The organism is Paenibacillus sp. LPE1-1-1.1 (assembly GCF_040676435.1).
Taxonomy (GTDB): Bacteria; Bacillota; Bacilli; order Paenibacillales; family Paenibacillaceae; genus Pristimantibacillus.
On the sequence record NZ_JBEGHY010000023.1, the window covers coordinates 519,045 to 634,387 of the forward strand.

At 47.0% G+C, this 115,343-nt stretch carries 111 protein-coding genes and 1 pseudogene (2 of these 112 cut by a window edge); 17 read left to right on the forward strand and 95 right to left on the reverse strand.

The genetic code is table 11. From position 1 onward, the window contains the following. A protein-coding gene (locus MRBLPE1_RS19015; protein WP_364148376.1) for an aldo/keto reductase crosses the window boundary here: on the reverse strand, window positions 1-425 show its start. 580 nt of this gene lie to the left of the window's left edge; 425 of the gene's 1,005 nt are visible here — the first part of the coding sequence; it begins with the start codon at window positions 423-425; its stop codon lies beyond the left edge, outside the window. Window positions 426-608: 183 nt separating this feature from the next. Between MRBLPE1_RS19015 and MRBLPE1_RS19020 the strand changes: the two genes are divergently transcribed. After that, window positions 609-1,409 (forward strand): AraC family transcriptional regulator, encoded by an 801-nt coding sequence (locus MRBLPE1_RS19020; RefSeq protein ID WP_364148378.1) that lies wholly within the window; start codon window positions 609-611, stop codon window positions 1,407-1,409. Window positions 1,410-1,571: 162 nt separating this feature from the next. Here the strand turns inward: MRBLPE1_RS19020 and MRBLPE1_RS19025 are convergent, their stop codons facing one another. Beyond that, a complete protein-coding gene (locus tag MRBLPE1_RS19025; RefSeq protein WP_364148380.1) occupies window positions 1,572-2,000 on the reverse strand; it encodes a GNAT family N-acetyltransferase in 429 nt (142 codons plus the stop codon). Between the two features lie 125 nt (window positions 2,001-2,125). Then, on the reverse strand, window positions 2,126-2,710 hold the full coding sequence (locus tag MRBLPE1_RS19030; RefSeq protein WP_364148383.1) for a class I SAM-dependent methyltransferase: 585 nt from the start codon (window positions 2,708-2,710) through the stop codon (window positions 2,126-2,128). Window positions 2,711-2,928: 218 nt separating this feature from the next. Between MRBLPE1_RS19030 and MRBLPE1_RS19035 the strand changes: the two genes are divergently transcribed. Then, window positions 2,929-3,768, forward strand: a complete 840-nt coding sequence (locus tag MRBLPE1_RS19035; RefSeq protein ID WP_364148384.1) for a sugar phosphate isomerase/epimerase family protein — start codon at window positions 2,929-2,931, stop codon at window positions 3,766-3,768. Between the two features lie 98 nt (window positions 3,769-3,866). Beyond that, a complete protein-coding gene (locus tag MRBLPE1_RS19040) occupies window positions 3,867-4,667 on the forward strand; it encodes a hypothetical protein (protein WP_364148387.1) in 801 nt (266 codons plus the stop codon). A gap of 175 nt (window positions 4,668-4,842) precedes the next feature. Here the strand turns inward: MRBLPE1_RS19040 and MRBLPE1_RS19045 are convergent, their stop codons facing one another. From MRBLPE1_RS19045 to MRBLPE1_RS19070, 6 genes and pseudogenes are all read right to left on the reverse strand, one after another. Continuing rightward, the gene (locus MRBLPE1_RS19045) at window positions 4,843-5,772 is read right to left on the reverse strand and encodes a tyrosine-type recombinase/integrase (protein ID WP_364148390.1); all 930 of its coding nucleotides are present in this window, start codon (window positions 5,770-5,772) and stop codon (window positions 4,843-4,845) included. A 165-nt stretch (window positions 5,773-5,937) separates the two neighbouring features. Continuing rightward, window positions 5,938-7,152 carry a Ger(x)C family spore germination protein gene (locus tag MRBLPE1_RS19050; protein ID WP_364148393.1) on the reverse strand — a complete coding sequence of 405 codons (1,215 nt, stop codon included), beginning with the start codon at window positions 7,150-7,152 and terminating at the stop codon, window positions 5,938-5,940. Beyond that, window positions 7,133-8,251, reverse strand: coding sequence for a spore germination protein (locus tag MRBLPE1_RS19055; RefSeq protein WP_364148396.1), 1,119 nt, complete (start codon window positions 8,249-8,251; stop codon window positions 7,133-7,135). The genes MRBLPE1_RS19050 and MRBLPE1_RS19055 overlap by 20 nt, the downstream gene beginning before the upstream one ends. Before the next feature lie 24 nt (window positions 8,252-8,275). After that, window positions 8,276-9,694, reverse strand: a pseudogene (locus tag MRBLPE1_RS19060) (spore germination protein); the annotation flags it as partial. Between the two features lie 38 nt (window positions 9,695-9,732). Further along, on the reverse strand, window positions 9,733-9,858 hold the full coding sequence (locus MRBLPE1_RS19065) for a hypothetical protein (RefSeq protein ID WP_364148399.1): 126 nt from the start codon (window positions 9,856-9,858) through the stop codon (window positions 9,733-9,735). Between the two features lie 211 nt (window positions 9,859-10,069). Then, window positions 10,070-12,010 carry an ATP-dependent DNA helicase gene (locus tag MRBLPE1_RS19070; protein ID WP_364148400.1) on the reverse strand — a complete coding sequence of 647 codons (1,941 nt, stop codon included), beginning with the start codon at window positions 12,008-12,010 and terminating at the stop codon, window positions 10,070-10,072. A gap of 232 nt (window positions 12,011-12,242) precedes the next feature. Between MRBLPE1_RS19070 and MRBLPE1_RS19075 the strand changes: the two genes are divergently transcribed. Both MRBLPE1_RS19075 and MRBLPE1_RS19080 read left to right on the forward strand, forming a co-directional pair. After that, window positions 12,243-12,599 (forward strand): DUF5658 family protein, encoded by a 357-nt coding sequence (locus MRBLPE1_RS19075; RefSeq protein ID WP_364148402.1) that lies wholly within the window; start codon window positions 12,243-12,245, stop codon window positions 12,597-12,599. Between the two features lie 67 nt (window positions 12,600-12,666). Then, a complete protein-coding gene (locus MRBLPE1_RS19080; RefSeq protein WP_364148404.1) occupies window positions 12,667-13,896 on the forward strand; it encodes a voltage-gated chloride channel family protein in 1,230 nt (409 codons plus the stop codon). Window positions 13,897-13,938: 42 nt separating this feature from the next. Here MRBLPE1_RS19080 and MRBLPE1_RS19085 read toward each other — a convergent pair whose 3' ends face one another. The 17 genes from MRBLPE1_RS19085 to MRBLPE1_RS19165 form a co-directional block, all read right to left on the reverse strand. Next, complete coding sequence (locus MRBLPE1_RS19085) at window positions 13,939-14,781, reverse strand: undecaprenyl-diphosphate phosphatase (RefSeq protein ID WP_364148405.1); 843 nt, start codon at window positions 14,779-14,781, stop codon at window positions 13,939-13,941. Window positions 14,782-14,883: 102 nt separating this feature from the next. Beyond that, the gene (locus MRBLPE1_RS19090; protein WP_364148406.1) at window positions 14,884-15,564 is read right to left on the reverse strand and encodes an ABC transporter permease; all 681 of its coding nucleotides are present in this window, start codon (window positions 15,562-15,564) and stop codon (window positions 14,884-14,886) included. Next, window positions 15,557-16,480 (reverse strand): ABC transporter ATP-binding protein, encoded by a 924-nt coding sequence (locus tag MRBLPE1_RS19095; protein WP_364148408.1) that lies wholly within the window; start codon window positions 16,478-16,480, stop codon window positions 15,557-15,559. The genes MRBLPE1_RS19090 and MRBLPE1_RS19095 overlap by 8 nt, the downstream gene beginning before the upstream one ends. A gap of 183 nt (window positions 16,481-16,663) precedes the next feature. After that, the gene (locus MRBLPE1_RS19100) at window positions 16,664-17,593 is read right to left on the reverse strand and encodes a sensor histidine kinase (RefSeq protein ID WP_364149745.1); all 930 of its coding nucleotides are present in this window, start codon (window positions 17,591-17,593) and stop codon (window positions 16,664-16,666) included. Window positions 17,594-17,600: 7 nt separating this feature from the next. Then, the gene (locus tag MRBLPE1_RS19105; RefSeq protein ID WP_364148411.1) at window positions 17,601-18,305 is read right to left on the reverse strand and encodes a response regulator transcription factor; all 705 of its coding nucleotides are present in this window, start codon (window positions 18,303-18,305) and stop codon (window positions 17,601-17,603) included. Window positions 18,306-18,350: 45 nt separating this feature from the next. Then, window positions 18,351-19,226 carry a radical SAM/SPASM domain-containing protein gene (locus MRBLPE1_RS19110; protein ID WP_364148412.1) on the reverse strand — a complete coding sequence of 292 codons (876 nt, stop codon included), beginning with the start codon at window positions 19,224-19,226 and terminating at the stop codon, window positions 18,351-18,353. 131 nt (window positions 19,227-19,357) lie between these two features. Next, window positions 19,358-20,035: a DUF4166 domain-containing protein gene (locus tag MRBLPE1_RS19115; RefSeq protein ID WP_364148415.1), complete on the reverse strand. Its 678-nt coding sequence runs from the start codon at window positions 20,033-20,035 to the stop codon at window positions 19,358-19,360. A gap of 2 nt (window positions 20,036-20,037) precedes the next feature. Further along, complete coding sequence (locus MRBLPE1_RS19120) at window positions 20,038-20,967, reverse strand: DoxX-like family protein (RefSeq protein ID WP_364148418.1); 930 nt, start codon at window positions 20,965-20,967, stop codon at window positions 20,038-20,040. Continuing rightward, on the reverse strand, window positions 20,957-21,424 hold the full coding sequence (locus MRBLPE1_RS19125) for a thiol-disulfide oxidoreductase DCC family protein (RefSeq protein ID WP_364148420.1): 468 nt from the start codon (window positions 21,422-21,424) through the stop codon (window positions 20,957-20,959). The genes MRBLPE1_RS19120 and MRBLPE1_RS19125 overlap by 11 nt, the downstream gene beginning before the upstream one ends. Before the next feature lie 132 nt (window positions 21,425-21,556). Beyond that, complete coding sequence (locus MRBLPE1_RS19130; RefSeq protein WP_364148423.1) at window positions 21,557-22,198, reverse strand: response regulator transcription factor; 642 nt, start codon at window positions 22,196-22,198, stop codon at window positions 21,557-21,559. A gap of 13 nt (window positions 22,199-22,211) precedes the next feature. Next, window positions 22,212-23,534, reverse strand: a complete 1,323-nt coding sequence (locus tag MRBLPE1_RS19135) for a sensor histidine kinase (RefSeq protein WP_364148425.1) — start codon at window positions 23,532-23,534, stop codon at window positions 22,212-22,214. 139 nt (window positions 23,535-23,673) lie between these two features. Continuing rightward, window positions 23,674-23,889: a cold-inducible protein YdjO-related protein gene (locus MRBLPE1_RS19140; protein ID WP_308994871.1), complete on the reverse strand. Its 216-nt coding sequence runs from the start codon at window positions 23,887-23,889 to the stop codon at window positions 23,674-23,676. 46 nt (window positions 23,890-23,935) lie between these two features. Further along, complete coding sequence (locus MRBLPE1_RS19145; protein ID WP_364149747.1) at window positions 23,936-25,018, reverse strand: lactonase family protein; 1,083 nt, start codon at window positions 25,016-25,018, stop codon at window positions 23,936-23,938. Between the two features lie 112 nt (window positions 25,019-25,130). Continuing rightward, on the reverse strand, window positions 25,131-25,544 hold the full coding sequence (locus tag MRBLPE1_RS19150) for a VOC family protein (protein ID WP_364148427.1): 414 nt from the start codon (window positions 25,542-25,544) through the stop codon (window positions 25,131-25,133). Between the two features lie 38 nt (window positions 25,545-25,582). Beyond that, on the reverse strand, window positions 25,583-25,786 hold the full coding sequence (locus tag MRBLPE1_RS19155) for a hypothetical protein (RefSeq protein ID WP_364148429.1): 204 nt from the start codon (window positions 25,784-25,786) through the stop codon (window positions 25,583-25,585). Between the two features lie 23 nt (window positions 25,787-25,809). Then, window positions 25,810-26,529, reverse strand: a complete 720-nt coding sequence (locus MRBLPE1_RS19160) for a DsbA family oxidoreductase (RefSeq protein ID WP_364148431.1) — start codon at window positions 26,527-26,529, stop codon at window positions 25,810-25,812. A gap of 155 nt (window positions 26,530-26,684) precedes the next feature. Beyond that, entirely contained in the window at window positions 26,685-27,341 is a 657-nt protein-coding gene (locus tag MRBLPE1_RS19165; protein ID WP_364148434.1) for a cell wall hydrolase, read from the reverse strand. A 281-nt stretch (window positions 27,342-27,622) separates the two neighbouring features. On the opposite strand from MRBLPE1_RS19165, the gene MRBLPE1_RS19170 reads away from it, so the two are divergent. Continuing rightward, window positions 27,623-28,441 (forward strand): SDR family oxidoreductase, encoded by an 819-nt coding sequence (locus tag MRBLPE1_RS19170; protein WP_364148437.1) that lies wholly within the window; start codon window positions 27,623-27,625, stop codon window positions 28,439-28,441. 248 nt (window positions 28,442-28,689) lie between these two features. After that, window positions 28,690-29,784, forward strand: coding sequence for a tyrosine recombinase XerS (gene xerS, locus MRBLPE1_RS19175; protein WP_364149748.1), 1,095 nt, complete (start codon window positions 28,690-28,692; stop codon window positions 29,782-29,784). 47 nt (window positions 29,785-29,831) lie between these two features. Here xerS and MRBLPE1_RS19180 read toward each other — a convergent pair whose 3' ends face one another. From MRBLPE1_RS19180 to MRBLPE1_RS19190, 3 genes are all read right to left on the reverse strand, one after another. After that, window positions 29,832-31,640 carry an ABC transporter ATP-binding protein gene (locus MRBLPE1_RS19180; protein WP_364148440.1) on the reverse strand — a complete coding sequence of 603 codons (1,809 nt, stop codon included), beginning with the start codon at window positions 31,638-31,640 and terminating at the stop codon, window positions 29,832-29,834. 20 nt (window positions 31,641-31,660) lie between these two features. Beyond that, on the reverse strand, window positions 31,661-33,406 hold the full coding sequence (locus MRBLPE1_RS19185; protein ID WP_364148442.1) for an ABC transporter ATP-binding protein: 1,746 nt from the start codon (window positions 33,404-33,406) through the stop codon (window positions 31,661-31,663). Window positions 33,407-33,721: 315 nt separating this feature from the next. Continuing rightward, window positions 33,722-34,264, reverse strand: coding sequence for an ADP-heptose synthase (locus MRBLPE1_RS19190; RefSeq protein WP_364148445.1), 543 nt, complete (start codon window positions 34,262-34,264; stop codon window positions 33,722-33,724). Window positions 34,265-34,482: 218 nt separating this feature from the next. On the opposite strand from MRBLPE1_RS19190, the gene MRBLPE1_RS19195 reads away from it, so the two are divergent. Continuing rightward, window positions 34,483-35,457, forward strand: coding sequence for a YpdA family putative bacillithiol disulfide reductase (locus tag MRBLPE1_RS19195; protein ID WP_364148448.1), 975 nt, complete (start codon window positions 34,483-34,485; stop codon window positions 35,455-35,457). 43 nt (window positions 35,458-35,500) lie between these two features. Here MRBLPE1_RS19195 and MRBLPE1_RS19200 read toward each other — a convergent pair whose 3' ends face one another. The 10 genes from MRBLPE1_RS19200 to MRBLPE1_RS19245 form a co-directional block, all read right to left on the reverse strand. Beyond that, a complete protein-coding gene (locus MRBLPE1_RS19200; protein ID WP_364148450.1) occupies window positions 35,501-36,853 on the reverse strand; it encodes a DUF4129 domain-containing protein in 1,353 nt (450 codons plus the stop codon). Further along, the gene (locus MRBLPE1_RS19205) at window positions 36,850-37,992 is read right to left on the reverse strand and encodes a DUF58 domain-containing protein (RefSeq protein ID WP_364148453.1); all 1,143 of its coding nucleotides are present in this window, start codon (window positions 37,990-37,992) and stop codon (window positions 36,850-36,852) included. Before MRBLPE1_RS19205 ends, MRBLPE1_RS19200 begins: the two co-directional genes overlap by 4 nt. Window positions 37,993-38,003: 11 nt before the next feature. After that, entirely contained in the window at window positions 38,004-38,963 is a 960-nt protein-coding gene (locus MRBLPE1_RS19210; RefSeq protein WP_364148454.1) for an AAA family ATPase, read from the reverse strand. A 15-nt stretch (window positions 38,964-38,978) separates the two neighbouring features. Continuing rightward, the gene (locus MRBLPE1_RS19215) at window positions 38,979-39,902 is read right to left on the reverse strand and encodes a polysaccharide deacetylase family protein (protein WP_364148457.1); all 924 of its coding nucleotides are present in this window, start codon (window positions 39,900-39,902) and stop codon (window positions 38,979-38,981) included. Continuing rightward, complete coding sequence (locus MRBLPE1_RS19220; protein ID WP_364148460.1) at window positions 39,899-40,882, reverse strand: phosphotransferase; 984 nt, start codon at window positions 40,880-40,882, stop codon at window positions 39,899-39,901. The genes MRBLPE1_RS19215 and MRBLPE1_RS19220 overlap by 4 nt, the downstream gene beginning before the upstream one ends. After that, the gene (locus tag MRBLPE1_RS19225) at window positions 40,879-41,568 is read right to left on the reverse strand and encodes an MOSC domain-containing protein (protein WP_364148462.1); all 690 of its coding nucleotides are present in this window, start codon (window positions 41,566-41,568) and stop codon (window positions 40,879-40,881) included. The genes MRBLPE1_RS19220 and MRBLPE1_RS19225 overlap by 4 nt, the downstream gene beginning before the upstream one ends. A gap of 377 nt (window positions 41,569-41,945) precedes the next feature. Then, window positions 41,946-42,617, reverse strand: coding sequence for a response regulator (locus tag MRBLPE1_RS19230; protein WP_364148465.1), 672 nt, complete (start codon window positions 42,615-42,617; stop codon window positions 41,946-41,948). Continuing rightward, window positions 42,614-43,225, reverse strand: coding sequence for a DUF3298 and DUF4163 domain-containing protein (locus MRBLPE1_RS19235; RefSeq protein WP_364148468.1), 612 nt, complete (start codon window positions 43,223-43,225; stop codon window positions 42,614-42,616). Before MRBLPE1_RS19235 ends, MRBLPE1_RS19230 begins: the two co-directional genes overlap by 4 nt. A gap of 15 nt (window positions 43,226-43,240) precedes the next feature. Further along, window positions 43,241-43,753 carry a GNAT family N-acetyltransferase gene (locus MRBLPE1_RS19240; RefSeq protein WP_364148471.1) on the reverse strand — a complete coding sequence of 171 codons (513 nt, stop codon included), beginning with the start codon at window positions 43,751-43,753 and terminating at the stop codon, window positions 43,241-43,243. Then, on the reverse strand, window positions 43,750-44,475 hold the full coding sequence (locus MRBLPE1_RS19245; RefSeq protein WP_364148473.1) for a phosphonate ABC transporter ATP-binding protein: 726 nt from the start codon (window positions 44,473-44,475) through the stop codon (window positions 43,750-43,752). Before MRBLPE1_RS19245 ends, MRBLPE1_RS19240 begins: the two co-directional genes overlap by 4 nt. A 158-nt stretch (window positions 44,476-44,633) precedes the next feature. On the opposite strand from MRBLPE1_RS19245, the gene MRBLPE1_RS19250 reads away from it, so the two are divergent. Next, a complete protein-coding gene (locus MRBLPE1_RS19250) occupies window positions 44,634-44,858 on the forward strand; it encodes a hypothetical protein (RefSeq protein WP_364148475.1) in 225 nt (74 codons plus the stop codon). A gap of 344 nt (window positions 44,859-45,202) precedes the next feature. Continuing rightward, complete coding sequence (locus MRBLPE1_RS19255; RefSeq protein ID WP_364148476.1) at window positions 45,203-45,937, forward strand: HAD family hydrolase; 735 nt, start codon at window positions 45,203-45,205, stop codon at window positions 45,935-45,937. A 147-nt stretch (window positions 45,938-46,084) separates the two neighbouring features. Here the strand turns inward: MRBLPE1_RS19255 and MRBLPE1_RS19260 are convergent, their stop codons facing one another. The 11 genes from MRBLPE1_RS19260 to pdhA form a co-directional block, all read right to left on the reverse strand. Next, the gene (locus tag MRBLPE1_RS19260) at window positions 46,085-48,340 is read right to left on the reverse strand and encodes a type IA DNA topoisomerase (protein WP_364148479.1); all 2,256 of its coding nucleotides are present in this window, start codon (window positions 48,338-48,340) and stop codon (window positions 46,085-46,087) included. A gap of 240 nt (window positions 48,341-48,580) precedes the next feature. Continuing rightward, complete coding sequence (locus tag MRBLPE1_RS19265; RefSeq protein ID WP_364148481.1) at window positions 48,581-49,729, reverse strand: hypothetical protein; 1,149 nt, start codon at window positions 49,727-49,729, stop codon at window positions 48,581-48,583. Between the two features lie 50 nt (window positions 49,730-49,779). Beyond that, window positions 49,780-50,100: a hypothetical protein gene (locus MRBLPE1_RS19270; RefSeq protein ID WP_364148484.1), complete on the reverse strand. Its 321-nt coding sequence runs from the start codon at window positions 50,098-50,100 to the stop codon at window positions 49,780-49,782. Between the two features lie 136 nt (window positions 50,101-50,236). Continuing rightward, window positions 50,237-51,724 (reverse strand): glutamate synthase subunit beta, encoded by a 1,488-nt coding sequence (locus MRBLPE1_RS19275; protein ID WP_364148485.1) that lies wholly within the window; start codon window positions 51,722-51,724, stop codon window positions 50,237-50,239. 248 nt (window positions 51,725-51,972) lie between these two features. Next, window positions 51,973-52,461, reverse strand: a complete 489-nt coding sequence (locus MRBLPE1_RS19280; RefSeq protein ID WP_364148488.1) for a dihydrofolate reductase — start codon at window positions 52,459-52,461, stop codon at window positions 51,973-51,975. Window positions 52,462-52,500: 39 nt separating this feature from the next. Further along, the gene (locus MRBLPE1_RS19285) at window positions 52,501-53,460 is read right to left on the reverse strand and encodes a thymidylate synthase (protein ID WP_364148490.1); all 960 of its coding nucleotides are present in this window, start codon (window positions 53,458-53,460) and stop codon (window positions 52,501-52,503) included. A 59-nt stretch (window positions 53,461-53,519) separates the two neighbouring features. After that, complete coding sequence (locus MRBLPE1_RS19290; RefSeq protein ID WP_364148493.1) at window positions 53,520-54,005, reverse strand: acyl-CoA thioesterase; 486 nt, start codon at window positions 54,003-54,005, stop codon at window positions 53,520-53,522. A gap of 112 nt (window positions 54,006-54,117) precedes the next feature. Further along, on the reverse strand, window positions 54,118-55,533 hold the full coding sequence (gene lpdA, locus MRBLPE1_RS19295; protein ID WP_364148496.1) for a dihydrolipoyl dehydrogenase: 1,416 nt from the start codon (window positions 55,531-55,533) through the stop codon (window positions 54,118-54,120). A gap of 3 nt (window positions 55,534-55,536) precedes the next feature. Next, the gene (locus tag MRBLPE1_RS19300) at window positions 55,537-56,865 is read right to left on the reverse strand and encodes a dihydrolipoamide acetyltransferase family protein (protein WP_364148499.1); all 1,329 of its coding nucleotides are present in this window, start codon (window positions 56,863-56,865) and stop codon (window positions 55,537-55,539) included. 15 nt (window positions 56,866-56,880) lie between these two features. Next, window positions 56,881-57,858, reverse strand: coding sequence for an alpha-ketoacid dehydrogenase subunit beta (locus tag MRBLPE1_RS19305; protein WP_364148502.1), 978 nt, complete (start codon window positions 57,856-57,858; stop codon window positions 56,881-56,883). Between the two features lie 20 nt (window positions 57,859-57,878). Beyond that, window positions 57,879-58,946, reverse strand: a complete 1,068-nt coding sequence (gene pdhA, locus MRBLPE1_RS19310; protein ID WP_364148504.1) for a pyruvate dehydrogenase (acetyl-transferring) E1 component subunit alpha — start codon at window positions 58,944-58,946, stop codon at window positions 57,879-57,881. A gap of 290 nt (window positions 58,947-59,236) precedes the next feature. Between pdhA and MRBLPE1_RS19315 the strand changes: the two genes are divergently transcribed. Next, a complete protein-coding gene (locus MRBLPE1_RS19315) occupies window positions 59,237-59,974 on the forward strand; it encodes an alpha/beta hydrolase (protein WP_364148507.1) in 738 nt (245 codons plus the stop codon). A 74-nt stretch (window positions 59,975-60,048) separates the two neighbouring features. Here the strand turns inward: MRBLPE1_RS19315 and MRBLPE1_RS19320 are convergent, their stop codons facing one another. Both MRBLPE1_RS19320 and MRBLPE1_RS19325 read right to left on the reverse strand, forming a co-directional pair. Further along, window positions 60,049-60,537 carry a low molecular weight protein-tyrosine-phosphatase gene (locus tag MRBLPE1_RS19320; protein ID WP_364148510.1) on the reverse strand — a complete coding sequence of 163 codons (489 nt, stop codon included), beginning with the start codon at window positions 60,535-60,537 and terminating at the stop codon, window positions 60,049-60,051. Further along, a complete protein-coding gene (locus MRBLPE1_RS19325) occupies window positions 60,534-61,175 on the reverse strand; it encodes a trimeric intracellular cation channel family protein (RefSeq protein ID WP_364149749.1) in 642 nt (213 codons plus the stop codon). The genes MRBLPE1_RS19320 and MRBLPE1_RS19325 overlap by 4 nt, the downstream gene beginning before the upstream one ends. Before the next feature lie 223 nt (window positions 61,176-61,398). Here MRBLPE1_RS19325 and MRBLPE1_RS19330 point away from each other — a divergent pair, with 223 nt between their 5' ends. Continuing rightward, window positions 61,399-62,043, forward strand: coding sequence for a thiamine diphosphokinase (locus MRBLPE1_RS19330; protein WP_364148513.1), 645 nt, complete (start codon window positions 61,399-61,401; stop codon window positions 62,041-62,043). 73 nt (window positions 62,044-62,116) lie between these two features. On the opposite strand, the gene MRBLPE1_RS19335 is transcribed toward MRBLPE1_RS19330, so the two are convergent. The 21 genes from MRBLPE1_RS19335 to MRBLPE1_RS19435 form a co-directional block, all read right to left on the reverse strand. Then, window positions 62,117-64,090 carry an endonuclease MutS2 gene (locus MRBLPE1_RS19335; protein ID WP_364148516.1) on the reverse strand — a complete coding sequence of 658 codons (1,974 nt, stop codon included), beginning with the start codon at window positions 64,088-64,090 and terminating at the stop codon, window positions 62,117-62,119. Between the two features lie 423 nt (window positions 64,091-64,513). After that, entirely contained in the window at window positions 64,514-65,299 is a 786-nt protein-coding gene (locus MRBLPE1_RS19340; protein WP_364148519.1) for an MBL fold metallo-hydrolase, read from the reverse strand. After that, window positions 65,296-65,967: a GNAT family N-acetyltransferase gene (locus MRBLPE1_RS19345; RefSeq protein WP_364149751.1), complete on the reverse strand. Its 672-nt coding sequence runs from the start codon at window positions 65,965-65,967 to the stop codon at window positions 65,296-65,298. Before MRBLPE1_RS19345 ends, MRBLPE1_RS19340 begins: the two co-directional genes overlap by 4 nt. Before the next feature lie 18 nt (window positions 65,968-65,985). Further along, entirely contained in the window at window positions 65,986-66,645 is a 660-nt protein-coding gene (locus tag MRBLPE1_RS19350) for a GNAT family N-acetyltransferase (RefSeq protein ID WP_364148522.1), read from the reverse strand. Between the two features lie 40 nt (window positions 66,646-66,685). After that, entirely contained in the window at window positions 66,686-67,546 is an 861-nt protein-coding gene (locus MRBLPE1_RS19355; RefSeq protein WP_364148525.1) for a carbon-nitrogen hydrolase family protein, read from the reverse strand. Between the two features lie 25 nt (window positions 67,547-67,571). Then, window positions 67,572-68,930 carry a HAMP domain-containing sensor histidine kinase gene (locus tag MRBLPE1_RS19360; RefSeq protein WP_364148527.1) on the reverse strand — a complete coding sequence of 453 codons (1,359 nt, stop codon included), beginning with the start codon at window positions 68,928-68,930 and terminating at the stop codon, window positions 67,572-67,574. Continuing rightward, complete coding sequence (locus tag MRBLPE1_RS19365) at window positions 68,927-69,625, reverse strand: response regulator transcription factor (protein ID WP_364148530.1); 699 nt, start codon at window positions 69,623-69,625, stop codon at window positions 68,927-68,929. Before MRBLPE1_RS19365 ends, MRBLPE1_RS19360 begins: the two co-directional genes overlap by 4 nt. Window positions 69,626-69,822: 197 nt before the next feature. Beyond that, on the reverse strand, window positions 69,823-71,379 hold the full coding sequence (abc-f, locus tag MRBLPE1_RS19370) for a ribosomal protection-like ABC-F family protein (RefSeq protein ID WP_364148533.1): 1,557 nt from the start codon (window positions 71,377-71,379) through the stop codon (window positions 69,823-69,825). Between the two features lie 88 nt (window positions 71,380-71,467). Continuing rightward, window positions 71,468-73,084, reverse strand: a complete 1,617-nt coding sequence (locus MRBLPE1_RS19375) for a serine/threonine-protein kinase (RefSeq protein ID WP_364148536.1) — start codon at window positions 73,082-73,084, stop codon at window positions 71,468-71,470. Window positions 73,085-73,224: 140 nt separating this feature from the next. After that, on the reverse strand, window positions 73,225-74,256 hold the full coding sequence (locus tag MRBLPE1_RS19380; RefSeq protein ID WP_364149752.1) for a glycoside hydrolase family 88 protein: 1,032 nt from the start codon (window positions 74,254-74,256) through the stop codon (window positions 73,225-73,227). Between the two features lie 34 nt (window positions 74,257-74,290). Next, entirely contained in the window at window positions 74,291-75,127 is an 837-nt protein-coding gene (locus MRBLPE1_RS19385; RefSeq protein ID WP_364148539.1) for a carbohydrate ABC transporter permease, read from the reverse strand. Window positions 75,128-75,129: 2 nt separating this feature from the next. Next, the gene (locus MRBLPE1_RS19390) at window positions 75,130-76,029 is read right to left on the reverse strand and encodes a carbohydrate ABC transporter permease (protein WP_364148541.1); all 900 of its coding nucleotides are present in this window, start codon (window positions 76,027-76,029) and stop codon (window positions 75,130-75,132) included. Between the two features lie 102 nt (window positions 76,030-76,131). Further along, window positions 76,132-77,469, reverse strand: coding sequence for an ABC transporter substrate-binding protein (locus MRBLPE1_RS19395; RefSeq protein ID WP_364148543.1), 1,338 nt, complete (start codon window positions 77,467-77,469; stop codon window positions 76,132-76,134). Window positions 77,470-77,585: 116 nt separating this feature from the next. Further along, a complete protein-coding gene (locus MRBLPE1_RS19400; RefSeq protein WP_364148545.1) occupies window positions 77,586-79,142 on the reverse strand; it encodes a response regulator transcription factor in 1,557 nt (518 codons plus the stop codon). Further along, window positions 79,135-80,889 carry a cache domain-containing sensor histidine kinase gene (locus MRBLPE1_RS19405; protein ID WP_364148548.1) on the reverse strand — a complete coding sequence of 585 codons (1,755 nt, stop codon included), beginning with the start codon at window positions 80,887-80,889 and terminating at the stop codon, window positions 79,135-79,137. The genes MRBLPE1_RS19400 and MRBLPE1_RS19405 overlap by 8 nt, the downstream gene beginning before the upstream one ends. A gap of 81 nt (window positions 80,890-80,970) precedes the next feature. Then, on the reverse strand, window positions 80,971-81,987 hold the full coding sequence (locus MRBLPE1_RS19410) for an SAM-dependent methyltransferase (protein WP_364148550.1): 1,017 nt from the start codon (window positions 81,985-81,987) through the stop codon (window positions 80,971-80,973). A gap of 769 nt (window positions 81,988-82,756) precedes the next feature. Further along, complete coding sequence (locus MRBLPE1_RS19415; RefSeq protein ID WP_364148552.1) at window positions 82,757-83,089, reverse strand: cyclic-phosphate processing receiver domain-containing protein; 333 nt, start codon at window positions 83,087-83,089, stop codon at window positions 82,757-82,759. Window positions 83,090-83,132: 43 nt separating this feature from the next. Further along, window positions 83,133-83,948 carry an Fpg/Nei family DNA glycosylase gene (locus MRBLPE1_RS19420; RefSeq protein ID WP_364148555.1) on the reverse strand — a complete coding sequence of 272 codons (816 nt, stop codon included), beginning with the start codon at window positions 83,946-83,948 and terminating at the stop codon, window positions 83,133-83,135. Between the two features lie 40 nt (window positions 83,949-83,988). Then, window positions 83,989-84,801: a TIGR01457 family HAD-type hydrolase gene (locus MRBLPE1_RS19425; protein WP_364148557.1), complete on the reverse strand. Its 813-nt coding sequence runs from the start codon at window positions 84,799-84,801 to the stop codon at window positions 83,989-83,991. 115 nt (window positions 84,802-84,916) lie between these two features. Next, window positions 84,917-86,221, reverse strand: coding sequence for a ribonuclease H-like domain-containing protein (locus MRBLPE1_RS19430; RefSeq protein WP_364148559.1), 1,305 nt, complete (start codon window positions 86,219-86,221; stop codon window positions 84,917-84,919). Next, a complete protein-coding gene (locus MRBLPE1_RS19435; RefSeq protein WP_364148562.1) occupies window positions 86,218-88,503 on the reverse strand; it encodes a DEAD/DEAH box helicase in 2,286 nt (761 codons plus the stop codon). The genes MRBLPE1_RS19430 and MRBLPE1_RS19435 overlap by 4 nt, the downstream gene beginning before the upstream one ends. A gap of 191 nt (window positions 88,504-88,694) precedes the next feature. On the opposite strand from MRBLPE1_RS19435, the gene MRBLPE1_RS19440 reads away from it, so the two are divergent. After that, window positions 88,695-88,982, forward strand: coding sequence for an autorepressor SdpR family transcription factor (locus MRBLPE1_RS19440; RefSeq protein WP_364148565.1), 288 nt, complete (start codon window positions 88,695-88,697; stop codon window positions 88,980-88,982). Next, the gene (locus MRBLPE1_RS19445) at window positions 88,979-89,590 is read left to right on the forward strand and encodes an SdpI family protein (RefSeq protein WP_364148567.1); all 612 of its coding nucleotides are present in this window, start codon (window positions 88,979-88,981) and stop codon (window positions 89,588-89,590) included. Before MRBLPE1_RS19440 ends, MRBLPE1_RS19445 begins: the two co-directional genes overlap by 4 nt. Window positions 89,591-89,625: 35 nt before the next feature. Here the strand turns inward: MRBLPE1_RS19445 and rnz are convergent, their stop codons facing one another. Then, entirely contained in the window at window positions 89,626-90,564 is a 939-nt protein-coding gene (rnz, locus tag MRBLPE1_RS19450; RefSeq protein ID WP_364148570.1) for a ribonuclease Z, read from the reverse strand. A gap of 111 nt (window positions 90,565-90,675) precedes the next feature. Then, on the reverse strand, window positions 90,676-94,092 hold the full coding sequence (gene metH, locus MRBLPE1_RS19455) for a methionine synthase (protein WP_414698913.1): 3,417 nt from the start codon (window positions 94,090-94,092) through the stop codon (window positions 90,676-90,678). A gap of 165 nt (window positions 94,093-94,257) precedes the next feature. Between metH and MRBLPE1_RS19460 the strand changes: the two genes are divergently transcribed. Beyond that, entirely contained in the window at window positions 94,258-94,806 is a 549-nt protein-coding gene (locus MRBLPE1_RS19460) for a 1,2-dihydroxy-3-keto-5-methylthiopentene dioxygenase (protein WP_364148576.1), read from the forward strand. A gap of 73 nt (window positions 94,807-94,879) precedes the next feature. On the opposite strand, the gene MRBLPE1_RS19465 is transcribed toward MRBLPE1_RS19460, so the two are convergent. The 5 genes from MRBLPE1_RS19465 to yneA form a co-directional block, all read right to left on the reverse strand. Further along, the gene (locus MRBLPE1_RS19465; RefSeq protein ID WP_364148578.1) at window positions 94,880-95,668 is read right to left on the reverse strand and encodes an HAD family hydrolase; all 789 of its coding nucleotides are present in this window, start codon (window positions 95,666-95,668) and stop codon (window positions 94,880-94,882) included. Window positions 95,669-95,691: 23 nt separating this feature from the next. Further along, entirely contained in the window at window positions 95,692-96,204 is a 513-nt protein-coding gene (locus tag MRBLPE1_RS19470; protein WP_364148580.1) for a hypothetical protein, read from the reverse strand. A gap of 20 nt (window positions 96,205-96,224) precedes the next feature. Beyond that, window positions 96,225-97,214 (reverse strand): aldo/keto reductase, encoded by a 990-nt coding sequence (locus tag MRBLPE1_RS19475; RefSeq protein ID WP_364148583.1) that lies wholly within the window; start codon window positions 97,212-97,214, stop codon window positions 96,225-96,227. Between the two features lie 45 nt (window positions 97,215-97,259). Next, complete coding sequence (locus tag MRBLPE1_RS19480; protein ID WP_364148586.1) at window positions 97,260-97,451, reverse strand: DUF896 domain-containing protein; 192 nt, start codon at window positions 97,449-97,451, stop codon at window positions 97,260-97,262. Between the two features lie 271 nt (window positions 97,452-97,722). Next, entirely contained in the window at window positions 97,723-98,040 is a 318-nt protein-coding gene (gene yneA / locus MRBLPE1_RS19485; RefSeq protein WP_364148589.1) for a cell division suppressor protein YneA, read from the reverse strand. 214 nt (window positions 98,041-98,254) lie between these two features. Between yneA and lexA the strand changes: the two genes are divergently transcribed. Next, complete coding sequence (gene lexA, locus MRBLPE1_RS19490) at window positions 98,255-98,875, forward strand: transcriptional repressor LexA (protein ID WP_114378485.1); 621 nt, start codon at window positions 98,255-98,257, stop codon at window positions 98,873-98,875. 202 nt (window positions 98,876-99,077) lie between these two features. Continuing rightward, on the forward strand, window positions 99,078-99,185 hold the full coding sequence (yjcZ, locus tag MRBLPE1_RS19495) for a sporulation protein YjcZ (protein ID WP_364148593.1): 108 nt from the start codon (window positions 99,078-99,080) through the stop codon (window positions 99,183-99,185). 613 nt (window positions 99,186-99,798) lie between these two features. Here yjcZ and MRBLPE1_RS19500 read toward each other — a convergent pair. The 15 genes from MRBLPE1_RS19500 to mutL form a co-directional block, all read right to left on the reverse strand. Next, window positions 99,799-100,494, reverse strand: a complete 696-nt coding sequence (locus tag MRBLPE1_RS19500) for an NAD-dependent epimerase/dehydratase family protein (RefSeq protein ID WP_364148596.1) — start codon at window positions 100,492-100,494, stop codon at window positions 99,799-99,801. A 164-nt stretch (window positions 100,495-100,658) separates the two neighbouring features. Next, window positions 100,659-101,288, reverse strand: coding sequence for a hypothetical protein (locus MRBLPE1_RS19505; RefSeq protein ID WP_364148598.1), 630 nt, complete (start codon window positions 101,286-101,288; stop codon window positions 100,659-100,661). A 166-nt stretch (window positions 101,289-101,454) separates the two neighbouring features. After that, window positions 101,455-102,783 (reverse strand): type I glutamate--ammonia ligase, encoded by a 1,329-nt coding sequence (gene glnA, locus MRBLPE1_RS19510; RefSeq protein ID WP_364148601.1) that lies wholly within the window; start codon window positions 102,781-102,783, stop codon window positions 101,455-101,457. 46 nt (window positions 102,784-102,829) lie between these two features. Then, the gene (locus tag MRBLPE1_RS19515; protein WP_053376247.1) at window positions 102,830-103,240 is read right to left on the reverse strand and encodes a MerR family transcriptional regulator; all 411 of its coding nucleotides are present in this window, start codon (window positions 103,238-103,240) and stop codon (window positions 102,830-102,832) included. A 62-nt stretch (window positions 103,241-103,302) separates the two neighbouring features. After that, window positions 103,303-104,595 (reverse strand): aminotransferase class I/II-fold pyridoxal phosphate-dependent enzyme, encoded by a 1,293-nt coding sequence (locus MRBLPE1_RS19520; RefSeq protein ID WP_364148605.1) that lies wholly within the window; start codon window positions 104,593-104,595, stop codon window positions 103,303-103,305. Window positions 104,596-104,812: 217 nt separating this feature from the next. Continuing rightward, window positions 104,813-106,102 (reverse strand): GTPase HflX, encoded by a 1,290-nt coding sequence (hflX, locus tag MRBLPE1_RS19525; RefSeq protein ID WP_364148608.1) that lies wholly within the window; start codon window positions 106,100-106,102, stop codon window positions 104,813-104,815. Between the two features lie 25 nt (window positions 106,103-106,127). Next, window positions 106,128-107,117 (reverse strand): AAA family ATPase, encoded by a 990-nt coding sequence (locus tag MRBLPE1_RS19530; RefSeq protein WP_364148610.1) that lies wholly within the window; start codon window positions 107,115-107,117, stop codon window positions 106,128-106,130. Window positions 107,118-107,206: 89 nt separating this feature from the next. After that, window positions 107,207-107,884: a YdcF family protein gene (locus tag MRBLPE1_RS19535; RefSeq protein ID WP_364148612.1), complete on the reverse strand. Its 678-nt coding sequence runs from the start codon at window positions 107,882-107,884 to the stop codon at window positions 107,207-107,209. Further along, window positions 107,881-108,438, reverse strand: a complete 558-nt coding sequence (locus tag MRBLPE1_RS19540) for a DUF402 domain-containing protein (RefSeq protein WP_364148613.1) — start codon at window positions 108,436-108,438, stop codon at window positions 107,881-107,883. The genes MRBLPE1_RS19535 and MRBLPE1_RS19540 overlap by 4 nt, the downstream gene beginning before the upstream one ends. Window positions 108,439-108,662: 224 nt before the next feature. Beyond that, window positions 108,663-109,310: a peptidylprolyl isomerase gene (locus tag MRBLPE1_RS19545; protein WP_364148614.1), complete on the reverse strand. Its 648-nt coding sequence runs from the start codon at window positions 109,308-109,310 to the stop codon at window positions 108,663-108,665. A gap of 2 nt (window positions 109,311-109,312) precedes the next feature. Continuing rightward, complete coding sequence (locus tag MRBLPE1_RS19550; RefSeq protein WP_364148615.1) at window positions 109,313-111,811, reverse strand: transglycosylase domain-containing protein; 2,499 nt, start codon at window positions 111,809-111,811, stop codon at window positions 109,313-109,315. Window positions 111,812-111,961: 150 nt separating this feature from the next. Further along, entirely contained in the window at window positions 111,962-112,207 is a 246-nt protein-coding gene (gene hfq, locus MRBLPE1_RS19555; protein WP_169081614.1) for an RNA chaperone Hfq, read from the reverse strand. 17 nt (window positions 112,208-112,224) lie between these two features. Further along, window positions 112,225-113,238, reverse strand: a complete 1,014-nt coding sequence (gene miaA, locus MRBLPE1_RS19560; RefSeq protein WP_414698900.1) for a tRNA (adenosine(37)-N6)-dimethylallyltransferase MiaA — start codon at window positions 113,236-113,238, stop codon at window positions 112,225-112,227. After that, the gene (locus MRBLPE1_RS19565) at window positions 113,235-114,011 is read right to left on the reverse strand and encodes a class I SAM-dependent methyltransferase (protein ID WP_364148616.1); all 777 of its coding nucleotides are present in this window, start codon (window positions 114,009-114,011) and stop codon (window positions 113,235-113,237) included. Before MRBLPE1_RS19565 ends, miaA begins: the two co-directional genes overlap by 4 nt. After that, window positions 114,008-115,343, reverse strand: partial view of a DNA mismatch repair endonuclease MutL gene (gene mutL / locus MRBLPE1_RS19570; RefSeq protein ID WP_364148617.1) — the 3' portion only. Its footprint extends 698 nt past the window's final position; the window shows 1,336 of its 2,034 coding nt (coding positions 699-2,034); its start codon lies off the right edge, out of view; its stop codon occupies window positions 114,008-114,010. The genes MRBLPE1_RS19565 and mutL overlap by 4 nt, the downstream gene beginning before the upstream one ends.

The following is a 115,343-nucleotide window of genomic DNA, read 5'->3' on the forward strand; positions in this document are numbered from 1 at the left end:
GGGTCAGGGCGGTGAGAATAAAATATATCGACATAATCCAGGCCCATTCTCGTTAGGCTGCGGTCAAGGCTGGACAGCAGGTTTTTACGCGAGCCCCATTCGCCGTAGGGTCCTTCCCACATGTAATAACCTGCTTTGGTGGAGATAAGCAGCTCGTCCCGATAAGGAACAAGGTCCTTCTTGTATACCGCACCGAACGTTTCTTCGGCAGATCCTGCAGGCGGTCCATAATTATTTGCAAGGTCAAAATGGTTAATACCCAGATCAAATGCTTTTAAAATCATGGCTCTTGAATTTTCCAGAGGCTGGTTGCCGCCAAAGTTTTGCCAAAGCCCTAGTGAAATGGCCGGCAGCTTAACGCCGCTTTTTCCTGCGCGTTTGTACAACATATCGGAATAACGTGATGGTTCTGCTGTGTATGGCATGTAATGGTAGTCCCCTTATCCTATTAGTGTGATTTCCTTGAACTAAATATGCTATAATGTTTTCTTCCGCATCTGATTACTTTCAAATTATATTGATTTATACTGGAATAAGGAATGTCCACAAGCAAGATTTATATGTCATAATGTAAGGTGTATAAGATTCATTGGCAGGAGCTGAACAGCATGTGCGAGCGTTATGATCTCATTTATTATTATCATGGAAAGCAATACTGCCCACCGGGCTACAATTGGGGGCCAGGGGTAAAAGACCATTATAAAATTCTATTTATTCATGAAGGCAAAGGTAGCTATCAAATAAACGGTCATACGTATGAGCTAAATAAAGGGCAAGGCTTCATGGTTTTTCCGAATATCATATGCCATATGAAAGCTGACGAGCAGGAACCTTGGGTTTATTCTTGGATAGCTTTCCAAGGCAGCAGCGTTGAGGATTTGCTTGAACAAGTGGGGCTCAGCAAAGAATCGCCATATTTCACCTATGCGCCGGCAAATTGGTTCGACCCTTGGCTGGATCAGCTGTCTGAAGCAGAAGCTCTCGAGAAAAACAGCGGGTTAATCGTACACAGTCTGTTGTACCGGCTTTTCTCCGAGTGGATCGAGATGCTGACCGGACCTAATCAATTGGGGTATATGCCAAAAGCAAAGGATGAATACGTGCGCAAAGCCGTCGAATTTATCAAAATGAATTACTACACCAAAATAAGCATTGCCGAGCTCGCTTATCGGATCGGAATTGACCGTATTTATTTCTCTTCTTTGTTTAAAGAGGTCGAGAAGCTATCCCCTCAGATGTATTTATTGCATTACCGTATGGATAAAGCGTGCGACTTAATGAATAATCAGCAGCTGTCGGTCTCTGATATTTCCCATTCCGTTGGTTATTCAGACCCTCTTCTCTTCTCGAAAATGTTTAAGAAAGTGAAAGGTGTATCGCCTTCTCAGTTTCGCAAAAAATTGATCTGATCCATCGTTAAGAACCTGTTGGTTGCGCACACCAACAGGTTCCTTTGCAAATTATTTTGTTGAATCTTTGGTGGTTACATAAAAACAAAAAAGGAGTGACAAATTGTCGCCAATTTGCACTCCATTTTTAAATCCATAGCCAAATGAAGCTTCGAAAAATAATTAATGGGATAAATCTTTAACCATCTTAACATGCGGGATGTTTTCTTCCATAAATACGGTAGATGCGACTTCATATCCTTGTTTTTCGTAAAAAGCTGCTGCCTGCACTTGTCCGTGCAGCTTGGCTTTCTTCATGCCTTTCTCGCGCGCAATGGCTTCAAGCTCGTCCATGATCGCTTTGCCTAACCGGTGCATCCGATGCGAGGATAACACACAAATCCGCTCCAGCTTCGCGTATTCATCCACAACACGCACTCTTCCCGTACCTACGGGCTCGTTCTCGTAGTAAACGAGGACATGATCGGCGATATCTTCAAATTCATCCAGCTCTACTTCCTCCGCTACACCCTGCTCCTTCACGAAGACTGCTTTCCGAATACGGAATGCATCATCTAATTGCTCATCGGTCGTAATACGTTTCGTTTCCATTGTTCTCTTTCCTTCCCTGACAAACTCGCTTTTTTCAGCTTTTCAACAGCCTATATTACTTATTATAATGCTTATCGCCTATTTAGCAAAAACCTTTCGGCCCATTCAGCACCAAATCATCCTTGTTAGGATTCCGGACGATGTTTTTTTCTGCAGACGTAAACAAAGGCAGGAGGAATATTAATCGGAACAAATTTGATTTCATCAATATCAAAATAGAAGCTCAACTGCTTCTTCATTTGCAGCGAATATTGAAAAGCAATAAACAAACCGTCATCCCGTAAAGAAGACACGATCTGTTCCAACAAAGCCGTCCTGTATGCTTGCGGGAAATTGAAAAAAGGAAGTCCGCTTATGATGCAATCCAGATGTTCGATTCCTTCTCGGGTTAAAGCTTCATGAAGTCCCATCGTGTTCTGGAGGATAATAAAATCAGGATATGCCTCTTTCAAGGCTTTAAACATATAAGGATCCTTTTCAAATAACAATATTTTAGTTTCGTTTCGAGCAGCCTTCTTAATGTATTTGGTTATCGCTCCCGTGCCCGCGCCAAGTTCAGCCAAATGATTCACGGCATGCCATGGGACGCCTCCAACCATTTTTCGCGCTAAATAATTCGAGCTTGGCGTCACGCTACCTATCTGCCCCGGTTTATAAAAAAACTTTAAAAGAAAAAATATTTTCTCGGATATCGATTTTTTAATTTCCATCTGCTGTGAACCTCCCTTATTGAAAGCTCATCCTGTTGGAATAAGTGAAGTAAAGGGAATGGTGAACGAATTTGAGCGAATTTCCGCTTGAACCAATGCTCTCCCGAGCAAAAACACTATCCTGAGGAACTATATGCCAAATGCGAACGTTTTTTTCGGTTTATTACATGCTATGCTATTGTTAGGTTTAACCATTATATTAAAAGGCGGGATCATTCGTGTCATACCTATCTATTAGCACATGGAGCTTGCATCGCCATTTGGGACCTCTCCGCTTGACGTATTGGGATACGGAAACCAAAAACCATCAGATTAGGGTACAGGAGCAGCCGCAGCAGTTAACCTTGCTCGAGCTTCCGGCTGAAGCAGCCGCCAGAGGCTATCAAGCGCTTGAGGTTTGCCATTTTCATTTTCCATCGACGGATCCGGCCTATTTAGAACAGCTAAAACAGTCCTTTTTCGAGGCAAATGTCAAATTCGATACACTGCTGCTAGACTATGGCGATATCACTTCATTGGATGAAAGCAAACGTAAAGCCGACTTCGCTTTTATTAAAAAATGGATCGATATTGCATCGCTTTGCGGAGCAAAACAAATTCGCGTGATTGCAGGAGAAGCTTCGCCCACGGATGAAGCAGCCATCCAAATTTCTGCCGACTCCTTAGCAGAGCTGGCATCGTACGGTGCTTCCAAGGCCGTGCATGTCATTACGGAAAATTTCAAATCACTCACTTCTACTGCTGACAGCAGCCTCAAACTGCTTGCGAAGGCTGGAAAGCCCGTCGGTTTTATTACGGATTTCGGCAACTATCACGGAGACGGAAAAATCGAGGAAATCGGAGCAACTGCTCCCCTTAGCGTTTCGGTCCATGTAAAACCCACTTACGATGAAGCAGGCATTCCGGATAAAGCTGAGCTGCTTGCTTATCTTCAGAAGGTTGGAGAAACGGGCTTTGACCGTGCCTATGTCCTTATTTATGACGGCCCCGGCGATATGTGGGAAGGCCTTAAGCGAGTAAAAGCGATTGTAGAGCCGTTTTTATTGACAGTACGATAGCTTCCTCCTATACTAAAAATGAATGTACAGAAAATGATAATCGTTATCATTAATGCATATACTCTATCGTTCATTATTTTAGTTAAGAGGAGACGCGGATGCCAAATCAAATGGATTTTACGCTTGTTGAAACTTATTTCCACATTTCACCTGGCGGTGCTGCTCATCCCGTTTATGAGATACCCGCCGTTGATTTTCTAATTCGTGAAATTTCACATGCCACTTTGATCCAAGCGGGCAATATGGTTCAAGCGACCGGCATGGAATTAGCGGCATCATTTGTCGGCATGTCCTTTTTCAACCTTTGCATTACGAATCTCATTTTTGCAGCCCAATACAACCGATATTTAGATTTATCGCTCCAAAATTTAACCTTTCAGCTGGAACAGCATAATGATCATGCTCATCTTGGCTTCAAAATTAATGAATTGCGCTGGACAGAGGTACCCCATAACGACGGGGATCGTAAAGCTTTTCTCGAACATGCCTTTGGTACTTATTTCAAAAACGAAATCAATGCTATCGTCGAAGCCGTTGCTGTAAGTGCCGATGTGAAATCGGCCATGATCTGGAATCAAGTAGGCGGCCAAATCCATTTTGTACGTGATTATGTGCATCAAAATATTCAAGACCCCGCTCTTCTAGCCAATTTCCAACGGGATTTTGATGTTTTAGCGGGACTGCCTGCTGAAGTATTTAACCGTAAACGCAATCCATTCATTCATAAACCGCGTTATATTGATAATCCATGGACTCCCGAGGGCGGAAAGCTTATGCTGAATTCCTCCTGCTGCATGTATGAATGCCGCATAGACGGTCAAAAATGCTATACCTGTCCGCGCATGCTGCCTGAAGAGCGCGAAGAAAGACGCAAGCTTGTTGCCGCTGGTTCTTATTAGCAAAAAAGCAGTTGAAAGATACGTTTGGTATCTCTCAACTGCTTTTTTATTTCGTGCGGATTATTCACTTTATGTTCCATGAGAGCTTCATAAGGTTTCACTTTTGGATAAGCAATAGGAATTTTATGTAAACCAATGCTCATTTTCATGTTTTGTTTACATAATTATAATTACGTTAACTACTTTGAAATTTCAAAGGAATTTTACTGGAAATATTGTTCATGGCACTCCGAAGCTGCTTATTATCGATGTGCGTGTAAATTTGCGTCGTTTCTATGCTGGCATGCCCAAGGAGCTCTTGCAGCGTTCGGATATCGGTTCCGCTGCGAATTTGCATAGTAGCAAACGAATGGCGCAGCTTATGGCTTGATAACCGTTTATCCGCCAGCGCTGGCATCTGCTCCTTCAACTGCTTGATCGTATCATCCGCAATGGTCTGAATCATTCGAATGGATAATCTTCGTCCGAATTGGGAAACAAAAAACGGCTGCTCCTTGCCCTGCCTTGATTCCTTGCGATCTGCCAATGCCTCATTCAGCATATGCTGCAAGGCATCCGGCAGCGGGATAACACGCCATTTGCGTCCCTTCCCTAAAATATGGATAGATCCGTCCTGCTGTAAATCCTGTACATTCATCCGATGGACCTCCCCTACCCGCAGGCCGGCATATGCCATCAGCAGCACGATTGAAACATTCCGGATATAATATTTGCCCTTCATCGTATGGAGCAGCGCTTCCAGCTCATTCTCCTCCAAATAGACAGGAATTCGGTTTTTCTCCTGCTTCGACTTCGCAATGAGCGCTGCAGGGTTGCTCTCCAAATGCTCCATTTCGATCATCGCTTTAAAAAAAGAACGGAGCGAAGAAAGCTTCCGGTTCCGTGCCTCATCCCCGGCTCCCTTCTCACGGCATAGGGCCATGTATCTCATAATATCCATTTTTGTAATTTTCTTCGATTCAGTCGGATGCACAGTCAGGAGAAAATAACTGACATCGCTCATATAAGCTTGATGCGTCGACTTTGTCATACCTTTATTTTTCATCCATATGGAAAAGAGGTCCATTTCCAAGCCGTAGCTATCCTTCACTTCATGATATCCCATTCCTATTATAAATCCTCCATATGTATCCATATTATAGACTCTATTTGGCTGGTCACTATTCTAGTATGATAGCCTAAAAATCGATATAAAAGCAAACTGCGTGAAATATGTATTTCACGCAGTTTTTTTGGCGAAAAAATGAGCTGTTCCGCTTTATATAATAGGCTAGTGTCCTTGCTTTGTGCCCGTTTCTGTAATCTTTACCTTCACATCATAAGTAATGTGAACACGGCTAAATTCTTCATCCCAGTCCTCTTTTACTTTTTTCCATACCTTGGGATGCTTGATACTCAATCTTGTGCCAAAACCGACAACATCCGTTTTATATTCCTTCTGGATTTTGTTAAGCCCCAGCTTGATGAGGCGATTAATTTCCTTCTCCACGGTTTGCTCTGCCTTGCTTAAAAATTTTGCATCTACGGGTTCATTCGTGACCAGCCATTCTTCAATTATCCGTCCTTCGGTTTCGATATTCACGTGAAAACTGATTTTACTCCCCTCGATATGAGGGACGATTTTACTTTTCATTGTTTTTAGCTCGTACGTGATCAACTCTTTCGTTTTTTGATCATAGCTTTTTACGGCGCCGCCTTTCCCATCGCCTCTTAACCAGGTTACGCCTATCAATTCTTCTTCGTTTAATCTGCCTCTAAATTTCTGCGACTTGCCTTTGACTACGGCTGCTCCCGAAAATTCCACTTCACCGTCAACCGCAATAACGTTTTGCAATAAGTAACTGGATTTTGAATTCATTTTTCCTTCAAGTTTAATGAGAGACATGGGCGGCAAAATTTTATACGTGCGATACCGGTTGTCACTCATGCCAAAAAGCCGAAAGGCTGGAATAATGGATCTCCCTTTTGCTTCCAGGACCTCTCTTGCAATCCCGCTGCTCATGACGACTAAGCAATTGAGCCGAATATCATTGTCCCTAAGCATGAAGCTGAGAAGATTATTCATATCATAGCGGCGGGATAATGATTCATTGATGATGATCACCTTCAGATGATGACCGATAATCGGACGCTCCAAGCGGGAGGAAAATTCCCTGATCATCTCAAAAAGCGAATCACCTGTTTCCGATACGTTGAGATAAGGTTTGGCCGAGGTATCGCTTTTGGCATCTCCGCTCCTCGCTTCTGATTGCTTGTCTACGATTTGCAACGTATAGGTGACGTTGTCTTTTTTTCGGTAATTTGTACGTCGTTTGTCCAGCTTTTCCTCAAGCTTTGTTTCATTTGCCATATCCAGGCCCATGCCGACAATGATACTCAGATCTTCAATTTCATCCTTGCTCCAGCAGCCCGTTTGAAAAATCAGCGCAAGAAGGCTAAAAACGATAACTATACAGCGAAATTTGCTAAAGCTTCGGTATCCCATCATCCTTCGCTCCTTTATTGCGTTTCTTCCATTTGGTCAGCATTAACAGCAGGATCGGAATCGGAATAAACAAATACAATGCCGAACTTCCAAGAAAATCACCATAAGCAAAAAGCACGCTTAAATCTTTTGGGAGCGTAGAAATAAAAAATACGATCGGGAGCAGCGCGTACAGGCATTTCATAATACTAACCTTAATAATCTGCGACATCCCTAGAGCCGCTGCATAATACGTAATCGTGAAGGTGGAATAAATTTGCATGATCCAGATGACAAGCAGGAACGACTCGAATCTCTCAAAGATCAAGCCGGGAAATTCAAAGCTTCGAACGAGATCAAGCGTTGGCCATGTCCTTGTTAATACACCGTCTGCCGATAACCCGCCTACAACGACAATGACGGTAAGCATGTAGATGAACATAGGTATGGCTGTGCCAATTACAACGGCTTTGACGGATTTATTAGGATTGCTCATGAAGGCTGTAATGACCAAAATAATCTCAACGCCTGTGAACGAAAGTGCCGTTGATCGAATACCTTTAAAAACAGGAAAAATTCCTTGACCCAAAAATGGCCGCAAATGATCCCATTCAAAAATTCTAAGAGACATAAACATTACCAATAAATAAATCACGATCGTGACAGGTAAAATGAGCTCAAACAATCGCGCGATCGGGTTAATCCCGCCAGTCATTAAATAGAGACTAACCCACATAAAGACCATGACGATAGCCCAAGCCGGTGTTCCCTCGAGCAAAAACAATTGTGTAACTTCCGAGAGCGCGCGCACCTGATACGAAGCAGTCATGAAAAAATATACGATAAAGGAAAATCCAATAAGCCCTCCTATCCATTTACCCAGCAGCTGCTGATTATATTGAAAGATCGTAAGGCCTGCATGCATTTTGGATAATATGGCCATGAGAATGCCCGCTCCAATGGCAACCAAACCGCCTAATAGTACGGATAACCATACATCCGGCGTTCCCACCATATCAACGGAAGCTCTCGGCAAGGTTAGGATCCCCGATCCAAGTATAAAATTGGTTACGATAACGGCGGTTTGGACGGTAGTAATCCGATCCTGCGCTTTTTTCATAGGCCCCTCCCTCTAACCCGAGAATTACTTCTTTTTCCTTTTGGCATTTGCAGGATGCAGCATTTCTGGTCTTTTTTTCATCAAGAAAATGGGTACGCGAACAAAAAAGTCTTTCCAATCCCCAACCCGATAAGGCGCACCAGGACTTGCATAAGGAACGCCAAAGCTCTTCAGCTTGCATACATGCGCGCATAAGAGGAGGATAAACAACACCACCCCGTAAAGACCGAAAGCTGCCGCGCAAAACATGGCCCCGAAACGAAGCATGCGTAATGCGATTCCTGCACTGTATTGTGGAATAGAAAAGGAAGAAATCGCCGTTACCGCAACGACAATGACAAGAATAGGACTAACGATTCCTGCTTGCACGGCTGCTTCGCCGATGATCAAGCCGCCCACGATGCCCATGGCCGGTCCAATCGGTTTTGGCAAACGAAGCCCGGCTTCCCGCAGTATTTCTATCGCGATCTCCATGATTAATGCTTCAACAAGCGACGAAAAAGGAACGCCAACCCTTGCCCCGATAATCGAAATTGCGAGCTTTGTAGGAATTAATCCTGGATGGAAAGAAATGAATGAGATATACATAGCAGGCGTCAACAAGGCAATCATGGCAGCGAAAAACCGAAGGAGTCGGAGCAGCGAACCCGCAAACCAGCGTTCATAATAATCCTCGGGAGATTGCAGCAGCATACTAAAGGTGACAGGCGCGATCAAGGCAAAAGGGGTACCGTCCAGCAGGATCGCAACCCTGCCTTCCATCAATGCCCCTATCACGCGATCCGGCCTCTCCGTGCTCTGAATCTGCGGAAATGGACTAAGAAAATTATCTTCGATTAGCTGCTCGACGTAGCCGGATTCCGGTAAATTATCGATTTCAATTTTGCTGACCCGATCCTTCACTTCTTCAAGCAGTTCCGGATTAGCAATATCTTTCATATAAGCAATGACCAGCTCTTTTTTCGCGCGCGATCCCACCTGCATGCTAATAAAGGCCATGCTGTCATTTTCGCCATGTCTGCGCAAAAGCGCGGTATTATCGGATAAGCATTCATTGAAGCCCGCGCGGGGTCCCCTGACCAATGCTTCCGAAATCGGCTCCTCGATGCTTCTTGTTTTACTTTTTACCGTCCCGATCAAAATCATTTCCGGCATTCCATCGATTAACAATGCGGTAGCGCCCATCAGTACCTTCGGAATCAATTCATGTATTTCGTTTACTTCCGATAGCTGACTGACCGTTAATACTTTGTTCATCAAATATGACTTTGTTATCGGCGCACAATCCCGAGTCAAGGACATTAATGCTTGCAATATATGAAGATCTATCAAATCGCGATCGGATAATCCATTGACGAACACGATCGCAGCCTTTATTTCGGTATCACCGAGAATGAACTCCCGTATCGCGACATCGGAATGATATGACATTTGCTCGCGTATAGCAGCTATTTTTATCGTTAAGAGTTCATTCATCTCGGTTATTCATCCCTTGTTTTTCGGATCCTTTTGAAAATATAAGAAATGATGAGCGGTATGACTAGAACAACTACAGCTTCCAAATATACAATCCATTCGGGGATATTCAATTCAATGCCCTTCGCCATTGTTAAACTCCTCCGTGTAGATATTTGTCGAATAATCAATATTTTTGCCGTAATCGGATGGATATAAACACCAATCTTCCGGATTTGAAAAATTATGCTTTTTTGGAAGTTGAAAAAGCAGTACCGATTTTGGTTGCCATTCGATCGCTGAACATAAAAAAAGAGAAGAAGGATCATTCCCTCTTCTCTCTATTTGCATAGCTCTTATTCCCTACTGATCCACCCGTACATGGCTTGGAAGAATATGCAGGATATGCTCGCGTACCGTTTGTTCACTCAGCTTCTCGCCAAAAATAACGATTTTGCCGCTGTCCTCGCGCGTCCGTATCAAACGGCCGATACCTTGCCTTAAGCGAAGCAGCATATAAGGCATATCCACTTGCTCGAACGGTTCTTCCGCATCCTTTCTTCTCGCCGCGAATAAAGGATCGTTCGGAGGGAACGGAAGCTCCCACACGATTACCTGGGATAAGGATGGACCCGGAATATCTAAGCCCTCCCATAACGTCACTGCGCATAAAATACTCGCTTCATCCTGCTGGAACTGTTCAATCAAATGGCTTATTTCGCTAGTTCCCTCATAATAGAACGTGTAATCTGCCGATGCGGCATGCAAATCCGAACTTGCTTTGAATTGCTCCAGCTGTTCCATTGACGGGAATAAAATGAGTGTCCGGCCGCCGCTTTCCTTCAGGAAGCGATAGGTCTCTTCAACCTTATCATTTAACCCCATTAAATGATCCGTTTTTGGAATGACAACCTTCATTTGATTCTCGTAATCATACGGAGACGGTACCGAGAAGGATAGCGAGCTGTCCATGCCCAAAATATCCATCATGTAATCGAAGGATCCATTCACCGATAACGTGGCGGAGGAGAAAACGATTGGCATTTTACGAGAAAACACCTGCTCCTTCAGCACTTCCTTTACCCATTTGGGCATGATAACAAGCGAGGTTCCTTCCTTATCCTGCGACACCCAGCTTATCGGCTTGTCCTCTTTTTTGAAAAGCGAAAGCGCAAATTGGATCATTTCCAAATGCTCTTCAACGATTTTCAGCTGGTACGTATCTATCGTGTACAAGCCACTTTCAAATACTAGCTCCTCTTCAATGACAGAGAGCGTATCCTGCAGACGGTTGATCTCGCGAATAAGCTCAGCGCTCCATATAATCTCTTTACGGTCCGACGCCGGAACCTTTTGGCTGTGTTTATTCATCATTTTGAACAAATGTTCGCTTTGCGTGATGGCATCCTCGACGGCAACGGCTAACGACTCGCGGATTTCCTCTTGCAGCAGTCGAGTCACAATGCCCTCAAATACGGCATGATTGAGCTTATAAGTCAGCGCTTGCTGCGCGGCTGTTTCCAGCAAATGGCCCTCGTCAAAGACGACAGAACTGTACTCGGGCAGCAAGGGAAGCTGGCCCTCGCGCTTTCTGGCTTCATACGTCCAAATATGCTCCATATAGAAATCATGGGAGCAGATGATCACATCCGCCGCTTTGCGGTAATGGTCTCGCGATAAGGTTTGACCGCAGCGATGCCGGACATCGCACACCAAACAATCCTGGAATACATCCCAGCCAAGTTCATTCCACTGCTCATCGTTCAAGCTCGGATAATCTTTGCGGTTACCGTACGGATGAAAGCTCTGCATGGAATCCTGCTTGTGGACAAAGCTTGGAAGCTCACGGTAAATGCCGTCGAACAGCTCCGCATGATCCTGGCCTGCTCTCGCGTCTTCCAGTTTCTTCAAGCAAATATACTGATCCGCGGACTTACCCAATCTTGCATCGATCGTTAAATCCAAATAACGCGCAAGCTTGGCGATATCCCCTTCGGGCTTCACGAGCTGTTCAATTAATGATTCATCCGCGCATGCGATAATTGCCGGTTTTCTCGTATATCTCGCATAGGTGATGGCATACAGCAAATAGACGAATGTTTTTCCTGTACCCACTCCTGCCTCGGCAAAAATAGTCTGTTTATCGGCATAGGCGCGCTCCAATTGAAACGCCATATAAATTTGTTCATCTCTTATTTCAAAACCGGCCTCAGGCAGCTTTTCATAAAAAACATCGGCGATCCAATCGCTCGCCTGGGCCATAAAAGGTTGCTTCGGATCAAAATCAAACGGATATTTATTCAAGGGTAGCTTGCCTCCATATAATAGGCACAAACGGCTGCGTGCATGCACGCAGCCGACTGTGAAATCTCCTGTACTTATCGCACACTCAAATATATCACTAGATTGCATGCGGAGTCAAAGATTACATAAAAATGATCTCCTTTAATTCGAACGCTATCCCCGTGGAATGATAAGTCATAGGCAACATATGCATCTTATATGCGATTTAACCATGATTTTTTAAGATCGGAGGATGAATGCTATCTCTTCTATCGTAAAATGGGATTTAAAGGCACTGCTTTTCGGATTGCTGTTGTTATCTTTCACGGATGCGGCATTTACCGACATTGGACTGCGTTTTTTTCTGATCGACGAGCTGAATCCGATTGTTAAGCACATTTATGAATGGAATATAGCGAGCTATTACGCCATGAAGCTCTTGCTTCCGATGCTGCTTATTCTGATTTATTGCTTTACGAAAAACCGGAGATGGATTAATCCCTGCATACTTCTCACGGTGGTTCTCTATTTCTTCGTCAATATTTATCATCTGATTTGGATTTCCCTCGGCGTGCAGGGCGGTTGGTTGACCTTTAATCCTTTGGCATGATTTTCTTTACCTCTTAAAAGGGAGCTGTATAATAGTTGTGAGGAGATCGGCAAAGGAGTTTATCGGTATGGTTAAGGAAAGACAGCTAGACCTGCTTTATCTAGTGAAATATATTTTAAAATGGCTGGTTATTGCCGGCAGCATAGGCATCCTCTCAGGCTCGGCATCCGCATTTTTTCTAGCGGCGCTTGACTGGGTTACGGAAGCACGGCTTCATCACCCATGGCTGTTATGGCTTCTTCCCGCGGGTGGCGCATCCATCAGCTTTCTCTATCTTAAGCATGGGAAAGAGGCTGGCAAAGGCAATAATCTCATTATCGAACAAATTCATTCGGGAGATGGCGCGGTACCGTTACGAATGGCACCGCTAGTTTTATTCGGGACGCTAACGACGCATTTATTCGGCGGTTCAGCCGGCCGGGAGGGAACGGCCGTACAAATGGGCGGCAGCTTATCCGAATGGTTCGGCAGGCTGATAAAAATTAATCCGCTTGACCGGAAAATTGTTTTGATGTGCGGCATCAGCAGCGGCTTTGGCGCCGTGTTCGGAACGCCGCTGGCGGGTGCGGTATTTGGATTAGAGGTTCTTGCCATCGGAGTTATCAGCTACGAAGCGCTGCTTCCCTGCTTCATAGCAAGTTTTGTAGGCCATTTGGTTACCACTGCTTGGGGAATCCAGCATATCCATTATGCAATCGGCGATATCCCCCCGCTCGATTGGCTGGTCATGACCAAAGTCATTTGCGCATCGGTACTGTTCGGATTATCTGCTTTCGTTTTCATTCAGCTCACGCGTAAATTAAAGCAGCTGTTTAGCAAATGGTTCGCGAATCCAGTGGCGAAAAGCGCGATCGGCGGCTTGCTCGTTATCGCACTGGTCTATGCTCTCGGTACGCGGGATTATTTAGGCCTTGGCATTCCGCTCATTCAGCATGCCTTTCAAGAAGCGGCGTCACCTGCCGTTTTCCTGTTCAAAACATTATTTACCGCTCTAACCCTTGGGACAGGCTTTCAGGGCGGAGAAGTGACGCCGCTCTTCGTGATCGGATCAACGCTAGGCAGCGCGCTTGGCGGATTGCTCCATCTATCCGTTCCCTTTCTCGCAGCCATCGGTTTTGTCTCGGTATTCAGCGGAGCCGCTAAGACTCCGATTGCCTGCTTCATCATGGGCATTGAGCTCTTTGGCTCAGAGGGGGCGATATATTTGTTCATCGGCTGCCTCATTGCTTTTCTTTGTTCCGGCCGCAACGGGATATATGAGTCTCAAAGACCGCTCGCCTACCGAATGGGAAAATAAAAATGGCTTGCTCCCCTTTTTCGAGGGAGCAAGCCATTTTTTTTAGAAATAAACGATATAAATGACAGCTGCGAGCACGATACGGTAAATCGCAAAAGGGACCAGCTTGATTTTATTGATCAGCTTCAGGAAGAAGCGTATAGACAACAATGCAAATACGAAAGCACTCAGAAAGCCTGCAATAAAAAACGGCAATGATTCAACATTGAAGTATTCCCAGTTTTTGGCCAGTGACAGCAAACTCGCACCCGCCATGATCGGCACCGCCATAATGAATGTGAAATCCGCGGCTGCCCTGTGGCTCATGCCAAGCAATACCCCGCCTGAAATCGTTGAGCCCGAACGCGAGAAGCCCGGCCATAACGACAAGCATTGAATCAAGCCCACCGTTAGAGCTTGTTTATAGGTGATCTGGTCAACGGTCTCGATACTAACCGTCTTGGGCCGGAAACGATCCGCGATAATCATAAAAATCGCTCCGATAACAAGCCCCACAAGCACCGTTTTAATGGAAAACAAATATTCATCGATATAATCATCGAACAAGAAACCGAACACGCCTGCAGGAATGAGCCCTACCAGCACATGCGTAAGCTTCAGCTTTTTCGCGGGCACTGCTGCACCCTGAACGTCCCCTTGGCCGCCGCGCCGCAATCCGAGCAATTCAATGAATCGGTTACGGAAGATAATAATGACCGCCAAAATCGATCCCAGCTGTATAACGATCTTGAATGTGTTCGCTACGTATTTCGTTAGATACTGCTCTGACTGCAGCCACATATCGTCGACGATAACCATATGTCCTGTCGAGGATACAGGGGCAAACTCCGTCAGTCCTTCCACAATGCCCAAAATAATCGCTTTTAAAATCGTAAGAAAGTCCATTTGTCTTTGAATCTCCTAACTTTTTTTAATGATAGATTGATAGAAAAGAACGGCACGAAACAAATCATAACATAAAAAGCGTCTGCCCAACAATTCGGCCTCCTACATAATGTCTTCCCGGACAGCTCTGCGGATCGAAACGATGGCGGATACCAAGCCTAAACCGAGGCTGAACAGAGCGACCGCTGCCGATAAGGACCAATTACTGCCGCTCTCATCATGCGTGCTTCCGAACATCAACGCCAAAAACATGGAACAAACCATAAACGCGGGGACAGACTTGCGAATCACGCCTATATAAAGCGGAATCATTCCCAGACCCATTATGGAAATGCCGTTGATCAACATTCGAAAGGCTTCATCGCGCAGCATAAGCATTGTCAAAGGCTCGGCTATGAACCCTTTCTGCGCGTCGACGAATAAAAAAAACGCAGCGACGAACACGTTAGAAAGCAGCGCCGTCAAAAACGAGAATAGGCAAAATAAGATTAGCTTCGCCATTAGAATATGATGTCTCGGCACAGGATAGGTGAACAATACGGAAATCGTTTTGTTTTTGTATTCATCCAAAAAAAGCTTTGATAACAGCACAGATGAAAAAATAATAAACGTGATCTCCACATAAGACCGAATGCTGTAAAAGGCCTCCAGATAGCTTTTTACGCCTTCATCTGGCAAATTCGTGCTTACCCACAGACTGATCAAAAGATTAGCTATGATTGCGGAAATTAGCCAATTTCTAAGCTTTATTTTTTGCAGCTCCAGCCTGATAAGCTTACCCATTATCGCTGCCTCCTTGGATCCATTTGACGAAATGCTCCTCGAGCGAAATGCTTTTCCGGGTCAAGGATTCGATACCGATATCGTTAAGCACCAGCGACCTTGCTAATTCGGCGGCTGTCATTCGCGGGTCATAGACTCGGAGCGTGTGATCCTCCATCATTTTAAAATTAACAATGCCAAGCTTGTCCTCTAGGACAAAGGCCGCTAATCTGCCATCTGTCGTGATTACCTCGATATAATCGGCATGTTCGCTCCGCACCTGCTCCATGGTTACCTCTTCAATCAATTTCCCGTTGTGAATGACGCCGATCGTATCCGCAAGCAGATCGATCTCCTGCAAAATATGGCTGGAAATGAGCAATGTCATGCCGTATTCCTTGCTCAACATCGTAAACAACCCTCTTAATTCCCGAATGCCTACGGGATCCATTCCATTTACCGGTTCATCCAAAATCAACAGCTCCGGCTTCGTGCTAATCGCCCGAGCAATCCCTAAACGCTGTTTCATGCCAAGGGAGAATGCTTTTACCGGCTTATTCCCCGTCTGCGAAAGACCGGCCAATTGCAAGGCTTCGCTTATCGCTTTGGGCTCATAGCAGCCCATGTATTCGCAGTGCAGCTCTAAATTTTTGTGAGCAGACAAATGGTCATAAAATATCGGATATTCAATAATGCTCCCCATTCGCTTCATCAGCTCGCTAGCGTTCCGGTTCATCATCGACCCAAACAGCTCAATCGAACCTTTAGTCGGTTGAATCAGACCTGTCAGCATACGCATAATCGTCGTCTTGCCCGCTCCATTAGGACCCAGAAAGCCATATATTTCGCCTTTCTTAATCGTCATGCTGACCTCGGAGACGACCTCTTTCCCTTTAAATGACTTACTAAGCTTGTTCGTTCGAAGCAATATGCTCATTTTTTTCCTCCTGCTCTGCCAAAATCACCATTTCATTGTTTACTAGAACCAGTGTATCAAAATGAGCTGTCTTTCCCGTTTCGAAAAACTTAAGAATTTCTTTCGAATGGTCTCCCGTATGAAAAAAATCGCCGCAGGCTCATAAGGAGCGTAACGACGATCTTCTTAAGTTATGTTTTGCGCTTAGTAATTAAGCTTGTTCAACGTGACCGTGAAAATCGTTTTCTTAAATGGGATGCTATGTACCTTTATATTCCCGCCAAGCTTTTCAACCAGCCGTTTGGTGATGGTCAGTCCAAGGCCGCTGCCCTGATATTCCCTGTTCCGTGAATCCTCCAGCGTGCATAAGCGCTCAAATATATGTAGCTGATCCTGCTCGCTTATTCCGCGTCCGCGATCCCATACCTCGATATCGACCTTATCAGCATCGGCGCGGAGCTCGAATCCAATGACACAGCCTTCGCTGCCGTACCGGATGGCATTCGAAATTAGGTTGCTGTATATTCGCTCCAATGCGTCCTCGTTACCAAGCGCATAAATCGTTTGCTCGGGAATAACGATATCAACCTCTAGTCCTTTGGACGTGATTGTATCGTAAAAAAACAATATGATATTTTTGCAAAACGAGTTCAGGTTTATTTTGGCAAGCGGAACGAGCTGATCCTCTGATTCCAGCTTGGCTAAATCAAAAAACTTATTCAGCATCGCTACCATTTCAAGTGCCTTTCCATGCACCTTCGTCAACAGCCTCGTCCGTTCTTGCTCATGCAGCGCAGGATCCTTCGCAACTGTCTCCGTAAGCCCCAGCACGACCGTAAGCGGCGTTTTCATGTCATGGGACATATTTGTTAGCATTTTTTGCATGGATTGCTCATATTTCGCATGCAGCGCTTGCGTATTGCGGTTACTTTCAATTAATCGATTCAGTTCGATTAATAGCGGCTGCAGCTCGCGGTCGGCTGAGAATAACAGTAATTTCTCCGATGTTTGGCCATTATTCCATTCGCTTAGCTTGCTATGGATATATCGGAGCTGTCTGCTGCGTTTGAGATGGCGATACGAGAGATAAGCCAATATACCTCCCGCTAATATTAAGCTGAGCGATAAGAGCATCTCCACGTTAAAATTCCCCCAGCTTATACCCGATTCCCCATACCGTTTTGATATACTGCGGCGAAGAAGGATCGTTTTCAATCTTCTCTCTCAGTCGGCTGATATGAACATTAATGGCATTATCATCGCCAAAGTAATCCTCATTCCATACGGTCCTGTATATTTGTTCTTTCGTTAAAGCACGTCTCGGATTTAGCATAAACAGCTTTAATATTTGAAATTCCTTGCCCGTCAGCTTAATTTCGTTGCCGTTTTTGCTTACGGTATGCAGCTCCGGATCGAGGGAAAGCTCATGAACGCGAAGCTGAGGATGCGATTGCTGACTATGCCCGTCTTTACCGGCATAAACAGTAGCACGCCGCAAAGAAGCCTTCACGCGTGCGGAAAGCTCAATAAGCGAGAAAGGCTTCGTTATATAATCATCCGCGCCAAAGCCGAGTCCCAGCGCTTTATCCAGCTCACTGTCCTTTGCTGAAACGATGAGTACGGGGACGAAGCTTTGTATCCGGACAGCCTTCAATAATTCCGTCCCGTCCAGCTCCGGGAGCATTAAATCGAGCAGGATCAAATCGATTTCCCCTTGGCTGAACCGTTCTAACGCGGCTGTGCCATTCAAGGCGTGAAATATTTGGTAGCCTTCCTTGTTCAAATGGTCGGACATCATTTCCGCAATGGACAGATCATCCTCAACGATCAACAAATTTATAGGCATATCCTGCTCCTTCAATCCTTTTCTTCTTTACGCTTGCCAGCCGAATCATCCAAAACGCTGGCGGTAGCCGCATTTCCGGCATAGCTCTTCCACCGCTTCACGTCTCGAGAATCCGTCATAGAGCTGTGTTGCTCTTTCATTTTCAATGATTTCCGAGAAATGGGTATCATGGATATTGCCTAAATTAATTACGCCTTCCCCGTCTAAGCAGCAAGGAATAACGGTGCCGTCTATTAAGATCCCGGCTTGGTTGCGCAGGGCGTGACAGAAGCCCTTCCCGTTATACTCCGGCTCCTTCAAATCGGGCCATTTGAATTCGGGATCTTGGTTTAAATAGATCCGTTCCGCGATCTTCACGCCGGAGCCCGGAATGAACTTCTCTTCGATTTTATAATCAAGATCAAAGGCCTTCTCTATCATGCCTAACAGCTCGCGGTTTTTGTTTTTCTGCTGATTCGTTTCATTATCCATATCCAGATTCCATAACCGAAACGAAATAATGATGTCACTGCTTGCTACCGCCTCCTTGACGAAGGACAAAATCTCCGCGAGGTAGCCTTCTTTATTCGTAGAGCCTGCATGGCCGTCAAAGCTGTGAAGCGAGAAATTGATTTGGCGCAGCGCAGGTTTATTCAAGAGCTTTTCTCTGTTTTTCGTGATAAGCGTTCCGTTCGACGTAATATTTACTTTGAAGCCCTTCTCATGGCTGATATCGAGAAGCTCATCCATCTTGGGATGAAGCATCGGCTCGCCTTTGACATGGAAGTAGATATAATCCGTGTGGGGCTTGATTTGATCAAGCGTTTTTTTGAAATCCTCTACTTTGATAAAGCCCTTGGCGCGCAGTGTTGGCGGGCAAAAGCTGCACGAAAGATTACATATGCTGGTTGTCTCTATATAAAACTTTTTAAACTTTTTCATTCATCATGTACTCCATTTCCTACGGACTCCGCTGCGTGAGCCTTGCCAGCGTGAATCTCCCAATCCTGTCTACCGCTATTATACAACGTACAGCAGGGAAGTGACAAAAAGGAATAAACGGCAGCGGCCGGTTATTCCCGTTTTTCGTCACGCAGCGGCCGGATCCCTACCGGTATTGCCTCAGGTTCGGTCTTAATAAACGTTGCTTGAAAGGAGCCTACGTATCGGAATATCCGTCCAAAAACTGGATTGCGCACATCAACCGTAATTCGAAAGCATTCATTTTCGTCATCATACCACTCATGAACCTCTGCTTCGCCGGTAAATAGCCTTGGGAATCGAAACTGAAGCCGTCCCTCATAAAAACGCTGTTCGCCCGAGCGAATCCTGATCCCTCCGTTTGGGGAAACCGCAATATCCAAATCTACCGCCAAATGCTGTTTATTGCCCAAATAGTCAACGATAAGGTCACGCTCACGGCTGAAAACCATCGTCGCGTCGAAATGTTTAACCGCTCGCGGAAACTTGAATTTTCGAATCCACGTTACGGTTTCTCTCCCGTATTTATCAATGTAAGCAAAATTTTCAATGGAGAACGGAATGTCGTTTCCGCCCTTCGGAAACATGATATGACGAAAAGTCCCGATTAAAAGCGGCAGCGTGACCAGCTTGTTATACCAAATTCGCTGCATGACGCCATGGCCGATCGATGCGGTTTGATCTTGACTTTTAAAGCCAAATCGCTGCTGAATACGAGGATGAAGCTTTAGGAATTCTGCGCCAAGCGCTTGCTCATAAATGGATCGCATGACTAAACCCCCTCTTTTCGAAGTAATGGACTGCGTTTACGTTTGCATCGGTTAGCTTGAGGCAGATACCTGCTGCTCCAATATGCAGTAAGGCATAAGCCAAGCATTGGCAGCGCCAGCGTGATCGGATTAAAAGGCGCTGCCAGCAGCTCGGGATCAAACAAAACGATCGGAGCAGTCAGCAAAAACAGGAGCATAGCCTGAACAATATAGATTCCTTTTTTTCTATGCCATACAACGGTAATCCCGCCTAGCCCCATTTCGAGAATGCCGATGAGCTGTATGAGTCGCAGCTCACTTCCTTCAAACCAGCCTAACTTTCTCAACAGGTACAGCTCCCCTGCTTCGGGAAAAAGCAGCTTCGGTACGAGGCCTTCATACAACCACAGCAGCATGATCAGAATGACGCTTAGATAATGAATCAATGCCCTTTCCGCTATGACAGAAGGCGGGATGCGCTCCTCCAGCCAAATCCGTAAACGATCAAAGCTCCAAGCCGTGGCATAGCCGAACAAAGGCCGGAATAGATGCCGATCCAGAAATCGGCCTGCAAACCCGAAACGGGTTTGATAGTCAAATAACGTCATAAAAGTCAGCTGATCTCCGCTTTCCTTGTATTTCCAGTATCCAGCGCCTTTTCGTATTAACGAAAACCGCTGCTCAGAAGCGAAGGCTAGAGTGGACATACGCGTTCCGGTGCTTGGTGCGGAAGAGATGCTCGTCTCGCCGGTACCTGCAATTTTCAAACCAAAGCCTATTCTCGTTTCATAGTGAAATGATTGCATATCTGATTCGTACTTTCTTGGCAGATACTGAATTTCCGAGAAACGCAGATCCCACTGTTCATGCAGCCGCGGATCCTGCGTATGCTCCCATAGCTCATCCATGGTGCAGCCGATCTCGAGCTCTACATAAATCGGTTTATTTTTCATTTAAAATGTTCTCCTTTGGCTCGGCATGCACGCCATTTTCCAGAAAACGATCCGATAGCAGCTTGGGCGGTATTTTACAAACATCGGTCATTCCAAACCATCCATATCGATTCCGGGCAATATATTCATAGATGCGATCACGCAAGGCCCGCGGTACGGCAATGAGTAAAAACAATACCCGCCACCAGCCATCAAGTTCGCGCAGGACGCGTAATGCAGCATTTGATTTTGTATCATATTGTCCATCCCGTATCATGACAAAGGTGTCGATATCGTCTGTCGGCAAATTTCCTGCCCTTAGCAGCTCTTGCCCTGCCTTTGACTGCAGCGCCGCGAACCGAAATCGCCGCGACTTATCTCTTTTGACGACAAACTGCGTAATTCCGCTGCACAGCAAGCATTTTCCATCGATTAGAAGAATGATTGGCACATCTAATTTTGGTTCGGCTTTATACATCCCATCGCGTCCTCTCACCACCTATTTTAATCCCTTTAACCGCATGCCTGGCAGTTCCAACTTTCATAGGACGATAAAAAAAGAGGTACTACGTTTCGTAGTACCTCCAGATCTATAAAATGTGCATTACACTTATTTTCCCTGTTCATCCCGCTGAAAAAGCCCTCTTCGCCTGACCTTTTCCACGGCTTCTTTACTGCTGCGGACGCCAAATTTCTTCAGCATCTTGTTGACTTGGTTTTTCAAGGTGCTTTCGGCCTTAAACAGCTTTTGCTCAATTTGAGACTGCGTATAACCTGACTCTATAAGCTCAAACACCTCTCGTTCAGCGCCGGTCAGCTCCTTAAGCTGCTCTTCGCGTTTCAATCTTGCCAGCTCCTTAAGCAGCGCCTCCATCGGTGCGGGATGGTGATAGGCACTGCGTATCGCATGCGGCAGCTCTTGAAAGCGCGTTTTCTCCAAAAATTGAACCGCACCCGCTGTAAATGCGCGTGTCATCGTTTCCTCATCATTTAATGACGTTAGCATTATGATTTTGGCAGTGGAATGCTCCTGCATCATCATGGCCGTATGTATACCGTCAAGCCTGCTGCCCTCCAATTGGATATCCATGAGAACAACATCGAATGGGATGGTTTGAGCCATGCTTAAAGCTTCAGCTGAATTTGCCGCCGTGCCGACGACCAGCAAATCCGGCTCGCGATTCAAGTAAGAAGTTAAAGCTTTGATCCAGTCCGAGTCGTCCTCAACGATAAAAACCTTTATATGGCTCACGGCGGTTCCTCCCCTATTCATCCTCTAAAATCTTCTTTCTTGGCCAAATCAGAGCTGCGCGCGTGCCCTGCGCTACCGCGCTGGTGAGCACTGCTTTTGCTCCGCTTTTCTGCATGACATTATACACATAAGACAAGCCGAGGCCGAAATTTCTACCGCTCTTTCCGCTGCTGAAGAACGGATCGAATACTTGGCTTAGTTTGTCTGCCGGTATGCCGATGCCGCTGTCTTGCACGGACAACTCGACGCCGTTTTTGTGCGCAGACAGCATAACCTTGATCCTGCCCCCATTCGGCATTGCCTCACTGGCATTCATCAGCAGGTTGCCGAATGCTTCGCTAATATGGACGGCATCGCCCAGGATGACCGGAGTTATTTCATAGACCGCTTCTACAGATATTCCTTTTCCATTAAGCAAAGCTTCATGCTGCACGAGGCTTGATTCAACAAGTTCCATAAGCTGCACTGCTTCTTCCTTTAATACAATGTCCTTCATCTGACTATGGATCCGGCTCATCATTTCCAGCATATGATTGGATGCATTCATAATAATCTGCATGTGCTGCTTGGATTGCTCGTTTGTCTCCGGCAGCAGGCTTTTTAAATTTTCTGTGCTGATCGCGATTTTGCCAATTTCGTTCTTGATCGTGTGATTAAGCATGGATGCTCCCGTACTAACCGCCCGCATCGCGCTTTCCATTGGATCATGCTCGAAACGCAGCTTTACCCCCAGAACGCCATACATAAACGTGCAAAACAGCGCGACAACGAGCGAATAGATAATAAATACCGAGATATAATTAAAAAATTCAAAATCGGGAGAAACCACCTTAGCCACATAGATGAAAAAAAGTACGGCCAATAAAGTCGGCACAACGATAATGGTCGTAATGAACCGATTCCGCTTTAAACGAATATCGCGTTCTCTCCATACTGACATGATCAGCAAGTAACATGAAATCAAATAATAAGGAGCGCTCCACAGCAGCAATAAATTAAAAAACCATTGCTCGTTATCTGAAACCAGCTCGTAAGCGCCCATGAAGAGAAGCGGAATCAATAAATATACCTTATGTTTCCATCTTGTGCGCCTATCCTCCGCCGCATCCGCATAAATAAGGCTAAAAACAAGGACACCGTAAGGGGTGACCGTATAATTAAAAAATTGCAAGATATTCGCGGCATGATAATATCCATTTTCCAGCAAAACATCGCAAAGCCCGCCAATGGATGCGCTGCATAAGAAATAAGCCGCCCAGCGATTCGACTCATTCCTTCGGTTGTTTAGCCATACGATTACGGCAGCCGTAAACAAAGCGATAAAATAAAACAGCATTTTGCAATACCATCCTGTCATTGTTTGGTATATCTATCCTATCATAACAGCCTCTCGGACCCCCATACTTTCCAGTACCCTGCGCAAAAAAAATCCCAATCCGTATCTAACATGCGGATTGGGATTTTTATGGATACAACTAGTAGTCCGATTTAGGCTTACGAGGCTGCGGCTTCGGTTTATTTTGAACCGCGGGCAAATGCCGCATGCTTCTTAGCATTGGTCCTTTGCAAATCGGGCAGGTTTGCTCGGTTGCGGCAAACTCATCTCTTACCCATGCTTTGCATTCTGGATTTTTGCATTTAAAAATTTTAGTCGCCTTTAGTTTCGGTTTTTCATCTTCGGTAGTAGCCACGCTTCTGTATTCCCCTTTTCATCTCTTTGCTTACACCATTAATTATTTATGTCGTTAAATAAACAGGGACTACACAAACTGGCTTCGCCAAGGTAACGCTTTTGCCTGTAAATTGCAACTTTCCGCTGTTTTGATCGACTTCAAACGTTACGATATTATCCGAATCGCGGTTTGCAGCCAGTAAATATCGGCCGTTAGGCGTCAATGCAAAATGTCGCGGGTGACCGCCTTCGACAGAAATATGCTGCAGCAGCGTTAGTAAGCCTGAGCGCTCGTCGATCGCAAATACAACAAGGCTGTCGTGTCCGCGATTGGAGCCGTATAGATATTTACCATCCGCAGAGACCGTAATTTCAGCGCAGGAATTCTCACCTTCGAAGCCGGCAGGCAAAGTACTTACCGTTGCCAGCGTCGTCAACCGGCCTGTCTCTTTTTCGTATGTAAATGAAGTAATGGTCGAATCCACTTCATTGATCACGAAGACAAAGCCGCCGTTTGGATGGAACGTCAAATGACGCGGTCCTGCTCCGGGATGAAGTGCAACCTGACTTTGATGAATCAGCTTTTTAGCATCATGATCCAGTTTGTAGGTAACGATGCGATCCAGGCCTAAATCGGCTACGAGCATAAATTGCTCGTCTGGACTGTAGAAGGATGAATGCGGATGCGGCCGGTCCTGACGTTCAGGATGCTGGCTTTTCCCTTCATGCTGAATGACATCCAGTTTTTGACCGATTGCGCCATCCTCAGCAATACTGAAAAGACCAATCATACCGCCGTGATAACTAGTTACCGTCAAAAATTCGCTGTTTTCATCACGTTGAATATGACATGTGGTTGAATCTACCGTTATTTCACGATTTAAAAGTTGAATGGACCCACTTATGGCATCAATTGCGAAAGCTGCTGCTTCCCCAACCTTTTGACCGGACTGGTTAACCGTTTCAGCGATAGCGTAAAGTAATCTGCGATCTGCATCCACATTAAGAAAGGTTGGATTCTTAAGCCCGGCAATCGAATCCGTCATTGTTAATGTGCCCGATTCCTCATCAAATGCATACACATATACGCCGCTCTCTTCTGCTTCCGCATAAGAACCAACGAATACCAACAGTCGTTGTTGTTCCATTGTCAAAATAATTCCCCCTAAACATTTGCATGCCATCGCTCATCAGCGAGTGACTATTTATGCCGTTATCTATTATAAGACTTGATCGCGCTCGAGACAAACGAATTATGGATTATAGCTGATCGTCGCTTGTGCTCTGGAATAGTTCGATAATCTCGCCGTCAGGACCCTTGAAGAAAGCTATGCGAACCGGAATACCGCCAAGCTCGACTTCCTTCGGCTCTACGGTAACTTTCATGCCGGCTGCTCTCGCAAGCTCAACGGCTTCCGTAACGCGGTCAGACCTTAAAGCCAAATGTAAAAATGCGCCTTCGTCCTTCTGCCCCTCTTTGCCGCCCGCGAATACTTCTAAATAATTGCCGTCGCCCGTGTCAAGCATAATCGCGCGTTTATCCCCTTCACCCCAACGAACGCGCTCCGTGAATCCTAATATCTCCGTATAAAAAGCAACCGTTTTGTCAAAGTCAAACACGCGAATCGCGATATGATGAAACCCGCCGCCGCCTATTTTAGCATTTGTGCCCATTCTGGTTCACTTCTCCTTTGTCATAGTATCGTATCATTTCAACTTGAAGGTTTAGCCCTCAGGTTCCAGCAGGTGCCAGACCAAACGACATGTTCGCCAATCTTTATGCCTTCGGCAACCTTTGTCGCTGGAACCTCAATGTTCTTTCCATGGATAGAAATAATGACCGTGATGCTATTCAATTCCTTAACCTCGCCTACCCGCTCAATCTGACAGCGGTTATTGCGCCCGTCATTATTCATGCGAGAACCGTCATTCACGGGGCTTAGGATTTTGGTGAATCAGGTACGCAATAACCGTCCGTGCACAGCGCATCCGTGTCGCCTTCATTTACTTGAATAAAAGCTGGATGTTTCTCTTCCCATGCTTTGTTCAGCGTGTCCAGGAATACTTCTGGCGACTGGGCGCCGGATACGGCATATTTACGGTCAAACACATAAAAAGGGACGCCGCGAATGCCCAGCTGGCTGCCTTCTGCTTCTTCTTCGCGAACGATATCAGCGTATTGGCTGGTTTGAAGCATCTCTGCCGCCGCTGCCTGATCTAGACCGACTTCTGCAGCCAATACAGCTAACTTCTCCCGGCTGCCAACATTCTGGCCTTCCGTGAAATAGGCTTTAAACAGCCGCTCGGACATCTCTTTTTGTTTGCCAAATTGCGCTGCGTATTGGACAAGGCGATGCGCGTCGAACGTATTCGTGGAAACCGTGAGATCGAAATGAAAGGATAATCCGACGGCTGCCGCTTGTTCGGCTACGCCAACGGTCGTTTCTTTCGCTTTCTCTAGACTCATGCCATATTTGGCGGCCAGCATGCTGTACGTGCTTTCATTCGAGTTGGGGTCTGCGCTAGAATCAAGCTCAAAGCTTTTGAAAACAATCTCGATTTTATCCTTGTGCGCAAATTTTTCAAGAGCGAGTTCGAACTTTCTTTTCCCTATATAACAAAACGGACATACATAATCCGACCAAATTTCTACTTTCAACGCATACACCTCCGGTTTTTAAAAAAGCTTAAAGCTTTATATATTATTGTAACATGATTGGTTACGACTTTGAAAACCGCTCTTTGACGATTATTGATAAAAAACAAAAAAGATTCTTACCGCAAGCGTATGGCTTACCGATAAGAATCATTTTGTTAAACAGCAAAGATGTGGCGTCCGATTTTCACCGTCTGCTTGCGTGACCAAATCCAATCCGACGTTGCGATCTCCGGATTAAAATAATAAAGCGCACCGTTGGTCGGATCATAGCCTTTCACAGCATCCTGAGCGGCTTGGTAAGCCGTCTTATCAGGCGTTAAATTATATTGCCCGTCTGCAACAGCCGTAAATGCTCGCGGCTGCTCTATAACTTCCCGGATCGAATCGGGAAAGCCAGACGCAGATAATCGATTCATGACAACCGCTCCAACGGCAACTTGACCTTTGTACGATTCGCCGCGGGCTTCCGCATAAATAATTCTCGCCAGCAGATCAAGCTCCTTTTGGTTTGCAGACACTTTCTTTAGCGTTTCCCATGTTTGGGTTCCCGCTACGCCATCGGAAGCTAAGCCGTATTCTTTCTGAAACCGTTTAAGCGACTCCAGCGTTTTAGTACCGAAATAAGTGGTTACATCCGTATTAAAATAACCCATTGTCTTTAACCGGTATTGTAAATCCGGAACGTCCGGACCTGAGCTTCCCACCTTAAGCGTTGCTGGCTGCGCAGCATTGGCTGCTTCTAACGGAGCTCCAAAGGTCATCATAAAAACAATAATAACAGCCACGCTGTATGTGATAAATTTCTTGTTCATTATAGGAATGAACCTCCCTTTTCAATTGCGCGTGCACGATACCTTCGCAAATTGGAATAAGTTTGGCAACCTGTCGACTGGTTCGTTCGATTTTAGCACAGTTACTTTCAATTTGTAACCGAAATCGCGAAATTACATACATTTACTAATTTACAATTACGACAAAATCTGAAACATTTCTCATAAATTCTCTGATTTCCAAGAAGCAATAAAGCGGAATAAACAAACCGTCGCGAGGCACACTAATCCGGATAATTTTTGTACTACAGGAGGGATTCAAAATGATTATTACCGCGGACAAAAACCAAGAGCACGCTAATATGCTTCGAGTAAAGGACAAGGTTGCCGTTATCACAGGCGCTGGTTCCGGGATTGGGCGAGCAGCCGCATTGCTTCTGGCCAAAAACGGAGCAAAAGTATGCCTTATTGATTTAAATAACAACCGGAGCGAATCCGTTGAACAGCAAATTAATCAACTAGGCGGAGAATCATTGTTTGTTGACACTGACGTGTCCGACCCCAAGCGGGTACAGGAGGCGATCAAGACAGCCGTTGATCAATGGGGCCGAGTGGACATCGTTTTTGCGAATGCCGGCATTAACGGCATCGTCTCGCCAATCGAAGATTTAACGCCGGAGGCATGGGATCACACGCTGACCACTAATTTAAAAGGTACATTCTTAACCGTTAAATATGCGATTCCGCATATGAAAGAAAACGGCGGAAGCATCATTATTACCAGCTCGATTAACGGCAGCCGGTCATTCTCGGGATTCGGTATGTCTGCCTACAGTACTTCAAAAGCCGGTCAGATTGCTTTTGCCAAGATGGCGGCGCTAGAGCTCGCACGTTATAAAATTCGTGTTAACGTGATCTGTCCGGGAGCCATTCAAACCCATATCGGAGAAAGCACGAAAGAAACTCCCCAGCTGGACAAAATCAAAATTCCGGTAAAATATCCTGAAGGCAGTCAGCCGCTAGAGCATGGGCCCGGTTCGGCCGAGCAGGTTGCAGATTTGGTTTTATTTCTTGCTTCGCAAGAATCGAGCCATATTTCGGGCACAGAAATCTTTATCGACGGCGTGGAATCGCTATTGTAGTACGGAACCGAATAGCCGAATCAAGCTGTTCCAACGCAGTAAAACGAATAGAGCAGCTCGTTCCTCAAATGAGGGCGGGCTGCTCTTTTTAAATTTCAACTTGCTCCAACGTTGTAGTCTTCCTCTTTGAAAATTGTTACAATATATTGGAATCTATTATTGTTCATATTCTTTGTTTACATAATAATTATTATGTTACCTTAACGACATTAATTATTCACCACATAAAACAAAGGGGCTGTGCTGCCATCAATATTTTAAAACAGAAGGACCGCGAAGAATTGGATAAAAAGCTTCCCTCCATGCCCTGGTACATTGAGAAATTCATTAACTATAAGCTGCCGGACTTATCTCCCTCTTCATTAGTGGAATATATGAGAGATTACGAAACATTCCTTAACTGGCTTATGGCTGAAGGTCTGTCCGAGGCTGCGAACCTTAGAGATGTGTCGCTGCTGGAGCTGGAGAAGCTGCATATGGACAGCATTGACGGGTTCCGGATGTATTTATCGACATATAAAGAGGAACGAAACAGCAAAACAACCATATCCCGCAAGCTCTCCTCTCTTCGTTCTTTGTTTCATTACTTAAGCCAAATCGCCGAGGATGAAGAGTTCTATCCGCTGCTCAAACGAAACGTGATGGCCAAAGTAACGATTAAGCGGACGCATAAACCAAAGGATACGGCGGCCAAGCTGGAAGGCAAGCTGCTGCAGGAGGAAGAAATTTCGGAATTCATGTCGTATATCAAGCAGCATTACGGCACCGATGTCGCCTCAAACAAGCAAGCGCTCTACTCTTATGAATTGAATTGGATACGCGATGCTTGCATCATAAGCTTCATATTGCATTCCGGCCTGCGCGTGTCGGAGCTCGTGAATTTGAATGTCGATGATATTGAATTAAAGAAAAAGCTGTGTTACGTATATCGCAAAGGCAAAAACGATGATACCTTTAAAACGCCAGTCTACTTCCGCCAAGAGGCAGTCGAGGATTTACAAGCCTATCTGACCTTGCGGGATGTACGCTACAAAGCACCAAAGCGCGAGAAGGCCTTGTTCTTAGCTATAGCGAATGGGAAAAACGAAGGCTCACGTATGACAAAACGCGCGATCCAAGAAATGGTCATCAAATATGCTAAGCGCTTTGGCAAGCCCTATTTATCGGTTCATAAGCTAAGGCACAGCTTCGCCACCGATTATTATTTGCGAAATGATATCTATAAAACGCAAGAGCAGCTGGGGCATGCCTCACCGGAAACAACGCAAATCTACGCTCATTTAACGGACAAAACGATGGCTCAAGCAATCGATCGCACAAAAAAAGAGGAGGAGCAAAGCTAACGCTTCATCAGCGCTTGCTTGACTCCTCCTCTTTTTCTTAAAGACAGTTATGTGCTGGTTTGCAAAACAACCGACTCCTGCATGGAGAGCTGCGTGAGTACCAGATTCGCATAAATCCCGCCTTTTTTCATTAACTCGCTATGCGATCCCTGTTCGGCAATGATTCCATTCTCGATGACTAGAATCAGGTCTGCGTCTTTGATGGTCGATAGGCGATGAGCGATAATAAAGGCAGTTCTGCCGGCGAGCAGCGTCTGCAACGCTTCTTGGATATGCTGCTCCGTTTCCGTATCTACGCTTGACGTTGCCTCGTCTAAGATAAGTATTCTTGGGTCGGAAAGCAGCACGCGCCCGAATGCGAGCAGTTGCCGCTGACCGACGGACAGCTTCGATCCGCGCTCCTCCAGCTCTGTTTGGTAGCCGTCAGCAAGCTTCGAGACGACCCGGTCCAGCCTGACGCTCTCTGCTGCTTTGCGCAGCTCCTCCCCACTCGCCGTCTCGTTACCGTAACGTATGTTCTCTTCCACCGTGCCTGCAAAAATAAATGAATCCTGCAGCACGATTCCCATTTGCTTGCGAAGCGATTCCAGCGTTGCTTGCTTGACATCCATACCGTCAATCCGAACGGTACCTTCGCTTGCATCATAAAATCGCATTAATAAATTGACGATGGTGCTTTTCCCAGCTCCCGTAGGTCCTACGAGCGCCACTCGCTGTCCCGGATTGACGTGAAAAGAAACCTTTTTTAGCACATCGGGTTTATTTTCCTCATAGCGGAACGATACGTTCTCAAAGGTTACTTCGCCTTGAACCTGTGGCAGCTCGCGCGCCAGGCTGCTGTTTTTCACTTCCGGATCCGTATCCAGCACTTCAAAAATCCGTTCGGCAGATGCCATTGCTGACAGCAGCTGGCTGTACACCTTAGAGAGCGCGCTGAGCGGCCCCCAGAAACGCCAAAGATAATTAATAAACGCCATGATAAACCCGAGTGTGATCGCACCGTCCATTACCCGCGCTGCCCCATACCACACGACAATGCACGTACCTAGCATTCCGATCATTTCAACCAACGGGTAAACCGTCGATTCTAACGTAATTGCCCGCATGAACGCCTGTTTATTCCGAAAGTTAATGCCATTAAATCTTTCGTTGTTCGTCCTTTGACGCGAGAAGGCTTGAATGACGCGAATACCTTGAATCGTCTCGTTCAAATTGCCGTTGATTGCAGACATGGTTGACCGCGAACGCGACCACGAGCCTTCAATTTTCGGACGCAGCTTCAAGATGATGAGATAAAGAAGCGGCATCATAACGAACGATAACAGCGCAAGCTGCCAATCCATCCAAACTAAGATGATAACGATACCGAGTAAATGCGTAACTTCCATGACCATCGTAATTAAACCGCCGTTAATCAGCTCGCCAATCGCATTCGTATCATTCGTAATACGGGACATGATTTTACCTGCCGGACGTCCGTCAAAAAATCGGAAGGATAAAGTTTGCAAATGATTAAATAATTGCTGCCGCAGATCAAACAATATACGCTGGCCCGTAAAATTGATCCACCTCGTATGCATCCAGCTGAACAGCCAGCTGAGCAGCTTAATGCCTAGAAGTACCGCGCCAAGCACATGGATCACGGTAAAATCCTTCGCTACGATCCCTTTGTCGATGATATAAGCGAGAATGATGGGCTCCGACAAGCTCAACAACATATTGAGGAGGACGACAATGACGACCCATGTCATCAATTTGCGATACGGAATAAGATATTGCATCATCCTCCGCATATATTTCCCGTTAAACGGCTTCTCTTCCTGATCCTCGTCCAGATCCCACTCCACTTGACTCATGCTATGTTCTCACCTCTTCTCTATTGATGAGCGATTTGCTTCTGTCTATCGAACAATTGACGGAAGAATCCGCTGCCTTCATTTAGTTCCTTATGGGTGCCCTCCTCAGTCAAACGGCCATTCTCAAGAACAATAATGCGATCGGCATGCTGTATGGAGGAAAGCCTCTGCGCAATAATGAACGTTGTCCGCCCTTTCATGACTTCAAGCAGAGCCTCGTGAATTGCCGACTCAGTCGCTGTATCCACGCTTGCGGTTGCTTCATCCAGAACGAGGATCGGTGGATCCATCAAGATTGCCCGCGCCAAAGCAACGCGCTGTCTTTGACCGCCAGACAAGCCGACGCCGCGTTCGCCGATTCGCGTATCGTATCCGTTTGGCATCGACTCAATGAAGGTATGGATTTGTGATTTTCGGGCTGCGTCTTCGATCTGCTCCTGCGTTGCTTCCGGATAACCGTATGCGATATTATCGCGTATGGATGCCGAGAACAGGAAAGTCTCTTGGGGAACGATACCGATGCTTCTGCGCAAACCGTTCAGCTCATACTCCCTCACATCAATCCCGTCGATTTGAACACTTCCATCCGTTACATCATAGAAACGTGAAAGCAATCCGATCAGACTGCTTTTACCTGAGCCTGTAGCACCGAGCACGCCGATTACTTCGCCTTGTTTTACCCGGAAAGAAACCTGATCCAATATTGGTTTTTCCTTTGAAACATCTTGATCGGCAAAATGGAACGTAACGCGGTCAAACACGACGTTTCCGCTCATATTCGCGGTATCGATTCCTTCTTCAGGATTCTCGATATCAACAGGCGTATCCAACACCTCAAATACACGGGGAGCTGCTTTTATGGCCTGCTGAAAAATATTAATTTGCCAGCCGAGCATGTTTAGCGGCCATATAATTCCCCATGTATACCATTGAAAAGCCATAAACGTACCGAGCGACATTTCACCGCGCACGACAAAGATGGCGCCGATCCATATCATCATGACAAAAGTAAGACCTCCGTATAAGCCCATAAGAGGGAAAGCTTTGGCCTCCAGCTTCGCGCGATCCATATTCGTATCAAAATTTTGTTCGTTTCGTTTTGCAAATTTTCTTTGCTCGACCGACTCGGTAGCAAACGATTTCACGACGCGGATACCGGAAATGTTTTCTTGGAGCGTTGTGGTTAAACGTCCCATTTGCTCGCGAATATTGGACCATGCAGGGCCCACGCGATGATTAAAACGGAACAGCACATACAAAATAAAAGGGATTGTAATCAAGCTGATTACCGTGACCTTCCACTGCATGGTCATCATAAAAATGGTCGTGCCAAGAAAGGTGAGCATGCCGGTAAATAAGTTCATCGCCCCGAACCCGACGAAGTTTTTTACAGCTTCAATGTCACCGGTCATTCTCGACATTAATTGCCCTGTCTGCGCCCGGTCGAAATAAGAGAAGGACAAACGCTGCAAATGCTCGTATAGCTCCTTCCGAAGCTTGAACACGACATTTTGGCCGACGAGCTCTTGCGAATAACCTTGCACGAACATCCCGATGCTTTTCAGCGCCTGTATGCCTGCTAACGCAAGCGTCAATCCAATGACTACGGACATATTTCGCTTACTGATTCCCTCGTCAAATATTTGACCTAAAATCCATGGCGCAACCAGATCAAATATCGTTGCCAAAATCATAATCGTAATTGCAATGAATACCCATTTCGCATTAGGTCTTACATAAATCATAAGCCGTAAAAGCGTTTTCATTGGACAACCCCTTTCCATTATGGAAACAAAAAAAGATCTCAAGCCAAAGTTGGCTTGAGATCTCCGTATGACAGCGAACAACGAAAGCTACGAAAGCTCAGTTGGCACCATTGAACGAAGGCAGGCCGGTCGGCATGTTTGATCGGTAATATGGAATAATAAGCTAATCTGCGCGTCAGCAACCTTCATTCCAAACCCATTGTTAAACATCCTAGAGCCCCCCTTTTCATTTTCCATTTGATAATATCTTCCTAACCCACCCAAATCTTAACATCCTGTTCCGGCTTTGCGCAAGAGGTCTTTGGAAAAAAAATTTTAAAATCTGTCCGTCTCATGGGACTGCTCAAAATCGCTCGAGGAGATTCCTTCTTCTACGGCAAATTCAAAATCTTCGATGTCATAAATTTGTACGGGAACCTCTGCTTCTATCAGCTTATCCTGAAATTCAAACTGGTCAGAAAGCAAAGGCACGCTCAGCTTCAAGCTCGTAAGCAGCAGCTCGGTTTCGATAGGATCAAACAATTCACCGTAATGCGCGTTATCTACTGCATGCACCACCGTAAATTGAATCGTTTCATTTAGCAGCAAAGGCGAGCTTTCCCGCCAAGGAACCTGCATCGCCTTTTCAATTTTTTTGCGATTGAGCGAGTCCTCGAAAAAAGCAATCAGCTCATTTATTTTGTTTTTTACATGCCCATCATCGTCTGGATCATCCATAACGGGATCAGCACCGTCTCTCATATCGTACAGCTCTGCGATGGAAGAATAAGGCACGACATAATCAATCGGACGACTTGGTACAAGAAGATGCCCATACGTTGCTACCAGTACTGCTTCTATTACAAAACGCCGCCGCATGTGATCTCCTCCAATTCTTTTATGAAATAAAGCTAGCTTCCAATCTATTAGCTATCTTATTATGAACGTTTCCACACCATTATACAATATTCCAATGCCTGTACAAGAGAGCCAATCATCCAAATTTGCACAAGATGTGCGCTCCGCAGTAAAATGAGCGTTAAGCGTTCTAATAGAAACCTTGATAGCTTCGCTATCTGTTTAGGAGGGTACAATACATGCAAAATGAAGAGGCCATCATTATCGGAGCCGGTCCGTGCGGCTTGGCGGCAGCCATTGAGCTCGAGCGGATCGGACTTCGTCCCCTAGTCATAGAAAAACGGAATATTGTCCATTCCATTTCGCAATATCCGACGTATATGCATTTTTTCAGCTCGCCTGAGCTGCTCGAAATCGGCGATATCCCGTTTACGACGGCCAACGAAAAGCCTTCCCGGTTAGAGGCGTTGAATTATTACCGGACAGCGGCTCAGCGTCACCAAATTCGCGTAAAAGCATATGAGTCGATCACAAGCATAACGCCAGATTCGGATTATTTTATTTTACAAGGCGAGAACCGCTTCGGCGAGAAGCACCGCTACAGAAGCCGATACGTCATTATTGCAACCGGTTATTTTGATCACCCTAACGAGCTCGGCATTCCCGGTGAACAGCTGGATAAAGTCAGTCATTTCTTTCGCGAATCCCATCCCTATGTCGGCATGAAGGTCGCCATTATCGGCGGCAGCAATTCGGCCATTGATGCCGCACTTGAGCTTGAACGGGTTGGCGCGGACGTTACCGTTATTTACCGGGGCGTGGATTATTCCAAAAGCATAAAGCCATGGGTCAAACCCGGGTTTCAAAGCAAAGTAGCTAAAGGATTGATCCGTATGCTGTTCCAATCGACCGTTATCGGTATAGAAAACAATGCGATTACCGTCGAAGGACCGGAAGGTTCGATTCAAATCGAAAATGATTTTGTGCTGGCATTGACCGGCTTTCACCCCGATCGCCACTTCCTTAATGCCAGCGGAGTTACGATCGAGGAGGAAGGATTTCCTACCTTCAATGAGAATACGATGGAGACCAACGTACCTGGTATTTATTTAGCGGGAGTCGTTGCATCGAGACATGAAGCAAATGAAATATTCATAGAATCCGGCCGCTACCATGGGCGTAAAATAGCGGAGCATATTCAGAGTCTAGCTTAAGCTATTTCATATCATGACTAGAATAAAAAGAGGGAATCAGCCATTACCGGGCTTGATTCCCTTTTTTATCGAACTGCTCCTTAAAGGCATCCACCTGCTGATCGTCGGGCAGCTTGTCACCGTATCGGACCTTTTCGTATACGTCAATAAAGTTTTGCAAACTGCTTGGCTTTAATGTTCCGTCCTTCCAGTTCGCCATCTCATCCGCTGTTTCTCGTGGTGTCAAATAGTCTTTGGCGACATAGCCCTGCTCGGCTCCGTTTCGCAGCAATCGTGTGTACAAATACCTTATTTTTTCAGCACCCGTCCGCAGCTCATTCCATTCTTGCGCAAACGTACGTTTCTTAGGGAATAGCTTCTTAAGCTGATTCCCCATCTGCTCACGCCAGTTAGTTAATGACATTAAACTTTCGGTTTCATCCGTGTATCCTGTTTCGGCATGTCGATGATCGGCCCCACGCTCCCGCAGCTTTGCTGCGATAAGCCTCCCCCATTGATACAGCTTCTTAACCAGGAAATACAGGAGAATGCATATTACAGCGATAGCGAGTATGATGCCAATGATTTTTAAAATTTGCTCGATCAGCAGCATCCACTCGGAAGGAGCTTTCGCTTCTCCGGCAGGCAGCTGCGGCTCTGCAGCGTTTGGCATCTCCTCGGCAGGCGGCTGTACTTCCTTGGGCTGGTCAAACCAGCTGATCAACCGTTCCACAATAGAATGAAAGAAGCGCTCAATCGTTTGTTGAATTTGCCGAAACAATGCGATAACGCAAATGATCACTACAATGATGGCCATCATCATCCGATTTTGTCGTTTAAAAGCAAGCGTTGCGGTTGTTTTTCCCGTATCAATGGTCTCGCTGTTCAAATGCCGTTCATTTGCTAAGAAGAAAAATAAAATGACAGCGGTAATCCCGCCAAGGATTAATGCCCCGTTATAATCGATTAGCTTTTTAAAAACCATCAGTTTTAGAGGCTGCATCGCTACATAAAGCAATACACAAAACAGCATCTGGGTATTGGGAAAAGAGATGGTCCAACCCCGCGACAGTGCAGACATCCCTTTTAATGCAAAAAGAGCAGCGATTAAGGCACAAATTGCATTTGCCCATATCGCCCCTGCTCCTAACCCAGCGGCACTTAAGAGCAAGCTGTGTACTATTCCAAGAACAGCGGCCAGCAGCAATCGCGTGCCTAATCGCAAACCCGCCCGATTTGCTATAATGAGCGAGCCTCCCGAGTAACATAACGGCAAGGTGGCAATCCATATCCAGATGGCTGACAAGGGCAGCAGGTATACGGCAGCAATCAGTACAACAGGCAAATAAAATAATAATTCAATGATGCCCTGCCCTAAGCTTTTTAACGAAGCGGTTTGCTTCATCGGACTGTTCACGCACTCACCTCTTCCTTGCTTGCGCTTGCTGAAGCTTGTCCGCCATTGGCTTGATTTGCTAGAGCCTTTTCGGTCAGAGTCCACACCGCTACTGCATTGCCGTTATATCTCAACTGATTGGCCTGCTGCTCCAATTCATCATTCCAATAGGATGTAATCATAAGAATATCTCTTTCGCTGAATCCGCTGCGCGCTTCCCGTTCCAGCAAATGATGGAAAAGCTCCGTTCGTTCGATTTCGAGCTTTGCCATCTCCTCAAATAGGCCGATTAAATGCTCGTGACCGCCTCGCGGCTCAATAAGTACGCTCTCCTTCATGCCTCGAATGGGCATATTCGTGCCGAAGCCAACCTCCATGCCCTGCCGGATAACCGCCTCCGCCGCTCCCGCTGCCCACTCGATCCCCCGTTCAATAAGCGCGAGATCCGTTACGCTGCGCCACATGCCTTCCGCATCGTCCACATTCAAATAAATCATCAGCCTGCGGTCTGCCGTAAAATCATATTGATGGACTTGAAAACTTCCCGTCTTTGCCGTTGCCTTCCAGTTGATCTGCTTGAAAGTGTCTCCTGCTTGATAATCACGTACGCCGGCTATGACAAAGGGATCGTTAATTACCCACCGTCTAACCGATTGGTCGCCTTGCCAGCTATGGTAAGGCAGCTCTTGGATCGGCACCTCTGCCGGCTTTGGGTACACGAGAAGCTCGCCCTGCAGAGCAATTTGCTCTGACGCATTAGACAGTCCGAGCAAATCGCCGCCTGTTAAAGTCACCGTTTGAAGCTTATACCATCCGCGTTTTGCGCAGGTGATGCGGTGGGTGCGCCTAATCTTCGTGTAAGGCGCAAGACTGAAAAAGCTTTTATGATTCTGATAGAGCTGTCCGCTGCTCACCGAAAAATTGTCCTGCTTTTGGAAGTGCAGGTGCGTAGACAGCTGAGACTCTACTCGAAGCCACGGAACCGGCAGCCACTTCGCGTTGGCCATTTCCTCCAATAACTCCACCTGTTCCCCGCTATAGCATGCTTTTGAGGTGAAACGGCGTTCATATTTGATGTGCCGCAGCACAAACCGCTGGAACACTCGGCTTTGTACGGATATGATTGCGACAGCGGCTACGATAAACCAGAATAAGACCATCGCTCAGCCGCCTAACGGACCGATACGCCGGCTTCAGCAGGCACGGCCGTTAGACGAATAATATCATCGATGATCGAATCCGCTTGGTTAGCCGTACGCTGCATGCCGCGAATCGCTAAACGATGCGCTAACACGGGCTTCGCCATCGCTTTAATATCGTCAGGCGTAACGAAGTCACGCCCACGAAGAATGGCATGGACTTGGGAAGCACGCAATAGCGCCTGGCTGCCTCGGGGACTTACACCGACGGATACCTCTTCGCGCTTACGCGTTTGCTCTACGATTTGCAATAAGTATTGCAGAACATCATCCGTTACCTTAACGGCTGCATAGGCTTGCTGTGCCTGCAGGATGACTTCGATGCCCGCCACAGGCTCAAGCTCAGACAAAGGATCATTTGCCATAAAGCGCTTTAAGAGCTGCAAGCCCTCTTCGCTCGAGGGATAACCCATTTTAATTTTAAATAAGAACCGGTCAAGCTGCGCTTCTGGCAAAGGAAAGGTCCCTTGATGCTCCACTGGATTTTGAGTGGCAATAACCATAAAGGGGCGCGCTAGCAGCTTCGTTTCTCCGTCGATGCTGATCTGGCGCTCCTCCATGCATTCGAGCAAGCTGGATTGCGTGCGCGGAGTTGCGCGGTTGATCTCGTCGGCTAGCAATAAATTTGTGAATAAAGGACCCGCGCGGAATTCAAATTCGCTTAGCTTTTGATTATAGAAATGAATGCCGCTCAAATCCGATGGCAGTAAATCCGGCGTGAACTGAATTCGTCTAAAAGTGAGATCAAGCGATTTAGAAAGTGATTTTGCGAGCAATGTCTTGCCTGTTCCTGGAACATCCTCTAGCAGGACATGGCCGGATGTTATAAGTGCAATGAGCAGTAAATCGACAACTTCCTCTTTTCCGACGATAACGCGGCCTATATTCATTTTCACTTGTTCGGCTAATTGCTTGATTGCTTGAAAAGACATAAGTCAGCTCCTTTTTTAAGTTTTAAAGCAGGTACGGTCACGTTGAAGCTTCTGAAGCTCGCGCCAGCGAATCATGCGTATGCCTTCATCCTGTAGGGTCTTCTGAATATCCGGATCACGGAACAGCTCCAGCTCCATCCCCCGTTTGAGCGGCTGTCCGTGAAAAGCTTGAAGCTCATCCGTTACGAGGGAAGGATGGATGATAAGCTCGGTCACGCCAGGATGCAGGCTTTTTAACAGCATCCGCATGTCTGCTTTTAAGGAATGAAAGTCTTCTCCATCCTGTAATTGAAAGGGTAGTCCAACCAAGTAATCCAAGATGACCACTCCCTTTGAATCCGCAAGCTGTGCCAGCTGCTTCGCCTGTTCGGCAAGTTCCGGCGGCGCGATTTGCCCATTTTCCTGGAGCAAATATCGAGGCAGCCGGAAAGGCAGTCCGTAGGAAGCGCATACATCCAAAACAATAGGAAGGAAATGGCGGCCTGTCGCTAACCCATACATGCTTCCCATATGATTATCGGCATGAGAAGGCTTCATCCCCATCGCCAATGCCATTTCGATTTGCGCGATAAGCTCTTCCTTCACTTGATCCGGATCGGCAAGCTGCTCTACGGTTTTGCTTTCCTTCGGAAAATAGTTTTCGCTTGTTACCAGAGAATCGGTTTTCCCTTTGCGGTTGACCGGTCCCCAGCGGTAAAGATCCCATTCACTCGTAAACGTAAAATGTACGCCTACGTCGATTTGCGGATGCCTTGCGCTCCAAAGCGCCGCCTCCCGCGCCCAGCCGCATGGCATCATTAATGTTGCCGAGCTGACCGTTTGGTCAAGCAGGAGCTGCTGAATGCCTGAGTTAACAGAATGGCATAACCCGAAATCGTCAGCATTGATAAGAAGCAGCTTTTCCCCTTCGCCGTATCCCAGCGCTTTTGCTAAACTCATACCATCTCATCCTCCCAATGTTCGTTAATCCATTTGCAGCCAAATAATGATTGATCGATAATTCCGCAAAGTACATCCTCATGATCAAGCTGATCTCTTAAGCGTCCTGCAAAATGCAAAGCAACGTCGAGCAGCCTTAGCTTCATTAACAAGGGTAATTTCTTAAGCTCCCGACCGGTTAGCGGATTCGTATCCTGGTAGCCGTTAAGCAAAATCCTGACTTTCTCATGCAGCGCGACGTCATTGGGCTTAATTAAATCAACAACAATGACCGCAAGCTCCATCGCTCTTACATCCATTGTCGCGAATTCAAAATCAAGCACGCCGATGATCCTATCATCTTGCGACACCGTATTGTTGAAAACCAGATCCCCATGAATCCATTGCATAGGCCATTGCTCGAACTCCGCGCATGCCTCAGCTAACTGCTCACGCTCCGCTTGAAGTGCTTCGAAGCTGGGTTTCCGGGCAGTAAGCTCCGCGGATCGCTCTGCCATAACCAAGAAGATCTTTCCATCCATAGGCGCATAGGTCTCTTCCAGCCGATAGTACGGACTGTATTGCGCCTTGCGAGTTGGCCGGATCGCAGCTAATGCTCGAGACAGCTTCGCTGCCGTTACGCCTAATGCATACACATGCGCCAGGTTAGCCGCGGATGGACGCTCGCCGTCTATATAATGAAACAATGCAGACAGCGTCCCGTCAGTCGCGATGCTTATCGTTTCTCCGCGCTTATTCCTTAATGGAACGGGTATACGAAACGGAAGCTCCTCCTGCTGAAGCTCAGATAGGATTTCTTGTTCAAGCCTAACAATATCGGTGTCCTTGTGGTTATTGTAGATTCGCAGCACATACCTTTTGCCGGCCGAGGAAATGATCCGGGTCGTATTGTTCATTCCGCTTTCCAGGTTTTCGATTAAGCAAGGAGCGGGAAATTCATATTCGTTTAAGTAAGATGTAAAATCTATGGTGTCAATCAACGTGCTGATCCCCCTTGAATCTCAATCGACAGCTTTGTAAGACGGCCGCCAAGTTGTTCCTGCCAGCTCGCAGCCAGCTCTTTCACCTCCAGCAAAGCGCGGATGCCGTCAAGATCTTGTTTATCTTGGTACATAACGCGGTTAGCTTCGGATATGGTTTTGCGGGCAGGATGCCTTTGCGTGATCGTAAACTCTGTTCCCGCTTCGATGCTTCCTTCTTTAATGACCCGGAAATAAAAACCCGTATAACCCGTCTTTTGCACATGAACAGGCAATTCAGGCAAGTTATGCCGTAAACCAAGCTTAAAGCAAGGCTGTCTTGGCTGGCTTACCTGAAGGATGGCTTCGCCCGCTTGGATGATGTCTCCGATACATAAGTCATCCTCTGTCCAATGGGACAAAGTGAAGTTTTCTCCAAACGCTCCATAATCTACGGAACTAGCTAGCTGCTCTCGCCAATAGGGGTATCTCTGTTCAAAGTACACGCACACGGCCTTATCCGGCCCGCCATGATTAACGGTGTCTCCTTGGCCGTCGCCTTGAAGCCCCGTTAAGGCTAAATGATGGGGATTCGATGAAGGCGTTTTGAAAATGCCGGTAATAATCTCCTTAGAGCCGTGAGCGATCGCTGCAGGCTTGCCAATATTAAGTGAAATAAGTCTGGCTTTCCCCGTAGTTTGCGTCATTTTCCTCTTTCCTCCTGAGCGATTTTTCTTATCTGACTATTATAATCTTCCCAGGGAGATGTTGGCAAAGAGATATAACTGCATTAAATATTAATGAGGTTAATTTTCTTCGGAAAACGCTTTCGACATCTTCTCCATTTCCCAAGCTGCTCGCTGTCGAAAACCTCTCTATTATGTAGCATATTGCGTTTCCCCGGGAAATGTTTTTGCAATTGTCCGAATATTTCCTACAATGATCTTTTTTATTTCCCGTACTTTTTCCAGGGTTTTTGACATGAAGATATCCCTCCCCTCCCCCGCTGAGCTGCTGATCAAGCAGAGAAAATAAAAAACCTCCCATCTTTTAAGATGCGAGGCAATTTCTATCCGGTCGTTTTTTAACCAGTAATTTTTAACTGGCGCTGGTCAATCGTTCTCGCAATTTCCTCTTGCAGCTCCAAAATATCAAAGGGCTTCGTGAAGCAATTGCTAATGCCAAGCTCAATGGCTTCATTCATCTTTTCAGGCGAGGCATACGCAGTGAGCAGAACGACCGGTACATCAACCGAGATTGACCTGATCTCCCGTAATATTTCAATGCCATCCATATCCGGCATTTTTAAATCAAGCAAGATGCAATCCAAATCGCGGCTCTTGCATACTTCTAATGCGTCAAAGCCGTTATCCGCCTCGAACACTGCCATTCCCCGTGCAATAAAAACTTCGGATAACATCTTCCGAATAGCATATTGGTCATCCACGACCAACAGGTTGCGTTTCATGTCTCCCTCTGATTGCAGCTCATTTTCACGAGAACCATTCAATTCTGCGTCCACTCGGGCCGGGATAGCATGAATAGACCGTGAACTAAACGTAACAGAAGACGGAAGAGCCGGGATTTTCTTCATTCGGCTTTGTTTCTTATCTATATGACGCTGTTGATAGAAGACAAACGAGACGGCGGCAATCAATGCAGCTGCGAAAAGTATAAAAAAGTAAGTCAAATCGTCGTCTCCTTGATAGCTTGCGGCTGTTACGCGGCTTAGCAAAATAGGCTTATTTTGTTTCAATCATTAACAAGCATCGCTCCGAGAGGACCGTCCTCATTAATGATATCCTGAAGCTCATAGACCGATATCGGAAAGTATAGAAAACCAAAGACATAGGCCGCCAGCTCATAAAGCTGAAAGTAAATAACGAGCGAACGATCCGCCACATAATAGTCTTGATCTGGACGGATAGCTTTAAAAGGCTCCAGCGTATCGATATTTCTCGCCTTGATTTGAGCGTCTACAATCGCGCTAATGCGTTCTACATAGTCCGCTCCCGGTTTAAAGAGCTGAGCGAGCGTATACGTTTGGCCGGTCGACTGTTTAAAGGTAAGCGATTCCTGCAGGGTCAACCCGTGAGCGCCGCCCGTAAAAGCGTAATTAAACAATGACAGGCTGAGGTAGTCTTTCTGGTTATTCTTTTGTTCAAAATAACCCAGCATCTGTGCCCTTGGATCATCCAGGGAACCCTGATTATGAACCAATTGCTGAACTGCATGATGAATCGCGTCATTTATTTTTTTATCTGCGGCTTCACTTTTCCCTCCGCTTATGTATGGCAAGGACAGCTCTGCCTTAGGAAAATCGGTCTTGGCAGTTTGTACAACAACCGGTGATTGAAATGGCATGTTGAAGACACCTTCCTATTCGGTAAGATGCTCCATTGTATGCAGCGAACGGCTCATCTCATACCAAGTTATTCCTCCGTGCTTCGAGGCCGAAATGCCTCGAAGCACGAATTGTTCGGCTTCATAGAACGGAATGAGATGCTCCTCGCACATTAAGATAACGTTTTCGATGCCGGAAGCTTTGCATTGTTGCACCAGCTTTCGCAGCAGCAAGGATCCGATACCCTTCCCGCGGTGCTGCCCGTCCACCGCAACCGTGAGGATACAAAAGTTTACGCCGTTAAAAAAATCGGTTTGATTCCCCTTCATTTCGTCCCCGCATTCGGATTGGGATGTTCGAATGCCGTTTATGATGCCCACTAGCTGATTATCTCCCCAGGCTGACCAGAAAAAGGGGCGATAATGGGCGTATCTAAATTGAAAGCCAGCCAAGGTTGCTGCCGCTTCAGGCGGATAACAGCGCAGCTCGAGCGCGATGGCGTCCTCCAGCTCGTGTTCGGATATGGTGCGCAGCTCGATCTCGTTCACAGCAGAGCCTTCTCGCGTTCCGTGAGTCTTCTGCCGCTGACGTCAAGCACGAGCTTGCCGTTCTTCAAACCGAGTATGCGGTCCGCGAATCGCTCCGCCCAATCTCCTTGGTGCATGACGGCAATAACGATTACGCCCTGCTCTTTGCACAGCGCTTTCAAATCGTTCAAAACAAGATCTGCCGTATGCGGATCGAGGCCGGACACAGGCTCGTCCGCCGCGATGACCTTCGCGCCATGCACAAGAGCTCTTGCGATTGCCATACGCTGCCGCTCGCCGCCGCTTAAGGTACTGGCTTTCTGGTGGGCTTTCTCGAGCAGTCCCCTCTTCTCGATCAAGTCCATTGCGCCCATATAATCATCGCTTCTCACCATGCCTGTCCATCTGCGCCATGCCGGTGTTTGCGAGACTGAACCGATTATCACATTTTTGAGACCCGTCTTATTCGGAAACAGAAAAGGCTTCTCTTCCACATAAGCGACTTCTTTCTTCACTTTAAGCTTACCGGATATCCCCTGCTTGAAAACATCCAGGCCATTAAATTGATAGGAGCCCTCGCTCCACTTTTCCTGCAAAGCAAGACAACGGAGAAGGGTTGACTTCCCGCTTCCGCTATCTCCTTTAATGGCAATAAAATCTCCTGGATAAGCCTCGAAACTAATATCATCGAGCACCTTCGGCCCGCCGGGAATTTTTTTTGAAAGATTCTTTATTCTGATCATTTTCCGCGCTCCTTCTGTTTGCAGCAACTGCTTCTATGAATCTAGTTTACGTTAAACAAAAAACAGTTTCCATACGAACAAATGTTTGGTATAATAAAAACAAGAACAAACGTTCTATTGATCATCGAATTCAACATTTTGAAGGAGGCCTGATCACCATGAAAAACATCTGCGAAAATTTCCGTTATGTAGAGAATGAACGTCCCGGACGCGACTTAACCTTTAAGTTCTATGCCGATGGACGGCTTATTATCATTGATAATGTTGCAGAGGAGGTGATCACTCCCAATGATTTGAAGGGCGCATGCAAGGACTTTTACGTCCGCAGGCGCATTGCTTTTATTAAAAATCAATTACGGGCTTCACAGCTTAAATATGCTTAAACTATATTTAAGGAGAGCTAAGAACTTTTACGCTCTCCTTTCCGTATAGCGGCCCCTTGTTCTAAGGAAGCTGTTTGTTAATACCATTCAAGCTCGACGGACGCCTGGCGAACTTGTCTGTTTTTAACTTTCCTGACTGTCCGCGCAAGCCCGCTTGATTTTGACGATTGACGTTTTTATTCATGTTGTTAATGACCAACTCAATCACCTCCAATAGCTATCATGCCTTTTTTCTGGATAAATTATGTAAAAGTTATCCTAGCCTTCTCCCATACATTGACTCCTCCCTCCACTTGCGGTAGATTGATCATACAGTTTCAAGTACCGCAAAGGAGATCGTATCTATGAAGCAGCAAATTATGTTTGACCTCGACGATACCTTAATTCACTGTAACAAATATTTTTATTTGGTGATTGACCAGTTTATTGACGCGATGACTACTTGGTTCGGCAGCTCACCGCAAGTGTCTGTCCAAGCCATCCGAGACAAGCAAATGGAGATCGATATTGCGGGTGTTGCTGTATTTGGCTTTAAGAGCGAGCATTTCCCGCAATCCTTTGTCGACACCTACATTCACTTCTCTCATCTAACTGGGCGCAAGCGTTCAACCAATGAGGAAAACTTTTTATGGAAGCTTGGTCTCAGCGTTTATGAGCATGATACCGAGCCCTATCCCAACATGGAACAAACGCTTTTCTCACTCGCTGAAGCCGGACACGAGCTTCATCTGTATACGGGTGGCGAGATGCCAATACAGCGCAGAAAGATCGAGAAAATGAATTTGGAGCGTTATTTTGAGTCGCGGATTTATATCCGCCGGTTAAAGAATAGTGACGCGTTAGAGAATATTCTCTCCACAGGCGTATTTAACCGCAGCAGCACCTGGATGATCGGCAACTCCATACGAACGGATGTCGTTCCTGCTTTAACGGCCGGTATCCATGCCATTCATATGCGTGCGGTATCCGAATGGGAGTATAACGTTATTCAAATTGAAGTAGAGCCTAAGGGCGCTTTTTTAACCCTTGATCATTTGAAGGACGTTCCTGACGCGATCCATGGTTACGTGAACCGTTAAACTAAACGCCGATAAACGTAAACGGCTGTCGGCATGGTATGCGCCGAACGCTCGTTTCACTGCGAAATATAACAATAACAAATAGACCCGAATTCATCTCATCAACACGAGATAAATTCGGGTCTTTACTGTAATCCGGCTTATTCATTATTGCTCGATTGCCAGTTCGCCTGTATCTATATTTCTGATTACGATTCTGCCCTCACTAGGCGTGCCGTCTGCCAATTCGAGCTTCAGCTTCGTAGTCTTTCCCTTCTCCACTAAAGCCTTGACCTGTGAATCCGTTAAGCTCCGTCCATAGCTTTCCTTCCAGATCACGAATTTACAGCCTTCCTTGTAATGCGAGCAGCCATAGCCCTTGCGTCCCATAAAAATCGAACCGCCGCAGCCCGGCCGCGGACAGGAGGCGATCATCGTTATGCTTCCTGGAGCTGCTGCAGTCGCTGCAGCGCTTTTTTTTGTTGTTCCCGGTGCCTTTGGTTTTGCAGAACGAGTCCGTGCAGCTGCAGCCTTACCAGGAGATCCTTTGCTTGCAGCCGATGGTTCGCTTTCAAATGATGTTTTTGCTGCACGGGATTGAATCCGAACCTTGTCTACGATCATGGTCGCGAATTTCTTTACATTTTCCATAAATTGACCGTCTGACGCCGTCCCTCTCGATATTTCATTCAAACGACGCTCCCAAAGACCCGTCATTTCCGGCGAGGTAAGTAAATCGATGCCAGCCCCGCGAATAAGCTCAATGGCTGTTCTGCCTTTTTGCGTGACCTGGATCTTCTTGCCCTGCATTTCCACATAACCGACGTTTTTCAGCCGTTCAATCGTTGCTGCGCGCGTGGCAGGCGTACCTAAGCCCGAATCTTTCATCGCATCGCGCACGTCCTCGTCTTCGATCTGCTTGCCAGCGCTCTCCATCGCCTTCAGCAGCGTTCCTTCCGTGTAATGCTTAGGAGGCTGCGTATCCTTTTCTTTCACAATGGCATCCGAGCATAGAATACTTTCTTCCGCCTGAATCGAGAAGGGCTCGTTAACTTCGATTTCTTCCTCTTCAGAATCCTCTTTATCCTTGCTTTTTACAGTGGATTTTGCCTTCTCTTTCTTCTGATCGGCATAAATAACCTTCCAGCCTAAGCTTAAAAGCTCCTTAACCGTTGTTTTGAATTGTTCGTTTTCTACCTCGGTCAAAACGGTATGCACTTTGTATTCGGCTGGAGGATAAAACTGGGACAGAAATCGCCGAACGATTAAATCATACAGCTTCTGCTCATCGGGACTTAAACCGTTTGCCTTGCGGTTTGTCGGCAAAATCGCATGATGGTCCTCGACCTTTGTCGGATTGCAAATAAATTTATTTCCCTTATGCACAAGGTTTCGGTTTGCCCCTTTTACAAGCTCATCGTATACCGTGCCTTGAAGGGCGTTTAACGTTTTGTGCATCTCCGGAATGTTCTGTTCCGTGACATAGTTCGAATTCGTTCTCGGATAGGAAATCACCTTATGTTTCTCATATAGCGCTTGCGCCGTATCCAAAGTCTTTTTCGCCGAAAAAGCATACTTGCCGTTTGCTTCCCGCTGCAACAGCGTTAGATCATAAAGCTTGAAGGGATACTCCTTCGTCTCTTTCACCTCGTAGGAAGCAATCCGTCCCTGTTTCCCCTTGACCTTGGCCGCGATCGCTTCAACCTTTGCTTGATCGGTTGCTCGCTCGCCCTGCCACATGCCTTTGTAGGACATCTCCATTTGGGTGAAATGACCTTCCAGCTCAAAAAACTTCAAGGAAGAGAACGCCTCAATCTGCTTCTGGCGGTCGTAAATAAGCGCCAAGACAGGCGTCTGCACGCGGCCAACGGAGAGCAGCACATTATGCTTGGTCGTAAATGCCCGGGATCCATTCATGCCAATCAGCCAATCCGCTTCGCTTCTTGCCGTGGCGGCCCTGGTTAAATTCTCGTATTCCGCTCCCTCTTTCAATTCCTCGAATCCTTTGCGGATCGTCTCTGGCGTTAAATCCGATATCCACAGCCGCTTAACCGGCTGGCTAAGCTTTAAATGACGCTGGATCAATGAAAAAATATACTGTCCCTCACGCCCCGCATCGCAGGAGTTTACAAGCAGATTGCTCCGTTTTGCAAGATCGCCAATTACTTTAAGCTGATCGATTGTTTTTTTGTTTGGCACAAGCTTGAACTGCGCCGGAATAATGGGAAGATCATTAATATTCCATTTCTTGTAACGGTCATCGTAAGCATCGGGCTCCGCCAGTCCAATTAAATGACCGATTGCCCATGTAATGATATAGTGTTCGCCTTCTATGTAGGAACGGTGATTTTTTGCTTTTGGATCGATTGCGGCAGCAATGTTTCGCCCCATATCGGGTTTTTCCGCAATGATTAATGTCTTCAAAAGATATTCGCTCCTTCGTTAAGCATTTCGCAAGCCGGGCCGTTTGGCCAAGCCGCATTCGGCTTCAGCCAGCCCTGCACTGGATTTCCTCTTAAACATTTTACAGACTTCCCGGTCAAAATGGAATCCTTTTCGCCTTTTCCGAGAATGGAAATCGCTGAAAAAAAATAAAACCCAACGGGACGTTTATCCCAATTGGGTTCTTTTATATGGCTATTTATGAAAGATTGCCGCTCGCAATTATTGGACTGGCGGGTTCTCCAAATACTTCATGATCGATGCGAAAATCGACCGAACGCCGTCTGACCATTTCGGATCCTCCGCGTATTTTCGATTGATCCATTTAAAAGGGTCTGTCTCGGCCGGCCGGTCTTTGCTCAAGTTAGAAACGGTTCTTGCCGCGATTTCAGCGGATTCTTTGATATCGGTATTAAACTCCTGCCAGCTATGAAACACGTTAAAAGGATTATTTGCGATTTGTTTATGCTGCTTATTCGTTTTAGGCACAAAGCCCTGCTCTTGTCCCGTGATAGCAAATAAAATAACAGGATGGATATCGAAAGCATGTGCGGCAGAGACGATCGCGTCGAAATAAGGCGGTTCGGCCAAAACAGAGGATTTGGATTCCAAAAATTGCTTTAAACGTTTCTTATCAATGTCATTGTAGCGAAGTTCGGATGGAAGCCCGCTTAACGATACGATTGGCGGCTCAGCGGGCATCAGCGCGGCTGGCGGCTGAAGCTTATAGGGCGATGGCTTGCTTAAGGACCATCCATACAATAAGCTTGCCGCGATGAGGAACAAACAAAGCATGCTGTAAATATAAGATCGCAAGCTTGTTTTCTCTGAAAACAGATTTCGCCACTTTTGCTGAGGGAGTTCAATGATCTCTGCTTGTACCGCAGCTGGTGCAGTGCTGCCAAGCGCGACGCCCTCGGCAATCAATTTTCCTTTTAGAAGCCCCAGAATGCCGTTCTCAGCAATTTTCGTTACGGAATCCGATTGTCCCAAGGTCTCGGACAGCTCGTCCATTATACGCTTCATGAGGGGCTTCTGACAGCTTATATGAAGCAAATTTTCCAACCAGTCATGAATCGGTTCAAATATCGACGAATCCGTTCGGTCGAGAGCTAAACAAGCTTGGAATATATCATCGGCTCTTACGGGGCCTTGTCTTTCCAATACAACGGTCCTAATCAACATTTCCGTGACGGTACGTTTGATGCTGCCCTCGAAATTCGGCAATTGCTTATGTATGATTCGTTTGACCGCGTCCGCTACGATTTCTGCGCGCTTTTCTTGCGGCATCGCTGCGTATTTATGCTGAACGTAGCTTTTGATGTTCCGAACGTCCGTCGGAGACAGGACATAGGCTTCTTCGGCTGGCATGACGATTCGCTCCTTTGCGTCATCTCAAACCGATTTTACCACATCTTTCCTTAAAACGGTGAACCTAGTTTTCGAATCGCTTCTTGTACGGCCGGCTGCAAAATAAATGCAGTGATTTGCTCTTTTTCACTTACCGTGAATTGGTATTCGCAATCGCAGCCTTCGTCATGCGGAACGATTTGCGCAATCGTTCCGTCGATCGTGCAAATGACAAGTGCCGAAAAATCAATCAGATCTTCCGGGACTTCAGTCTCTGGTTCAAGCTCAAAACGCAGCGCAATATCGACCCACTGCTCATCCCTTTGTTCAATAATAGGCTGGAAGGAGCGGAACTTAAGCTCTGTTATTCGATCTAATCCATATTTAATCATGGGACAATCCCTCCGTTCAGAAATTATTTCAAGGCATTCGTCATGCGTAAACATTTAAATTCTTATACATCAAGAAAAGCGCCCGAAGGCGCTTCTCTTCACTCTTATTAAGCTTTTCTGATTGACTACCGGCTCTTTATGGAAGCATCGAAGAACCCATCAAATATTTGTCTACCTCTCGAGCTGCTTCGCGGCCCTCGTTGATTGCCCAGACAACCAAGCTTTGTCCGCGGCGCATATCGCCTGCGGCAAATACTTTGTCGACATTTGTCGTATATTTGCCGTATCTTGCTTTTACGTTTGTACGTTTGTCTTGTGCAAGGCCAAGCTGTTCGATCAGCGTTGTCTCAGGACCTTCGAAGCCTACTGCGATAAATACGAGATCCGCAGGCCATACTTTTTCGGTTCCAGGAATTTCGCTATATATTTTACGGCCAGTTTCATCAACCGTGCGCTCAATTTGAACGGTATGAAGCTCTTTCAGGTTTCCGTTTCCGTCGCCGACAAATTTCTTCGTCAATACGGAGAATGCGCGCGGGTCTTCGCCAAATAGTGCTTTCGCTTCTTCTTGAGCATAATCAAGCGTGTAAACATTCGGGAATTGCGGCCAAGGATTGTTCACACTGTCACGCTCCAGCGGAGCTTTGGCATGCGTACCGAATTGCGTAACCGACTTGCAGCCGTGACGCAAAGCAGTCGCAACGCAGTCAGTACCCGTATCGCCGCCGCCAATAACGATTACATCCTTGTCTTTAGCGGAAATATAGTTGCCATCTTCAAGATTGGAATCAAGGTAGCTCTTGATCGTGCCATTAAGATAATCCATCGCCATGTGAACGCCGTTCAAATCACGGCCTTCCATTTGCACGTCGCGCGCTCTTGTAGAACCGCCGCAAAGCACAACGGCGTCAAAGTTCTCGACAAGCTCGTTAGCTGTAATATCTTTGCCGATTTCCGTATTGGTTACAAACTCAACGCCTTCTGCAGCCATCAAATCGACGCGGCGCTGAACCACATGCTTCTCCAGCTTCATTGTAGGGATGCCGTATGTGAGCAAGCCGCCGATGCGGTCTGCGCGTTCATAAACGGTTACGGTATGGCCTGCTTTGTTAAGCTGAGCAGCCGTTGCCATACCCGCAGGTCCGGAACCTACGACAGCAATACGTTTGCCTGTGCGTACTTTAGGCGGCTGAGGAACAACCCAGCCTTCGTCAAAACCGCGATCAATGATCGCTTGTTCGATGGTTTTAATCGTAACCGCATCGCCAATCAATCCAACCGTACAAGATCCCTCACATGGAGCCGGACAAACGCGGCCTGTGAATTCCGGGAAGTTATTCGTTTTATGCAGACGGTCAAGCGCTTCGCGCCATAACCCGCGATAAATCAAGTTATTCCATTCCGGAATCAAATTGTTCACCGGACAACCTGAAACAGAGCCTGCCAGCTCCATGCCTGTATGGCAATATGGCGTACCACAGTCCATGCAGCGAGCTCCCTGCGTCTTTAGCTGTTCATCCGAAAAATGCTTATGAAACTCTTGCCAATCCTTGATACGCTCCAGCGGGTCGCGATCGGCCGGCAGTTCGCGTTGATATTCCATAAAACCAGTAGGTGTAGACATGATCGCATTTCCTCCATCCATATTTCCCGTTAACCTATGTTTCGATTCTCTTTCAAACTATATCGGGAATCCATCAAATATTCAATAACAAACTTTCTCAAAAACGAATATTTTGTCAAAAGCACTCGTTTACTATTTTACAACATCCTAGCATTCATGTGCTAAAATCGTTAATGGATTATCCGTACAATCATTTGCACTTTATGACATATCGTTCGTCAAACGTTCGCTTTTAGCTTCTGTAACAGCTAGGATTGGCGAATGAATGTCTGAAACGTAAAGGAATACTTATTCTTTTCATCGCTGTCGCGCGATTCGCTTTCCATAAGATTCCATTCCGATTCAGAGAACGCTGGAAAGAACGCGTCTCCGCCCTCTATTTCGACATCAACTTCCGTCAGCAGTATCTTATCCGCGTATGGAAGAAACTGTGCGTAAATATCAGCTCCGCCTATGACAACCAGCTCATCGTCATTCATTCGTTCAAGAGCTTCCTCAATCGAATGAATGACTTCGCAGCCTTCGGGATGAAAATCGTTTTGACGCGTCAAAACGACATTGCGGCGGTCTTTCAGCGGCTTCGGCAGCGATTCAAATGTCTTTCGCCCCATCAACACGGTTTTCCCTAATGTTGATTTCGTGAAAAATGCCATTTCCGCCGGCAAACGCCAAGGAAGCTTGTTGCCAATGCCAATCGTACGGTTTCGATCCATTGCAGCAATCAATGTAACAGACATGCACATCTGCACCTTTCTATCTTTAGGCTTTGCTTTATTTTAAACGGCAACTGGCGCTTTTATGGCTGGATGCGGTTCGTAGCCCTCAATACTCAAATCCTCCACCGCAAAATCAAAGATCGACGTTTTATCGGCGTTGAGCTTGAGCTTAGGCAGTGCCTTCTGCTCACGGTTTAGCTGTATTTCGATCTGCTCCAAATGATTGGTATAGATATGAGCGTCTCCAAGCGTATGGATAAAATCCCCTGCTTGTAGTCCGCATTCATGAGCAATCATGTGTGTAAGCAGCGCATAGCTCGCAATATTAAAAGGTATGCCGAGAAAAATGTCCGCACTGCGCTGATAGAGCTGGCAGGAAAGCTTTCCGTCCGTCACGTAAAACTGAAACATCGTATGGCATGGAGGCAGCGCCATATTGCGCGGTACATCCTCCGGATTCCATGCAGATACGATCAGCCTTCTTGAATCCGGGTTATTCTTTATCGTCTGAATGACATCCTTCAACTGGTCAATCGTTTCGCCTTGAGAGGTTTTCCACTCCCGCCACTGCTTGCCGTAAACATTGCCGAGCTCCCCGAATTGTTCGGCAAAAGAGTCATCCGTCAATACACGCTGTTTGAAAAGTTCCATTTGCTGATCGTACTCGGCTGCAAATTCGGCATCGGATTGTGCCCGCAAACCAAAGTTCGTCATGTCTGGGCCCGCGTAGGCATCGCTTTCGATCCATTTCTTAAACGCCCATTCATTCCAAATATTATTATTGTGTTGAAGCAGATAACGAATATTCGTATCGCCTTGTATAAACCAGATAAGCTCACTGGCAATTAGCCGGAAAGGAACCCGTTTTGTCGTAAGCAAAGGAAATCCTTCGCTGAGATCAAACCGCATTTGATAACCGAAGGTAGAGACCGTCCCGGTTCCCGTACGGTCTTCCTTTTTTGTTCCATGCTCTAAAACATATTTTAACAATTGCAAATAAGTTTGCTCGCTTTTACTCATCTGGATTCAGCACCCCTATCATGTAACAAAAATCGTAAAAATAACAATTTATTATACCATTATCCGCGTTGTCTGTCCTGTTTTCGTTTTTTCCGGAGGGCATATCGCTCAGGTGCTGAAGCATGCAGCTTTTTTTCCTCATCGGTGACCGGAATAACGGTTGGGACGGTCGCCGGTTTACCGTTTTCATCTAATCCAACAAACGTAAAAAAGGCGGTAACGGTCGTTTTCCGAAGGCCGCTGAACAAATTTTCCGATATCACAGACACATAGACCTCCATGGAGCTGCGATTCGTCCAAGTAACGAATGCCTCAACCTCAATGACTTCCCCAACCCGGATCGGAGCCAGAAAATCAAGGCTGTCGGTAGAGGCGGTTACGGCCTGCATTCGCGCATGGCGCATAGCTGCGATTGCGGCTACCTTATCCATGTATTCCATAACCTTGCCGCCAAACATCGTCTCATAAGGGTTGGTATCCAGCGGAAATATAAGCTGCGTCATCGTCGTTCTGGATTCGCTTGCGGGCTTCTTCGTTTCTTCCATGTGACCGATCTCCCTTTTTTGTTGGATTGGATGCTCTAGAAGCACAAAGAGGCCCCGTCGGCTGGGGAGCCGCGTGACCTCTTTGAGCGCTTAATAACAGCGATGATTCCAATTATTTAATGAAAGTATGGATCGGGTGACCAAGCGCAACTTCAGCTGCGTCAAGCACGATCTCTCCAAGCGTTGGATGAGCATGGATCGTTAGCGCGATATCCTCGAGCGTTGCACCCATTTCGATTGCCAAAGCAAGCTCAGCGATCATATTGGAAGCTTCAAGACCGATAATTTGCGCGCCGAGTACAAGACCGGAGTCTGCATCGGATACGAGCTTCACAAAACCTTCGTTAGCGTTAAGCGACATTGCGCGTCCATTGATTGCGAACGGGAATTTGCCGACTTTAACGTTATGGCCTTTGTCTTTCGCTTCTTTCTCGCTGAGGCCAACGCTTGCGCATTCAGGATCAGAGAAGCAAACAGCTGGAACGCATTTATAATCAATCACGCTTGCTTGACCTGAAATGGCTTCAGCAGCTACTCGGCCTTCATACATTGCTTTGTGTGCAAGAGCAGGTCCTGCAATGATGTCGCCAATCGCGTAGATGTGCGGGATGTTCGTACGGCACTGCTCATCAACTTCAACTAGTCCGCGATCGGACAGCTTAACGTTGATAAGGTCAAGGCCAAGCTCGCCATCGGTATTTGGACGGCGTCCTACCGTTACAAGCAAGTAATCTGCCGTTACTTTTTCTTCTTTGTCGCCTACTGTATAAGTCACGGTAACGTCTTTATCCGTTTGCTCAGCGCCTTTTGCTTGTGCGCCGGTAATGATATCGACATTCGTGCTTTTCAGTTTCTTCGCGACGATGGAAGACATATCTTTGTCAAAGCCTGGCAAAATCGCATCCGAACCTTCGATTACGGTTACTTTAGTGCCGAATTTGGAATACATTTGGCCAAGCTCGATTCCAATGTAGCCGCCGCCGATTACAACAAGGCTCTTCGGAATTTCCGGCAAGGACAATGCGCCAGTCGAAGAAACGATACGGCCGCCGTAAGGGAATGCTTTTAGTTCGATCGGACGGGAACCCGTAGCGATAATGCAGTTTTTGAAACGGTAGCGCGGCGCTTCTTGATCGTTGAAAACACGCGCTTCGTTTTCGTTAATAAACATAACTTCGCCTTGGAAATATTGGACTTTGTTTGCTTTCAAAAGAGAAGCAACGCCGCCTGTCAATTTTTTGACGATACCCGCTTTAAACTCTTGCACTTTCGTGAAGTCAACCTTCGCTTCGCCAACTTCGATACCGAAAGCGGAAGCGTGGCTGATTGACTCATATTGATGGGAAGCAGAGATAAGTGCTTTCGATGGAATACAGCCCACATTCAAGCATACGCCGCCTACATATTCTTTATCCACGATAAGTACGTTTTGACCAAGCTGAGCAGCACGGATGGCTGCTACGTAACCGCCTGGGCCCGCACCAATGACTAGAGTGTCAATATCAAGGGAAGCATCACCTACGACCATGTCTTATACCTCCATTATGAACAATTCCGGTTGGCCCAGAAGTGTTTTGATGTAATTCATAAAATTTTGTGCCGTTGCGCCGTCGATGAGACGGTGGTCAAAGCTGAGTGAAAGTGCCATTACCGGAGCAGCTACGATCTCGCCGTTGCGCACAATTGCTTTCTCCGTAATTCTGCCCGTACCGAGAATAGCAACCTCAGGGAAGTTGATAACCGGTGTGAAGAACATGCCGCCAGCCGAACCAATGTTCGATATCGAAATCGTGCTGCCCTTCAATTCGTTGGCAGCCAGCTTGCCGTCGCGTCCGCGAGCAGCTAGATCACGAATGGAATCCGCGATTTTGAACAAGTTTTTACGGTCTGCATCTTCGATTACAGGAACGATGAGGCCGTTATCTGTATCGGTTGCGATTCCGATATTGTAATATTTGCGCAATACGATTTCTTGGTTGGCTTCATCAAGCGTCGCGTTCAAGATCGGGAACTCACGGCAAGCTGCCACGAGAGCTTTCACGATGAACGGCAAGTAAGTAAGCTTGGAGCCTTTTTTCTCTGCATAAGGCTTATATTTAGCGCGAAGAGCGACAAGCTCGGTTACGTCGACTTCGTCCATAATGGTTACGTGAGGAGCCGTGTACACCGATTTGGACATCGCATTCGCAATAATTTTACGGATACCTTTGAACGGTACGCGCTCTTCTGGACGGTAAGCCGTTCCTGAAGCCGTGATCGCCGGTTTTGCTTCGCCAGCATTTTTGGTTGCAACTTCTGCATTGCTTGACGTTTCAGCTGCTGGAGCCGCTGCATCCGCAGTAACAGCTGCAGGAGCGCCGCCAAAGCCGTTCACATCATCGCGGGTAATGCGACCGTTTTTGCCAGTTCCGCCGACTTGAGTCAGGTCTACGCCCTTCTCGCGCGCAAACTTGCGAACGCTTGGCGTTGCAAGAACTAGACCGCCAGCTGCTTTAGGAGCCGCTGCCGGAGCCGCCGCAGGCGCTTCCGCCTTAGGAGCTTCAACTGCCGGAGCCGCCGCTGCTGGAGCTTCTGCTTTAGGAGCCTCAGCTGCAGGTGCTGCTTGCTCAGGCAATTCGCCTTCCGCTTCGATCAAAGCAACAATCTCGCCAACGTGGCAGACTTGACCGTCTTTCACGCGTACTTCAAGCACTTTACCGTTTACCGGGCAAGGTACTTCAACGATCGCTTTATCGTTTTGGACTTCCATAATAATATCATCATCTGTAACCGTATCGCCGACTTTGATGTTCACTTTCACGATCTCGCCTTCGTGCAAGCCTTCGCCGAGCTCTGGGAAACGATATTCGAATTTAGCCACCGCTAGTAACCTCCTTTAAAAGTTCAATACTTTTTGAACCGCTGCAGTGACGCGCGCTACCGAAGGAAGCCACGCATCCTCAACAAGCGCAAACGGATAAACGGTATCCGGTCCAGCTACGCGAAGTACTGGAGCCTCCAAATGAAGAATGGCATGCTCGTTGATTTGAGCGATAATTTCCGCTGCTGCGCCGGAAGTTTTTTGTGCTTCTTGAACAACAATTGCACGGTTCGTCTTTTGAATGGATGCAACGATGGTTTCAATATCAAGCGGCACCAGCGTACGAAGATCGATTACCTCTACGCTCACGCCTGTTTTTTCAAGCTCTTCTGCCGCTTTAACCGAAGTATGGACCATCATTCCGTAGGTAAGGATCGTTACATCAGTACCTTCGCGGACTACGTTCGCTTTGCCGATTTCAACGGTATATTCGCCATCCGGCACGTCAGCTTTAAACGCACGGTAAAGGTTAAGGTGTTCCATGAAAAAGACAGGGTCATTATCGCGGATTGCTGAGATCATCAGCCCTTTTGCATCATAAGGATTTGAAGGAATAACGACTTTAATACCTGGCGTTTGAATAGCCAGACCCTCTAGCGAATCCGTGTGCAGCTCAGCTGCTTTTACGCCGCCGCCGAAAGGCGTACGGAAAACGATTGGTGAATTGTAACGACCGCCTGAACGGTAACGCATGCGCGCTGCTTGAACAAACATTTGGTCAAGTGCTTCATATATAAAACCAACGAATTGGATTTCTGCGATTGGGCGGAAACCTTGAAGTCCCATTCCCACTGCCATACCTGCAAGCGCGGATTCGGCAAGCGGCGTGTCGAATACGCGGTCCTCGCCAAATTCTCCTTGCAATCCTTCTGTTACGCGGAACACTCCGCCGACCTTACCTACGTCCTCACCGAAAATGACAACGTTTGAGTCGCGATTAAGTTCTACGCGCATCGCATCGCGAATTGCTTCCAACATATTCATTTGAGCCATGATCGTCTGATCCTCCTCTACTATTGAAAATCGGCCTTTTGCTCTTCCAGGTGTTTCGGCGTTGTTTCAAACATGCTATCGATCAAGCCTGCAACAGTCATTTTTTCAACTGCTTCGGTTTTTTTAATTTGCTCGTTTACCGTTGCTTTTGCTTCTTCTTTCACACGGTTTGTGTCTTCATCCGACCACAAGCCTTTTTTCTCCAAAAATTTGCCGAAGCGAACCAGCGGGTCTTTAAGCGCCCATTCTGCTTCTTCTTCTTTTGTACGGTACTTCGTAGTATCATCCGCCATGGAATGCGGACGGAAACGGTAAGTAAGCATCTCGATCAGTGTTGCGCCTTCGCCATTGCGTCCGCGTTCCGCTGCTTCTTGAACGGCTTTAATAACCGCTAGCACGTCCATGCCGTCTACTTGTACGCCTTTGATGCCGGCAGCAACTGCTTTGTGTGCAATCGACAGTGCGCCTGTTTGTTTAGAATAAGGAGTCGTAATTGCATAACCGTTGTTTTGTACGGCATAGATAACCGGTAGCTTATACGCTCCGGCAAAGTTCATACCTTCGTAGAAATCGCCTTCCGATGAACCGCCATCGCCTGTGTATGTGATAGCTACGCGCTTTTCATTTTTCTTTTTGAATGCCATGGCTACGCCAGTTGCATGCAAAATTTGTGCGCCGATAATAATTTGCGGCATAAGAACATGCACGTCGTCAGGAATACGGCCGCCCTCTTGGTGACCGCGGGAATATAAGAAAGCTTTATACATTGGCAAACCATGCCATACGATCTGAGGCATATCGCGGTAGCCAGGACAAATGAAATCATCTTTATTCAGTGCATACTCACTGCCGATCATTGACGCTTCTTGACCGGATACCGGTGCGTAGAAACCGAGGCGTCCTTGACGGCCCAGGTTAACTGCGCGCTCATCCCAAGTACGGGTAAATACCATGCGGTACATAACTTCTTTTAGTTGATCATCAGACAATGCCGGCATTAAATCCGGATTAACAACTTCCCCGTCGAGTGACAAGACAGAAAGCGGAGTTACCGGTTCCGTTTGAACTTCGTATGGCAATTTGCTCATTTTGAACGCTCACCTCAATCGAAATATTTGAAAATCGTTTACCTCTGTTATAGAATTATTATAAACCTGTTTAACGAAAATGGTCAAAGCAAAAAACAAAAAAACCTTTGTTTTTTCGCTGATTCTCATCATTATCTTAAGAAATTGTATATGCTACAGTCTTATTTTTTTACTATAACAGCATAATACAACAAGACAGAAATAGATGTGATTCCCTTGATTACCTTTCTATTGTTTACCCACAACCGTTCGTTTCCATTCAATGAATCCAAATATGAGGAGAGAAAGATATGACTGATGAACGCTATTTAAAAAGAACGATTGTGAAAGAAACCGTACCCAGCCGTTTCTTGCCTGAACAATCTCGCAATTTACGGATATTTTTACCGCCCGGCTATAACGAGGTTTTGAGCTATCCTGTCGTATACTGTCAGGACGGCGAAGATTTTTTCAATTTCGGACGGATCGCAACGACGGCTACCCGGTTGATTTTGGACGAGGGCCTAGAGCCCTTCATTATCGTCGGCGTTGATGTCGACAAAAAGCTGCGTACGGAGGAATATGCGCCAGACGGCAATCGACATGCGAACTATATCCGTTTCTTCGCCGAAGAGCTGATTCCGTTCGTCGAAGAAAGGTATGCCGTAAGAGCGGAACCCGAGCATCGCTTGCTTGCCGGTGATTCCTTGGGCGGCTCCGTATCGCTGCATCTGGCAATCGCCTATCCGCAGCTGTTTACTCGAGTGATGTCATTATCCGGCGCTTTTTACGGCGTTTCGCAAAATATCATTTCAGAGGCCGGCGATCTAAGCTGGCTGACTATTTATATGATTGTCGGGCTTCAAGAGGACGCTTATGAGACGGACCGGGGCGTGTTCGATTTCGTCGCGTTGAACCGGAACGCGAAAGCGCTGCTGGAATTGAAGCAGGCGACGATTTTCTACGAAGAGAAGGACGGCAAGCATCAATGGGGCTTCTGGCAAAAAGAACTGGACAAGGCTCTCTCTTATTTTATCGAAGTAGAATAGCTGCAAATAAAAAAAGCTGTTCCGCAGTCTCCGATACGGAGCTGCAGAACAGCTTCTTTTGATTCCTTGCAATTTTATGCTAATTTCAGATCCGCTTGGACCCGCTTCAACAGCTCCCTGCAGCCGCTGTTCACCAGCTCGTAAACAAACGGAAAGTTTCCGTCATAATAAGGATCCGGCACATCGGCAATCCCCTTATCTGGAAGCAGCTCCATGAAAGTAAACACCTTCGCGCGGCTTTCCAGGGTCCCCGCATTCTTAAGAAGCTCGCGGACATCCCGCAAATTCTTTGTATCCATGCAAACAATGTAATCAAACGTTTCGAAGTCGCTCTCCGCTACCAATCTAGCCTTCATGCCTTGATAAGATATCTGATGCTCGTCAAGGAGCTTGCGCGTTCCTTCATGGGGAGGATGGCCCAAATGCCAATCGCCGGTACCGGCAGAATCAATTTCTATGCGGTCGTTCAATCCTGCTTGCTCAACCTGGTGCCGCATGACGGCTTCAGCCATCGGGGAGCGGCAAATGTTGCCTAAGCAAACGAACAAAATACGTGCTTTCATGAGTTACCTCTTTTCTGCTGTTCATGCGCGGTGTCGATATGAAGTGACCGGCGCGGCAGCTTCCATTTGTAATATACCGAGAGCATACGGAAACTAATAATGACAACAAATAAAAATAATAGCTCCAAGGTCGATTCAAGCCAGCCGAGCCCAATGACAAGCCCTGCAAGCATAGCCCAAACGGCATAAATTTCATCCTTGAGCACCAGCGGCTTGCGTCCGGCCAATACATCGCGAATGATACCGCCGCCGATTCCCGTAAGCATTGCCGCAACGAGAACCGCGCTAAGCGGATGCTTCATCTGGGTGGCATATAACGCGCCCTGAATGGCGAAAGCGGACAAGCCGATCGCATCGAAAAAAGCTTCACTTTTGCGCCAGCGCTGAATCCATATCACCGGCAAAACAAACGCAATCGTCATCGCGATTAACGCTATTTTCAGCAGATAGCCCTGGCTCCACAGCGATGTTACCGGCATGCCGATCAAGAGATTGCGGACGACCCCTCCGCCAAATGCCGTGACCAAGCCTAATACGAATACGCCCAAAATATCGTACTCTTCCTCCATCGCAACGATCGCTCCGCTGACAGCGAACGCAATCGTCCCGATAATACTGAAAATCCCAAAAATGTCCATATCCACTGCAATGACTCCTCGCTTCCCGTCCATGAACCGGCCTGGATCGCCGGTACTTTCCTTCACCATTTTAGCTGGGAGGCAGAGGTTTCGCAACGACAAATTTCGCAGTATTCTGCGAGGCTCTGTTCGAATAATTGAACTTCCTCTGTTTTTAAGGAACAATAGGCTTTATACTTAAAATGTTTGAAGTAAAACTGCCCCGAAGAAAGGATAATACGTTATGCAGCCTCGTATCGTTATTTGCACAGGCGGTCAGCTAGGCGCCTTTGCTCTTGAATATATAAATACCGCCGATTTGCTCATTGGAGCAGATAGCGGCGCACGCTTTTTAATATCCCAGGGCTTTCGCCCGGATATCTCTATTGGTGATTTCGATTCGGTTTCGGAAGATGAGCTTGCCGTTATTCGAACGAACAGCAGTCAAACCATCGCGTGCGACCCCATTGACAAAAACTATACCGATACGGAAATGGCCGTAAGGCTTGCCTTGGATATGCAGCCGCGGGAGCTCATCCTGCTCGGCGCTCTCGGAACAAGATTCGATCACTCGCTCGCAAACGTGCACTTGCTTGCGCTAGCCGCAGAGCTCCAGGTGCCCGCAACTATCATAGACGGGCATAATAAAATAACGCTTTTAACGGACCAGGCGGCGATTGCGATTGAACAGCAAGGCTATCCGAACGTTTCGCTTCTCCCCCTCTCCTTGGAGGTAAAAGGCATTACGCTGACAGGCTTTCAATACCCGCTCACGGATGCACGATTGTCGATCGGGCAGTCTCTTGGTATCAGCAACGTACTGCTCTCGCCGGTTGGGCGCATTGAGATCAAAGAAGGGTTGTTGCTGGTCATCCAAAGCCGGGATTAGTTAAACTCAGATACAGCCGGGGCATTTGCTCCGGCTGTTTCTTCTAAGCAAATCAAGTGTACTTCAACAACAATCAATATTGCTCTTCTTCCGGCGTAACAATCGAAAGGCCATCCACATGCTTGCGTCTCATCAGCTTGCGGGCTTTTCTGTTTTCCTTGGATTCGAAAACAATGTCCAAATCATATTGCTCATCCGGATATAGCTCGGTTTTCGCGATATAAAGCTTCATGCGCTTGCGATTAAAGGTAAGCTTTTGCCCCTGGACTTGAACAATGACGTTACCTCTTTCATCGGCTGGCCGATAAACCACTCCCATCCGGTTAAGCGGGTAAATCCAGACGGCATCTCCTTTGACAAATGACTTGGCAGACGCTTTAACCGTTTCCGTATCAGTTTTTCCGCTTGTTTCCGTAATTAATACAGAAGACACCGCTCCGTCGTGTTCAGAGACTGAAAGATTTTCAGCAGAACCTTGTTGCTCGTTAAGCGCATCCGCGAAGGACTCCGAAATAACGGGTTCCTTCTTCTCCAGCAATTGCTCTGCCCGGAGCATGACTACCTCCGGCAATCCGAACCGCCTGGCTATCGCGAACGCATGGCTTTCCCCGGCCTCTCCCATCTCTAATTGATAAAGCGGCTTTAACGTTTCTGCGTCAAAGGCCATTTTTCCATTCTGGCATCCTGCTGTGCGAGCGGCGAATGCTTTAATTTCGTTAAAATGAGTCGTAGCCGCTGCTAATGCCCCTCGCTTCAGCAGCTCCTCCAATAAAGCGATAGAGAGCGAGATTCCTTCTGTAGGATCCGTTCCCGCTGCTAGCTCATCAAGCAATAACAGCGACCTAGGACTGGCAGCTTCGAGCATTTCCTTCAGCACGGTGATGTGAGAGGAGAAAGTGCTTAACGATTGCTCCAGATTTTGACCATCGCCTACATCCGCAAGGACATGCTGGAATATACCGATTTCGCTACCTTCACCCGCGGGGACCAACAGCCCCGATTGCACCATGAGCGCAAACAAGCCAATCGTTTTCAAGGTTACGGTTTTACCGCCCGTATTGGGTCCCGTAATAATCAGCTGCTTCCATCTATAACCAAGCTCTACATGAAGCGGTATGCTCTTTTGGCCCAGCAGCGGATGGCGAGCACTCACAAGACGGATGACCGGCTGCTCGGACAGCTTGATTTTATTCCCGCCATAAGAACGTGAAAGCTTGGCACGGGCCGTAATAAAATCAAAGGCAGCCATCGCCTCTACATTGCGAAAGAGCTCGGAGGAAAACGACTCTGCCAGCTCTGATAACCGTGCTAAAATGACCGTACGCTCCCTTTCCTCTTCCGCTTTCCATTGCTGCAGCTCGACTTGAAGGTCTGCCACATCGAGCGGCTCGACAAACAAGGTCTGTCCGCTCGCGGATTCGTCCCATACGGTTCCGGGAACCTGTTTGCGAAGCTCTCTTTTGACGGCTATGACAAACCGGTCTCGACGCTTGCTAATGACCGACTCCTGCAAGGAAAATTTATATTTGTTTACGGCATGCTCCATTTTCTTATGGATTTTATCTTCAGATGCGTAAATATGCCTGCGGATATAAGCAAGATCAGTGCTCGCTTGATCCGTAATTAAACCGTACCGCAGGCAGCGGTTCAATTCTTCACGCAGATCGGGGCAATCATACATGGATTCAGCATAGGAAGCTATCGTTGGAGCGATATCGCGCTTGCTGTTCATATATTTTTTCATTTGCACGACAGATCTCAGCCATACGGACAATTGCTCCAATTCTTGTTCGTGATAAATCCTTCCTTTGCCCAGGAGAGCCAGAAACGGATCGATACCGTCCATCGCGGATAACGGGATGCTTGCTCCACTTCCAAGCAGCTGCGCCGCTTCCTCCGTCTCCTGCAGCCATGCCTCAACCTGACGTTGCTTTACGCTGGGCTCGTGACGTTCAGCTAATTGCCGACCCGCCGGCGATACGGTATAGCTAATCATAGCTTCTTTCACTTTATCAAATTCTAATCTTCTCCAAGATGCTTCATTCATTTTTATTGCCTCCTCTGATTTTGAATAAAAAAAAGACAGAAATAGAACGCGGGTGCGTTCCACTTCTGTCTCAATCGACTAAGCTCCAATCCCCTTTTCAAACGCTCGCAATCGACGTCTTCCTGAAAATGGGTATAAAAAAACCGCGCTGCGTGAGCACGGTGATTGGGCCGCTGTCGAATAGCTTCAGGCGGGAATCCTCATGTCCATAACTCTTGGCGCCAGATCACGAAATAGAGCCTCGCAGCAGGGCATAAAAACGCCGAGCCTCCGTCGCAAGACCAAATCATATCTGACCATATCCAATTTATGAGTTAAGGACACCAGCAAACATTAAGATTTCCCCTTTAAGCGTAATAATAAAAAGGTTTCTTCCATAATATACAAAAAAGACGAGCTGTTTGTCAAGCCTAAGGTTTTTCGTTATCGCACTTGCAGGTCAATCTTTAAGCCTGTATGGGCAAAACGCATCTGCTCAGGCAGCTCATAGTTTTTTTGAAGATCAATGTCATGAGACATATGCGTGAGTAACGTTCGTTTAGGATTCCATTTACGGACTAGCTCGACCGCTTCGAGCACGTCATAAACAGATCTTGTTTCATAGGCAAAAGGCTCATGATAAAAGCTTGTTCCAAGCACAAGCAAATCCAATGCAGCCAGCTTTGCTTGCTGCTCGTCTGTTAAGCCGATCGAGTCGGAACAATATACCCACTTATAGCCGGTATCCCTATTCTCGAAGCGAAAAGCATAGGCATATCCATTTTTTCCGTGATTGACTCTCCAGCTGGATACCTGCCATTTACCCAATTGAATCGGTTGGTCAAAGGACTCAAATTGAATCTGGTTACCCAGCCATGGAAAACGGTCGAGGATCTCTTTAATCACTTCAGACGGTGCATAGGCTAAGCCTCTTTTAGTGGTCCAGCGGCAAGCATCGGCCCATTCGACTAGACCGCCGATATGATCAAAATGAGCATGCGTAATGAGAAGCGTATCTATCTTCCGCAATTCGGCTGCCTCTAATTGCTTTGCGAAATCAGGTCCGCAGTCAATCCAGACCGTTCCTGCATCCTCATCCTCTATTTGGACAGATGAACGCAGGCGACGGTTGATCCCTGTATTTCTAGCTTCCGCGCACACCTCGCAATCGCAATAAATGCGCGGAACGCCCATGGAATCGCCGGTGCCCCTAAAAATAAGCTCCGTCATAACGGCAAAAGCCCTAATGTACCCGCTGCACGAACCTGTTCAATCATGCGAATCCATTCCTCCGGCTTATTCGGCAGAGCTGCATAATACCCTTCTAGAAATTCCGCAACTAAGTCAGCGTCGATGGAAGACATTTCCTCATCTTGCGGCAGGAAGCATAGATCCAATTCGGAAACGGCATGACCTTCATGGTCCCATGACGGGTGTACATAGGCGAGGTCGATCCGCTTATAACCGATATGCGAGAGCACTTCGCGGCGAACAAACGGATTCATTGGCGAAACGCCGCCGAAAGCATGCTCTTCTGCACGGTAAGGATCATACACCTCCGCAAACATTCCGATTGGCGTCGTACCCGATTGCCCGGCCAACTTAGCTAAATCACGCTCCCGGTTGCGAAGCAGAAATCTTCCTATTCCAAGCGAAGGCTTGCCAATTATCGTAAAATCAGTCATCGCTACGCGCAGCTCCGGATAGTAACGATATTCCGTTGATCCGACTACTTCTCCCTCATGAATGGCAGCATAGACGTGAATCGTTGGATCCTCGAGCGGCTCCCGCCAAAGCTCATAGGCAAGTACTTCCTCCGGCGGAAAAATCGTTTGCAAAAGCTTATGTAAGGAAGCAAAATAAGAATCCTCGATGGATGTAATCCGATGGTAGGTCAGCATATTCGTAGATCTCCTTTATTTGAATGGATTGCGCCATTCCATAATGGCAGCGCAGTTATTTGACTGTTCATCTTCTAAATATTCGCGGGCAATGCCGACTGGCATTCGGCCGCATCGCAGCAAAAAGGTTAAAACAGGATCCTTCCATTCCCCGGTCAGCACTTTTTCCAAATAGGCTTCTGGCGTAACATCTTGGGCATGCGGTCCATAACCAGGCATGCGTCCGCCACCGAGCAGCCTGACGAGTCCAAGCTGAACAACGGTTTCATACATCGACTGCATCAGCCATTTGCCAATCCCTGTTTGCCTGAATTCCGGAATCACGCAAATATCTACGATATAGAGCGTGTCCCCTTCCGGATTGTGATTGCGAATATATCCGCCGGCGGTAACCGTTTCCCAATTATGCGAATGGCCATAGTCCTGCATATTAACCAAGAGTCCGGTCATTGAGCCAATCAGGATGCCGTCAACCTCTGCACATAAAGCGCCATCCGGAAAACGTTTGACGTGTTCGGAAAGCTGATCGATATTCCACAGCAGCTCCTCAGGGAATGGGGGAGGAAAGCTTAAGCGTTGAACATCGATTAAAGCTTCGAAATCAGCTTGAGAATAATTGCGTATCACTGCTTTTTGAGGCTTGCCTTTTACAAATAAGTACAGGTCTTTGCGCATCCCAAGCCGCCTTCCGATGAAAAATGAATAATAATTGCAGTTAATTCCAGTCTGTATATAAATCCGTACGACGGTCGCGCCAAGTGGTTACGGCACCTCTCAGCCTCACTTCTTCCAGCAGCGCCAAATCCAAATCCGCTACGACGAGCATATCGTCATTTATGATTCCTTCGCTTAAAATGCCTGCCGGCGGGAAAGGAATATCATTAGGCGCGATCACTGCGGCTTGTCCAAAATTCGCTCGCATGAGATCTACCTTGCGAAGCGAACCTACCGTACCCGTGGTGACAATATAGATTTGGTTTTCAACGGCTCTGGCATGACAGCAATACCTCACCCGGTAGAAGCCATGACGGTCATCTGTGCAGGAAGGGCAGAAAATGACGTCTGCTCCCTTTGCCCGAGCCATCCGGACGATTTCCGGAAATTCAATATCGTAACAGGTTAGCATGGCAATGGTGCCGTATTCCGTTTCGAAAACTTCAAGAGCTTCGCCAGCCGACATGTTCCAGCCTTCTACTTCCGAGGGCGTAATATGGATTTTATGCTGCACATCGACTTTACCGCTTGGATGAAACAGATGGGCAGCATTTCTCAAGCTATCGTCAGCCGTTTTGATCACATGGGTTCCGCCTATGATATAAACGCCGTATTCAGCGGACAAGGAACGGAATAAACGTAAATAATCATCCGTGAAATCAGGCAGGCGGTCGATTGACAGCGCTTTGCCATGTTCATCGCCGATAGACATTAATTGCGTCGTAAAAAACTCTGGAAATAAGATAAATTGAACGTCGTATTCTGATGCATTTCGCACATAATGAGTCACTTGCTCCGCGAATTGTTCAAATGAATCAATGTCTGCCAGCTTATATTGTATAGCTGCCGTACGGAATTTCATTATTGAACCTGCCTCCCTCTTTAGGTTATTGTTTGCGCTGTTTGAACTGCAAAGTAATCGTCGTGCCTAAATCAGGCAGGCTAAAAACATCTACTTTTCCCTCATGCAGATCAATGATCCGTTTCGCGATCGATAGTCCAAGACCCACGCCCCCGGTCGCGCGGCTTCTTGCCCCGTCAACCCGATAAAAGCGTTCGAACAGATGGGGAATCTCATTTTCCGGAATACCCATTCCTTTATCCTTAACTTCGATCTTCACGATATGCCTAACGAGCGTAATCGTGATGTCGATCGGATCTTTCGAATATTTGATGGCATTGTCCAGAAGAATGACCAGAAGCTGCCTAATCTTATCCTTGTCGCCGACCATCCGCACAACCTTGGACATCGCCTTCACTCGTATAGGCCGTCCAAACGTCGTTTGAAGCATCGTCGCCAGTTCATCAACCACCTGCACCACATCGAAGAGCTCCTGACGCAGCCAATCCTCTTGTTCGGCCTCCGCCAGCATCAGCATCGATTTCGTCAGATTCTGCAGCCGATTAGCTTCTTTATCAATAGCTTCGATCGCTTCATCCCGCAAATTCTCGTCATCCCGTCCCCAACGCTTCAGCATGCCTGCATAGCTGCTGATAACGGTTAGCGGTGTTTTGAGCTCATGCGAGGCATCTGCAACGAACTGCTTTTGTTTAGCAAAGGTGCGATCAAGCCGCTCGATCATTTGATTAAATGCGCGGACGAGCTGCAGCAGCTCCGCGGATTCTTCACGGCTGCTCAGCTCGATCTGCCTAAGCTTGCCGCTGCGGTCGATTTCTCTCATGGTATTGACCATTTGTTGAATAGGCGCCGTCAATCTGGATGTAAACCAATAGGTCCCGAAAATGGCAAACAAGATCGCCCCGCCGCTGGTCACGCTAAGCGCTGCGACCAATACCTGCAAGTAATTATCAAGCTCATCCAAAATCCGATTAACCTCAAGCATCGCAATGACGCGGTTACCGTCATATAACGGAACCCGCATGAACAGGATGCGCTCTCCGCCTTTCGTGATCATCCCCGTATGGTGATGGGTCTCAAAGGCGGCTGGCAGCTCCTGAAGCAGCTCGTCCGAGCCGGTAATATTGACTACTCTGTTATTAGGCGCAATTATGCGGATCATTTCATTTACGTTGTAATACTCATTGAGCAGCTCCGGATAATTCAATCCTCGACCGCTTTGAATTCGGGGATTCTCGAGCATGAGATTCACCTTATTCGCGATAACCTCTTCTTCGCTTTCCGTCGTAATTTTGATGACGTAGAAATAGACGAAAATATTAAAGAGGATCAAAATAAAGATAAGCCAGAATATCGTAAAAAGCGTAAACCGTTTGCGCAGTGTCATGCGTCCGGCTCCTTAATCATATAGCCCACTCCCCGCACCGTATGGATCAGCTTATGACGGTACCCCTTGTCCAGCTTCTGGCGCAGATAACGGATATAAACATCGACGAGATTCGTTTCGCCAATAAAATCGTAACCCCAAACCTCGGATAAAATATCCTCGCGGGATTTTTCGTCGTTTTTATTTTCTACGAGATAAACGAGCAGCTCAAACTCACGGGGCGTCAATTCGATTAAAATATCCTTGCGGTACACTTTGCGAGTCCGCAGCTCAATCGTCAAATCGCCGACCTTAATCATGTCCGAGCCTTCCGCTTCCTTCGGATATTGCTGGAATATACGCAGGATGTTGCGGACGCGGGCCAGCAGCTCCTCCATCGCAAACGGTTTTGTAATATAATCATTGGCACCGTGTTCGAAGCCGCTAACCTTGTCCGGAACGGTATCCCGCGCCGTTAATAATATAATAGGTACCGGATTCCCGGCTTGCCTTAATAATCGCAATACTTCAATACCGCTCATCTCGGGAAGCATCACATCGAGCAGAACCAGCTCCCATTCCCCTGTAGATGCCATTTCATAACCTTTGCGGCCATCGGCTGCCGTGCCTACCGTATAGCCCTCATGCTCCAGTTCCAGCTGAAGTATACGAGAAATACCAGCTTCATCTTCTACGACAAGAATTCGTTCTTTCATCTTAGAGGTACACCTGCTTCCAGTTGTAAATAATCGAATTGCATATTAAACTTCATGGCATTCTCCTGCAAGAATGCTTAAATTTATCATAATGAAGACGTTTCGCAAATGCAAGTAAGCCGATCTACTGAAAGAGTAGACCGGCGATCGCCGCGAGCGTTGACGCTTGCCGCAGCTTACTTTGCCATAGCTTTATATTAGATCTGGTTTTGCATCGCCCATGATTCAACATCCCAGGTTTTGGTTACCCAATCTCCATAAAATTCAGGTTCATGGGATACGAGCACAACGGTACCTTTGTAAGCCTTAAGCGCTCGTTTTAATTCGGCTTTAGCGACCACATCCAAATGGTTCGTCGGCTCATCGAACAAAATCCAGTTGCTCTCGCGCATCATCAGCTTGCAAATACGCACCTTAGCTTGTTCTCCCCCGCTCAGCTGGTTAAGCGCGCGGGTAATATGCTCGTTCTTTAAGCCGCAGCGTGCAAGAGCAGCGCGCACTTCATGCTGGTTCATGAAGGAAAACTCATTCCAAACATCCTCAAGCGGCGTCATCGTCGGCGCTTTTGCTTCCTGTTCAAAGTAGGCCGGATTTAAATAATCGCCTAGATACGTCTTGCCGTCCAGCGGCGGGATAACGCCGAGTATTGTTTTTAGCAGCGTTGATTTGCCGACACCGTTACAACCGACGATTGCAATTTTGTCACCCCGTTCAATGACCATGCTCATCTCCGGCAAAAGCGGCCGGTTATAACCGATAACCATACCTTCTGCCTCAAATACGGTTTTACCGCTCGTTCTGGATTCTTTGAATTGAAAAGTTGGTTTTGCTGCTTCCTCAGGCTTGTCGATACGGTCGATGCGGTCCAACTGCTTCTCCCGGCTCTTCGCCCGGCCCGATGTCGAAGCGCGAGCCTTATTCTTTTGTATAAACTCTTCCTGCTTCTTGATAAAATCCTTCTGTTTCTCATAAGCGTCGATATGCTGCGCTTTGTTCAAATCAGCCATCTCAAGGAATTTATCGTAATTCGCTGAATAGCGGGTCAGCTTCGTGAATTCAAGATGGTAAATAACGTTAACGACCTGATTCATAAAGCTAGTTTCATGCGAGATAAGAACAAAAGCATGCGGATAATTTTTCAGGTAGTTGGTCAACCAATTGATATGCTCTTCATCCAAGTAGTTCGTCGGCTCATCGAGCAGCAGTACGCCTGGCTTCTCAAGGAGCAGCTTGGCTAGGAGAACCTTGGTCCGTTGCCCCCCGCTGAGAGCTGTTACGTCGCGGTCTAGACCGATTGCATTTAAGCCCAATCCGTTTGCCATTTCATCGACCTTTACATCGATCAAATAAAAGTCGCCGATTTCCAGCTCCTCTTGGATCTCGCCCATACGCACGAGCAGCTCGTCAAGCGTATCTGCATCGGCGTCACCCATTTGCGATGCGATGTTGTTTAATTCTTCTTCTAAAAGAAGCATAGGAAGAAAAGCATCCTTCAGCACGTCACGGATGGTTTTGCCCGCTTCAAGCTTCGTGTGCTGGTCCAAATAGCCATATCGAACGCGAGGCGTCCATTCCACCTTGCCTTCATCCTTTAATAATTTACCCGTCAAAATATTCATGAGCGTCGATTTGCCGGTTCCGTTCGCGCCGACAAGACCGACATGCTCCCCCGCCAGCAAACGGAAGGATACGTTTCTAAACAATACCCTGTCCCCAAACGTATGTGATAATTGCTCAACTGTTAACAAACTCATTTTCGTCTTTATCTCCATTCATATATAAACCATATTCAACCCATGCGTATTCACTCTTTTTGCCCGTATTATTGTACCACATAAATGATCATCCTGTGTTCATTTCATTGTAAAGCAGCTTTAAAATGGGCGATAACGCTAGTTTTAGACTTTTATTGAGACGTTTGTCGTCGGTTGCCCACAGCCCGCGCCACTGCAAGGAGAGCATCGTCTCCTCCGGCAGTTTAGGCACGATGGCCACCGGACGACCTGGAAATAGATGCAGCCATTCGGTTCGGCCGTAAAAAGCAATATCCTTATTCGCAATGAAAAGCAGTCGAGCGTTGGTTGATTCCAGCTCATTCTTCAAATCAACCAGCTTCCTCAGCTCGCTTCTTTGCCATTTCACAACGGCCGGATCGCCCACCACTATCACAAGTGTCGCTTGCTTCATGAGCTGCCACGCACGCGGTTCCGTCCATTTTCCCGATATGTCGATTAAATTTATCGAAGCGCCTGCTTGGCGAAGCATTTGCTCAAAGCGATGATCATCATGCCTAATATCTGAACGATGTTCCGGCTTCAACGCAAACCAATTCAGAGAAGCCTGATCAAGTTTATAACGCTCGTACCGAAGATCCAGCGCGTAATGATCCTGCACCACGTTCGCGTTCTCGCTCAGCCTTTTATTTCCGGAAAGCCATGCATGCCATTCCGGCCTTGCATGTTCATATTCGGCTGCCGTAACGGAATCTTGACCGGATGCCAACAGATTAGCAAGCGCATGCGTGATGAAGGTTGCGCCCGATCCGGGCGCAAGTGAAAGAAGGCACACGAAATGCTGTCCATAATAAGGGTTGTGATCCGCAATCAATTTCATTTCTTCGTTAAAACCTTGGGATTGCGCAAACGGCGCAAGCGCCTCTTCAACCTCCTGCATGGAACGGTATCGCATCCTCGGATCCGATTGCAGCAAGCATCGCAGCATCTTTTTGAAAGGATTCGGGATATTGCGAGACAGGTGCCCAATAGGATCCCTGCTGTCTATATTCCCTTCGTTGTATCGGTAAATCATCCCTCCGCTCGCCATAAAAAACAAGAGTGCTCCAAAACCGTATATATCCGTTTTTTCATCGCTTTGTCCTTTTCCTGCTTGCTCCGGCGCTGCAAAACCTAAGGTTCCCAGCCGGTCCGTATCCTGCTCTTTCCCCAGCTTGTATTGACGGGATATGCCGAAATCAATCAGCTTAACCTTCCTTTTGGAATCGATCATCACATTCGAAGGTTTTAAATCCCGATGAATGATCGGCGGATCATTCGCATGTAAATAACGGAGCGCCGAGCAAAGCTGCAAAGCAATTTCCATTATTTGCGCAAATGTCAGGATAGCGCTCTTTGTGCGGTATAGTTCAGCTATCGTATGCCCCTCAATGTATTCCATAACGAGCGCTTCAAATCCATGCTCGCTCGGTGGATAATAATCTACGATTAATGGCAAATGCTGATGACTAATTCTCATCAGCATTTGTGCTTCTTCCGCGTATCTGCCATTTCCGGGTATCGGAGCAATGACTTTAATCGCCCGGAGCTTATTGGCAAGCCTCAAATCATCCGCAGCGTACACGATCCCCATTCCGCCACGTCCCAGAACTCCAACGATCCGATAACGGTCATCAATTACCGTTCCGATCGGATACGGGTCAAACAGCCCTGCCATGCCCTTCATCATAGACTCCCTTAAGAACAAAAAAAGCATCCCGACACCGTTTGCTAAATTCACAAACGGCATCAGGATGCTTTCCCGATCCATCTTTTATTAGTGCAACTTTATCATAAAAGCTAATCCAATAACAACAATTCGTTTCGTTAGAATACACGATTCTTGGAATTAAGCAGCTCCGCCAGAAAAGCAAGGGCCAAGCCTTGGCCCCAGCCTTGAACTCGCTTATGTGCGACATCGCGGTAACCTTGCAGATCATTCATAACAGCGGTTCCGGCGGATACGTTCAGCACGGCGCCGTCGTCGGTAATTTGGCTTAAAATACCATCGATAGACCGCTGAATGTATTTATTATACAAAGAACCGAAGGCGAACAAACCTGTAGCGATTCCAGCTGATCCCGAAGTTTCATGATAAGACGTTTTATCGTCGAGGACGGTATGCCACAGCCCATTGTCGTCTTGTAAACGCACAAGCGTGCTTAGCTGATCCCGCATAGAGCCTTCGATAATCATGAAGGATGGGTGCTGTACCGCGATATGCGGCAAAGCTTTGGCCATCGTTAGTGCTGCCCATGAGTTGCCGCGTGCCCAGAAGATGGAGGACATATGGTTCCGGGCGATATTATCCCAGCCATGGTAATACAGATTCGATACGGGATCCTGGAGAAAATGCTCATGTCCATGATACTGCTTCAAGCCGTCCTCCAAATAATCCGCACGGCCAAGCAGATGCCCCATACGGACGAGGAAATAGCCTGCCATCATCATCGTGTCAACCCAAGCTTGCTCTGGAAAATTGTAAGTCTCCGAATTCACCGTATGTTGAAAAACTCCGTCCGCAAAACGAACGGCGTCATTTTTCAAGTATTCGGCCATTTGAATGGCCACATCCAAATAGTTTTGATTGTCGGTTGCTTTATAAAGGGAGATGAGCGCATGTCCAATGGATACGCCGTTCACGGAGAGCTTAGGCAGTCCATCCTCCAGCTTCTCGTCTACCCACTCTTGCAGCAATTTAATATAATGTTCGTTTCCCGTAGCTTCGTAAGCCTCGGCCACTCCGTAAAAAGCTACGCCGCCTGGCCAATCCCAGCTAAAGTCCATTCTAAAGGTACGGTCTACTACACGGTCAATGACTTCCCGAATATGATTTTCATCAAATTGAAGCTGAGGCATTTCCATCTTCCTCTCCCCTAATTCAAATGATTGACTATTTCAAACCGCTTGTACTGATGCCTTCAACAATGTATTTCTGAAAAGCGAAGAAAATGGCAAGCACAGGAATCAAGCTTACGATCGACATCGCGAACATCGCGCCCCAGTTGGAGACGGTATCGCTGTCTAGGAACATTTTTAGCCCCATGGATACCGGATATAAGCTTGGGCGGTTCAAATAAAGGACCGGTCCGAGCAAATCCTCCCATCTCCAATAGAAGGAGAAAATAGAAGCAGTCGCGAGTGCAGGAACGACGAGCGGCAGGATGATCCGGAAAAACAAGCGGAACTTTCCGCAGCCATCGATGGTTGCCGCTTCATCAAGTTCATTTGGAATGGTCCGAATGAATTGAATTAGCAAAAAGATGAAAAACGGAATACCGAAATATTGTGGAATAACAATCGGTTTAATCGAATTCAGCCATTCAAGCTTCGCGAACAAAATATATTGCGGCACAAGCACGACATCATGCGGAAGCATGAGCGTCACCATCATAATGCCAAACCAAAACGTTTTGCCCGTAAAGTTAAGTCTCGCAAATCCGAAAGCGATAAAGGCCGAAGATAATACCGCTCCGATCGTTGAAATCACTACGATTTCAAGCGAGTTCATAATGAAATTCCCGAAGGATTGGCCTGCGATCCCCACCCAGCCTATTTTGTAGTTCTCCCAAATCCAAGGCTGCGGAATGAGTGAATCCGCGGTTGCGAATATAAGGTTACTTTGCTTGAACGAACTCATTAACAGCCATAAAACGGGATACACCATGACTAATGCGAGCGCTGCGACAAAGATATGGTAGATCGGCCACTTCAGTTTTTTTAAGATCATGATTAATGGCCACCTTTCGACTCGTAATGAACCCATTTCTTAGAGGTATAGAACAGAATTCCTGTCAAAATGGCAATGATGATCAACATAACCCATGCCATCGCGGACGCGAAGCCCATATCGAAATAAACAAACGCCTGACGGAACAGATAAAGTGAGTAGAGCAGCGTACCGTCAAGCGGGCCGCCTTCCCCTTTGGAGATAATGTACGCTGGAACAAAGGTCATAAATGCGCCAATGGTCTGCATGATCGTGTTGAACAAGATAATGGGACTTAGCATTGGAATCGTGATTTTGAAGAACCGAATAATGGGTCCTGCACCGTCAACATTGGATGCTTCATATAATTCTGGCGGAATATTTTTGAGTCCTGCAAGGAAAATAAGCATAGAAGAACCGAATTGCCATACTGACAAAGTAATCAGCATCCAGAGCGCAGCTGCCGGTTCCGCAAACCATCTCACGCTATCTAAACCGAGTGCATTCAGAAATATGTTTATAACTCCTTCGTCTCCGTAAAGGTTGCGCCACATAATGGAAACCGCAACGCTGCCGCCAATAATGGAAGGAAGATAATAAACCGTCCGATATAACCCGATTGCTTTCGAAGCTGTATTCAATATCATTGCAATAAAAAGCGCAAAAGCCAGCCTAAGCGGAACTCCGATAAATACGTACAGGAACGTAACCTTAAGCGATGCCCAAAATTTCGAGTCATCCGTAAACATCGTCGAGTAATTCTCTAATCCGATAAAGGATGGTGTCGAGAGAAGATCATAATCTGTAACGGAAAAATATAACGATGCTGCTGCCGGGATCAATGTGAATAATAGAAATCCGATAACAAATGGTCCAATAAAGGTGTAACCGATCAAGTTGTTTTTCAGTGATAGCGATTTCATCTTATCCAACTCCTATACGAAGTCTATCTAGCCGATTCTTCGGTTTCTAAGAAAATGCGATGGCCGATCTTCCGACCAACCATCGCATCTGCTCAAACAATATTACTTGTTTTTCTTAAGAATGGAGGTTGCTTCGTCTCTAAATTTCTTTGCTGCTTCTTCCGGCTTGATTTTGTTGTAGTTCATTTGCTCAGCAAGGCTGGTTAAGGATTTAAATACTTCAGCAGAACCGATCGGATCAGCTGGATCCATTGGGGAGCTGTTTGCTTCAGCCCAAGCAACATAGTCATAAACTTGGATTTGTGCTTCCGTGGAAACGGCTTTCAAGGCTTCTTTGACTTTCGACGATACAGGAACGCCGCGGTCGCCCAGAATCAATTTGTTTGCTTCGATATCATTTACGAAGAAGTTGATAAATTTAGTCGCTTCTTCTTTCGCTTTCGAATTTTCAGACACGGAGAAGAACATACTCGGTTTCAAGAACAAACCTTTTTCCATGTTAGGACCAACCATTGGAGCGATTGCAAGCGGACGGTTTGCAACTTGCTGCAAGCCTACATATTGGTTCGACCACTGCCATACGCCGATGCCTTGGTTAAGTACAAGGTGGCTGTCTTCCGCGCCTTTGATTTGCGCAAGCACGTCAGGTGAAGGTACTGCGCCGTCAATTACCAACTTAGCAAGCATTCCGAAGAAATCTGTAAACATTTTGTCATCTTCATAACCAAGGCCGGTACCTTCTGCATTAAACAATGTTTTGCCTAATGTACGGAGGTAGTAGCCGAAGAATACTTCAGGACGCATGCCGTTATCGAAGTAAAGTCCAGCAGCTTTAGCTTTGCCAGCCATTTCTACGTAATCGTCCCAAGTGAAGTTTTCAGGGATAGATTCAATGCCTGCCTTTTTCAGCAGCGCCGGGTCATAGTTAAAGCCGAGTGCGTTAACGCCAAGGTTGATTCCGTAAAGCCCGTCGCCTAATTTACCGCCGTCGATTGCGTTTTGGCTGATGTCGGTAACATCGATTTGGTTGCCGATGAACGGTGTCAAATCAGCGAGTTGATTTCTGCCTGCATATTGCGAGTAGTTCTGAGTATCGATTTGGATAATATCTGGAAGCTCGTTTGCAGCCGCTTGAGGCGCTAGCTTCTTCCAGTAATCATCATAGTTCGCATATTCCATTTCAATCGTGACATGCGGATTTTTCGCTTTGTACATTTCAATGACTTTCATCGTGTAATCATGCCGAGGCTGTCCGCCCCACCATGCGATTCGCAGTGTAACTGGTTTTGCTTCTGACGGCTCCTCTTTTACTTCGTTGTTAGTATTAGGTGTGTTCGTGGAGTTCGTTGCGTTACCGTTGCCGGAATTCCCTCCGCAAGCGCTTACGAGAACCAGTGCAACAGCCATGATCATTAAAAGCATTTTCTTCGGTGCTTTCATTGTGTTACGCCCCTTCCAAACTCTTTAATGTTGTTTACAAGCTTTATTATAGGTCGAATGTCGAATTGTCGGAATTAAAAAAACCGCTTTCTTTGTTAAAAAAACAGAGGTCGCCATTACGGCGACCTTTTGAATTCGGATGGCGTAAATCCGGTATGCTTTTTGAATACTTGGCTAAAGTATTGCGGATTATCGCCGAATCCGAATTTTTCCGCAAGCTCGAATACCTTCACGTCGCCGGTTTTTTCGATTTCTTGCACGGCCCTCTCCATTCTTAGACGAACGACGTAGTTTGAAAATTTTTCATTCGTTTCCTTTTTAAACAGCTTGCCCAAATAATCGGCGTTCATATATAAAATCTCACTCGCTACCCAGTTGAGCGACAGCTCCGGGTTAGAGATCTGCTCATCAATTACGTTGATCATCTTATCGATAATGAGCGAATGCTTTTTGGAATGGGTTTGAAAATTGTTCAAGCAGATTTGCTCGGCATTTTCGGTAACGAATTGTTCGATCGTTCTTAACGTGTGAAATTGCTCGAAGCTCGCAATCTTTGTAAGATAATCATTGATCTCTTCCGGTCTTCCTTGACGCACGATCGAAATATATAACGGGATGACATAGGATTTCGAAAGATGCGTATCCATCCGGCTTTCCGCCAGCAAGGCAAAATAGCTTTGCAGCTCCGCTTGGACAAAAGCCCAGTCTCCCGACTTTACATGCATGCAAAGCGGCTCTTCATCATAAATGAACGGCTTCAGCGTGCTTTCATCGCCTCGTTCGACATCCTTTTGCGTTATGATGCTGCCCTCACCCAAATAAAACTGGTAGTTTAAGCACTCTAATGTTTCCCGGTACATTTTACGGGCATGGGTAATCGGGCCTTCGTCGCTTACCGCAACGGTTGCATCGAGCTTGTAATAAGTCGAGAAGGTTTGTTTGATTTCATTGAGCTTTGCGAATAAAGCTTCTGTGCCGATGCTCGCCTTTATTAGCAAGAGTACATGCTTTCCGATCGTGGTGCTGAGCAGGACTATCGATTGGCCAATAACATCCTGCGCTATATTTTTGACGGCGAACATGTGCTCAAACTCAAATTTCCCTTCGATTTGAAACAAAAGCAGCTGTACCCTGTCATTTTCTACCGTGATATGAAACAGGTTGCCGTAGTCGTCCCAATCGCGCTGACCATACGTTTTGTTCGTGACGAGCTCCTTCAAAAATTGCTCCTTGGCATGAGGTAGCACCTTTGACAATTCCTTTTGAATATTGTGCATGAACTTTTCCTGCGACTGCTGTTCCTCAAGCTCAGTTATCACGTTCGTCAAAGCTTCTGTAATCGTGTTCTCATTGCAGGGCTTCAGCAAATAGTGTTTTACTCCGAATTGCATGGCGGTCCTGGCATAATCGAATTCGCTAAAGCCGGATAATAAGATGAAAGCGATGTGCGGAAATTTCTCATATACTTTCTCAACCAATTGCAAACCGTTCATCCCCGGCATTTTGATATCGGATATTACGATATCCGGCATATGGCTTTCAATAAATGCCATCGCCTCGAGTCCATTGCGGGCAGTTCCAGCGAGCTCCGTATTATATTCGTTCCATTTTACCGTAAGCGAAATGCCCTCAACGATGATTCGTTCATCATCTACCAACAATACTTTATACATGGGAATCCCTCATTTCATACGGAAGCATAAGCTTAACTCTCGTACCTCCATTTGGCTCGCTCTCAACCTGCAGACCGTATGCGTCTCCATATAAAAGCTTGATGCGGTCTTCGATGTTTTTCAATCCTAGTCCCGAGCCCTTCGTTTTCACTTGTCCGCTTAGCAGCTGCGCAACAAATTGCTGCTCCATGCCTGGCCCGTTATCCTCGACCGCGATAAACAACCGATCATCCTCTGTATACGCATGAATATTTATGGTGCAGGTATCAATCATTTGTTCTAGTCCATAGTTAATCGCGTTTTCAACAAGCGGCTGAAGCGAAAGCTTCGGTATGCTGCAATGAAGCAGCTTATCAGGTACGTCGACGTTAAAATCAAGGCGTTCCTCGAAGCGGTATTTCTGAATCGTTACATAATGATTGATGATATCAAGCTCTTTGCTAAGCGGAATAAGCGGCTCCTTCAGATTTATGGAGGTTCTAAGGAGAGAGCCTAACGCTTCAACCATTTGTGAAATATGCGTTTGGTTGCTCAGCTTCGCCGACCAGTTAATGGACTCCAAGGTGTTATACAGAAAATGCGGGTTGATTTGTGCCTGAAGCGCTTTAAACTCCGTGTCGCGAATGGTCAGCTGCTTGACATAGTTTTCATGGATGAGCTCATTGATCCGTTCGACCATAATGCGGAAATTCCGGTGCATTTGCCCGGCTTCATCCATCGCAAGCGCTCGTTCATTCGGTTCTTCGATATAGGAAAAATTGCCCAGCTGTACTCGTTTCATCTTTGCATTCAAACGTTCGATAGGCTCGGTTATGCCATTCGCGAATCCGACGGCAATCAACAGGATGACAATGAACAGAACAGCAAAAATTAAGATAATCGTATTTTTCACCTTGACCACGCGTTCAAAAATATCGTCAAACGGGATCAGCGTATAATACGTCCAATCGGTATAGGTAGAAGCGATAAAGGTGACGAAATATTGCTTCCCCTCGTACCGTATGACCTTATATCCCTCATTTCCGGATAAGGCAGCTAATGATTCAATCGGTAATGCGGAAGCTTCCGGATAAACCGCTTCATTATTTTTCAAAATAATTAACTGCGCATCATTACTGTTCAACCCTTTCGCTAAATCCCTGAACAGCTTGTTCATGTCAATACGAAGCGCTAATGTGCCAATGTAATCCAACTTCAACTGTTCGAACGATCTCACCTCACGCGCGGCAACTAGAGACTTATCGTTGCTATAGGGGGCAATCCATGTATTTCCCCCTTGATTCACGGAAGTTGCCTGCTTATACACATTCAAGCGGTCCTGGTACACGGTAATCGAATTGGCTCCGACCGCGTATTCGTTGTCATTCACGTCATATAGCTGCGCTGAAAGCACGTATTTATCAAGCGCGCCGATGTTGACCATACGTTCTTTAACCGTCAACCGCAAGACATAATTGTCATAATCGGATAGCCCGCTTTTAATGGAACGCAAATAACGCTGAATGGTCGAATCCGTAGCAAGCATAAAAGTAAGCTTCTCCATCTTTTTCAGCTCGTTCTCGATACTGATTGAAGATAAGCTCAGTGCCTTTGAAGACTGCTTGTATATTTCTTGATCGTAAAAATCAAAGGCATATTGTTGAATGATGATAGCAAGCACGGCAACAACCAGCATGATGACCGAAATGAGCACAAACATTTTATGCTTAATTCTCAAATTAGTATAAAGCGCTTTCAAATTGGGCACTTTCAACAGTCTCCTTTCACCGTCGCAGCGTCAAGAAAGATCAAAAAAGAGCGCCCTGCCTGAAGGCGGGGGCGGCTCATGTTATTTTTTGATCAAATATAGCGTGATTTCTTCTCGATTGTGGAACAGCTGTTTCGCTTTTTGAAGCACGAATTCCGTTGATAATCTGGAAATCACGTCTCGGATGGTTTGCAGCGGTTTCCGGTGCATAAGCTTCACCGTGATAATCGCTGTAGCGCCGGCTTTGAGCGCCGGCTCAAGATCAAGCACCAATTTGCACATTAGCATCGGACTCCAACTCATATCACATACGAGCAGATCAAAAGTGGCGGGATTAAATTTAACTTCCGATGCGTTCCGTTTTAAATAGGTCAAGGTCGGATAGGCCATTAAGGACGGATGCAATTCTGCTGGATCAATCGCCGTTACGCGTAAGCCGCGTTCCAGCAGCAGCGAAGTCCAGCCGCCCGGCGCTGCTCCGACATCGAGTGCATTTTGGTAGCCGGCATAATTTAGGCCAAATTCCCTTTCTGCTTCAAGCAGTTTGAATTTTGCCCGGGATACCTGTCCTTCTTCACGTTGAAAACGAACAGCGCCGCCCGGCCAATCCGACAGCATGTCCGCTGGCGCACCGAATCCTGCATACAGCTGGGTTGCCGCAGCATAAATCGCAATTATGATATCCGGCTGCTGGACGACAGGCTCTGCTCCGATCTCTTCAAGCACCGCGTCCAGAACGGCTTTCGTGTCCGCAGCCGAATAAACAAATTCGGATTTGGAGGTTCGCCTAATATGCACAGCGACCCGTTTACTTTCAAAGGACAGCACGGCGTTGCGGACCATATTCGAAAGTTCCTCGAAATCATTCGCGTTTCCTGTTATGTCGATCGTACGATCCACCGGCTGGAAATGGCGTAAAAAGATCGGTTCCTGCTGTTGTATAGCTTGCAGCGTCTCTTCCCGATTTTGCGGGCTCGACATTAAAAATACTTCACCTGCCGCAAGCTGCGTGAAAGCGGCACCGTCAAAGAGCCTGCGAAGTTCTTCCATCGCATAAGGTGCATAAGTTTGATTGGCCGTTCCGATCCATTGACTCACGTATGTTAAACCTCTTTCGTATATGAATTACCCTCGGTCCCTTGATTGGACCGTTTCTTCCCTGCTCACAAGAGTGATCTCTTGCTTATGAAAATATGATTAGAGCAGCTATTAAAAAGAAATTTTTAAAAATGAAGGATGGATTTAACTGGAAAATCTCCATCTAATAAGCTGTGTTTTCCTCAGTTTATCCCAAACAACACAATTTAACGGGAGTTTTTCCTGTTAATTATTATTAATCACTTCACCTACTGCCTATCGGCAATAGATATGCCCACTGCGAAGCCGCTTCACCTAAGCGCTAGCAACGAGTCAGTCTCCGTCGTCAGCTACATTCGATTGATTTCCATTGCTTGCATTATAACCGAATAAGTCACATTTCGTGAAACTAAACTTGATCCTAATTTTAGAATCAATAACCAATGGAGTCCTTCTCGAGCAAGAAACGCCAATTAGTACCACGAAATAAAACCAATTCTATTATCATTAACGCAAAATTCTCACGGAATGCTTGTCCAATCCTATCTGATTCCATTCCTAAGCCCCACTGTAAGCCTGTCTCTCGGAACGAAAGCGCTCCATCCTCTCACCAAACTATTCATCACGTCGGTTTAACATTATGTTGTTCCAGCTGCGAGTGTTCAGAGTGTACAACCCTTGCCGCCCTCCCTTGGAAGGGAGGGTGGCAAGGGTTGCAACGAAAAGATTTGAAGGTTTAGAATACTCCTTTAAACTTTTGTTAAAACCCCAAAGGGCAGACATAACGAAGTTAACGAGCAGCTATTTCCATTAAGAGAGCGTCCGGCATCGGACCGTTATGCAGCTTGGTTTCAGCCGGAGCACTTTCGGATAGCATATGGTACATTTGCATACGGCCTGCTGCACTTGAGGTGTGTAAGTAAATTTGTTCCGGATAACGCCCTGTTTCAACGATATGGCGAACCACTTCATAGCCAGTGGGCTGAGCCCAGCCAAGATCGTAATCGAGTGAGAGGATGCCAACTTTCTCGTGATCTAAAAGCTGCTTGCATTCTTCGGCATTACTCGCAAGAACGAATCCTTTGGGGCATACTCGGTAATCGTCTAAGTACACATGGATCATGAATGAAACCCCCGTTCAACGAATAGATTCAAAGCTTGCTTATTCATTGATCCTTTTGGCAGTTCGAACAAACGTATGCCTTCCGGCCAGAAACATCGATTTTCTCGATAACGCCTTCGCAGCTCCGGCACATTTGGCCTTCACGGTCATAAACTCGAAATTGATCGCGATGCTTCCCCGTATGGCTATCCTCTGCCGAAAAAGCATGCTCGCCCGCTCCGCCGTTTGAAATCGCTTCCCTTACTACATTATGCATCGCTCCGTATAGGCGTTCCCAGGTTTCGTGTTCGAAGATAGGAATTTTTGCATCGGGACGGATCCCGGCTGCATTACAAATCTCATCCGAATATGCGGCGCCGATTCCTGAAACTACATTTTGGTCCATTAACGCCGTTTTTATGGCTCCGCGTTTTTTGGCAAAACGCCCGATAAAACGTTCCAATGTCAATCTTTTGTCCAGGGCGTCTGGTCCAAGCTTACCCAGCTTTTCCTCATTTTCCTTTACCGTTAAAAGCTGCAAGTCATCCGCTCTCAATCCGACGCCATACAAAACTGCTTCTCCAAAAATGAGCTTCAGCTGTGCGGCGCGGCTTGGTTTATCGGCCTCGCTTCCCTTATACAAATAAGCCCCTTGCCCCAAATGGAGCAACAGACGTTTCCCATTATCCAGATGCAGTACTAAATATAAGCCTCTTCTTTCTACAAACCATACGATCTTGCCTACAACATCTCGCTGTATTTGTTCGTCGCTTGCTTGAAAAATCTTAGCATTCGTTATTTCGATACCGGTTATTTGGGCTCCTGCGAAATGCTCCGCGATAAAAGTCCGATAAATATCCAGTTCGGGCAGTTCTTGCATGAAAGTTCGCTTCCTTCCTATGTTCTTCGTTTACGAAATCTCATATTTCCCTGTGATCAGATATATAAGAACGAAGCTCTTCTAAGTGATTGCAAATTACGGTTGGTTTACATCCTGCTTGCTCCATATAATAAGACATATTTTCAGCAGTCGTAAGCCCGGTCAAAACAAGAATCGTACCACATCCGGCAGCTTCCCCGAAAGCGATGTCTGTAGCCATATTGTCCCCGACTACCCATGTTTCTTCAGCTTTTAAACCGATTTCCCTAAGTGAATATTTCATAAGAACGGATGAGGGCTTGCCGATTAAAATCGGTTCTTTCCCGCCTGCCGCACGCAGCATGGCCCCGATGGAGCCTGCTCCGGGAATGAGGCCGTCGGTAGATGGGAGCAATAAATCCGGGTTTGTCATTACAAAATCCGCTCCGCCATGAATATACCGAACCGCTTTTGTTAAGCGCTCGTAGGTAAAGGTCCTGTCAATTCCCTGCAGCACGAAATCCGGCTGTTCCTCCGTTAAAGCTAAGCCCGCATCCTGAACGGCTTTTTTAAGACCCGCTTCCCCTACTACGAATACAGATGCTCCCGGCTTGATCTCCGCAATATGTTCCGCAGCTGCTTGCGCTGAGGTGCATACATCCTTTGCAGCCGCGGGGATCCCCATCTTCAGCAGTCTTTCAGCTACCTCTTCCGGCGTTGACGATGAATTGTTCGTGACAAAGCGAAATGGAAGCTTCGTTTCTTTCAAATATGAAATAAGTCGATCCGCATCATCAATTCGGTGCGTACCATGATATAACGTGCCATCAAGATCAATAAGCAATCCGCGCATAGCAGGATTTTTATTTGTCATTGGTGTTATCCTCCCAAGCGAGAACGGCTTTCGCTGCAATCAACTTTATTAACTTTGATTGCCAGATAAGAAAACGCTCCCTACCCAACAATCGCAGCCAGAATTAAAATGCTCATTATTGAATATGTTTTGTGGATTTCCGCCGCAAGCGCGTGATGCGATTACGCAGTGCCTCGAGCTCAGCTCTTTTTTTGGTATCGCGGCGAATAAGCAGAGAATGATTCATGGCATGTTCAAAAGCGGTATTTGCATGCCCTAAAGCAGCCTCATAATCCTTCAGCTTATGCTCGTAATACATGGCAAGCTCGATACTTGCTTCATGGGCGGCCGGACCAAAATGCGAGGCGGAATGTATAATAGCCTTCTGCCACAATAACACAGCCCGAACCCAATTTCCAGCCTTCTTGTCACGTGCAGCAAGCATGAGAAGCGTAGACGGATTCGATTGTTCAGCATGCATGGCGGTATCGAACAATTGAACAGGCAGCTCTTTTTTCCCCATTCGTTCAAGCCAGAGTCCCGTACGAACCATTTCCTCCGGCTCATCCGGAAGTGGAATATACGATTCGATATTGCCGTTCAATAAATGCCCAAATCGAATCGCGAGGCAAGCGAGGGAGAGCATATCGATTTCATTATGACGAAAAACGCCTTCAAGCGGCGCGGGATCTCCACTCGCTAAATATTGAAAATAAAGCTGAGGCGCCAGAGAGCCCGGCACGTCATCCTCGCGTTGAATGCCAAGGCGTTCTTCCTCGACATGACTTAACTTACACGAAACCAATGTGTTTCTCCAAATCGAACGCGCCGGATGCAAAAAATCGAGATGCCGGGGCTCCCACATTTTACGGCCAAGCCCATTCAAAATGAAACGGCTCTGGACAAGCGGCCAATCGAATGTCTTGCCATTGTACGTGGATAAATAAGTGAATTGCTGCAGCTTATCCGCCAAATACATGAGCATCGCTCTCTCTTCGGCAGGATGCCTGATCAAGGCCTGCTCAATGACAAATTGCCCCTTTGACATATAGCCTATGCCGACCATAAAAGGAACGTTCCCCGCTCCGACGCCAAGGCCTGTCGTTTCCAGATCCAGAAACAAAATTTGCTCAGCGGCCATTTGCTGATTGGCATGAAAGGCAGATAAACCAGGAGCTGCCTCTTCCAGCTCCTTGAGCGCATGCAAACCATGGCGATGGTTTATTGTATATTCTATCTTTCGCAGCAGAAAGCTGCCTGTCTCATTCGTTGCGAGCTTAACGCCAAAAGCAGCCCAAACAGGTGAAAGCTTTTCCTCCTCCTCCTCATCGCATAGCACCGCCATGGGTTCCTCTGTCAGTTCGGGAGATTCTTCAATTACTTCTTCCTGCTTGGCGCTTTCCCCCCGCAAACGGTTCATTCTATCGCGCATTCCGCTCATCGCGTACCCTCCGCTTCGTTCAGCAGCTCAAGCGCCTGCTGCTTTCCGAGAAGACCCACTTCTTCAATGGGGCCAACGCAGGCGGGACAGCCGCTTAAGCATGTGCAAGCGCGTATCAATGATTTGGCTTGACGAATGAGTTCGTCATGAACCTCGAATAAACGCTCGCTTAACCCGATTCCCCCGGGGTATCGGTCATAGAAATAAATCGTCGGCTTTTGCGTATGGACAGCTTTTACTTGAGGTACGACTCTAATATCAAAAGGATCGCACATTAAATAGAGGGGAGCGATATGCACGAGCACGTTCGCAATGCCCAGCAATGCAAACTGCATTTCGTTTTTGCTTTTGCGCGCTGCCGCTTCCTCGCTGAACGAGAACCAGTAACCACTCGTATGCAGCTCTTCCTCCGGCAAATGTATAGGCCCCGAGCCTATATTTTCATGCGTGCGAAGCTTGATTTTTTTGAAAATGGTCGGTTTGGCGTTGACCGTAAGTTCACCGTATTGCCTAATCAGCTCCCCAGACTCTCTCTCCTTGTCTACGTACAGCACCTTCAGCTCGACTGCAAGGTTAGCATCTGTGTAATAGTCTACGCTAACTTCGCGCACATAGGCTTTTTTCTCCGGATAGTCAAGCTTCTCGACCTGATACTGCACGCCTTCATGGATATAGATCGCTTCCTCATGGATGAGCGTCGGAGCGCTGAACCGGTCAACCTCTCCCAATACCCGGCTGCCGTTCGTATTATCTATAATGACAAAGTTCTCCTGCGCCGCTGAGCGCAGCGATATGTTATGTGCCGGAAAGGATTGCTCCATCCAGAACCACCGGTTGCCCGCTTGATGCAGCACCTTCTCTTCCACGAGAAACTCCATCATATCCTCAAGCGATTCCGAGCCGAATGTGTCCCCGGCCTCGAATGGGAGCTCGTATGCCGCGCATTTGACATGATCCATAAGCACCAATAAATTATCGGGATGGATCAATGCCCGCTCAGGAGGCCGATTAAAGAAAAAGTCCGGGTTTTGGATCATGTACTGATCCAAGGGGTTGCTGCTCGCCACCATAAAGGTAATCGAGCTCTCTTGCCTTCTCCCCGCGCGTCCGGATTGCTGCCAGGTGCTTGCGATCGTTCCCGGATAACCATTCAAAACACAGGCTTGCAGCTGTCCGATATCAATGCCAAGCTCAAGCGCATTCGTGCTGACAACGCCGCGGATTTCGCCCGACCGCAAGCCCCGTTCAATCTCTCTGCGCAATTTGGGCAAATATCCGCCCCGGTACCCTCTAATCGACTTATCGTTAATTTTATCGCGGATCAATTCCTGCAAATAGGTCAGCAGAAGCTCAACGCGGACACGGCTTCGCGCAAATACGATCGTTTGAACTCCCTGTTTCAGCAGCAGCCCGGCGAGCTTCCGGGTCTCCAGCACGCTGCTGCGGCGAATGCCCAGCTGTTTATTAACGACAGGAGGATTGTAAAAGACAAAATGCTTCTCTCCCATCGGAGCGCCGTTATTGTCGACAAGCTTTACTTTCTCACCGATTAAACGCTCTGCATGCTCTTGAGGGTTATCTATCGTGGCCGACGCGCATATGAACTGCGGCGTCGAACCGTAAAACTTGCAAATTCGCTTAAGCCGGCGAATAACATTCGCCACATGGCTCCCGAACACGCCTCGGTAGGCATGGACTTCATCAATAACGATATACTTTATATTTTCGAACAGCTTGACCCATTTGGTATGATGCGGCAATATCGCCGAGTGAAGCATATCCGGGTTCGTGACCACGATATGTCCGGCATTTCGGATCGCAGTCCGAACCGTTGGCGGCGTATCCCCGTCATAGGTATGTGTTTTAATGCCTGCGTCCATTAAATCAGCGAGCGCTTGCAGCTCAGCTACCTGGTCTTGCGCCAGCGCCTTCGTCGGAAACAAATAAAGCGCCCTGCCCTCTTCATTCTCGAGCAGAGATTGCATCACAGGCAGATTGTAGCATAAGGTCTTGCCCGAAGCCGTTGGCGTCACCGCGACAACATGGTGTCCGGCCCGCACCTCGCGGTATGCTTCGGCTTGATGCGTATATAATTCGCTGACCCCGCGGGAATTCAGCGCTTCCTTCCATGCATGGTGCAGGCCTTCCGGCAGCGGAGCGGTACGCGCGTCACGCGGAGCAAGGGTTCGCCAGTGCGTAACGTTATCCATAATTTCGGTGTTTTCCCGCACCTGCGTAAGCCACTCCTCCAAACCGGAGGTTTTTCCCGTAAACCGGTTCATGACCGTCCATCTCCCATCAAACGTATGTTTCTTTATATTTTACAGAATACATGTTCGGTCTGCAATTTTAATTTAAGGAAACAACAGCCGCCTCGAAAATTGACAGCCAATTGCGTACACGATATAGTAGTTTCATATCATTATTTAGACACTTGTTTAAATATCTAACCGTCTGCGAAAGGATGGGTACCATGTCCATCAACCTTGCCTTTAAAGCTTTATCCGATCCGACAAGGCGGAAAATATTAGATCTTCTTCGCGAGCGTGACTTGACTGCTGGCGAAATTGCCGACCATTTTCAAATGACAAAACCAAGCATCTCCCATCATCTAAGCTTATTAAAGCAAGCCGAGCTCGTATCGGATGAGCGTCATGGCCAACATATCTACTATTCACTAAATACGGCGGTATTCCAAGATTTGATCAGTTGGATCATCTCCTTTCAGCAATCCGACGCCAGGGGGAATGATAAAAATTGAAATCTGCCGTGCTCTCATGGATCATCGTTTCGGTTGCACTAATCGCAAGTATTGCAACTTATTCCTATTTGCCTGAACAAATGGCTATCCATTGGGATATTAATAATGAAATCAACGGATTGGCTCATAAAGCCTTCGCTCTTTTGCTGATGCCCGCGTTAATGGTCATTTTGATCGTTATTCTGCCAAGAAAGCAAAACTACCAGAAGCACAAAGTTACCTTGCTCATCGTTCAAAATATCATTCTGCTTACCCTTTTGGCTCTGCACAGCACCACGATTGCGTTAGGCTTCGGATTCGAGGTCGATATCGAGAAAGTGGTCATACCGATGATCGGCGTCATTTTAACCGTCTCGGGCATTTACATGCCGCGCATCCAGCCTGACAGCTTAATCGGCATCAAAACAGCCCATACCTTAGCAAGCGAAACCGTTTGGAGAAAAACGCATCAGACGGCTGCTAAGTTTTATGTTTTCGGCGGCCTGTTTATGATCGCAAGCGCATTCGTCCCGAGTCCCTACCAAGTATTTATTTTTTTCGGCATAATCGTTATCATCGTTTTAGCTTCGGTTTTCTTGTCCTTTTTTTATGGAAAAGACCATCATTAAACAAAAAAACGCGAGGAAATCCTCGCGTTTTTTTATTATTCATTCAAAGCACGTTTTACCTCAATATGGAGCAGATCGACGGCTGCCGTTGCCGTTTCGAAATATTGAGCGGCCTCTCGCTCCAGCTGCGATAGATCTTCATTGCTGTACCGCCCGCTAAAATGTGTCATAACCAGACGCTTGGCCTTCGCTTTGGAAGCCGTAGCGGCGGCTTCCGCCGTTGTGCTGTGGCCAAACTCATGGGCCTTCTCTTCCATGCCTGCGGCAAAGGTAGCTTCATGCACAAGAAGATCCGCATTGACGGCCAGTCTGAGAGCGTTATCACAAGGCTTCGTATCTCCCAACACCGTGATAACCCTCCCGATATGTGCCGGGCCGGTTACATCTGCTGTGTGCACGATCGTACCGGATGGCGAAGTAACGGACTCTCCTTGCTTTAGTTTCCCATACAAAGGGCCTGCTTCGATGCCAAGCTCCTTTAGCTTATGAACAAGCAGCCTGCCGGGCTGATCCTTTTCCGTTATACGATAGCCGTAGCTGACCACGCGATGCTCAAGCTGCCCAACTTCCACTTTAAACCGGTCATCTTCGAATATAAGAGCTTCGTTCCCCGTTATTTCATGGATAATCAGTTCATAATCGAGCTGAGTGGCGCTGATACTGAAAACCGTCTCTATAAACGCTTTTATACCAACCGGACCATAAAGCCGAACTGGGGTAACTCCTCCATCGAACGAGCGGCTGCTGAGCAGACCCGGCAAACCGTATAAATGATCGCCATGTAAATGCGTAATGAAAACGAACTCAAGTTTATTCAGCTTAAGAGGCGTACGCATGAGCTGATGCTGAGTCGCTTCGCCGGCGTCAAACAGCAGCCAGCTGGAATGGGGCTCAGGCAGCTGCAGCGCCATTGCGGTAACATTCCTATATTTAGAGGGTCTTCCGGCCCCCGTCCCCAAAAACCACATATTCATATCCACAGTCACCTCACTCTTAGCAGAAGCTGCCTTCACTTCGATTATTGAAAGGAAGAGCCCTTTCAAGCTCGTTAAACGAACGCTCAAGGGCTCTCTTTTTATTATAAGCTATAGTTTCTCTACGTTAAAATATTGCGCTTCAGGGTGGGCGAACACCATTGCGGATACGGAAGCCTCCGGCTCCATCATGCATCCTTCGGTCAATTCAACGCCAATATCCTGAGGTCTCATCAGATCGAACAGCGGTTCCTGATCTTCAAGATTCGGACATGCCGGATAGCCGAAGGATACGCGAATCCCTTGATAACGAGCACCGTGGCGTTGCTTCATCGTCATTTCTGCAGGATCCGGGTAACCGCAAATATCCCGCATAATATGATGGACACGCTCAGCCATTCCTTCTGCCACTTCCAGTGCTACGGACTGCAGGGCATGCGAGCGTAAATAATCCCCGTTATCTTTCCACTCGTTGGCGAGTTCACGTATGCCATGCCCAGCCGTTACGACCAAGAAGCCAACGTAATCCATAACGCCGCTCTCCACTGATTTCAAGAAATCAGCTAAGCATAAATACGGCTCGACCTGCTGACGAGGGAATGTGAATCGTTTGATTTCCTGCAAAGGATCAACCGGGTTGTAAATAATGACATCATTGCCCGATGATTGCGCCGGGAAGAAACGGTACATGCCATGGGTTTTGATAATGCCGTCAGACGTGCCCTTTTGCAAAATTTCATCGACGGTAGCTTTGAGCTGAACCGCTTTCTCATTGCCTTCCTTCAGCAAATTATCCACGTTACCTTTTAGTCCGAGATGATGTCCGAGCAGCATTTGCATATTCACGTATGGAATAACATGCGGCAAAGGTACATCGCGCAATATATGACGGTCCAGATCCGGCGGCGTAAACACGGGCGCATCCGGCGAAATTTTGGAACGAACCGCTCGGGTTAATTGCGGCAAAGGCTTTTTCTCTTCCTCTTCGAGGCCGCCGGATGCTTTAAACGCAGCCATCTCGTCCTCCATCCGCGAGCGGTGCGCCGGATCCATCAGCTTGTTCGCGATGTCAAGCCCATCCATGGCATCCTTCGCGTATAACACAAGGCCGTCGTATTCTGGGCCGATTCTCGTTTTAGTAAACTTCCGCGTCAATGCGGCGCCTCCAACAAGAATGGGTGCATCAATGCCTGCCGTACGCAAATCCTGTGCCGTGATCACCATTTGCTGCGCCGATTTCACGAGCAAGCCCGATAAACCGATCGCATCGACCTTCTCTTTGCGGTAAGCCTCGATTAATTGCTCAGGCGGTACTTTTATGCCCAAATTTATAATTTTGTAGCCGTTATTCGATAAAATAATTTCAACGAGATTTTTGCCGATATCATGCACATCGCCTTTAACCGTCGCCAAAATGATTTTTCCTTTTACGGATGATTCATTTTTCTCCATAAACGACTCTAAGTAATTTACGGATGCTTTCATAACCTCGGCGCTTTGCAGCACTTCAGCTACGATCAGCTCATTCCCGTTAAATAGGCGGCCAACTTCCTCCATTCCGCGCATAAGCGGTCCGTTAATGACATCCATAGCTGAATATTTTTTCAGCGCTTCGTCAAGATCCGGGATCAGGCCTTCCTTCGTTCCTTCCACTACGTATGAGCCAAGACGCTCCTCGAGGGTTAGATTCGAAATCTTTTCTTTCTTCTCGACCTTCTTGTCGCGGAATGCCGCAACAAAAGCTGCCAACGTTTCATCCGTCGTATTGTAGATGAGCTCCTCGGCCAGGCGACGCTCTTCATCCGGAATCGAAGCATAACGCTCTAGCTTTTCCGTGTTAACGATCGCATAATCAAGACCTGCTTTGGTTGCATGATATAAGTATACGGAGTTAAGCACTTCACGGCCCGCATCAGGAAGACCAAAGGAAATGTTGCTGAGTCCCAAAATCGTTTTGGCAAGCGGGAACTTCTCCTTGATCATCCGGATGCCTTCGAGCGTTTCAACCGCGGAACCGATATACTGGGGATCGCCGGAGCCGACCGGGAACATATTCGGGTCAAAAATAATATCCTCAGGGTTCATCTTATATTTTTGAGTCAGCAGGTTATAGGAACGCTCCGCAACCTCCATCTTCGCTTCACGGGTTACCGCTTGGCCTCGCTCATCGATGAGAATCATGACGACAGCAGCGCCATAGCGATGGATTAACGGCAAAATTTGTTCGAATTTAGATTCGCCGTCCTCCAGGTTAATGGAGTTAATGATTGCTTTACCTTGCGAATATTTAAGCCCCAGCTCGATAATATGATCATAAGTGGAATCGAGCATTAACGGCGCTTTTATCTTTTTTACGACCTGCGGCAAAAATTGATGGACCGCATAGGCTTCATCGATATCCGTGTCCTGCAGGTTAATATCGATCACATGTGCGCCGCCCTTAACTTGGGCTCTTGCGATTTCAGAGGCTTCATCGAACTTTTCTTCCTTCAGGAGCCGTTTGAATTTACGGGAACCGGAAATGTTCGTGCGTTCCCCAATCATAATCGGGCGATTCTCAGGCTCGATGTATACAGTCTCGATGCCGGAAACCGCATTCGGATGCGATCCCATTTTTGTGCGCGGAGCGTATTTCGCCATGGTTTCACCCATCGCGCGAATATGATCGGGCGTCGTTCCGCAGCAGCCGCCGGCAATGTTCAACCAGCCTTGCTCAGCAAATGCCGACATTTTCTTGGCCAATGATTCAGGCGATTCGTGGTAATGCCCGTTCTCGTCGGGCAAGCCCGCGTTCGGATAACAGCTTATCGCAGAATTGGCAATATCGCTGAGCGTACGAAGATGATCCCGCATAAACTCTGGTCCCGTTGCGCAGTTCAGGCCAATGGAAATCGGCTTCAAATGCTCCAAGGAAATATAAAAAGATTCAATCGTTTGGCCGGCAAGGGTTGTCCCCATCGGCTCAATCGTGCCGGAAATCATAATTGGAAGCTCTTTGCCGAGCTTATCAAAGGCGTTGCGGATTCCAATGCTGCCCGCTTTCACATTTAACGTATCCTGTGAGGTTTCGAGCAATAGAGCATCAACATCCGCTTCTATTAAAGCAAGCGCCTGCTCATAATAGCTTTCAACGAGCTCATCAAAGGTCACTCCGCCGGTTACCGATAAGGTCTTGGTCGTAGGACCGAGCGCGCCGGCTACGTATCTAGGCTTGTCAGGCGTGCTGTATTTATCGCAGGCGTCACGTGCCAGCTTCGCAGCAGCTAGATTGATTTCTCTTGCTTTTTCAGGGATATCATAATCAGCCAACACGACGCTTGTAGCTCCGAACGTATTGGTTTCCAGGATGTCCGCGCCTGCTTCAAGATACTGCTCATGAATCGATTGTATGACATCAGGTCGAGTCAGAACGAGCATTTCATTACATCCGTCCAGCTCAGGTCCGCCAAAATCATCTTCATCTAATCCAGCTTGCTGGATCATCGTCCCCATTGCGCCGTCCAAAATAAGGATACGCTCCTGAAGCATTTGTTGTATGGTCGGTTTCGACAATTTACTACACCCTTCCCAAAATCATTAACACATAGTTTATCAGAATACCTTCTGCGTGAAAAGGTAATCCATCGACAATCCATTTGATTTGTTTTATAATCATTATATCATTTAATCTCTATAGGAAAAGAGGGAATGTTCATGGCTGAAATTAGAATTCGCAATACAGAGGAACGGATTCAAGGAGAAGAAGCTGTCCGTTCATTTCTAGAACAGCAAGAGGTGCTTTACGAGCATTGGAACCCGAGCAAGCTGGCAGAAGGCCTTCAGCAGAAATTCGTCCTTTCCGACGAAGAAAAACAGGAAATTTTGGCAACCTATGACGAAGAAATCAAAGACCTCGCAGAACGCCGCGGGTATAAAACATGGGATATTATTGCCTTATCCGATGCTACGCCGAATCTAGACGAGCTGCTTAAAAAGTTCGAAAACGTACACACCCATACAGAAGATGAAGTTCGCGCGATAACTGCGGGACGCGGCATCTTTATTATTAAAGGTACTGACGATGTAGGTTATTTTGACGTGGAACTGGAAGCTGGCGACGTTATTTCCGTCCCGGAATACAAGCCGCATTTCTTTACGCTTATGGAAAACCGTCAAATCGTTGCCGTTCGTCTTTTCATTGAAACGGAAGGCTGGATCGCCCATCCTTTTGCTGATGAGAAGTTCGCATCCAACCAGGCTTAATACGTATCAAAAATAATGCAAGCCCCTCTTATGCTGCAAATGCAGGCAATGAGGGGCTTTTTGTTGCAATAATTTATAGTTCCAGCAGCTGCAGAAGCTCTTCTAAGTGTTTAATTTCATGGGTAGGAATGATTTCGTCGTTACGGACGGCGCCGTGGCGATTAATCCAAACCGAGGTCATCCCAATCGTATTCGCGCCTAGTATATCCGTTGTCAGCTTATCGCCAACCATAATTCCGTGCTCCGTTTCGATGCCAAGACGCTCAAGTGCATGCTTAAATATCGCAGCAGCCGGCTTCCCTTGCCCGAACTCGCCCGAGATAATGATATGGTCAAAATAAGGCAGAAGTTCCGGTACGCCCGCGAGCTTTTCTCTTTGCAAATCAGGAGAACCGTTCGTGAGAAGTAGAAGCTTATATTTACCTTTAAGCGCATCCAGCACGCGGAATGTTTCTTCATATACGATTGGACGCGAACGGCGTTCAGCCGGGAATTGCTCGGCTAGCACAGCGCCAAGCTCTTCATTGTCCACGCCAAGCGCCTTCAACCCCTGTGTCCATGCTGCTTTCCGGTAACCGGGAGCAAGATTCTCAAGCTTCCGGAATTCTTCCTGCTCGCCTTCGCGGAAGGGAGCCCACAAACCCTCAAACGGATTGATTCCGATCATTTTTGTAAAAGGGAACGTTTCATACGATTCATAGAGGGCTCTTGCTTCACGGCGTACCGCTTCCTCAAGAGCATCAGGATCAACTCCGGTCGCAGCCGCTGCCGCTTGGCAGGTTGCTTCAAAAGCTTCCTTTACGCTGCGGTCATCCCACAGCAATGTGTCATCCAAATCAAATAATACCGCTTGTTTAGCCATCGTTGTTCAAACTCTCCTACCTATTATTTTTCCTGAAAAGGAATGCCGTTTGCTTGCGCAAACACTTTCAGCTTCTCGCTAATTTCTTCAGTCGGAAACCGGTTCGTTAATTTAGAGAACACCCAGTTACCGCCTTTATGCTGCTCCACGATTACATAACCCTTTTGTGCGCTAAATCCTTTAATTGCTGAAGCAGGAATACGCTTATCTCCTGTCAAACGGCGGGATTGCACAAAGTCCTTGCCAATCGTTATGTACGGACGTCTAAAGAAAAAGAGGACCGCAAGTAAAATATAACAGCCAACCGTTATCCAAAACATCGTATCCATTTTGAATTGGGAAGAGCTTTGCATCAAGATGACGTACATGCCAATAAATAAAATCAATAAAATTGGCGCGATGTAATTGCGTCCAATTATTTTTTCCGATTTCTCGGCATTAAAAACGATTTGGCCATTGCCTTGTTTTTTGCGTTGTTTATTCACTTCGGTCATATTTTTGCGCACTTTGCGCTCCCAGGAACGTGACAAGCTCATTCTCCTCCTAATTTAAAACCCTATTCAAACGGTCTGCGGAATTTTTCGATGAAGCGATTAGGGTAATCATCCGGAAGCGCGCTGACTTCCTCCAAACGGTTCCAAATCCCGTCTGGCATTTCCCAGCCAATTGCTCCGATATTATCCTCAAACTGTTCTAGTTTACTGGCACCGAAAATCGGCGATGTAATTCCTTCGCGTTGAATCAGCCATCTTAACGCAACCTGCGCCGGCGTTTTATCCAGTTCCTTGGCAGCTTCCAGCAATGTGTCAAGAATGATGAAATTTTTGTCCAAGGCACGATTGATCCAAGCGCTCTCTCCTACCTTAGAAGTCAACCGGCCTTCCTTTGGCTCTTCTCTCGAGTAACGTCCCGTTAAAAATCCGCCGCCAATTGGAGCCCATGGAATAATGCCTACCTTCTCCTCTAAGCAAAGCGACATCATTTCAAGGTCCATCTGTCTGCTCACCAAGCTGTATTGCGGCTGAATGGAAACAAAACGGACATATCGGCTTGCATCGCTGCATGCCAGCGATTTCATTAACTGCCAAGCGAAAAAATTCGAACATCCTATGTAACGAACCTTACCCGAGGTTACAAGATCATCAAGCGTGCGCAGGGTCTCCTCAATCGGTGTTGCATGATCCCATACATGTACCTGATATAAATCGATATAATCGGTTTGAAGACGTCTCAAGCTTGCTTCAACGCCATCCATGATATGCTTGCGCGATAACCCCACGCCATTAATATTTTGGGAAGTGGTCATCCTCACCTTTGTCGCCAGAACGATATCGGAGCGATTGTTTTTAATCGCTTTCCCGACTATTTCCTCGGAACGGCCGCTCACATATACGTCAGCCGTATCGAGAAAATTTCCTCCCCGGTCAACAAAACGATTGATCATTTCAATCGAATCCTCTTCGCTCGTTGTGTTACCGAAAGTCATCGTTCCCAAGCAAAGCTCGGATACTGCCAGTCCACTTTTGCCTAATAGTTTGTAATTCATCTAATCACCCTTCCTTGGATATTAAATGATTGCCCTAGACATTTATTAATGCTTGATATTATCCTTGTCATCCACAATTTCTATCGTTTCGAGCTGCTGCCGGAAATTGTTCTTGAAGTTCGTTAAATATTGCTTACGAAGCTCATCTCTTTCGGCCATTTCCGCATCGGATAAACCTTCCGATTTATTTTTACGAGCGAGCTCGTTAATCCGTTCAATTATTTTCGAGAATTCCATACCTTGCTCTACTCCTCTCATGATGAAAAACCACTACTCTATACTTTGACATTTTCGACGTTCAGTTGTCAAGGCAAGGGGAATGCATTCTGTGCTCTTGACCCTTGCCACCGATTCCTTTCCTTTTAATGTGTACTCCAAATAGGAAATAAACAAGCGCTTCAATTAAAACGTAAAAATGCTTTCCGAGACAAGCAGATTCAAGTAATCTGCTTGTTCCAGAAAGCATAATGGTGAGCGATATTAGCGAAGGAAAATAAAATAACTCTACTTATATATTTGGAATGATTAGCTTCTGCCCGGACTTAATCTCTGCGTTATGTAATTCATTCCGGTCCTTAATCATATAAACCACATATCTGATATCATGGCTCGAATCATTGAATTGTTTAGCAATCTCCCAAAGCGTATCGCCTGGACGAACCGTGATCACCTGTTCTTCATTCGAAGCAGCTTCAGGAGAAGTGCCCGATGCATCTGTTCCCATCATGAGAAAGCTCGTGAATAATAGAGTAAACAAAGCTGAACATACGATAGCCTTAACCGTATGACGCTTTACCAAGCGTACAACCGATTTTGTAACTTTCATTGCTTTGCTTGCTTCCTGCTTATGAATCGTTCTATAAAAGCTTGGACTAGTTATCATTTATCAGCACCCCAAACGTTTGTTCTGTTTTTAGAATACACGAACAAACGTTTGGTGTCAACAAAAAATGCGAACCTTTGTACTTAAGAACTTATGTTTGTACGAACTCCGGTTCTATGTTATAATTTTTTGCAAACCTACTAATGGAGTGATTGCAGTGTCGAAGATTTCTAACCGACAACATTCGATTCTTGAATTTATTAAGAATGAAGTCCGGGAGAAAGGCTATCCGCCCTCCGTTCGAGAAATCGGCGAAGCTGTCGGATTGTTATCCAGTTCAACCGTTCACGGTCATCTAGACCGCCTGGAGAAGAAAGGCCTAATTCGCCGAGATCCCACGAAACCCCGTGCCATTGAAATTTTAGACCAAGAAGGCGTCGATGGCATTATTCCGCTTTCCGTAGCCAAGGTGCCGATTGTCGGTAAGGTTACAGCCGGTGTGCCAATCACAGCTACGGAGAACATCGAGGAGTATTTCCCGCTCCCTTCCCATTTTGTGGGTGATAGCAGCGTATTTATTCTGAATGTAATGGGCGAGAGCATGATCGAAGCCGGCATTCACGATGGGGATTACGTCATTGTCCGCCAACAGCAAACGGCAAATAACGGTGAAATCGTTGTTGCAATGACCGAAGACGACGAGGCAACGGTGAAGACGTTCTACAAGGAGAAAAATCATATTCGATTGCAGCCGGAAAATTCCTCTATGCAGCCGATTTTACTCCAAAATGTAACGATTCTTGGCAAAGTCATCGGTCTTTTCCGCGACATTCATTAATGGCATCACACTCGTACATAAGGCAAAGGCTGGATCAGATGCATGAGCATCAATGATCCAGCCTTTTCTTTGTTTACAGTCATCCCTCTTTTTAAAAATAGGCATCTGCAGGGTCGCCCATCCCAAGGCAAACACCCAATCACTGAGCAATTATCCCGCATAACATACTGTGTACTCAACACGTAAGGAGGTGCATTGAAAAATGTCCGGTTACGTTGGCGGAGCTTTTACAAATTTAGGTACAATTTTGGTTCTCTTCATTTTGTTGGTGATTATCGCATGCAGCTGCATGGGTTTTGGCGGCTATTAAATAGCGGCCCTATCCCTTGTTTCAGTTCTAGACATCTGATTTTATACAAAAAGACCCTATAAACGGGTCTTTTTTTGTGCGAAGGATATTCAGTTACCTCAATCATTTTAGGATCAGAACGGTGCATTGCTTCTCGGTTAAACCCATCCGTAAATAAAGGCGGGCAAGTTACATAGGCAGCGGTAGAAACATAGGCTGTTCGTATCAAAATAAATGATTGGAGGAAAAACGCGATGGCATTCGGACCGCTCGCACCCCCATTTTACCCTTTTCCGCCCTCTTATCCCTATCCATACCCTTATTCTTATCCGTACCCGGAAGTGCTTCCGCTCCCCATTCCATTCCCCATTGGCAGCTTTGGAGGACCTTGGTGGCATGGCGGCATACATGGAGGAGGTTTCTTCCCCAGCGGAGGGCCAGGCGGCTTTCACAGAGGGCATTCAGGAGGCTTTCATGGCGGCGGCTCTCATGGGGGACACCGTCAATTCTGTAAATAAAATAAATATATGATTATTATGCAGAATATGCGCATATCGGGGGATGTAAAGCATCGGCCTAAATCCCCCGTTGTGTGATAAGCTCGTGTTCTGCCCAATAGTTTGAAATCCCTCGCTTATTTGGCCATCTCGGAAATAGCCTTGCTGTCTAGAATGGCTCGCGCTTGGCCAGATTTGGCCGCGCGGATCATAGCCAGCCCAAGCTCCCTTAATGAAATCACATGGTTCGGGAAGAGGATTCGGAGCATTGGATACAACCACTTCAAAGCAGAATAGTAGCCATGCGTATTCGTTAAGCCCTTGATCGGATGGATGTAACCAGGCCGGAACATATATGCGCCTTTGAAAGGGAGCTGCAGGAGCGCGTTCTCTGTTTTCCCCTTCACTCTGGCCCACATGCTTTTGCCTTGCTCCGAACTGTCGGTTCCGCTTCCTGATACATAACAAAACACCATTTCCGGGTTCATGTTCGAAAGAATGCCTGCCAGATATAAAGTCAGATCATAAGTGAGGTGACTGTATTTTTCTTCATTCATGCCGACTGATGATACGCCTAGGCAAAAGAAACAAGCGTCGATGCCGGATAACTGATTGGAAATAGGTTCGATTTGAAAAAAATCCTCATGGATAATCTCTATTAATTTGTTATGAACGACACCACAAGGTCGTCGATTGATAACCAGCACGCTTTCAACATCCGGATGCTGAAGACACTCATGCAGTACGCCTTCCCCTACCATTCCTGTAGCACCCGTAATTATAACTCGTAATTTTTTAGTCGCATTGTCTGTCATATCGCCTACGGATACCATGCCGATCACCCTTCACTATTTTATATGCGATTTTGACATGGATTTAACTTGATATCTGATTTCGTAAATCCGGAGTTTCATAAAAAACAGCTTCCTCTTCTTATCATAAACAATCGCTTGATTAAAGTAAAAATATGATTTGGGTTTACTGCATAACATTTGCGCTACACAGCACTTTTTCCAAATAGAACCGCGGAGTACAGAGGTTTGAGCACCCGGCCCAGTCTTTGGCGATCAAGCTTGGGATACTGATACAATGGACCTTCATAGACGGCTTGGACACTCTTGTGTTCAAGAAAATCGTTCGGCGTCACTAAAGTTGATGGACGGTTCCACAGGTGAATTCCGCAGCTGCGGAGCGTCTCTGCAACAAACTGCGAACAGAAATAGGAATCTGCAGGCTGCAAATCTATTTCTAATAGAACGCCAAGCAGCCCAATTAAATTATAGCGATACTTATTCTTATCCTTATCGAACTCGCAAATTACTTTTATTATCGATGTTCTTTGTTGTTCCGTTACCGACATACGCAGCAGCTTGCAGCGTGTTTCCGGAAAATGCCTGTATGTTCCCTGATAGATATCCTCCTTCACAAACCCCGCGTTTAATGGATTATGCACATGCTTACGCCCAAAGCTATAGATTTCTTCTAACTTCTCGTCCAGCACGAGTGAAGCATGATTGTAAGGCGCACCCGTAAATCCTTTGATCAGCCTTGTGAACAAGGTTCCCGTATCGGTAAGTAAAATATATATACTGTTTGTTTTCTCGTCATTTAAGTTTGTTTTGTTCATCCTGCTCATCTCCTGAACTCCGTTGTTATATTCATCCGGCAGCCGTTGTTAACTGTACTGAATATAACAATTCGTCAGACAAGCGCATAGTACCAACTCTGTATAGTACTGCTAGCTCAAAAAAATCCCTCAACGCAATTTGCGTCAAGGGATTCTAATTTTTATTTTAATAAAGCGTCAAATATTGATCTCTTTCCCATTGGTGAACTTGGGTACGGTACATATCCCATTCGATTTCTTTCAGCTCATAAAAATGGGCAAGCGCATGATCGCCGAGTGCTTCGCAAATGATATCGCTTCTTAGCATTTCATCGAGCGCTTCCTTCAAATCAAGCGGCAAGCTTGGAATGCCTGCATCCTGACGTTCTTCCTCGGTCATGATGTAGATGTTCCGGTCCGTTGGAGCCGGCAATGGCAGCTTGTTCTGTATACCGTCAAGACCAGCCTTAAGCATAACGGCTAGCGCTAGGTATGGATTTGCTGCCGGATCCGGATTACGAACCTCTACGCGAGTGCTGAGACCGCGTGAAGCCGGAATACGGATCATTGGCGAACGGTTGCTTGCTGACCAAGCAACATAACAAGGCGCTTCATAACCAGGCACCAAACGTTTATAGGAGTTGATCGTTGGGTTCGTAATGGCTGCCATTGCTCGGGCATGCTGCAAAATGCCTGCCATGTAGTGGCGTGCAGTTGCACTTAGGCCTAGCTTGTCCTTCTCGTCATAGAATACATTCGTATCCCCTTGGAACAAGGACTGGTGACAGTGCATGCCGGAGCCGTTTACGCCGAACAATGGTTTTGGCATAAATGATGCGTGCAGGCCATGCTCGCGTGCAACCGTTTTGACGACAAGCTTAAACGTTTGGATTTGATCCGCTGCTTTGATGGCGTCCGCATATTTGAAATCGATCTCATGCTGTCCTGGAGCAACTTCATGGTGGGATGCTTCAATTTCAAAGCCCATTTCTTCCAGCGTCAGAACGATTTCGCGACGGCAGTTCTCACCCATATCCATAGGAGCTAAGTCGAAATAACCGCCTTGGTCGTTTAATTCTGTCGTCGGCTCGCCGCGCTCGTCGGTTTTGAACAAGAAAAACTCAGGCTCAGGACCGACATTCATTGCTGAATAACCAAGATCTTCGGCTTCTTTCAAAGCACGCTTCAAAATACCACGCGGGTCACCGGCGAAAGGCGTTCCGTCAGGCATATAAATATCGCATATCAAACGGGCAACGCGATCTTGCGTAACCCATGGAAATACAACCCAAGTATCGAGATCAGGGTACAGGTACATATCAGACTCCTCGATACGCACGTAACCTTCAATGGACGAACCATCGAACATCATTTTGTTGTCGAGCGCTTTTTCAAGCTGGCTCACGGGAATTTCTACGTTTTTGATCGTTCCGAGTAAATCCGTAAACTGCAAACGGATAAAACGAACATTTTGTTCCTGTGCAATACGTCTAATATCCTCTTTAGTGTAACTCACAGAATCATCTCCTTTGATGGCGAATCGATAGTTAAAAATAGTCCAACTAGCGCTTATTTAAGAAACGAGTCAATTGTCCTTGAATTAGCGATGCCTGACCCGGTCTTTTCTCGAGCAATTGCTGTTTAAGCAAACGATGCAGCTGCTGATCGGATAGCTCACGCCGCTTTACTTCCGATTGCTCGCTTACGATCGTTGCATCATCCGACTCTTTAGATACCGGATTCATCACTTGTTTAATACCGGCGATGTTAACGCCCTTCTCAATCAATGATTTAATTTCCAAAAGCCGTTCTACGTCATTAAACGAAAATAACCGCTGATTTCCTGCAGTTCTTGCAGGGACGATCAATTCATGCTGTTCGTAATACCGGATTTGGCGGGCCGTTAAATCCGTCAGCTTCATTACGATGCCGATTGGAAATAAGGCCATATTTCTGCGAATATCATCAGCCATGTCGCATCAACCTTCCAGTCGTTCATTAATATGTTCATTCTAACCGTTCCTACGCAAATGTGTCAAGTTATGTAAGGTTTAATCACAATTAAACCGCTGTCCACAAGTCGATAAAGCGCAGTCAGAATACCATATTTAGCATGAGCGTAGGTAAGGCCGCCCTGCATGTATGCAATGTAAGGTTCACGTATTGGAGCGTCTGCCGAAAGCTCAAGACTGCCACCTTGAATGAACGTTCCTGCCGCCATTATGACAGCATTCTCGTAACCAGGCATATCCCAAGGCTCGGGAACGACATGGGAATCGACGGCAGCCGCTTGCTGTATTCCTTGAACAAACGCAATTAAATGCTCGGCTTGCCCAAAACGAACGGCTTGGATAAGATCGGTCCGCGGTTCGTTCCATCTCGGCTTTGTTTCAAAACCAAGTTCCTCGAACAAGGCCGCTGCCAGCACGCTTCCTTTAATAGCTTGTCCAACCAAGTGGGGAGCCAAAAATAAACCTTGAAACATGTTTCTGAGCGTGCCTAACATTGCGCCGACCTCGCCGCCTATTCCGGGCGCTGTCAAACGAAAGGAGGCAGCTTCGACAGCAAAGGCTTTGCCGGCGATATAACCGCCGGTTTCAGCCAAACCGCCGCCAGGATTTTTGATTAGGGATCCTGCCATTAGATCTACCCCGACTTGGGTAGGCTCTAACAGCTCAGTGAACTCCCCGTAACAATTATCCACAAAAACAATCACGTCAGGCTTCAATGCTTTGACACGCTTGACGATAGCTTCTATTTCAGAAACGGTAAACGAAGCTCTCCAATCATAGCCGCGTGAACGCTGGATTCCGATGACCTTAGTTTTCTCCGTAATCGCAAGCGAAATTCGATCCCAATCGAGACCGCCATCCTCTAGAAGCGGCACCTCCGAATACGTTATGCCAAAGTCCTGCAATGAACCCATCCCGTCTCCAGGCTTGCCAATGACCTTATGCAGCGTATCGTATGGTCTTCCAGTCACATACAGCAGCTCATCGCCTGGCCGAAGAACACCGAATAACGCACAGCTGATTGTATGCGTGCCCGAGACGAAATGCGGCCTGACGATTGCTGCCTCCGCTCCCATAACATCCGCGTACACAAGATCAAGTATTTCACGTCCGCGGTCATTATAGCCATAACCTGTTGATCCCGTGAAATGAAAATCGCTTACTTTATGGCGCTGAAACGCCTCGATGACCTTCCATTGATTGCGTTCAGCTATTTTATCGACGCTTCGGAAAGCTTCTGAAGCCAGCAGCTCGGACTGCTCAGCGACCTGCTCAAGATGCTCCCACAGCTTCTGATTATCATGTTGCCTATTCATTTCGTTATCTTCTCCTTAAAGTTTTGCGAAGCAAAACTACTTCGTAAGCATGGACCTAAGTTTTGCGTAGCAAAACTACTTCGTAAGCATGGACCTAAGTTTTGCGTAGCAAAACTACTTCGTAAGCATGGACCTAAGTTTTGCGAAGCAAAACTACTTCGTAAGCATGGACCTAAGTTTTGCGAAGCAAAACTACTTCGTAAGCCTATGTAACCGACTATTCGATATATTGCTTCAGACGGTGCCCATGCTGCTCATACTCTTGCTTGCTGACTTGAACGGTAAGCCTCAGTGACTCTTCCGTCACCTCTTGGCTTATCACCTCGCCGCTGCGATAGGCCAGCGCAATCAGGTCACCGCGTTCAGCAGGAACGTTAAAGGTCACGACATCCCCGCTCAATTTATCCTGGACCGTTTGCTTCAGAAGCTCAAGGTCATCTGCATCGTAAGCGCTGATGACTAGATTATCTCCGCTTGTAATAGGCAGATCGGCTAAAGTGCCGTTGCTTATGCACATGTCTTTCTTATTGTAGACCTTGATAAAAGGCTTATCGGATGCACCGAGATCGCCTAGAATTTTGTTCACAACAGCAATTTGCTCATCGCGCACCGGCGAACTGCTGTCAATGACATGGAGCACTAAGTCAGCCTCGCAAACCTCTTCTAAGGTTGCACGGAATGCAGCTATGAGATCCGTTGGCAGGTTTTGAATAAATCCTACCGTGTCGGTGATCACGATTTCTCTGCCGTTTGGCAGTTCCAGCGTTCTGGACGTCGGGTCAAGCGTTGCGAATAATTGATTCTCCACATAGACATCGGCATCCGTCAGCTCGCGGAGCAGCGTCGACTTCCCTGCATTCGTATAGCCAACCAAGGCAACCTGTGTGACTCCTGATTTTTTGCGGCGCTCACGGTGCAGCTTCCGGTGGCGGACAACCTCTTCAAGCACCGTCTTCAGATCAAAAATCCGGTCTCGGATATGCCTGCGATCCGTCTCGAGCTTTGATTCGCCCGGACCGCGGGTGCCGATGCCTCCGCCTAGTCTGGAAAGGTTTTTGCTTTGTCCGGACAAACGCGGGAGCAGGTAGCTGAGCTGGGCAAGTTCGACTTGGATGATGCCTTCGCGGGTTTTTGCTCTCCCGGCGAAAATATCCAGAATAAGCTGCGTGCGGTCGACGATTTTCAAATCGAGCGCTTCTTCGAGGTTGCGGACCTGGGCACCCGATAATTCCTGATCGAATATGGCAGTCGTGGCGCCCAGCTCATCGGCTAAAGCTTTAACCTCCTGCACCTTGCCCTTACCGATAAACCATTTGGAATCCACGGATTCCTTGTTCTGCGTAATCGTCGTGAGCACTTCGACGCCTGCCGTTTCGGTTAGCTGAACCAGCTCCTGGAGCGACATCTCCGGGTCGCCGCCTTTACGCTTATCATTTGAAGTTACCAAACTAATCAAAATCGCTTTCTCAATCATATTGGGATTCGTATCGAATGTTTTCTCGCTCATTTTATACTCCTTCTAAGCTCCAGCATTATATTGGCTTCGTATCCCATTTCAAATCCTCTGGCCTGATCGTCATTAATTCCTGCTTTGCGGGAACCGAGCTAGCATAATGCGTAAGCAGACGAACGGCTTGAAACCTAATCGCCTTCTCGATCGAATTACGGACATACCTTGCATTGCTGAACGAAAACATCGTGCTTTGCTTCTCCTGCATGAGATGCTGCCTTAATTTAAATACGGTCTGCGGCATCAAAATGTAATCGCGGTCCTTTGCCATCAGCTCGCTAATTTGAATCAATTGATCCACCGAATAATCCGGAAATTCGATTTGGATCGGAAAGCGTGAGGGGAGACCTGGATTGGTCAGCAAAAAATCCTCGATTTCGGCAGGATAACCGGCAAGAATAAGCACGAACTGGTTTTTGTGGTCCTCCATGGCTTTAACGAGCGTATCGATCGCTTCTTTGCCGAAATCCTTTTCTCCTCCGCGCGCAAGACTATAGGCCTCATCCACAAAAAGGACGCCTCCTATTGCTTTACGCACGAGATCTCGCGTCTTCTGCGCCGTATGCCCGATGTATTCGCCAACAAGATCCGCGCGCTCCACCTCGATTAAATGTCCTTTTGTAAGGACGCCCATCTTCTGGAACAGCTTCGCTACGATTCGCGCGATAGTCGTTTTTCCCGTACCGGGATTACCCTTAAAAATCATATGATACACATGAGAGCCGCCAAATAAACCTGCTTCCGAACGCATTCGGCTAATATAAAGCAGCGCATATATTTCATAAATAAGTGATTTCACGTTTTCCATGCCAATCATCGGTTCGAGTTCTTTTTGAATATCGGCATAATGATCCACGCTGGGAAGCGGCTTTACGGCAGGAAGCGGATCTGCTTCTAGCGCATGGGCTGATGCTCCTGTCTGAAATGTTTCTTGGCTTCTTAGGACCACATTGATTTGACGGGAAGGCCTTGCGGAGCCATTTCCGGGTCCCGATATGACGTGTCCACTCATCTGTCGCATCACCTATCCTTTGCATCGAAAGCTGTTGCGGCTAACCGCACTACAAGTTTATTCTACCTTGCAGCTGCATATTAGCAGATTTACAGCGACGAATCGGAAGGCGGAAATCCAAACATGCGGATAAGCGAGTCAAGCCTCCATTTAGTGAATGCCAGTACTTCCCGCGACTCATTGTATACGGGATTCAGCACTTTCGATTTTGTGGCAGCCACCTGCAGCGGCGAATAATCAAGCTGTTTGGCGATTTCCTTCGCTCTTGCAGCATGATAATCATGCGTAATGACAAGAAGACTTCCCAGCTTGTTCTGCTCCGCTATCCTTTTGCTAAAAGCCAGGTTCTCATACGTGCTTGTTGATTTTTCTTCTAGCAACAGCTTGTCAGCAGATATACCTTTTTTTAACAGATAGTCGCGCATACCCTCTGCTTCCGTTTTGGTCGAACCGTTCGCATCTAAACCGCCAGACAAAATCAGCTTGTCCACCGTTCCCTCTTCATACAGCCGCAAAGCAAATTCCAACCGTTCCTTTAACGCCGGACTTGGCAAATCATTCCATAAAGCGGCGCCAAGAATAATACCCGCATCCGATTTGATAAGCGGTTTATCTGCCTGGTAGCCATTAATTAACCACAATAAATATCCGCACCAAAACACGCCTGCACATATCCCCCAGGCAACAACACGAAACAAGAGCAGCCACGGACGCCTTTTTCTAGACCGTTTGCGTGAGCTGCTCCTTTTACCCGTTGCCGTATTCATGATTCGCTTAATTCCCCAGTTCTTTCAAGTAAGCTTTTCCGATGTTTCAGACTGAGCGTAAAATACCGGAAACGGCCATTTCGAATGCTTGAAAGCAATTTTCCTGCCGTTTTGCGGGCTAATGCTACATCCTTACCGTTGACGTCCCCTTGTCTAAGCGCATCCTCCAGCTCATCCTCGTCCATGAGGAATACTTCTCCGCTAGGAAGCACTACGACATCTAAATAGAGATCATCGAACCAAGGCACCTGTTGATCGGTTAAGCCTTGTGTCTTGCACACATCGATATACCATTGTACAACGCGTCCCTTGTCATCAAACATCGTCGTGACGACAAAATGCTCGCCTCTAGGAAAATGCTGCATCCACAAATAACCGCGATCGGCCAAACACAGCTTCCGTCCGTTATATTCCTTCCATAACGGCTCGCGCAATTCATGAATCCGGTAAAACGTCACGAGTCCTTTAAACTCCTCGCCGTCAAGCGCAAGGCATGAATAGCTTTTGCGCAAGATACGCCGCCAGTTGGCGCGGTCTGAAAATTTTCTCTTCATACGGAACGTACCTTTCCGTTCAATTGGGAAAAGCTTGCACGGAACCTGCAGCGCTTTTCTCGGCTCTAATTTTACAGTGTATGCCTTACAACCAACGATAGTTGTTATTTACCCATAAAAAAAGATTACCATATCTTAACGTCCATCTCCAGCCGACAGGCAAAATAAACCAAGCTCTATGCGGAAAATAAAAAGAATACCGCCCTAGAAGGCGGTATTCTTCTTTATTTCTCTACAATTTCGATCGAGTTGATGATGATTTTCTCAGACGGCTTGTTATTTTTCATAGGTGTCTTCGCTATGGCTTGCACGACCTCCATACCGCTTTCCACCTTGCCGAAAATCGAATAATTAGGCTCCCGGTTCAAGTTTTCCGAATCGGGCCCCGTGCAAATGAAAAACTGGCTTCCGCCCGAATTAGGCTTGCTGGCATTTGCCATGGCTACAATGCCCTCATCGTATTTCATTTCCGTGCTAAGCTCATCCGGGATGGAATAACCGGGCGTGCCTGTGCCATTTCCTTTCGGATCACCGGTTTGAATCATGAAGTTCTCAATCATATTATGAAAGGTGAGTCCCTCATAGAAACCTTTCCGAGCAAGAAAAACGAAATTATTTACGGTAACCGGTGCTTCATCCGCAAACAGCTTCACCGAAAATTCGCCTTTTGTCGTTTGAAACTTGGCCACATACGATTTATCGAGATCAATTTGCATGTCAGGCATTTTGTCCCAAATCATCGTCTTGGCGGAAGCTTTTGCAGTACTCCCGTCAATACCTCCCGACCCATTCTTGCCGCAGCCTGATAAAAGCATGATGACCGCGGCAAGCATGAATAAAGAAAGGATTCGTGCCGTTCTTGTTTCCGTCATTGCTAACCACCCGTTTCTTGCGTATTGCCGCCGGTTTCAGAGTTTCCTAGAGCGTTCGTGCTGTTGTTTGCGCCTAGACCGTCATCAGGTGTAGGTGTCGGCGTTGGAACAGGTTCGCCTGTTCCATTCCCGCTGCCTGGATCAACCGTCTCTTCCGGCACCGTATCTTCAGACGGGCTTGGAGAAGGAGATTGTTCTTCGCCGCCTCCTTCGAGAGGAGGCGTGATCTCGCCGCCATCCGGATCGACGGGATCCGGTTCCATCGGAACTTCCGGAATAATTTCGGTTTCCGGTATGGTAACCTTGATTTTCGCGGAAGGCGCGCTTTCCTGATCATTTTCAGCATCATAGGCAACGACATAATATTCATAGGTCATTCCCGGGAATGCGCTCATATCGTCTACCCCCGTAGAGGTCAATGAATCCACGAACCGGATATATTCACTCTCTGACGCTTCTTTACGGTAAACCTGATAAGTCACTTCGCCGTCCTGGAACGGATCCCATGACAATTGAACCCGCATTTCTTCCGGAATGAATACCGCATTAAAATTCGTTATTGCTGCCGGCGGCTTATCTTCTTTAATGCCTTGCGGTTTGTTAAAGCTTGATTCCGGTACGTTTTTCATGGCTGGCTTCATTACCTTCGCGAACATTGCCGCAGCTTGGCTGCTGCCCGTCTTCAAGTAGTGATCCAAGTCAGTCCTATCGTATCCCATCCATACGGATGCTGTCCACTCCGGCGTATAGCCAACAAACCATGCATCCTTTACGCCGTCGCCCGTGAATCCTTTAATCCCGTGCTGCGTCGTACCCGTTTTACCTGCCAGCTGGCGACCGATCGCTGCTTTCGTTCCCGTACCGCCCCTTTGAACGACGGTTTGCATCATTTCCGTCAAATAATAGGCTGTCTCGGCGGACATCAACTGCTTAGCAGCCGGCGCTTTGTAGGTATAAGAATTATTCGATTTCCCATCAATTTTGCGAATCGAGTGCGTATCAACAGACTTCCCGGCATTAGCGAATACGCTGAATGCCGTCGCCATCTGAATAGGCGTTGCTCCGTTGGTTAAGCCGCCGAGAGCTGCTGATAAGTTGCGATCCCGATCATCCAATTCAATTCCAAGCTTAGAAGAGAAAGCAAAACCTTTATTGAGGCCGACCTGATTCAGCATCCAGACGGCCGCCAAGTTGCGTGAATCCTTTATGGCCTGCGTCATGCTGACCGGGGTCGCACCCCATCTGTCAGTCGGACAATAGTCTCCATAACATTTCTTGTCGTTGGCAAGAGTGGTCCATGGATAAAATTTGCCTGATTCAAGAGCTGGCCCATAAGCAATGATCGGTTTGAAGGCTGAACCCGGCTGACGTTTTACCTCAGCGCGATTCAAACCTTTCTTCACGTAATCACGCCCGCCGGAAATGGCTTGTATCGTGCCGTCGCGGTGATCGATAATAATCATCGCGCCTTCAACCTGCTGTTCATCCTTGCTCTTCTCGAAATTGTCATCGTCGTTGAACTGCGCATCCATCGCGTCTTGTGCTTGCGTGTTTAGCGTAGTATAAATTTTAAAGCCGCCGATGCGAAGCTCCTCTTCCGAAAGGTTCATAACCTCCGTTGCTTCTTCCACCACATAATCCACGAACGCAGGATATTTATCCGAGTTGCTTTCGTTATGGTTTTCCGGAATTTCGTATACGACCGCTTTCGCTTTCTCCATCTCGGCTGCCGTAATAAACCCTTGATCGAACATGAGCTTCAGGACAACCGCTCTCCGGTTCATCGAATCCTCCGGATGGGCGATCGGATTGTAGCGGTTAGGCGCTTTCGGCATAGCCGCAATCGTTGCTATCTGCCAGAGCTCCAATTTATCAAGGTCGGTATCAAAATAAAATTTTGCGGCTTCCTTGACGCCGTGTACCCTTTTTCCGAAAAAGATACGGTTCAGATACATCGTCAGTATCTCGTCCTTCGAATACTGCTGCTCCAGCGCGACTGCGATCGATGCCTCCGTCGCTTTACGGAAAAACGTTTTGTCTGCCGTTAAAAATACGTTTTTTGCTAATTGCTGCGTAATCGTGCTTGCGCCTTCCACAGCGCTTCGTGCGATAACGTCCTTGACAACCGCACGTCCGATAGCGAATAAATCAATTCCGGAATGCTCGTAAAAGCGCTGATCCTCCGTTGCCACAATCGCATTAAGCAGCTGCTTCGGAATTTCCGAGAATTCCGCCATTTCGCGGTTTTCATTAGGATCTGACAATCTTGCAATCTCTTTGTCATTTGCATCGTAGATGATGGATGCTTCCCCAAAAACCAGCTTGTTTGCGTTCTCGGTCAACACTCGCTCACCGTTCAAAATAATGAGCAAATAGCCGATGACGCCGCATACGATTGCAATTACAGCTGTAAAGAATAAGCCATAAAACCATTTACGCCCCGAAATTCTTTTTTTCCTCTTTGGTTTCGGTGCAGTCTTTGTGCGCGGTCGTTCAGCCATAGCCGACTCCCCTCCTGTTGATCCATAATTCTTCTTTCTATCTTTGCCACGAAATGAAAAGAGCAACCCAGCTTGGAGCGGGTTGCTCTTGCATGCCGCTATCTAGTTAAACGATACTCATTATTAGAAAGTTTCACTAATTGCTGAAGCCTATGAATCGGAACCGTTATGATCCTGCTGCATAAGAGAAACATTCCGTTGCGGGGTAAACGTCGAAATAGCGTGTTTATAAACCATTTGTTGGCGACCTTCGCTGTCAATAATAATCGTGAAATTATCGAACGCTTTAATAACGCCCCGAATTTGAAAGCCATTCATTAAAAAAACCGTAACCGGTATGTTGTCTTTGCGAAGCTGATTCAGGAACGTATCTTGAATATTGATCGATTTGTTCATTGGACGTTACCCCCGTCTTAAAAAGATTGATTAGAAGTATATTCAAGATTAACTTGAAACTTTCCTGCTATTATAGCATGAACGGTTTGCAAATTGTTGTGAAAATTTTCCCCCATGTCGATCCAATGAATGCCATTCATATGGCGAAACCATGAGAGCTGACGCTTGGCAAACCTTCGCGTATCTCTTTTGAGTCGCTCTACCGCTGCTTCCAGCGTGCAATTTCCGCGCAAATAATCTGCGATTTCCTTGTAGCCAAGACCCTGCATCGCGACTGCGGCAGGCGGCAAATCCCTATCCAGTAGCTGCCTCACCTCATCTACTAATCCTTGCTGCATCATCTCATCTACCCGCTGCTCTATTCTACGATACAACTCCGCACGGTCCATAGTCAAACCGATAATGCAAAGCTCATAGGGAGACACCTTCGTTTGGCCTGCCTGCTGCTCGGAAAACGTTTGTCCCGTCATATGGTATACCTCAAGCGCGCGTATGACGCGTCTCAGATCGTTAGGGTGCAGTCTCTCTCCCGCGGGAGGATCGATAGCGGCCAAACGCGCATGGAGCGCCTCAGCGCCGTGTTCGGCGGCATAACGCTCTTGTTCTTGCCTAAAAGCTTCATCCGAGCCGATCTCCGCGAACTGAAATTGATAGCAGACGGATTCCACGTACAAGCCTGTCCCGCCTACTATGAAAGGCAGCTTGCCCCGCTCGGCAATTTGCGCTATCGCTTGTGTCGCGCCCGCTTGGAAATCAGCTGCGGAAAAAGGGACTTCCGGCTCACAAATATCGATGAGATGATGCGGAATGCCTTCACGCTCATCCAACGGTATTTTGGCAGTACCAATATCCATCCCCCGATAGACCTGCATCGAATCACCGGAAATAATTTCCGCATTCCAGGCTTTGGCAATATCCAGGCTCATCCGCGTTTTACCTACCGCTGTAGGGCCTATCAGAACCAATAGAGGCTGCTTGCGCTGCGGCAGATCTGTATTTTCTTGCTTTATTATATTGAGATCCTCACTCAAAGCTGTATCACTCCATATGCAATTTTCGATGTGTTCACATGCCGGCGCTCGAAGCCAAGCCGCGCGAATTCCCCGCTCGCCTGATGCTCCTTAAGCACTACCGTCTTCGTGGCCACCCGCTTTGCCTGCTCGATGACTTCATCGGTTAAAGCGTCCATATTCGCGATCGCGCGAAGAGGCTCCATCGAACTCGATTCATTGATCGGCTGCCTGAACATCGGATCGAAATAGACGATATCCGCGCTATTATCGGGTAAACTCCTTAAATAATCCAAATGATTCATGCATTTCATATTGATTCGTCTCATCGCCTCATTTACATCCGCGAGACTGGTCTGATAGGCTGCCAATCCTTCGCGGACGAGGGCGCATAAAACGGGCTCGCTTTCGATCGCGGTAACACTTCCCGCAGGTCCAGCGGCATAAGAGAATACAAGCGAATCCGAGGCAAGTCCAGCCGTACAATCAATGATGCGGTCACCTTCCTCGCAGCCTGACAACTGGACCAGCGGATCCGTTTCCCCCCGTCGAAGCCGTTTCACCCGTACAAATGCCATGCTCGGATGAAAATAGAGCGGCGTCTCCGCCTGTCCGTCGTAATACCGGACTTCTTCTTCGGTCACGACGATTAATTTCTTGTCTTGGCTCAGCGTTAAGAGCTTCGCAACCGTCAAATTCCCGCGTGCTTTGAGAGGGCTTGCCAGTTCCGCCGACAATCTGCCGGCTTGCTCTAGCGCGCGGGCTGAGGGCTTGGCTGTCGTTGTAATAATCACGACATCACCCGCTTGAACATTTTCTCCAGCTGGTAGGTCGATAGATGCACGATAATCGGACGTCCATGCGGGCAGGTGTAGGGCTGCTTGCAATTCGCAAGTCTCGCCAGCAGGGTCTCGCCCTCCTCGCGATTCATCCGATCATTCGCTTTGATCGAAGCTTTGCATGAGCACATGATAGCGGCCTTTTCGCGAAGCTTGCCAATATCTATGGATTTCCGCTCAGCGATTAATAGCTCCGCCATCTCCTCGAGCAAGGATTGCTCCTCCCCCTGCGGCATCCATTCCGGATAGGAACGAACGAGAAAAGTTTGCGCGCCGAAGGGCTCGAGCTCAACGCCCGCCTGGGCGAATAAAGGAATCAGCTCCCGCAGCTGCGAAGCCTCTCCGGTCGTAAACTCAAGCGTTAACGGTACAAGCAGCTGCTGGCTTGCGGCCTGCGGATTTCCAAACTTCTGATAATAGTATTCGTAATTTATCCGCTCGTGGGCGGCATGCTGGTCAATAAGATACAAGCCGTCTTCGGATTGCGCCACGATGTAAGTGCCGTGATGCTGCCCGATCCAGTAAAGCTCCGGGAAAGCAGGCTCGCCGTTTGGCGCGTCTTCGTCCGATGGCAGCTGGGCCACAGGCGCTTCGTATTGGGAGGCTTCGGACGGACTATCCGCTTTCGCTCCAGCCTCTGCAGGTGGCGCTTCTCCTGCTAAAGGCTCATTTTTTTGATCCGGTTCAAGCAATATCAATTCCGAAGCCGCAGGAGCAGCCTGCTCCCAAGCGCCGGAAGCCTCACGGACAGCCATTTTCTCCGCATCCACCGGTGCCGGCGGCGCATAAAGCTTTTCCGCAGCGTTCCGGGGTACGTATTCCCGTTCAATGACCGGCGGCTTATACGAAGACGATGTGCCTTTATTCGTCTGGCTTGGCTGAAAGGGTTTAAAAGCTTCCGCGATCGGTTCCGGCCGGTGAAAAGAGATGGCATCCTGGACGAACAGCGGCTTGGAACGCTCCGGCTTGATGCTTGATTCCGGACCCGGAATATGACGTTGCTTACCGAGCACGGCTTTTACGGCATCTTCAATCATCGTACGAAGCTCAGGCTCTTTACTGAATCTGACCTCCATCTTGGATGGATGGACGTTAACGTCCAATAAGCTTGGATGCATCCCCAGCTCCAAAATGACAAGCGGATAACGGTTGATTGGCAGAAGCGTATGGTAAGCCTGCAGCAAGGATTGATTAATCGTATGGCTGCGGATATATCGTCCGTTTACGATAGCGGTAATCCCGTTCCGGTTCGCCCGGGTAAGCTCCGGCTTCGAGATATAGCCGCGC

Excerpts from the sequence above, each read along its gene's own strand:
- MRBLPE1_RS19020 (WP_364148378.1), top strand. The coding sequence starts at position 609 with ATGTGCGAGCGTTATGATCTCATTTATTATTATCATGGAAAGCAATAC.
- MRBLPE1_RS19025 (WP_364148380.1), bottom strand. The coding sequence starts at position 2,000 with ATGGAAACGAAACGTATTACGACCGATGAGCAATTAGATGATGCATTC.
- MRBLPE1_RS19030 (WP_364148383.1), bottom strand. The coding sequence starts at position 2,710 with ATGGAAATTAAAAAATCGATATCCGAGAAAATATTTTTTCTTTTAAAG.
- MRBLPE1_RS19040 (WP_364148387.1), top strand. The coding sequence starts at position 3,867 with ATGCCAAATCAAATGGATTTTACGCTTGTTGAAACTTATTTCCACATT.
- MRBLPE1_RS19045 (WP_364148390.1), bottom strand. The coding sequence starts at position 5,772 with ATGGGATATCATGAAGTGAAGGATAGCTACGGCTTGGAAATGGACCTC.
- MRBLPE1_RS19050 (WP_364148393.1), bottom strand. The coding sequence starts at position 7,152 with ATGGGATACCGAAGCTTTAGCAAATTTCGCTGTATAGTTATCGTTTTT.
- MRBLPE1_RS19055 (WP_364148396.1), bottom strand. The coding sequence starts at position 8,251 with ATGAAAAAAGCGCAGGATCGGATTACTACCGTCCAAACCGCCGTTATC.
- MRBLPE1_RS19065 (WP_364148399.1), bottom strand. The coding sequence starts at position 9,858 with ATGGCGAAGGGCATTGAATTGAATATCCCCGAATGGATTGTATATTTG.
- MRBLPE1_RS19075 (WP_364148402.1), top strand. The coding sequence starts at position 12,243 with ATGAATGCTATCTCTTCTATCGTAAAATGGGATTTAAAGGCACTGCTT.
- MRBLPE1_RS19080 (WP_364148404.1), top strand. The coding sequence starts at position 12,667 with ATGGTTAAGGAAAGACAGCTAGACCTGCTTTATCTAGTGAAATATATT.
- MRBLPE1_RS19085 (WP_364148405.1), bottom strand. The coding sequence starts at position 14,781 with ATGGACTTTCTTACGATTTTAAAAGCGATTATTTTGGGCATTGTGGAA.
- MRBLPE1_RS19090 (WP_364148406.1), bottom strand. The coding sequence starts at position 15,564 with ATGGGTAAGCTTATCAGGCTGGAGCTGCAAAAAATAAAGCTTAGAAAT.
- MRBLPE1_RS19095 (WP_364148408.1), bottom strand. The coding sequence starts at position 16,480 with ATGAGCATATTGCTTCGAACGAACAAGCTTAGTAAGTCATTTAAAGGG.
- MRBLPE1_RS19100 (WP_364149745.1), bottom strand. The coding sequence starts at position 17,593 with ATGCTCTTATCGCTCAGCTTAATATTAGCGGGAGGTATATTGGCTTAT.
- MRBLPE1_RS19105 (WP_364148411.1), bottom strand. The coding sequence starts at position 18,305 with ATGCCTATAAATTTGTTGATCGTTGAGGATGATCTGTCCATTGCGGAA.
- MRBLPE1_RS19110 (WP_364148412.1), bottom strand. The coding sequence starts at position 19,226 with ATGAAAAAGTTTAAAAAGTTTTATATAGAGACAACCAGCATATGTAAT.
- MRBLPE1_RS19115 (WP_364148415.1), bottom strand. The coding sequence starts at position 20,035 with ATGCGATCCATTTATGAGCAAGCGCTTGGCGCAGAATTCCTAAAGCTT.
- MRBLPE1_RS19120 (WP_364148418.1), bottom strand. The coding sequence starts at position 20,967 with ATGAAAAATAAACCGATTTATGTAGAGCTCGAGATCGGCTGCACCATG.
- MRBLPE1_RS19125 (WP_364148420.1), bottom strand. The coding sequence starts at position 21,424 with ATGTATAAAGCCGAACCAAAATTAGATGTGCCAATCATTCTTCTAATC.
- MRBLPE1_RS19135 (WP_364148425.1), bottom strand. The coding sequence starts at position 23,534 with ATGCTGTTTTATTTTATCGCTTTGTTTACGGCTGCCGTAATCGTATGG.
- MRBLPE1_RS19145 (WP_364149747.1), bottom strand. The coding sequence starts at position 25,018 with ATGGAACAACAACGACTGTTGGTATTCGTTGGTTCTTATGCGGAAGCA.
- MRBLPE1_RS19150 (WP_364148427.1), bottom strand. The coding sequence starts at position 25,544 with ATGGGCACAAATGCTAAAATAGGCGGCGGCGGGTTTCATCATATCGCG.
- MRBLPE1_RS19155 (WP_364148429.1), bottom strand. The coding sequence starts at position 25,786 with ATGAATAATGACGGGCGCAATAACCGCTGTCAGATTGAGCGGGTAGGC.
- MRBLPE1_RS19165 (WP_364148434.1), bottom strand. The coding sequence starts at position 27,341 with ATGAACAAGAAATTTATCACATACAGCGTGGCTGTTATTATTGTTTTT.
- MRBLPE1_RS19170 (WP_364148437.1), top strand. The coding sequence starts at position 27,623 with ATGATTATTACCGCGGACAAAAACCAAGAGCACGCTAATATGCTTCGA.
- MRBLPE1_RS19180 (WP_364148440.1), bottom strand. The coding sequence starts at position 31,640 with ATGAGTCAAGTGGAGTGGGATCTGGACGAGGATCAGGAAGAGAAGCCG.
- MRBLPE1_RS19185 (WP_364148442.1), bottom strand. The coding sequence starts at position 33,406 with ATGAAAACGCTTTTACGGCTTATGATTTATGTAAGACCTAATGCGAAA.
- MRBLPE1_RS19190 (WP_364148445.1), bottom strand. The coding sequence starts at position 34,264 with ATGCGGCGGCGTTTTGTAATAGAAGCAGTACTGGTAGCAACGTATGGG.
- MRBLPE1_RS19195 (WP_364148448.1), top strand. The coding sequence starts at position 34,483 with ATGCAAAATGAAGAGGCCATCATTATCGGAGCCGGTCCGTGCGGCTTG.
- MRBLPE1_RS19205 (WP_364148453.1), bottom strand. The coding sequence starts at position 37,992 with ATGGTCTTATTCTGGTTTATCGTAGCCGCTGTCGCAATCATATCCGTA.
- MRBLPE1_RS19210 (WP_364148454.1), bottom strand. The coding sequence starts at position 38,963 with ATGTCTTTTCAAGCAATCAAGCAATTAGCCGAACAAGTGAAAATGAAT.
- MRBLPE1_RS19215 (WP_364148457.1), bottom strand. The coding sequence starts at position 39,902 with ATGAGTTTAGCAAAAGCGCTGGGATACGGCGAAGGGGAAAAGCTGCTT.
- MRBLPE1_RS19225 (WP_364148462.1), bottom strand. The coding sequence starts at position 41,568 with ATGACGCAAACTACGGGGAAAGCCAGACTTATTTCACTTAATATTGGC.
- MRBLPE1_RS19235 (WP_364148468.1), bottom strand. The coding sequence starts at position 43,225 with ATGCCATTTCAATCACCGGTTGTTGTACAAACTGCCAAGACCGATTTT.
- MRBLPE1_RS19245 (WP_364148473.1), bottom strand. The coding sequence starts at position 44,475 with ATGATCAGAATAAAGAATCTTTCAAAAAAAATTCCCGGCGGGCCGAAG.
- MRBLPE1_RS19250 (WP_364148475.1), top strand. The coding sequence starts at position 44,634 with ATGAAAAACATCTGCGAAAATTTCCGTTATGTAGAGAATGAACGTCCC.
- MRBLPE1_RS19255 (WP_364148476.1), top strand. The coding sequence starts at position 45,203 with ATGAAGCAGCAAATTATGTTTGACCTCGACGATACCTTAATTCACTGT.
- MRBLPE1_RS19265 (WP_364148481.1), bottom strand. The coding sequence starts at position 49,729 with ATGCCAGCCGAAGAAGCCTATGTCCTGTCTCCGACGGACGTTCGGAAC.
- MRBLPE1_RS19270 (WP_364148484.1), bottom strand. The coding sequence starts at position 50,100 with ATGATTAAATATGGATTAGATCGAATAACAGAGCTTAAGTTCCGCTCC.
- MRBLPE1_RS19275 (WP_364148485.1), bottom strand. The coding sequence starts at position 51,724 with ATGTCTACACCTACTGGTTTTATGGAATATCAACGCGAACTGCCGGCC.
- MRBLPE1_RS19280 (WP_364148488.1), bottom strand. The coding sequence starts at position 52,461 with ATGTCTGTTACATTGATTGCTGCAATGGATCGAAACCGTACGATTGGC.
- MRBLPE1_RS19285 (WP_364148490.1), bottom strand. The coding sequence starts at position 53,460 with ATGAGTAAAAGCGAGCAAACTTATTTGCAATTGTTAAAATATGTTTTA.
- MRBLPE1_RS19290 (WP_364148493.1), bottom strand. The coding sequence starts at position 54,005 with ATGGAAGAAACGAAGAAGCCCGCAAGCGAATCCAGAACGACGATGACG.
- lpdA (WP_364148496.1), bottom strand. The coding sequence starts at position 55,533 with ATGGTCGTAGGTGATGCTTCCCTTGATATTGACACTCTAGTCATTGGT.
- MRBLPE1_RS19305 (WP_364148502.1), bottom strand. The coding sequence starts at position 57,858 with ATGGCTCAAATGAATATGTTGGAAGCAATTCGCGATGCGATGCGCGTA.
- pdhA (WP_364148504.1), bottom strand. The coding sequence starts at position 58,946 with ATGAGCAAATTGCCATACGAAGTTCAAACGGAACCGGTAACTCCGCTT.
- MRBLPE1_RS19315 (WP_364148507.1), top strand. The coding sequence starts at position 59,237 with ATGACTGATGAACGCTATTTAAAAAGAACGATTGTGAAAGAAACCGTA.
- MRBLPE1_RS19320 (WP_364148510.1), bottom strand. The coding sequence starts at position 60,537 with ATGAAAGCACGTATTTTGTTCGTTTGCTTAGGCAACATTTGCCGCTCC.
- MRBLPE1_RS19325 (WP_364149749.1), bottom strand. The coding sequence starts at position 61,175 with ATGGACATTTTTGGGATTTTCAGTATTATCGGGACGATTGCGTTCGCT.
- MRBLPE1_RS19330 (WP_364148513.1), top strand. The coding sequence starts at position 61,399 with ATGCAGCCTCGTATCGTTATTTGCACAGGCGGTCAGCTAGGCGCCTTT.
- MRBLPE1_RS19335 (WP_364148516.1), bottom strand. The coding sequence starts at position 64,090 with ATGAATGAAGCATCTTGGAGAAGATTAGAATTTGATAAAGTGAAAGAA.
- MRBLPE1_RS19340 (WP_364148519.1), bottom strand. The coding sequence starts at position 65,299 with ATGACGGAGCTTATTTTTAGGGGCACCGGCGATTCCATGGGCGTTCCG.
- MRBLPE1_RS19350 (WP_364148522.1), bottom strand. The coding sequence starts at position 66,645 with ATGCGCAAAGACCTGTACTTATTTGTAAAAGGCAAGCCTCAAAAAGCA.
- MRBLPE1_RS19355 (WP_364148525.1), bottom strand. The coding sequence starts at position 67,546 with ATGAAATTCCGTACGGCAGCTATACAATATAAGCTGGCAGACATTGAT.
- MRBLPE1_RS19360 (WP_364148527.1), bottom strand. The coding sequence starts at position 68,930 with ATGACACTGCGCAAACGGTTTACGCTTTTTACGATATTCTGGCTTATC.
- MRBLPE1_RS19365 (WP_364148530.1), bottom strand. The coding sequence starts at position 69,625 with ATGAAAGAACGAATTCTTGTCGTAGAAGATGAAGCTGGTATTTCTCGT.
- abc-f (WP_364148533.1), bottom strand. The coding sequence starts at position 71,379 with ATGAGTTTGTTAACAGTTGAGCAATTATCACATACGTTTGGGGACAGG.
- MRBLPE1_RS19375 (WP_364148536.1), bottom strand. The coding sequence starts at position 73,084 with ATGAAGGGCATGGCAGGGCTGTTTGACCCGTATCCGATCGGAACGGTA.
- MRBLPE1_RS19380 (WP_364149752.1), bottom strand. The coding sequence starts at position 74,256 with ATGCCTCAGCTTCAATTTGATGAAAATCATATTCGGGAAGTCATTGAC.
- MRBLPE1_RS19385 (WP_364148539.1), bottom strand. The coding sequence starts at position 75,127 with ATGATCTTAAAAAAACTGAAGTGGCCGATCTACCATATCTTTGTCGCA.
- MRBLPE1_RS19390 (WP_364148541.1), bottom strand. The coding sequence starts at position 76,029 with ATGAAATCGCTATCACTGAAAAACAACTTGATCGGTTACACCTTTATT.
- MRBLPE1_RS19395 (WP_364148543.1), bottom strand. The coding sequence starts at position 77,469 with ATGAAAGCACCGAAGAAAATGCTTTTAATGATCATGGCTGTTGCACTG.
- MRBLPE1_RS19400 (WP_364148545.1), bottom strand. The coding sequence starts at position 79,142 with ATGTATAAAGTATTGTTGGTAGATGATGAACGAATCATCGTTGAGGGC.
- MRBLPE1_RS19415 (WP_364148552.1), bottom strand. The coding sequence starts at position 83,089 with ATGATCCATGTGTACTTAGACGATTACCGAGTATGCCCCAAAGGATTC.
- MRBLPE1_RS19420 (WP_364148555.1), bottom strand. The coding sequence starts at position 83,948 with ATGCAAGAACTGCCCGAACTGGATATTTATCGGACTTTTATCGCGGAG.
- MRBLPE1_RS19425 (WP_364148557.1), bottom strand. The coding sequence starts at position 84,801 with ATGACAAATAAAAATCCTGCTATGCGCGGATTGCTTATTGATCTTGAT.
- MRBLPE1_RS19430 (WP_364148559.1), bottom strand. The coding sequence starts at position 86,221 with ATGAGCGGAATGCGCGATAGAATGAACCGTTTGCGGGGGGAAAGCGCC.
- MRBLPE1_RS19435 (WP_364148562.1), bottom strand. The coding sequence starts at position 88,503 with ATGAACCGGTTTACGGGAAAAACCTCCGGTTTGGAGGAGTGGCTTACG.
- MRBLPE1_RS19440 (WP_364148565.1), top strand. The coding sequence starts at position 88,695 with ATGTCCATCAACCTTGCCTTTAAAGCTTTATCCGATCCGACAAGGCGG.
- rnz (WP_364148570.1), bottom strand. The coding sequence starts at position 90,564 with ATGAATATGTGGTTTTTGGGGACGGGGGCCGGAAGACCCTCTAAATAT.
- metH (WP_414698913.1), bottom strand. The coding sequence starts at position 94,092 with ATGCTTCAGGAGCGTATCCTTATTTTGGACGGCGCAATGGGGACGATG.
- MRBLPE1_RS19460 (WP_364148576.1), top strand. The coding sequence starts at position 94,258 with ATGGCTGAAATTAGAATTCGCAATACAGAGGAACGGATTCAAGGAGAA.
- MRBLPE1_RS19465 (WP_364148578.1), bottom strand. The coding sequence starts at position 95,668 with ATGGCTAAACAAGCGGTATTATTTGATTTGGATGACACATTGCTGTGG.
- MRBLPE1_RS19470 (WP_364148580.1), bottom strand. The coding sequence starts at position 96,204 with ATGAGCTTGTCACGTTCCTGGGAGCGCAAAGTGCGCAAAAATATGACC.
- MRBLPE1_RS19475 (WP_364148583.1), bottom strand. The coding sequence starts at position 97,214 with ATGAATTACAAACTATTAGGCAAAAGTGGACTGGCAGTATCCGAGCTT.
- MRBLPE1_RS19480 (WP_364148586.1), bottom strand. The coding sequence starts at position 97,451 with ATGGAATTCTCGAAAATAATTGAACGGATTAACGAGCTCGCTCGTAAA.
- yneA (WP_364148589.1), bottom strand. The coding sequence starts at position 98,040 with ATGAAAGTTACAAAATCGGTTGTACGCTTGGTAAAGCGTCATACGGTT.
- yjcZ (WP_364148593.1), top strand. The coding sequence starts at position 99,078 with ATGTCCGGTTACGTTGGCGGAGCTTTTACAAATTTAGGTACAATTTTG.
- MRBLPE1_RS19500 (WP_364148596.1), bottom strand. The coding sequence starts at position 100,494 with ATGGTATCCGTAGGCGATATGACAGACAATGCGACTAAAAAATTACGA.
- MRBLPE1_RS19505 (WP_364148598.1), bottom strand. The coding sequence starts at position 101,288 with ATGAACAAAACAAACTTAAATGACGAGAAAACAAACAGTATATATATT.
- MRBLPE1_RS19515 (WP_053376247.1), bottom strand. The coding sequence starts at position 103,240 with ATGGCTGATGATATTCGCAGAAATATGGCCTTATTTCCAATCGGCATC.
- MRBLPE1_RS19520 (WP_364148605.1), bottom strand. The coding sequence starts at position 104,595 with ATGAATAGGCAACATGATAATCAGAAGCTGTGGGAGCATCTTGAGCAG.
- hflX (WP_364148608.1), bottom strand. The coding sequence starts at position 106,102 with ATGAGCGAGAAAACATTCGATACGAATCCCAATATGATTGAGAAAGCG.
- MRBLPE1_RS19530 (WP_364148610.1), bottom strand. The coding sequence starts at position 107,117 with ATGAGTGGACACGTCATATCGGGACCCGGAAATGGCTCCGCAAGGCCT.
- MRBLPE1_RS19535 (WP_364148612.1), bottom strand. The coding sequence starts at position 107,884 with ATGAATACGGCAACGGGTAAAAGGAGCAGCTCACGCAAACGGTCTAGA.
- MRBLPE1_RS19540 (WP_364148613.1), bottom strand. The coding sequence starts at position 108,438 with ATGAAGAGAAAATTTTCAGACCGCGCCAACTGGCGGCGTATCTTGCGC.
- MRBLPE1_RS19545 (WP_364148614.1), bottom strand. The coding sequence starts at position 109,310 with ATGACGGAAACAAGAACGGCACGAATCCTTTCTTTATTCATGCTTGCC.
- MRBLPE1_RS19550 (WP_364148615.1), bottom strand. The coding sequence starts at position 111,811 with ATGGCTGAACGACCGCGCACAAAGACTGCACCGAAACCAAAGAGGAAA.
- hfq (WP_169081614.1), bottom strand. The coding sequence starts at position 112,207 with ATGAACAAATCGATCAATATTCAAGATACGTTCCTGAATCAGCTTCGC.